This is a genomic window from Lysinibacillus sp. NPDC096382 (assembly GCF_044762845.1).
Classification (GTDB): Bacteria; Bacillota; Bacilli; order Bacillales_A; family Planococcaceae; genus Lysinibacillus.
Genome location: NZ_JBIWFC010000001.1, coordinates 1 through 104,993, shown reverse-complemented (window position 1 = coordinate 104,993; position 104,993 = coordinate 1). Strand labels below are relative to the sequence as shown.

Annotated in this window: 96 protein-coding genes, 3 pseudogenes and 1 riboswitch; of the genes and pseudogenes, 29 read left to right on the top strand and 70 right to left on the bottom strand. The window is 36.9% G+C overall.

Annotated features, from left to right (window positions below; all coding sequences use genetic code 11):
• Positions 1–409, top strand: a 409-nt coding sequence (locus tag ACIQZA_RS00500; RefSeq protein ID WP_403009825.1) for a hypothetical protein, incomplete at its 5' end; no start/stop codon positions are given.
• A gap of 91 nt (positions 410–500) precedes the next feature.
• Here ACIQZA_RS00500 and ACIQZA_RS00495 read toward each other — a convergent pair.
• Both ACIQZA_RS00495 and typA read right to left on the bottom strand, forming a co-directional pair.
• A complete protein-coding gene (locus tag ACIQZA_RS00495; RefSeq protein WP_142507593.1) occupies positions 501–899 on the bottom strand; it encodes a YlaH-like family protein in 399 nt (132 codons plus the stop codon).
• A 30-nt stretch (positions 900–929) separates the two neighbouring features.
• Positions 930–2,774 (bottom strand): translational GTPase TypA, encoded by a 1,845-nt coding sequence (gene typA / locus ACIQZA_RS00490; RefSeq protein WP_142507594.1) that lies wholly within the window; start codon positions 2,772–2,774, stop codon positions 930–932.
• A gap of 138 nt (positions 2,775–2,912) precedes the next feature.
• On the opposite strand from typA, the gene ACIQZA_RS00485 reads away from it, so the two are divergent.
• Positions 2,913–3,098 carry a DUF5325 family protein gene (locus ACIQZA_RS00485; RefSeq protein WP_142507595.1) on the top strand — a complete coding sequence of 62 codons (186 nt, stop codon included), beginning with the start codon at positions 2,913–2,915 and terminating at the stop codon, positions 3,096–3,098.
• A gap of 44 nt (positions 3,099–3,142) precedes the next feature.
• Here ACIQZA_RS00485 and ACIQZA_RS00480 read toward each other — a convergent pair whose 3' ends face one another.
• On the bottom strand, positions 3,143–3,937 hold the full coding sequence (locus ACIQZA_RS00480; protein ID WP_400934088.1) for an inositol monophosphatase family protein: 795 nt from the start codon (positions 3,935–3,937) through the stop codon (positions 3,143–3,145).
• A 281-nt stretch (positions 3,938–4,218) separates the two neighbouring features.
• A complete protein-coding gene (locus ACIQZA_RS00475) occupies positions 4,219–4,416 on the bottom strand; it encodes a hypothetical protein (RefSeq protein ID WP_132357656.1) in 198 nt (65 codons plus the stop codon).
• A 123-nt stretch (positions 4,417–4,539) separates the two neighbouring features.
• On the opposite strand from ACIQZA_RS00475, the gene ACIQZA_RS00470 reads away from it, so the two are divergent.
• Complete coding sequence (locus ACIQZA_RS00470) at positions 4,540–5,166, top strand: YktB family protein (RefSeq protein ID WP_402880188.1); 627 nt, start codon at positions 4,540–4,542, stop codon at positions 5,164–5,166.
• Positions 5,167–5,273: 107 nt separating this feature from the next.
• On the top strand, positions 5,274–5,504 hold the full coding sequence (locus tag ACIQZA_RS00465) for a hypothetical protein (protein ID WP_400934083.1): 231 nt from the start codon (positions 5,274–5,276) through the stop codon (positions 5,502–5,504).
• A gap of 502 nt (positions 5,505–6,006) precedes the next feature.
• Here ACIQZA_RS00465 and ACIQZA_RS00460 read toward each other — a convergent pair.
• On the bottom strand, positions 6,007–6,294 hold the full coding sequence (locus tag ACIQZA_RS00460) for a UPF0223 family protein (RefSeq protein ID WP_142507598.1): 288 nt from the start codon (positions 6,292–6,294) through the stop codon (positions 6,007–6,009).
• Between the two features lie 559 nt (positions 6,295–6,853).
• Positions 6,854–7,810, bottom strand: coding sequence for an NAD(P)H-dependent flavin oxidoreductase (locus ACIQZA_RS00450; RefSeq protein WP_402880192.1), 957 nt, complete (start codon positions 7,808–7,810; stop codon positions 6,854–6,856).
• A gap of 156 nt (positions 7,811–7,966) precedes the next feature.
• Between ACIQZA_RS00450 and ACIQZA_RS00445 the strand changes: the two genes are divergently transcribed.
• The gene (locus ACIQZA_RS00445; protein ID WP_400934077.1) at positions 7,967–9,436 is read left to right on the top strand and encodes an aminotransferase class I/II-fold pyridoxal phosphate-dependent enzyme; all 1,470 of its coding nucleotides are present in this window, start codon (positions 7,967–7,969) and stop codon (positions 9,434–9,436) included.
• A gap of 41 nt (positions 9,437–9,477) precedes the next feature.
• Here the strand turns inward: ACIQZA_RS00445 and ACIQZA_RS00440 are convergent, their stop codons facing one another.
• The gene (locus ACIQZA_RS00440; protein ID WP_400938970.1) at positions 9,478–9,825 is read right to left on the bottom strand and encodes a helix-turn-helix transcriptional regulator; all 348 of its coding nucleotides are present in this window, start codon (positions 9,823–9,825) and stop codon (positions 9,478–9,480) included.
• A gap of 241 nt (positions 9,826–10,066) precedes the next feature.
• Between ACIQZA_RS00440 and ACIQZA_RS00435 the strand changes: the two genes are divergently transcribed.
• Entirely contained in the window at positions 10,067–10,663 is a 597-nt protein-coding gene (locus ACIQZA_RS00435; protein ID WP_400938972.1) for a class I SAM-dependent methyltransferase, read from the top strand.
• Positions 10,664–10,702: 39 nt separating this feature from the next.
• On the opposite strand, the gene ACIQZA_RS00430 is transcribed toward ACIQZA_RS00435, so the two are convergent.
• The 7 genes from ACIQZA_RS00430 to pdhA form a co-directional block, all read right to left on the bottom strand.
• Positions 10,703–11,380, bottom strand: coding sequence for an LrgB family protein (locus ACIQZA_RS00430; RefSeq protein WP_400938974.1), 678 nt, complete (start codon positions 11,378–11,380; stop codon positions 10,703–10,705).
• Positions 11,373–11,816, bottom strand: a complete 444-nt coding sequence (locus ACIQZA_RS00425) for a CidA/LrgA family protein (RefSeq protein ID WP_400938976.1) — start codon at positions 11,814–11,816, stop codon at positions 11,373–11,375. The genes ACIQZA_RS00430 and ACIQZA_RS00425 overlap by 8 nt, the downstream gene beginning before the upstream one ends.
• Positions 11,817–12,313: 497 nt before the next feature.
• Complete coding sequence (locus tag ACIQZA_RS00420; RefSeq protein ID WP_400938979.1) at positions 12,314–13,096, bottom strand: SDR family NAD(P)-dependent oxidoreductase; 783 nt, start codon at positions 13,094–13,096, stop codon at positions 12,314–12,316.
• A gap of 248 nt (positions 13,097–13,344) precedes the next feature.
• Positions 13,345–14,760, bottom strand: coding sequence for a dihydrolipoyl dehydrogenase (gene lpdA, locus ACIQZA_RS00415; RefSeq protein WP_370077012.1), 1,416 nt, complete (start codon positions 14,758–14,760; stop codon positions 13,345–13,347).
• A 5-nt stretch (positions 14,761–14,765) separates the two neighbouring features.
• Complete coding sequence (locus tag ACIQZA_RS00410) at positions 14,766–16,106, bottom strand: dihydrolipoamide acetyltransferase family protein (RefSeq protein WP_400938982.1); 1,341 nt, start codon at positions 16,104–16,106, stop codon at positions 14,766–14,768.
• A 42-nt stretch (positions 16,107–16,148) separates the two neighbouring features.
• Entirely contained in the window at positions 16,149–17,126 is a 978-nt protein-coding gene (locus tag ACIQZA_RS00405; protein ID WP_079559704.1) for an alpha-ketoacid dehydrogenase subunit beta, read from the bottom strand.
• A 3-nt stretch (positions 17,127–17,129) separates the two neighbouring features.
• A complete protein-coding gene (gene pdhA, locus ACIQZA_RS00400) occupies positions 17,130–18,245 on the bottom strand; it encodes a pyruvate dehydrogenase (acetyl-transferring) E1 component subunit alpha (RefSeq protein ID WP_142507608.1) in 1,116 nt (371 codons plus the stop codon).
• 392 nt (positions 18,246–18,637) lie between these two features.
• Here pdhA and def point away from each other — a divergent pair, with 392 nt between their 5' ends.
• Positions 18,638–19,195 carry a peptide deformylase gene (gene def, locus ACIQZA_RS00395; RefSeq protein WP_400938986.1) on the top strand — a complete coding sequence of 186 codons (558 nt, stop codon included), beginning with the start codon at positions 18,638–18,640 and terminating at the stop codon, positions 19,193–19,195.
• Between the two features lie 102 nt (positions 19,196–19,297).
• On the opposite strand, the gene phnX is transcribed toward def, so the two are convergent.
• Genes phnX through ACIQZA_RS00370 form a run of 5 tightly spaced genes read right to left on the bottom strand, consistent with a single transcriptional unit; the run spans position 19,298 to position 24,565 of the window.
• A complete protein-coding gene (gene phnX, locus ACIQZA_RS00390; protein WP_402880196.1) occupies positions 19,298–20,104 on the bottom strand; it encodes a phosphonoacetaldehyde hydrolase in 807 nt (268 codons plus the stop codon).
• Positions 20,094–21,194, bottom strand: coding sequence for a 2-aminoethylphosphonate--pyruvate transaminase (locus tag ACIQZA_RS00385; RefSeq protein ID WP_400938991.1), 1,101 nt, complete (start codon positions 21,192–21,194; stop codon positions 20,094–20,096). The genes phnX and ACIQZA_RS00385 overlap by 11 nt, the downstream gene beginning before the upstream one ends.
• Before the next feature lie 15 nt (positions 21,195–21,209).
• On the bottom strand, positions 21,210–22,193 hold the full coding sequence (locus tag ACIQZA_RS00380) for an extracellular solute-binding protein (protein WP_402880198.1): 984 nt from the start codon (positions 22,191–22,193) through the stop codon (positions 21,210–21,212).
• The gene (locus ACIQZA_RS00375) at positions 22,156–23,820 is read right to left on the bottom strand and encodes an ABC transporter permease subunit (protein ID WP_402880200.1); all 1,665 of its coding nucleotides are present in this window, start codon (positions 23,818–23,820) and stop codon (positions 22,156–22,158) included. The genes ACIQZA_RS00380 and ACIQZA_RS00375 overlap by 38 nt, the downstream gene beginning before the upstream one ends.
• Complete coding sequence (locus tag ACIQZA_RS00370) at positions 23,813–24,565, bottom strand: ABC transporter ATP-binding protein (RefSeq protein ID WP_400938998.1); 753 nt, start codon at positions 24,563–24,565, stop codon at positions 23,813–23,815. The genes ACIQZA_RS00375 and ACIQZA_RS00370 overlap by 8 nt, the downstream gene beginning before the upstream one ends.
• 146 nt (positions 24,566–24,711) lie before the next feature.
• Here ACIQZA_RS00370 and ACIQZA_RS00365 point away from each other — a divergent pair, with 146 nt between their 5' ends.
• Entirely contained in the window at positions 24,712–25,488 is a 777-nt protein-coding gene (locus ACIQZA_RS00365) for a DeoR/GlpR family DNA-binding transcription regulator (protein ID WP_402880202.1), read from the top strand.
• A gap of 214 nt (positions 25,489–25,702) precedes the next feature.
• Here the strand turns inward: ACIQZA_RS00365 and ACIQZA_RS00360 are convergent, their stop codons facing one another.
• Complete coding sequence (locus ACIQZA_RS00360) at positions 25,703–26,473, bottom strand: Cof-type HAD-IIB family hydrolase (protein WP_400939003.1); 771 nt, start codon at positions 26,471–26,473, stop codon at positions 25,703–25,705.
• Positions 26,474–26,922: 449 nt separating this feature from the next.
• On the opposite strand from ACIQZA_RS00360, the gene ACIQZA_RS00355 reads away from it, so the two are divergent.
• Both ACIQZA_RS00355 and rnjA read left to right on the top strand, forming a co-directional pair.
• Positions 26,923–27,132, top strand: coding sequence for a DNA-dependent RNA polymerase subunit epsilon (locus ACIQZA_RS00355; protein ID WP_142507617.1), 210 nt, complete (start codon positions 26,923–26,925; stop codon positions 27,130–27,132).
• A gap of 5 nt (positions 27,133–27,137) precedes the next feature.
• The gene (gene rnjA / locus ACIQZA_RS00350) at positions 27,138–28,805 is read left to right on the top strand and encodes a ribonuclease J1 (protein ID WP_400939006.1); all 1,668 of its coding nucleotides are present in this window, start codon (positions 27,138–27,140) and stop codon (positions 28,803–28,805) included.
• Between the two features lie 356 nt (positions 28,806–29,161).
• On the opposite strand, the gene ACIQZA_RS00345 is transcribed toward rnjA, so the two are convergent.
• On the bottom strand, positions 29,162–29,995 hold the full coding sequence (locus ACIQZA_RS00345) for a TetR/AcrR family transcriptional regulator (RefSeq protein ID WP_400939009.1): 834 nt from the start codon (positions 29,993–29,995) through the stop codon (positions 29,162–29,164).
• 99 nt (positions 29,996–30,094) lie between these two features.
• Here ACIQZA_RS00345 and ACIQZA_RS00340 point away from each other — a divergent pair, with 99 nt between their 5' ends.
• On the top strand, positions 30,095–33,184 hold the full coding sequence (locus tag ACIQZA_RS00340; protein ID WP_402880205.1) for an efflux RND transporter permease subunit: 3,090 nt from the start codon (positions 30,095–30,097) through the stop codon (positions 33,182–33,184).
• A gap of 512 nt (positions 33,185–33,696) precedes the next feature.
• Positions 33,697–34,257: a GNAT family N-acetyltransferase gene (locus tag ACIQZA_RS00335; RefSeq protein WP_402880207.1), complete on the top strand. Its 561-nt coding sequence runs from the start codon at positions 33,697–33,699 to the stop codon at positions 34,255–34,257.
• Between the two features lie 41 nt (positions 34,258–34,298).
• Here the strand turns inward: ACIQZA_RS00335 and ACIQZA_RS00330 are convergent, their stop codons facing one another.
• From ACIQZA_RS00330 to ACIQZA_RS00310, 5 genes are all read right to left on the bottom strand, one after another.
• Entirely contained in the window at positions 34,299–35,294 is a 996-nt protein-coding gene (locus ACIQZA_RS00330; protein WP_400939016.1) for a S66 family peptidase, read from the bottom strand.
• A gap of 18 nt (positions 35,295–35,312) precedes the next feature.
• Complete coding sequence (locus tag ACIQZA_RS00325; protein ID WP_402880209.1) at positions 35,313–35,810, bottom strand: GNAT family N-acetyltransferase; 498 nt, start codon at positions 35,808–35,810, stop codon at positions 35,313–35,315.
• Between the two features lie 768 nt (positions 35,811–36,578).
• Entirely contained in the window at positions 36,579–39,101 is a 2,523-nt protein-coding gene (mprF, locus tag ACIQZA_RS00320; RefSeq protein ID WP_402880210.1) for a bifunctional lysylphosphatidylglycerol flippase/synthetase MprF, read from the bottom strand.
• A 320-nt stretch (positions 39,102–39,421) separates the two neighbouring features.
• Positions 39,422–40,126: a response regulator gene (locus ACIQZA_RS00315; RefSeq protein WP_400939023.1), complete on the bottom strand. Its 705-nt coding sequence runs from the start codon at positions 40,124–40,126 to the stop codon at positions 39,422–39,424.
• Entirely contained in the window at positions 40,127–41,728 is a 1,602-nt protein-coding gene (locus tag ACIQZA_RS00310) for an ATP-binding protein (protein ID WP_400939025.1), read from the bottom strand.
• 416 nt (positions 41,729–42,144) lie between these two features.
• Here ACIQZA_RS00310 and ACIQZA_RS00305 point away from each other — a divergent pair, with 416 nt between their 5' ends.
• Positions 42,145–43,407, top strand: a complete 1,263-nt coding sequence (locus tag ACIQZA_RS00305; protein WP_142509955.1) for a dicarboxylate/amino acid:cation symporter — start codon at positions 42,145–42,147, stop codon at positions 43,405–43,407.
• 308 nt (positions 43,408–43,715) lie between these two features.
• On the opposite strand, the gene ACIQZA_RS00300 is transcribed toward ACIQZA_RS00305, so the two are convergent.
• The 4 genes from ACIQZA_RS00300 to ACIQZA_RS00285 are packed head-to-tail and all read right to left on the bottom strand — an operon-like array spanning position 43,716 to position 47,432.
• On the bottom strand, positions 43,716–44,621 hold the full coding sequence (locus ACIQZA_RS00300; protein ID WP_402880213.1) for an ABC transporter substrate-binding protein: 906 nt from the start codon (positions 44,619–44,621) through the stop codon (positions 43,716–43,718).
• Positions 44,622–44,625: 4 nt separating this feature from the next.
• Positions 44,626–45,642, bottom strand: a complete 1,017-nt coding sequence (locus ACIQZA_RS00295) for a FecCD family ABC transporter permease (protein ID WP_400939029.1) — start codon at positions 45,640–45,642, stop codon at positions 44,626–44,628.
• Positions 45,643–46,635, bottom strand: coding sequence for a FecCD family ABC transporter permease (locus tag ACIQZA_RS00290; protein WP_400939032.1), 993 nt, complete (start codon positions 46,633–46,635; stop codon positions 45,643–45,645).
• 11 nt (positions 46,636–46,646) lie between these two features.
• Entirely contained in the window at positions 46,647–47,432 is a 786-nt protein-coding gene (locus ACIQZA_RS00285) for an ABC transporter ATP-binding protein (protein ID WP_323657614.1), read from the bottom strand.
• 243 nt (positions 47,433–47,675) lie between these two features.
• On the opposite strand from ACIQZA_RS00285, the pseudogene ACIQZA_RS00280 reads away from it, so the two are divergent.
• A pseudogene (locus tag ACIQZA_RS00280) lies at positions 47,676–47,861 on the top strand (IS1595 family transposase); the annotation flags it as partial.
• A gap of 31 nt (positions 47,862–47,892) precedes the next feature.
• On the opposite strand, the pseudogene ACIQZA_RS00275 reads toward ACIQZA_RS00280, so the two are convergent.
• From ACIQZA_RS00275 to ACIQZA_RS00255, 5 genes and pseudogenes are all read right to left on the bottom strand, one after another.
• Positions 47,893–48,475 (bottom strand): annotated as a pseudogene (locus ACIQZA_RS00275) (transposase); the annotation flags it as partial.
• A 47-nt stretch (positions 48,476–48,522) separates the two neighbouring features.
• On the bottom strand, positions 48,523–49,002 hold the full coding sequence (locus ACIQZA_RS00270; RefSeq protein WP_142509960.1) for a hypothetical protein: 480 nt from the start codon (positions 49,000–49,002) through the stop codon (positions 48,523–48,525).
• Between the two features lie 6 nt (positions 49,003–49,008).
• Positions 49,009–49,671 (bottom strand): potassium channel family protein, encoded by a 663-nt coding sequence (locus ACIQZA_RS00265; protein WP_053483642.1) that lies wholly within the window; start codon positions 49,669–49,671, stop codon positions 49,009–49,011.
• Between the two features lie 457 nt (positions 49,672–50,128).
• Entirely contained in the window at positions 50,129–50,581 is a 453-nt protein-coding gene (locus tag ACIQZA_RS00260; protein WP_053483465.1) for a TlpA family protein disulfide reductase, read from the bottom strand.
• A 462-nt stretch (positions 50,582–51,043) separates the two neighbouring features.
• Entirely contained in the window at positions 51,044–51,586 is a 543-nt protein-coding gene (locus tag ACIQZA_RS00255) for a peroxiredoxin (protein ID WP_142509961.1), read from the bottom strand.
• A gap of 406 nt (positions 51,587–51,992) precedes the next feature.
• On the opposite strand from ACIQZA_RS00255, the gene ACIQZA_RS00250 reads away from it, so the two are divergent.
• From ACIQZA_RS00250 to thiW, 7 genes are all read left to right on the top strand, one after another.
• On the top strand, positions 51,993–52,535 hold the full coding sequence (locus ACIQZA_RS00250) for a helix-turn-helix domain-containing protein (RefSeq protein WP_132357730.1): 543 nt from the start codon (positions 51,993–51,995) through the stop codon (positions 52,533–52,535).
• Between the two features lie 17 nt (positions 52,536–52,552).
• The gene (locus ACIQZA_RS00245; protein ID WP_400939039.1) at positions 52,553–53,659 is read left to right on the top strand and encodes an ABC transporter ATP-binding protein; all 1,107 of its coding nucleotides are present in this window, start codon (positions 52,553–52,555) and stop codon (positions 53,657–53,659) included.
• Positions 53,649–54,461 (top strand): ABC transporter permease, encoded by an 813-nt coding sequence (locus ACIQZA_RS00240; protein ID WP_400939041.1) that lies wholly within the window; start codon positions 53,649–53,651, stop codon positions 54,459–54,461. The genes ACIQZA_RS00245 and ACIQZA_RS00240 overlap by 11 nt, the downstream gene beginning before the upstream one ends.
• Positions 54,458–55,255 carry an ABC transporter permease gene (locus ACIQZA_RS00235; RefSeq protein WP_400939043.1) on the top strand — a complete coding sequence of 266 codons (798 nt, stop codon included), beginning with the start codon at positions 54,458–54,460 and terminating at the stop codon, positions 55,253–55,255. The genes ACIQZA_RS00240 and ACIQZA_RS00235 overlap by 4 nt, the downstream gene beginning before the upstream one ends.
• Complete coding sequence (locus ACIQZA_RS00230; protein ID WP_142509965.1) at positions 55,252–56,325, top strand: ABC transporter substrate-binding protein; 1,074 nt, start codon at positions 55,252–55,254, stop codon at positions 56,323–56,325. The genes ACIQZA_RS00235 and ACIQZA_RS00230 overlap by 4 nt, the downstream gene beginning before the upstream one ends.
• Positions 56,326–56,536: 211 nt before the next feature.
• Positions 56,537–57,733, top strand: coding sequence for an MFS transporter (locus ACIQZA_RS00225; RefSeq protein ID WP_142509966.1), 1,197 nt, complete (start codon positions 56,537–56,539; stop codon positions 57,731–57,733).
• A gap of 64 nt (positions 57,734–57,797) precedes the next feature.
• A riboswitch (TPP riboswitch) is annotated at positions 57,798–57,905 on the top strand.
• Positions 57,906–58,022: 117 nt separating this feature from the next.
• Positions 58,023–58,532: an energy coupling factor transporter S component ThiW gene (thiW, locus tag ACIQZA_RS00220; RefSeq protein ID WP_402880218.1), complete on the top strand. Its 510-nt coding sequence runs from the start codon at positions 58,023–58,025 to the stop codon at positions 58,530–58,532.
• A gap of 136 nt (positions 58,533–58,668) precedes the next feature.
• On the opposite strand, the gene ACIQZA_RS00215 is transcribed toward thiW, so the two are convergent.
• The 22 genes from ACIQZA_RS00215 to ACIQZA_RS00110 form a co-directional block, all read right to left on the bottom strand.
• Positions 58,669–61,266, bottom strand: coding sequence for a VWA domain-containing protein (locus ACIQZA_RS00215; RefSeq protein WP_402880220.1), 2,598 nt, complete (start codon positions 61,264–61,266; stop codon positions 58,669–58,671).
• Positions 61,250–62,995, bottom strand: a complete 1,746-nt coding sequence (locus ACIQZA_RS00210) for a vWA domain-containing protein (RefSeq protein ID WP_402880222.1) — start codon at positions 62,993–62,995, stop codon at positions 61,250–61,252. Before ACIQZA_RS00210 ends, ACIQZA_RS00215 begins: the two co-directional genes overlap by 17 nt.
• Positions 62,996–63,006: 11 nt before the next feature.
• On the bottom strand, positions 63,007–63,882 hold the full coding sequence (locus tag ACIQZA_RS00205; protein ID WP_400939055.1) for a DUF58 domain-containing protein: 876 nt from the start codon (positions 63,880–63,882) through the stop codon (positions 63,007–63,009).
• Positions 63,879–64,874, bottom strand: coding sequence for an AAA family ATPase (locus ACIQZA_RS00200; protein WP_323652923.1), 996 nt, complete (start codon positions 64,872–64,874; stop codon positions 63,879–63,881). Before ACIQZA_RS00200 ends, ACIQZA_RS00205 begins: the two co-directional genes overlap by 4 nt.
• Positions 64,875–64,885: 11 nt before the next feature.
• The gene (locus tag ACIQZA_RS00195) at positions 64,886–66,289 is read right to left on the bottom strand and encodes a hypothetical protein (RefSeq protein ID WP_402880224.1); all 1,404 of its coding nucleotides are present in this window, start codon (positions 66,287–66,289) and stop codon (positions 64,886–64,888) included.
• Positions 66,290–66,301: 12 nt separating this feature from the next.
• A complete protein-coding gene (locus ACIQZA_RS00190; RefSeq protein WP_400939064.1) occupies positions 66,302–67,147 on the bottom strand; it encodes an ABC transporter permease in 846 nt (281 codons plus the stop codon).
• Positions 67,144–68,079: an ABC transporter ATP-binding protein gene (locus ACIQZA_RS00185; RefSeq protein ID WP_142509976.1), complete on the bottom strand. Its 936-nt coding sequence runs from the start codon at positions 68,077–68,079 to the stop codon at positions 67,144–67,146. The genes ACIQZA_RS00190 and ACIQZA_RS00185 overlap by 4 nt, the downstream gene beginning before the upstream one ends.
• The gene (locus ACIQZA_RS00180; RefSeq protein WP_402880226.1) at positions 68,079–70,463 is read right to left on the bottom strand and encodes a DUF7408 domain-containing protein; all 2,385 of its coding nucleotides are present in this window, start codon (positions 70,461–70,463) and stop codon (positions 68,079–68,081) included. The genes ACIQZA_RS00185 and ACIQZA_RS00180 overlap by 1 nt, the downstream gene beginning before the upstream one ends.
• Before the next feature lie 1,047 nt (positions 70,464–71,510).
• Positions 71,511–72,284 carry a DUF7683 domain-containing protein gene (locus tag ACIQZA_RS00175; RefSeq protein ID WP_400939072.1) on the bottom strand — a complete coding sequence of 258 codons (774 nt, stop codon included), beginning with the start codon at positions 72,282–72,284 and terminating at the stop codon, positions 71,511–71,513.
• 148 nt (positions 72,285–72,432) lie between these two features.
• Positions 72,433–73,209 (bottom strand): SAR2788 family putative toxin, encoded by a 777-nt coding sequence (locus ACIQZA_RS00170; RefSeq protein WP_402880262.1) that lies wholly within the window; start codon positions 73,207–73,209, stop codon positions 72,433–72,435.
• Positions 73,210–73,221: 12 nt separating this feature from the next.
• Positions 73,222–74,103, bottom strand: a complete 882-nt coding sequence (locus tag ACIQZA_RS00165) for a S8 family peptidase (RefSeq protein WP_402880228.1) — start codon at positions 74,101–74,103, stop codon at positions 73,222–73,224.
• A 450-nt stretch (positions 74,104–74,553) separates the two neighbouring features.
• The gene (locus ACIQZA_RS00160; protein WP_400939076.1) at positions 74,554–74,835 is read right to left on the bottom strand and encodes a YolD-like family protein; all 282 of its coding nucleotides are present in this window, start codon (positions 74,833–74,835) and stop codon (positions 74,554–74,556) included.
• A gap of 329 nt (positions 74,836–75,164) precedes the next feature.
• Complete coding sequence (locus tag ACIQZA_RS00155) at positions 75,165–75,356, bottom strand: DinB/UmuC family translesion DNA polymerase (RefSeq protein WP_323653085.1); 192 nt, start codon at positions 75,354–75,356, stop codon at positions 75,165–75,167.
• A 102-nt stretch (positions 75,357–75,458) separates the two neighbouring features.
• Entirely contained in the window at positions 75,459–76,352 is an 894-nt protein-coding gene (locus ACIQZA_RS00150; protein WP_132357897.1) for a transcriptional regulator CcpC, read from the bottom strand.
• A 68-nt stretch (positions 76,353–76,420) separates the two neighbouring features.
• Positions 76,421–76,861, bottom strand: coding sequence for a cyclic-di-AMP-binding protein CbpB (cbpB, locus tag ACIQZA_RS00145; protein ID WP_400939079.1), 441 nt, complete (start codon positions 76,859–76,861; stop codon positions 76,421–76,423).
• 243 nt (positions 76,862–77,104) lie between these two features.
• The gene (locus ACIQZA_RS00140; RefSeq protein WP_049668244.1) at positions 77,105–77,344 is read right to left on the bottom strand and encodes a hypothetical protein; all 240 of its coding nucleotides are present in this window, start codon (positions 77,342–77,344) and stop codon (positions 77,105–77,107) included.
• 206 nt (positions 77,345–77,550) lie between these two features.
• Entirely contained in the window at positions 77,551–78,318 is a 768-nt protein-coding gene (fadH, locus tag ACIQZA_RS00135) for a 2,4-dienoyl-CoA reductase (protein ID WP_400939082.1), read from the bottom strand.
• Positions 78,319–78,598: 280 nt separating this feature from the next.
• Positions 78,599–79,156 carry an HIT family protein gene (locus ACIQZA_RS00130; protein ID WP_400939085.1) on the bottom strand — a complete coding sequence of 186 codons (558 nt, stop codon included), beginning with the start codon at positions 79,154–79,156 and terminating at the stop codon, positions 78,599–78,601.
• Between the two features lie 152 nt (positions 79,157–79,308).
• Positions 79,309–80,493, bottom strand: a complete 1,185-nt coding sequence (locus tag ACIQZA_RS00125; protein WP_400939088.1) for an iron-containing alcohol dehydrogenase — start codon at positions 80,491–80,493, stop codon at positions 79,309–79,311.
• 16 nt (positions 80,494–80,509) lie between these two features.
• Complete coding sequence (locus ACIQZA_RS00120) at positions 80,510–81,271, bottom strand: 3-hydroxybutyrate dehydrogenase (RefSeq protein WP_402880231.1); 762 nt, start codon at positions 81,269–81,271, stop codon at positions 80,510–80,512.
• A gap of 91 nt (positions 81,272–81,362) precedes the next feature.
• Positions 81,363–82,883, bottom strand: a complete 1,521-nt coding sequence (locus ACIQZA_RS00115) for a CoA-acylating methylmalonate-semialdehyde dehydrogenase (RefSeq protein WP_400939093.1) — start codon at positions 82,881–82,883, stop codon at positions 81,363–81,365.
• 15 nt (positions 82,884–82,898) lie between these two features.
• The gene (locus tag ACIQZA_RS00110) at positions 82,899–83,822 is read right to left on the bottom strand and encodes an NAD(P)-dependent oxidoreductase (RefSeq protein WP_402880233.1); all 924 of its coding nucleotides are present in this window, start codon (positions 83,820–83,822) and stop codon (positions 82,899–82,901) included.
• A gap of 499 nt (positions 83,823–84,321) precedes the next feature.
• Between ACIQZA_RS00110 and ACIQZA_RS00105 the strand changes: the two genes are divergently transcribed.
• Positions 84,322–84,936 (top strand): TetR/AcrR family transcriptional regulator, encoded by a 615-nt coding sequence (locus tag ACIQZA_RS00105; RefSeq protein WP_400939098.1) that lies wholly within the window; start codon positions 84,322–84,324, stop codon positions 84,934–84,936.
• Positions 84,937–85,193: 257 nt separating this feature from the next.
• On the opposite strand, the gene ACIQZA_RS00100 is transcribed toward ACIQZA_RS00105, so the two are convergent.
• From ACIQZA_RS00100 to ACIQZA_RS00075, 6 genes are all read right to left on the bottom strand, one after another.
• Complete coding sequence (locus ACIQZA_RS00100) at positions 85,194–87,197, bottom strand: putative bifunctional diguanylate cyclase/phosphodiesterase (RefSeq protein WP_400939101.1); 2,004 nt, start codon at positions 87,195–87,197, stop codon at positions 85,194–85,196.
• Between the two features lie 29 nt (positions 87,198–87,226).
• Positions 87,227–89,383, bottom strand: a complete 2,157-nt coding sequence (locus ACIQZA_RS00095) for an RNA degradosome polyphosphate kinase (protein WP_402880235.1) — start codon at positions 89,381–89,383, stop codon at positions 87,227–87,229.
• Positions 89,373–90,926, bottom strand: coding sequence for a Ppx/GppA phosphatase family protein (locus ACIQZA_RS00090; RefSeq protein ID WP_402880237.1), 1,554 nt, complete (start codon positions 90,924–90,926; stop codon positions 89,373–89,375). Before ACIQZA_RS00090 ends, ACIQZA_RS00095 begins: the two co-directional genes overlap by 11 nt.
• Before the next feature lie 293 nt (positions 90,927–91,219).
• Positions 91,220–92,122, bottom strand: a complete 903-nt coding sequence (locus ACIQZA_RS00085) for a chemotaxis protein (protein ID WP_132357787.1) — start codon at positions 92,120–92,122, stop codon at positions 91,220–91,222.
• Between the two features lie 180 nt (positions 92,123–92,302).
• Positions 92,303–93,628 (bottom strand): MFS transporter, encoded by a 1,326-nt coding sequence (locus ACIQZA_RS00080; RefSeq protein WP_400939108.1) that lies wholly within the window; start codon positions 93,626–93,628, stop codon positions 92,303–92,305.
• Positions 93,629–93,847: 219 nt separating this feature from the next.
• On the bottom strand, positions 93,848–94,165 hold the full coding sequence (locus ACIQZA_RS00075) for a winged helix-turn-helix transcriptional regulator (protein WP_142509991.1): 318 nt from the start codon (positions 94,163–94,165) through the stop codon (positions 93,848–93,850).
• Positions 94,166–94,322: 157 nt separating this feature from the next.
• Here ACIQZA_RS00075 and ACIQZA_RS00070 point away from each other — a divergent pair, with 157 nt between their 5' ends.
• Positions 94,323–94,715, top strand: a complete 393-nt coding sequence (locus ACIQZA_RS00070; protein ID WP_400939112.1) for a DoxX family protein — start codon at positions 94,323–94,325, stop codon at positions 94,713–94,715.
• Positions 94,716–94,854: 139 nt separating this feature from the next.
• On the opposite strand, the gene ACIQZA_RS00065 is transcribed toward ACIQZA_RS00070, so the two are convergent.
• From ACIQZA_RS00065 to ACIQZA_RS00055, 3 genes are all read right to left on the bottom strand, one after another.
• Positions 94,855–95,721: an NAD(P)-dependent oxidoreductase gene (locus ACIQZA_RS00065; RefSeq protein WP_402880239.1), complete on the bottom strand. Its 867-nt coding sequence runs from the start codon at positions 95,719–95,721 to the stop codon at positions 94,855–94,857.
• A gap of 327 nt (positions 95,722–96,048) precedes the next feature.
• The gene (locus ACIQZA_RS00060) at positions 96,049–96,225 is read right to left on the bottom strand and encodes an aspartyl-phosphate phosphatase Spo0E family protein (protein WP_132357797.1); all 177 of its coding nucleotides are present in this window, start codon (positions 96,223–96,225) and stop codon (positions 96,049–96,051) included.
• A 92-nt stretch (positions 96,226–96,317) separates the two neighbouring features.
• The gene (locus ACIQZA_RS00055; RefSeq protein ID WP_100544207.1) at positions 96,318–96,506 is read right to left on the bottom strand and encodes a hypothetical protein; all 189 of its coding nucleotides are present in this window, start codon (positions 96,504–96,506) and stop codon (positions 96,318–96,320) included.
• Positions 96,507–96,630: 124 nt separating this feature from the next.
• Here ACIQZA_RS00055 and ACIQZA_RS00050 point away from each other — a divergent pair, with 124 nt between their 5' ends.
• The 3 genes from ACIQZA_RS00050 (at position 96,631) to ACIQZA_RS00040 (ending at position 98,275) form a co-directional block, all read left to right on the top strand.
• Positions 96,631–96,819 (top strand): YkvS family protein, encoded by a 189-nt coding sequence (locus ACIQZA_RS00050; protein ID WP_142509994.1) that lies wholly within the window; start codon positions 96,631–96,633, stop codon positions 96,817–96,819.
• A gap of 81 nt (positions 96,820–96,900) precedes the next feature.
• Entirely contained in the window at positions 96,901–97,515 is a 615-nt protein-coding gene (locus tag ACIQZA_RS00045) for a CPBP family intramembrane glutamic endopeptidase (protein WP_142509995.1), read from the top strand.
• Between the two features lie 64 nt (positions 97,516–97,579).
• Positions 97,580–98,275, top strand: a complete 696-nt coding sequence (locus tag ACIQZA_RS00040; protein ID WP_400939120.1) for a hypothetical protein — start codon at positions 97,580–97,582, stop codon at positions 98,273–98,275.
• Positions 98,276–98,454: 179 nt separating this feature from the next.
• Here ACIQZA_RS00040 and ACIQZA_RS00035 read toward each other — a convergent pair.
• The 3 genes and pseudogenes from ACIQZA_RS00035 to ACIQZA_RS00025 all read right to left on the bottom strand — a co-directional run.
• Positions 98,455–98,702 (bottom strand): annotated as a pseudogene (locus tag ACIQZA_RS00035) (IS1595 family transposase); the annotation flags it as partial.
• Between the two features lie 303 nt (positions 98,703–99,005).
• On the bottom strand, positions 99,006–99,452 hold the full coding sequence (locus ACIQZA_RS00030; RefSeq protein ID WP_142509997.1) for a MarR family winged helix-turn-helix transcriptional regulator: 447 nt from the start codon (positions 99,450–99,452) through the stop codon (positions 99,006–99,008).
• Between the two features lie 122 nt (positions 99,453–99,574).
• Positions 99,575–100,936, bottom strand: coding sequence for an ATP-binding protein (locus ACIQZA_RS00025; RefSeq protein WP_400939207.1), 1,362 nt, complete (start codon positions 100,934–100,936; stop codon positions 99,575–99,577).
• 315 nt (positions 100,937–101,251) lie between these two features.
• Here ACIQZA_RS00025 and ACIQZA_RS00020 point away from each other — a divergent pair, with 315 nt between their 5' ends.
• The gene (locus ACIQZA_RS00020) at positions 101,252–102,991 is read left to right on the top strand and encodes a B12-binding domain-containing radical SAM protein (RefSeq protein WP_400939123.1); all 1,740 of its coding nucleotides are present in this window, start codon (positions 101,252–101,254) and stop codon (positions 102,989–102,991) included.
• Positions 102,992–103,696: 705 nt separating this feature from the next.
• Here ACIQZA_RS00020 and ACIQZA_RS00015 read toward each other — a convergent pair.
• Positions 103,697–104,035, bottom strand: coding sequence for a DUF1827 family protein (locus ACIQZA_RS00015; protein WP_402880242.1), 339 nt, complete (start codon positions 104,033–104,035; stop codon positions 103,697–103,699).
• A gap of 264 nt (positions 104,036–104,299) precedes the next feature.
• Here ACIQZA_RS00015 and ACIQZA_RS00010 point away from each other — a divergent pair, with 264 nt between their 5' ends.
• Together ACIQZA_RS00010 and ACIQZA_RS00005 are read left to right on the top strand one after the other, a co-directional pair.
• Positions 104,300–104,446: a hypothetical protein gene (locus ACIQZA_RS00010; RefSeq protein WP_402880244.1), complete on the top strand. Its 147-nt coding sequence runs from the start codon at positions 104,300–104,302 to the stop codon at positions 104,444–104,446.
• 233 nt (positions 104,447–104,679) lie between these two features.
• Positions 104,680–104,874, top strand: coding sequence for a hypothetical protein (locus ACIQZA_RS00005; RefSeq protein ID WP_402880246.1), 195 nt, complete (start codon positions 104,680–104,682; stop codon positions 104,872–104,874).
• The last annotated feature ends 119 nt before the right edge of the window (positions 104,875–104,993 follow it).

Sequence of the window (104,993 nt, the reverse complement as noted above, 5' to 3'; positions counted from 1 at the left end):
TTTGCCGCTGACGCTTCGCTTTCGCTACAGAAAACATTTGCCGCTGACGCTTCGCTTTCGCTACAGAAAACATTTGCCGCTGACGCTTCGCTTTCGCTACAGAAAACATTTGCCGCTGACGCTTCGCTTTCGCGCAGAGCAGAGCTTCCTGGGGGCTTCCGATGAGCCGCTTTTGGTGTTGCTGTCGCTACGCTTTCGCACAGTCAAAACATTTGCTGCCGCTACGTTAACGCTACGCTTTCACACAGAAAACATCCGCTGCGCTGCTGGGTCTCGGGCCAACACGATGTTGGTCATGAAGGCGTTATCACAGGATGTGATGCTTTTAGCCTTCGTTCCTCTATCGCTGATCCCCGAGGAGTCGCCCAGTCTCCCCTACAATCAACTATTTGCACAGTATACGATTTAACAAAAGTCACCCACAACTTTTGGTGATGAACCAAAAGAAAACAGCCTTAGCTATTCAAAGCTAAGGCTGTTTCTATTAAGGTAAAGTTATTTCACTGATTAGTAGCTTGTTGCTCTTCTCTTTTTTCACGCCATAAACGTGTTTTATAGATGATCAAGATTAACGCTGCTACAATGAGCCCTTCTACCATCGGAAGATATAATGCAAAAAATGTTAATATAATACACCCTAAAAACAGGAAAATATAAATAACTATATTTTGTGATAGTTTTAATTTCTTTGCAAAGCCTAGTTTATAAACAAGTGCAGAGAGCAAAAACACTAGAGCAAACAGAACATAGCCTGCCATATCATAGTTCGGTAAGTTTTGATATAAAAAACGCGTTATCCCTGCCATTTTTTTATAGGCTTCAGCTGTTTCCTCTACGTTTGTTTGTGCAGCAACTTGAATAACATTTAGTTCACCTAATAAAGCGGACTTAATATCCAAGACTCATCTTCCTTTCGTGGCAGCAAAAAATTATTTATCAGCGTTTTTTAATTTTTTCGCTGCTTTCTCACGTTCGTTTTTATCTAGAATTTGTTTACGAAGGCGAATAGATTCTGGTGTGATTTCTAAGTACTCGTCATCACCTAAGTATTCAAGCGCTTCTTCTAGTGATAAAATACGTGGCTTTTTAATAACATTCGTTTGGTCTTTGTTTGCTGAACGGATGTTTGTTTTTTGTTTCATTTTTGTGATGTTTACAGTGATATCAGCGTCACGAGTATTTTCTCCAACGATCATACCTTCGTAAATATCTGTACCTGGCTCCAAGAACAGTGTACCACGGTCTTCAATTTGCATCATACCATAAGTAGTTGATTTACCAGTTTCCATTGAAACTAGTACACCTTGGTGACGGCCACCAATTTTTCCTGGTATTAATGGTTGATAGCAATCGAACGTATGGTTGATAATACCGAAACCTTTTGTCATCGACATGAATTCAGTTGTATAACCGATTAATCCACGAGCTGGTACTAAGAACGTTAAACGAACTTGACCACTGCCGTTGTTCACCATATCAAGCATTTCACCTTTACGTGTACCAATTGATTCAATAATTGAACCAACATTTTCTTCAGGCACATCGATTTGAACGCGTTCGAAAGGTTCACATTTCACGCCGTCGATCTCACGCACGATTACTTGTGGTTTTGACACTTGTAATTCGAAGCCTTCACGACGCATGTTTTCGATAAGGATAGATAAGTGAAGCTCCCCACGACCTGAAACTGTCCAAGCATCTGGAGAATCAGTATCTTCAACACGTAAAGATACGTCTGTTTGTAATTGAGCACGTAAACGCTCTTCTACTTTACGAGAAGTAACCCATTTCCCTTCACGACCTGCGAATGGAGAATTGTTTACTAAGAAAGTCATTTGTAAAGTTGGCTCATCAATACGTAATGGCGTTAGCGCGTCTGGGTGCTCAACAGGGCAAACTGTTTCACCAACGTTGATGTCTTCCATACCTGAAACGGCGATTAAGTCACCAGCTTTTGCTGTCTCAACTTCTTCACGTTTTAAGCCGAAGAAACCAAAGATTTTCGTTACACGGAAGTTTTTCACTGTTCCGTCTAACTTCATAAGAGATACTTGTTGACCTACAGAAATTGTTCCGCGGAATACACGACCAATACCGATACGTCCAACGAAGTCGTTATAGTCAAGTAAAGCTACTTGGAATTGTAATGGCTCTTCTGAGTTATCAATTGGTGCTGGAATAGCTTCGATAATTTTCTCAAATAGACATTTCATATCCGCTTCTTGCTTAGATGGATCAGCGTCTAAAGAAGCTGTACCATTTACACCTGAAGCATAGACAACAGGGAAGTCTAATTGATCTTCATCTGCACCTAGTTCAATGAATAATTCAAGTACTTCATCTACTACTTCTAGTGGACGAGCTGAATCTTTGTCTACTTTATTAACAACAACGATTGGTGTTAAACGTTGTTCTAATGCTTTTTTCAACACAAAACGTGTTTGTGGCATACAACCCTCATACGCATCGACAACTAGTACAACGCCATCTACCATTTTTAAAATACGTTCTACCTCACCACCGAAGTCAGCGTGTCCAGGCGTATCAAGGATGTTGATACGAGTTCCTTCATAGTTTACTGCTGTATTTTTAGCTAAAATCGTAATACCACGTTCGCGTTCAATATCGTTAGAGTCCATTGCACGTTCTTCAACACGTTCGTTTGAACGGAATGTACCCGATTGTTTTAATAATTGGTCGACTAAAGTAGTTTTACCATGGTCAACGTGTGCGATAATTGCGATATTGCGAAGATCTTGACGTAAGTTTGTCATTATTCCACTCCATATTCTTTTTTCGAATGTTTAACTGTGATATTATAGCACAAGAAGGGTAGAAATGTCCTTATTAGAATTTTCCTCATTCTAAAAAATATATTTGCATTATAAATTTTTTATATAGGAGGCTCGGCTATGAATCGTGCAAAATTCGTAATGGCCGTTTACGCATTAGCGGCTGTTTTAGCAATGTGTTCTATCGGATATTCAGTGGCAGCTAGTAGTTGGTTAGGTATAATAGCAGGCATTGTGGCTACTTGTGTCATCTTCATGACAGCCTTTAAAATGAAACGTAAACTGCGTGAGCAAGGACTACTTTAATAGCACAGAGGAGCCTGTCTAAACAATAGACATGGCTCCTTTTATTATTCATAAGGCACAATATATTTTTCTAATAACTCTTTGTGTATAGAAGGATTGGCAATAATAAACGTATCCTGATGCAAGAAATCAAAGCCTTCTCCATGTAAATTAGTGGTAATAGCACCAACTTCCTTAGCGATAATCGTACCTCCAGCAATATCCCACGGCGATAGTCGCATAGACACATAAGCATCTAATTTACCACTGACAACAAACGCTATTTCCATTGCAGCTGAACCATATGACCTCGTACCACGTACTTTCCTAACCATTTCAATTACTTTTTCATTGTGAATATGTCGATTTGGTGCTACCCAGTGAGCATTTATACCAATGACCGATTCTTCTATTTTGACTGACTGCAATTTACGTAATGGTGAGTCATTGTACCATGCCCCTTCACCTGCAATAGCATAAAATAAATCTTCACGCATGACATCAAATATGTAACCAAGCTTGCCTATCCCATTAACAAAAATACCGATAGAAATCATAAAATGACGATGTTGTTTCACAAAATTCATCGTGCCATCGATTGGATCAATAATCCATACAACACCTTCTAACGACTCTACTTTCTCTCCCATTCCCTCTTCCCCTAAAATTTTATGGGTTGGATTGAAACCTCGTATTTTTTCGATAAAGAATAATTCTGTTTCACGGTCAATATTTGTGACAAGGTCGTTTGCGCTTGATTTTGTCTCGATAACTAGATTGTACGAAAAGGCCTCTCGAATACGGCTACCCGCTTCATATATAATACTTTTCGCAAATTGATCAATTTGTTGTAAATCCATAAAAACCCACCCTTCGATTATAAGAAAAGGCCCTATGCTTTTAGCCTACATCACTAGTTCCTCTATTTCAGCGGATGTCTTTTGTACCGAAAGCGTAGCGACAGGTACAGATGTTTGGACACCCACTGAAAGAAGTTAAAATACTTTTTTGTTGATAATTCTTCCCTAAAAATATAACTTTGCATTATGATATATTGTCTATTTTACCCTTTATAGCAATAAAAATCACCTGCTGTCGGAATATTCAGCAAGTGATTTTTCAAATCGGTATATAATTTTCATTACGCATAGGCGTGCAAGCTTTCAAGTTCCAGCTGAATTTCAACCAGACGCTTTTTACTTTTTTCAATTTCAAATTCATTTTTTTCATTCATTGCCGAGAATAGCGAGGCTAATTCATAATCTAATTCTAATTGCAAAATGTGTTCATATTGCTTTTCAATGTCGACTTTACGTATAATTTTTACGATTGGTTTCATAAAAATCACTTCCTTTTTTTATTTTTCACAAAAACTTATCACATTCGATAAAATGCTTGTTATAAGATTTTTTCCCATTTTCCTTATAAAATAAACCTTATAAATCGAAAGGAGTTCATAAAAATGCCGAAAATAAAGTGGACTAACAAAGACTTCAATGTTTTTCAAATAGACGGGCTAGAACAGAGAATGGATGCTTTAAATGAATGTGTACGACCAAAATTCCAATTGCTTGGAGAGGATTTTTCTTCCTTCTTTTCAAGTCATCTTGGGGAAGAATTTTATCCTCATGTTGCGAAGCATGCGCGTAGAACAGTAAATCCCCCAAATGATAGCTGGGTTGCATTCGCTCCGTACAAAAGAGGTTATAAATCATTACCTCACTTTCAGATTGGACTTTGGAGCACACATTTATTCATCGTCTTAGCTATTATTTATGAAGCTCCACAAAAAAATGTGATGGCAGAACGTTTAATTGCCAACAAAGCAATGCTACAGCAGCTTCCTGATGATTTCATTGTCTCTGGAGATCACATGTCTTCAGCAGCAATCTCCTTGCAAGATGCAAAGGAAGACAAGCTAGACGAATTACTTATCCGTTTACGTGATGTTAAAAAAGGAGAATTTTTAGTAGGTCGTCATATTCCAAAAGATCAAGCTGTCAAGCTGTCAGCTAGCCAACTTCATCAATTAACGGAAGAAACCTTTAGCCGTTTACTCCCTATTTATAACATCATTGTTGGAAAATAAAGTTTGACGGATTGTGCTTTAAGCTTTGTACATAATAACTAAAACAGTTTTCAACGATATTTATATATTGTGGAAAATTTTCGTTATTATTCCTAGCAAATGAAAATTTGTTTGAAGATTATTTTGTGGATGAGGGTATGGGGAAATTATTTTTTTTGGATCATCACCAAAACGTGTGGTTGATTTCCGTTCCGACCGGGCGCTTTGTTGCTGCCGCTTCGCTTTCGCTACAGAAAACATTTGTTGCTGACGCTTCACTTTCGCTACAGAGCAAAACTTCCTGGGGGCGTCCGATGAGCCGCTTGGGGCAACAGGATGTTTTTTGTGCGAAAGCTTAGTGTAACGTAGCGGCAGCAACAGGATGTTGGTCACGAAGGCGTTATCACAGGATGTGGCTTTTAGCCTTCGTTCCTCTAGCGCTGATCCCCGAGGAGTCGCCCAGTCTCCACTCCAATCAACTATTTACATAGTAGACCTTTTAACAAAAGTGATCTACACTTTTGGCGATGAACCTTTTTTTCTCTACTTTTCAAAAAAATAGGAATTTTTTTATTTTGTTTATGTAGTATATGAAATGAGCTAATTTTTAACACAGACATAGTGTAAAGTGGACGTGAGTATTTCTCGCGTCCACATTCATGCTGATCCCACTCCAATCAACCGCTTCACGAAAGCTTGATCATGTTGTTTTTTAACACTATGCAGCGGTTGGGGCATAAGTATATTTTTAAAGTAAAATGTTAAAAATTTCTCATTAGAAAAGCGCGAGAAATCAACGTTGCTAAAATTGATTTCTCGCGCTTTTTAAGGTTTTGACCAGTTTTGTCCTAGCCTCATTTTTTATCGACGTTGCTTCGGGGCAACTTTAATAATCGTACCATCAGTTCCTTCTTTCGCTTGTTTCACAACAGGGTAACTGACATAGCCACTTGCTTCTTCAAACTCACGGAAAATTGATTTTTCCTCGGCCTGTGAAGGAACAATTTCTTTAAAACGACGATATTTCACCATCATTACTTCACGCTTAATGCCTTTTTCATAAGCTTGTTCAATTCCTTCAAAAAATCGGACAACATCTACAATTTCCTCAGTTGACCAATCAGTTGAAAACGGATAAGAGTATTCCATTAGACATAACCACCTTTATATTACTGATCCGATACGAAAAACATCTACATTTCTAAAAAATGTAGACATCTCTACTGTGACACAACTTATTTCTTCCGACTTCCGTATTTGTGTCTTCCTTATTCTTCGAGTCTGGTTTCGCATAAAGCTACTGCCATTTAGTATGACTCTCCAAAGGCATAAATTCCGCAGTATCGTTGCGTACACATCTAAGGTTTAGTTCAGTTGAATTCCTTAGATTAAGTAATTTGCTAAGTTAAAGCTTACGTTCAAATCTCTATCCAACTTTAATCCACAAGAGCAGATATATAATCTGCCTTTCAGTTTCAAATCGGTTTTGATTTGTCTACAACTACAACAAGTTTTGATATGGAAACCATCTGTCGGCTTCAACAAATTCAATTCCGTATTTTTGACTTTTGTATTGAATTCATATAGCTTTTGCCCGGCTACCGCCTTCGCCAGATGTATATTTTTCATCATACCTTTTACATTTAAATATTCCATGGTTTTCACAATCTCATTAGAACATTGAAATAAATGATTGGCTCGGATGACGTTAAGCCCATTTTACCCGAATACTTTCTGCTTCTGCAAGCATTCGTGTGATCAGCTCCTCGACTGTTGGAATATCATGAATCATTCCTGTAACTTGTCCAGCCCAGCCAATCCCTTCATCTTTTTCACCATCATAAATAAAACGTTTATTTGCTTTCCCGCTAATATAATCTTTTAATGCCTCATACGTAGGTGTAGTGCGCTCAATTTCTAAAATCTTTTGCGTAAATTCACTGCTCAACGCTCTTGCTGGTGCACCTATAGAGCGTTTTATAACAGTCGTATCTGCCTCCGTACTTGCAATTAAGGCTTCTTTATAAGCCTCAGAAGCATCAACACATTCTTTTGTCGCTATAAAACGCGTACCCATTTCAATTCCCTCTGCTCCTAGTGCATGAGCTGCCATCCAGCCACGGCCATCACCAATTCCGCCCGAGGCAATAACAGGTATTTTCACACTATCTACAACCTGTGGCACAAGTACCATTGTTCCAATATCATCGCGACCAAGGTGACCTCCACCCTCTTGCCCAACAACCATAACAGCATCTGCGCCTAGTTCTTCCGCCTTTTGAGCTTGTCTACGTGCAGCAACTAGTACTAATTTTTTAATTTCCGTTCCTTTCAAAATATCAAAAATAGGAGCAGGATTTCCTCCAGTCATTGTAACAACTGGTACTTTTTCTTCCACTGCAACACGCACCATATCCTCATAACCAGTGCCATACATACCAATTGCAAAATTTACACCAAACGGTTTATCCGTTAATGTTCTTACTTTATGGATCTCTGCGCGCAATAAGTCAGGATCTCTTAAACTCATAGCTGTTATTTGCCCTAACCCCCCAGCATTTGATACCGCCGCTGCTAAATCAGCATATGCTAAATAGGCTAATCCCCCTTGAATAATTGGGTATTTAATATTTAAAAGCTCCGTCACACGTGAATTCCAATTCATAATATCTCCCCTTTCCTACAATACTATTTTCTTTTCTCGAAATTATCAAAATATCCTTTTTATTTTATTTTTTTCTGTAAAGTCTATTTTTTCTTGCAATTAGGTGCTATAATTCATTTGTTTTCTTACATATTATAAAGTGAGGTGGTACTTGCGTTGTCACAATTAGAGACTCCATTGTTCGACGTATTACTCAAACATCGGAACAGACACCCAATTCAGTTCCATATTCCAGGCCATAAGAAAGGGCAAGGTATGGACCCTGCGTTCCGAGAATTCGTCGGCGACAACGTTTTATCAATTGATTTAATTAATATTGCTCCACTAGACGATTTACATTCACCGAAGGGCGCCATTAAAGAAGCGCAAGCACTTGCTGCCCAAGCCTTTGGTGCTGATCATACATTCTTTTCCGTTCAAGGTACTAGTGGCGCCATCATGGCGATGATTCTGACCGTTGTCGGTCCAGGTGATAAAATTCTAGTACCGCGGAATGTTCATAAATCCATTATGTCGGCGATTGTTTTCGCTGGAGCAATCCCGATTTTTATTCATCCCGAAGTAGATAGTGAGTATGGTATTTCTCATGGAATATCGCCTGAAGCTGTTGAAAAAGCATTAAATGCTTATCCAGATACAAAGGCAGTTCTTGTTATTAATCCAACGTACTTCGGCTTCTCGGCAGACTTAAAGCGGATTGTCGAAATAGTCCATAGTCGCAATATTCCGGTAGTTGTCGATGAAGCACATGGTGTACACATTAAATTTCATGATGATCTTCCATACTCTGCAATGGAAGCTGGAGCTGATATGGCCGCAACCAGCGTACATAAGCTTGGTGGTTCTATGACTCAAACGTCTATTTTAAATGTTCGTGAAGGACTTGTTTCTGCAAAACGTGTACAAGCTATACTGTCGATGCTAACAACAACATCGACATCCTATCCATTACTCGCTTCCCTTGACACAGCACGACGTCAGCTAGCGATCCATGGTTATGATTTAATTGGGGATGCACTTCGCTTGGCCAAAGATGCACGTAAACGTATTAACCAAATTCCACATTTAAAATGTGCTGGTAAAGAAAAATTAAATTCATCAGCAACTTATGATATGGATCCTTTAAAGCTATTAATAAGCGTTAAAGATTTAGGTATCTCTGGTCATCAAGCTGAAGAATGGCTTCGTCACAATGCAAATATTGAAGTAGAATTATCAGATCTATACAATATTTTATGTTTAGTGACATTAGGTGATACGAAAAAGGACATCAATCTTCTTATCAATGCCCTTAGTCGTATGTCAAAAGCATTCGATTCAGAAGCTGCAATTACTGAAACAATGGTCAATGTTCCAGAAATCCCTGCACTTGCTATGTCACCACGTGATGCATTTTATGCAGATACTGAAGTTGTTCCACTTGCAGAAGCGGATAATTGTATTTGCGCCGAATTCGTTATGGTATATCCCCCAGGTATTCCGATTTTTATTCCCGGGGAAATAATTACTCAAGAAAATATTCGTTATATTCAAATGAATATTGAAGCTGGTTTACCAGTACAAGGACCAGAAGATACTACATTAAAAACAATTCGCGTCATTAAAGAACGCAAACCTATTATTTAATAGTAAAGCTACCTCAGAAAGGGGTAGCTTTTTGTCGATTATTAATGATAATAAAACCAAGAAGAGACCATACCAAATATAGGGAAAACAAGCCACCAATACCTCCACAAAAAATCACCAACAGTTTTGTGATCGGACTTATTTGTATCAGGAGCTGAAACTGGGGCTGAGGCTTCTAGTTTATGATATTTTTCTTCCCCTGTAATAAGCTGATCTAAAGAAATTTTATATAAATCACTTAACCTTCTTAAATTATCAATATCAGGATAGCCCTTTCCTAACTCCCATTTCGAAACGGATTGTCTTGAAATATTTAAAAAATTTGCGACATCATCTTGAGTATACTTATGTTGTTCTCTTAATTCCTTTAAACGGTTTTCTAAATTCATTGAACTTCACCTCCAACTTATCGGATTTTGATCAAATAATAATGGATTATTACACTTTATTCTAGAAGTTGTTATTTGCTAATTCGCAACGCATAGTTGCTTTCATGAACTAAGCAAAAAATTCGATTCTAGAGCATATTTCACTTACAATTATATTTCAGCAGATGTCTTTTGTGCCGAAAGCGTAGTGACAGGTACGGATGTTTGGACACCCGCCGAAAGAAGTTAAAGGAGTGATGAGATGAACACATGGGATCAACGTTTCAAAACGATCGAATATGTTTATGGTGAGAAGCCAAATGCATTTATAGAAGACTATGTACACTATTTAAAAGATTATCAAAATGTGGCTGCATATGCCGAAGGTGAAGGTCGAAATGCTGTATTTTTAGCTTTACAGGGGCATACAGTAACTGCCTTTGATTATGCGGAAAGCGGTCTTGAAAAAACAAAACAACTCGCAGAAAAACATAATGTTTCGGTTCACACAAAGCTTACTGACTTACTGCAAGATGAACTACCAGTAGAAAAGTTTGATGCTGCTATTATGGTGTTTGGACATTTCCAAGCCGGGCAGCAACAAGAAGTGTTTAAGCGGATTGTAAACTCAGTAAAATCTGGTGGTCGTATTATGATGGAACTTTATTCAATTTATCAACTACCTTACGCGTCTGGTGGCCCAAGACAACTTGATTTTTTATATGACCCTTTAGATGTTCTAAAATGGTGTCAACCTTATAAGATTATCCATTTTTTCACAGGTGAACAAATGCGAAATGAAGGTATACTCCACACAGGACTTGCTCATACCATTCAATTTATTATTGAAAAAAATTAAAAAGACTATATACAGTTTATATCTGTATATAGCTTTTTTTCACAAAAATAAATAAACAAATAGCGGACATAAAAATGCGCCTACAATTGCCGTTAAGGCCATAGATAGTGAGCCTACTGATAATTCTTGTTCTCCGTATTCTCTTAATTTAACAAGCCCAACGCCATGTGAAGCACTACCTACTGCAACACCTCTACTAACGGCTGAATCAATTTTGCCGTATTTAATGACTAAAGGTCCAATAATAGCGCCTACAAACCCTGCTAGCATTACGAGTACAGCTGTTAATGGTGGAATACCGCCAATGGTCTCACTCACCTGCATACCTACAGGTGTCGTTAATGATTTAGGTAAGGCTGTCAGCAGCCAGCTTTTATTGACACCAATCCATTTCAGCATAACAAATATTGTTGCTAAGCCTGTAATCATAGCGATAAAAACACCTGACAAAATAGCATACTTATATTTCATAATGATCTCACGTTGATTATATAGAGGATAAGCTAGTGCTACAACTGCTGGACCTAGCATTTTTTGAAGCCATTGCCCTCCCTCCATATAAGTAGAATATGGAATATTAAAGACTAATAATATAACAGCACTAACGATCGTTGTCGTCACTAGTGGAATCATTAAAGGATGTGGGTAACGTTGATAAAGTTTTGTAAATAAAACGAATAAAACAACGGTGCCAGCGACAACAATAATTTCAATCAACCGTTAATTCCCCCTCTCCTTCTTCTACAACGGCTTCTGTTTCTTTTTTAGCCAGCTCTTTTTTCTCAACCATTTGACTAAGTAATCCTGTGACATAAATAGAGATTAGCGTACTTGCTATAACGGCTAGAATAATCAAGAGGCCAGTTGTTGAAAAAAGTTCAGGGTAGTCAATCACTCCTACTGTTGCTGGAATGAAAAACAAGGTTAATACGCCAATTAAGAAACCGGCTCCATCTTGAATGTATTCTACTTTAAGTATTTTGAAATTGAGTGAAAGTGCTAGTAATAGTAATCCAATTACACTTCCTGGAAGAGGTACATGTAGTAAAGCCACAATACCGACACCCATGTAATAAAAAATATTGAGTATCCCAATCTGAACAATAATACGAACAACTCTCTTTGACATCGAAGCAAAATTTTCGTTCAACATTTCGCCACATTTCACCCCCTATAACGTTTATTCTACATCTGCAGGAATTTTCTGTCTATTATAATTTTAGAAAAACAATAGAAAAAAAGGATAACTACAAAACACTTTGAGCCATCCTTTTTCTATATAACTTAAATAGGTTGTCTAAAACTGTTCTACATTCATTCGTTAGACACCAGTAAATGGGGGTCATCACCATAACGTGTGGTTGATTTCCGCTCCGGCTGGGCGCTTTCCTGGGGGCGTCCGATGGAGCCGCTTCACTCGCATAGCTCGCTCCAGGGTCTCGGGCCAACACGATGTTGGTCACGAAGGCGTTATCACAGGATGTGATGCTTTAGCCTTCGTTCCTCTATTGCTAATCCCCAAGGAGTCGCCCATCCTCCGCTCCAATCAACTTATTTACAAAGTAAGCGTTTTAACAAATGTCATCCATAACTTTTGGTGATGGGCCTTAAATATTCCTTTTCTCAAAAAAATTGCTAGTTTAGGCTTTTCTATAATGCATGTCCTGAACCACCATCAATGTTTACAGAAGTTCCTGTCACATAACTAGCTGCATCTGATACTAAAAAAGTAATGACATTCGCCGCCTCTTGAGTATCCCCTATCCGACCAAGCGGAATCGTTTGACCTACAGTACGGGAATAATTTTCCCACGATAATTCTGGCGCTTCTTCTTTCCACTTCTTCTCTATTTGATCACTACGAATAAGCCCAATACAAACAGAATTCACACGAATATTATCTTTACCTAAGTCTTTGCTCATAGCCTTTGTTAACGCAAGTCCTGCCGCACGACTTACAGTAGTAGGGAGTGAGTTTGCTGGTGGTGTTTTAGCCATTACCGCAGTCACATTAACTATTGCACCACCACCAACCTTACGCAAATGAGGTGTAGCATATTTTGAACAATTGACAGCACCAAACACTTTTAAATCTATATCAGCTTGCCATAGCTCACTACTAACCGATTCAAATGGATGAGCTGAAGCTGTCCCTGCATTATTAATAAGAATATCAAGGCGACCAAAATGTTCTACTGCTCGCTCAATTAAGTACTTACAATCTTTTTCCTTTGTAATATCAGTCGGTACAATTAATACGTCCTCGCCTGTTTCGTTTTTAATACAACCAGCAGCCACTTGAAGCTGTTTTTCACCACGACCACAAAGTACAACCTTTGCCCCCTCTTTCACAAGCTGCATCGCTGTATAATAACCAATCCCCTTACTTGAACCTGTAATAACTGCTACTTTCCCCTTTAAGCCTAGTTCCATTGTTATCACTCCAGTTTTTTGTTCAACTTCTCTTGTTACACAATCATCGATAGCATTTTCGAATATCTAGCAGTTAATTTCTGAGACTATCTGACACATTCGCTAAATCTATTCGGTATTTACTATAATCCAAGCCGAATTATATTTTTAGAATATTCATTCGATATAATTACTTTATCAAAATTACAAGTAATATACAAAAAAACGGCTACAAAGCAAATGCTTTATAGCCGTTTTCATAAACTTTATTATTTTTTAGCTACAATATGGATTGGGTTGCCAAGTAATACTTCAGCAGCTTCCATTGTAATTTCACCTAATGTTGGGTGAGCATGGATTGTTAACGCGATATCTTCAGCAGTCATACCGCCTTCAATTGCTAAGCCCATTTCAGCGATCATATCTGATGCACCAGCACCTACGATTTGAGCACCGATTAATAAGCCATCTTCTTTACGCGCAACAAGCTTCACGAAACCTTCTGTTTGGTTTAATGCAAGTGCACGACCATTTGCTGCGAATGGGAATTTCGCTGCAGTGTATTCAATGCCTTCAGCTTTCGCTTCATCTTCATTATAACCAACTGTTGCCATTTCTGGATCTGTGAAGCATACAGCAGGAATAGCTAAATAATCAACGATTGATTTTTCACCAGCGATTGCTTCAGCAGCAACTTTACCTTCGTAAGATGCTTTATGAGCAAGTTGAGGACCAGCTACAATATCACCAATTGCATAGATGTTTGGAATATTTGTACGACATTGTTTGTCAACATTGATAAGACCACGTTCACCGAATTCAATACCGATTTCAGCAAGGCCCATTTCATCTGTATTTGGACGACGACCTACAGTTACTAATACATAGTCAGCTTCAACTTTTTTCTCTTCTCCGCCAACTTCATATGTTACTACTACGCCGTTTTCTGTTTCTTCAACGCCTTTTGCAGATGCGTTTACTTCCATTTCAACGCCTTTCTTTTTAAGGCCTTTTTTCACGATTTGTGTCATTTGTTTTTCGAAACCAGCTAAGATATCTTTTCCGCCTTCGATAATTGTTACTTGTGAGCCAAGATTAGCATAAGCTGAACCTAACTCTGTACCAATATAACCTCCACCGATAACGACTAATTTACCTGGTACTTCTTGTAAAGAAAGTGCGCCAGTAGAATTTAGTACGCGATCAGAGAATTTGAATGTTGGAATTTCAACTGGACGAGAACCTGTTGCGATAATTACATTGTTAAATGTGTAAGTTTGAGCAGATTCACCATTGATGATACGCACTGAATGAGCGTCAACGAAATAAGCTTCACCTTGTACAATTTCAACTTTATTACCTTTAAGTAAGCCTTCAACACCGCCAGTTAATTTTTTAACAACGCTGTCTTTAAATGCTTGTGCTTTTGAGAAGTCTAATTTCACGTCAGAAGCGATGATACCCATGTCATCTGAATGTTTAGCATGCTCAAAACGGTGACCTACTGAAATTAATGCTTTTGATGGGATACAACCTACGTTTAAGCACACACCACCAAGTACATTTTTTTCAACGATTGTTACTTTTTGGCCAGTTTGAGCTGCACGGATTGCTGCTACATATCCTCCAGGACCTGAACCAATGACAAGAGTATCTGTTTCGATTGGAAAATCTCCTACTACCATTTTTGTTACGCCTCCATTAATAATAATTCTGGTTCACTTAACAAACGCTTTAAGTGATTTAAAGCATTTTGCGCAGTGGCTCCATCAATCATACGATGATCAAAGCTCAATGATAATGCTAACACAGGTGCGGCTACAATTTCACCATTTTTTATTACAGGTTTTTCTGATATTCGACCAATACCTAGAATTGCTACTTCAGGATGATTAATTACCGGAGTAAACCATTGTCCTCCTGCAGAGCCGATATTCGTAATCGACATCGAAGCGCCCTTCATTTCATGTGGTGCAAGTTTGCCTTCACGTGCTTTAGTCGCTAATTCATTAATCTCATTTGATACTGCAAAAACAGATTTACGATCTGCGTGCTTAATAACTGGTACTAACAAGCCTTTTTCTGTATCTGCTGCAATACCAATATTATAATAATGCTTCTGAATAATCTCTTGTGTTGCATCATCTAATGAGCGGTTAAATTCTGGGAATTCGCGTAAAGTTGAAATAAGCGCTTTAACTACGTATGGTAAGTACGTTAATTTGACACCTTTTTCAGCAGCGATATCTTTGAATTTTTTGCGATGTGCTACTAGAGCTGTTACATCGACTTCATCCATTAGTGTAACATGTGGAGCCGTTTGTTTCGAGTGAACCATCGCTTTTGCAATCGCTTTTCGAATGCCCGACATTTTCTCACGTGTTTCCGGGAATTCACCTTCAAGGACTACTGGTGCAGCTGGTGCAGTAGTTTCTTGCTGAACAGCTTCTTCATTAGCCACTGTTGCTACTTCAACCTCTACAGCGCCTCCACCTTTTAGGAAATTCTCAATATCTTGTTTTAAAATACGGCCATTTTTGCCTGTACCTTTAACTTCACGAATATTAACATCATGCTCTCGTGCAAATTTACGTACTGAAGGCATTGCGATGACACGCTTATTGTCATCAGCTACAGTTACAGCTTCAGTCTTTTCAGTAGCTTTTTCTGGAGCCTGCTCATCTTTAACAGGTGCCTTCTCTACTTTCTGACCAGACTCAGCTGTTGCTTGAACTTGAGCCTCTGTTTTCGCTTCAGCATGGTCATCACCTTTTAGCTTTAAGTCTTCATAGCCAGGTGCATCAAAGCGGATTAAGACATCACCAACAACCGCTACTGTACCTTCTCCTACTAAAACTTCCTCTACTTTCCCTTCAACCGGAGAAGGGATTTCTACTACCGCTTTGTCATTTTGTACTTCACAAAGAATATCATCTTCTTTTACTGTATCTCCAGCTTTAACGAACCATTTCACGATTTCGCCTTCGTGAATACCCTCGCCTATGTCTGGTAATCTAAATTCAAATGCCATGTGTACCCATCCTTTCTATATTACCGTCGTTTAGAAGCTACATTAGAATGTTAAAACTTTTTTCGCTGTTTCCATTACATCTTTATAGTTTGGTAACCAAACACCTTCAGCTTGTGGGAATGGGTACACAGTATCAGGTGCAGCCACACGAAGTACAGGTGCTTCTAAGCTTAAAATCGCGCGTTCTGTAATTTCAGCCACAACATTTGCAGCAATACCTGCTTGTTTTTGAGCCTCTTGTACAACGATTGCACGACCTGTTTTTTCAACTGACGCGATAATTGTTTCAATATCAATTGGTTGGATTGTACGTAAATCAATAACTTCTACAGAGTGACCTTCTTTTTCTAGTTCTTCTGCAGCTTTTAAGCTTTCGTGAACCATCAAACCATAGGCAATAATTGTTAGATCTTTACCTTCACGTTTTACATCCGCTTTACCTAGTGGAATTTCGTATGCTTCCTCTGGTACCTCTTCACGGAATGAACGATATAATTTTAAATGCTCTAAGAAAATTACTGGGTTATCATTTCGAATAGATGAAATCAGTAAGCCTTTCGCATCGTACGGTGTAGACGGTACAACAACCGTTAACCCTGGTTGTGCTGTCATTAAACTCTCTAAGCTATCTGAGTGCATTTCTGGTGTATGTACACCACCACCAAATGGAGAGCGGATTGTTACTGGCGCATTATAGACACCACCGCTACGATAGCTCATACGTGCTAATTGACCACTAATTGAATCCATTACTTCATAAACAAAGCCAAAGAACTGAATTTCAGGAACTGGACGGAAACCTTGAAGAGAAAGTCCGACTGCTAAGCCACCAATACCTGACTCTGCTAATGGAGTATCGAAAACGCGGTCAACACCGAATTCTTTTTGTAGGCCTTCAGTTGCGCGGAATACCCCACCATTGACACCTACATCTTCCCCGAATACAAGAACGTTTTCATCGTTCTTTAATTCTGTGCGAAGTGCATCTGTAATTGCTTGAATCATTGTCATTTGTGCCATAGGTTATTTCGACTCCTTCTCTTTATAGATTTCATATTGTTCTTTTAAATTTGATGGCATTTCGCCTTTATACATGTTTTCCATTAACTGTGTTACTTTTTGTTTTGGAGCAGCATCGGCTTTCTTGATTGCCTCTTTAATTTCTTCTTTTGCACGCTCAATAACAGCCTCTTCTTTTTGCTCATCCCATAAACCTTTCGCTTCTAGATATTTACGGAAGCGTACAAGAGGGTCTTTTTGCGCCCATTCAGTATCTGTATCCGATGTACGGTAACGCGTTGGGTCATCCCCCGCCATTGTATGAGGACCATAGCGATAGCACAGTGTTTCAATTAAAGTTGGACCTTCGCCATTAACTGCGCGCTCACGTGCATCACGTGTTGCTACGTAAACTGCTAGCGCATCCATTCCATCAACTAAAATACTTGGTAAGCCTGCTGCTACACCTTTTTGAGCAATTGTTTTCGCAGCTGTTTGTAATTCACGAGGTGTTGAAATTGCATATTGGTTATTTTGTACAATGAAGATTGCTGGTGATTTAAACGCACCTGCAAAGTTAATGCCTTCATAGAAATCCCCTTGCGATGAACCACCATCACCTGTATAAGTGACAGCCACAGCCTTTTTACCACGTTTTTGAATACCAAGTGCTACACCTGCAGCTTGAATATATTGTGCACCGATAATGATTTGAGGTGCTAATACGTTTACCCCTTCAGGAACTTGATTTCCCATAAAATGACCACGTGAGAATAAAAACGCTTTATCTAAAGGTAAACCATGCCATACGATTTGTGGTACATCACGGTAACCTGGTAAAATCCAGTCTTCTTTTTCTAATGCAAAGTGTGAAGCAAGTTGTGAAGCTTCTTGCCCAGCCGTTGGTGCATAGAAGCCTAATCGACCTTGACGGTTAAGAGAAATGGAACGTTGGTCTAAAATACGTGTATAAACCATACGCGTCATTAACTCAACTAGCTCCTCATCAGATAACTTTGGGTCTGCCTCGTCATTTATAATTTCGCCTTCTTCATTCAAAATTTGAAACATTTCAAATTTATCTTCTATTTCAGTTAGCGTTTGTTTAGCGTCAAAAATATTATTGTTTTTCTTGCCCATTTGTCACATCTCCCTTTCAGCTGTATTAAAATAAATCACCATTTCAACTAGTACAACTTATTCTTTGCACTCAGTATACTGAATAAAATACTGTCGGTCAATCATATAATTCGCGTGTAAACAAAGATTTTTTCTAACATAACAAATAAATAAACCTGTCCCACACTGTACCACCAATAAAGAAAAACTGTATTATAACACCTTGTCGAAAGTACACAATTATTCAGTTCCCCTACATGATTACCAATAGTAGAATGCCCAGTTCTAGACAATCTAATAGCTTTAGAAAAATTTTTAAGTATATTCAAATAAGGTCTTTTTTCATGTGATTGTTTTAAGACGTGGTGTATACTTATAAGTAAGCACCACAAAGTTGAAAGGAAGATTTATATATGATTTTAATGGATGATATTATTCGCGAAGGTCATCCGACTTTACGCACAAAAGCCGAGGAGGTCAAATTCCCTTTAACTGATGAAGTAAGACAGCTTGCAGAAGACATGCTTCAATATTTAATATACAGCCAAGATCCTGAAATGGCAGATAAATATAATTTACGCGGCGGTATTGGATTAGCTGCCAATCAAGTAAATAGTCTACATCGAATGTTTGCCCTTCATTTGCCTGATGACAATGGCGAACAATTAAGTTTTGTAGCGATCAACCCAAAAATCGTTAGCCACTCTGTAGAAAACTCATACCTTGCAGCGGGTGAGGGCTGCCTTTCTGTAGACCGCAATGTCCCAGGCTATGTACCACGTCATGCTCGTGTTACAGTTAAATTTAAAACAATTGACGGCGAAGAGAAGAAAATGCGACTTAAAGGCTTACCTGCTATAGCCTTCCAACACGAATTAGACCACCTGAACGGCATTATGTTTTACGATCGCATCAATGAAAAAAATCCATTTGCGGAAATTCCAGATTCTACACCATACGAGCGCGATTAGGAGCACAGAACGAAAGCAAACCCCTGCAGTTACTATAAACTGCGGGGTCTACTTTTTTACAAGCTCGTTTCGATCTTCTACCCATCATTTTCAACTTTATTTTTATGATATTTCTATCCCTTGTTCTAAACGTTCATTTATTTTTTCCAGCAGTACAGGCAGCTCTTCCATTGTTTGAATCGTATAATGCGCACCTGTTTCTTTAAATACTCGTGCTGTTTTTTCAATAGTTACTTGCTGCTCTTCTTCAGATAAAGCCATAAACTCTTCTTCAGATAACCCCATCTCAGAGCTTCCAACAATAACACCAACAGCCCAGACCCCTGCATTTAAAGCCTCTCGAATATCTGAAGTTGTATCTCCAACCTTCACAACTTGCTTCGTCGCCTCAATACCTAATGCCTCCATATTTTTAAAAATCATATATGGGTACGGACGTCCTTTATCTTCTACTTGAGTAGGCGTTACTAAAAAATCAGGTGCATATCCTTTTGCCGCTGCATATTGAGTCACTACCCCCATCATAGCGTCTGTATATCCCGTCGTAGAGCCAACACGAATACCCTCTTCCCTTAATCGATGCACCGTTTCTTTCACATGCTGAATCGGATCTGTGTAAGTAGCTAACGATTCCATTAGCTTTGATTCAAACTGCCTATATAAAGCTAGGACATCCTGTTCCGTAAAATCTCGGCCATATTTTCGGTTCCATACCTCACGAATTCTAGGCATTTTGAGCATTGTACGAATATGATCGATTTTCAGCATTCCCATTGGTTTACGCGCTTCCTCTAGCGTTACCTTGATTCTCGCATCTTCAAAAACCGTCAAGAAAACATTCACAGGAGCAAAGCAACCAAAATCAACGGTTGTACCTGCCCAATCAAAAATAACACCTTTAACCTTCATTACTCATCACCGCCATATAATTTTCGATAACCTTACATAATGTAGTCATATCATCTTCATGAATATCCCCAATATTGCCAATTCGGAATGTATCCACATCTGTTAATTTCCCTGGATAAATAACAAAACCTGATTTTTTCATCGCACCATAGAAATGCTCGAAGGAAAACCCTTCATAAGGGAATAAAAACGTTGTAATAATAGGTGATTGTAGCTCCTCTGAAATATAGGCATTAAACCCAAGTGCTGTTAAACGAGAGCGAAGTATATGATTATTATTCGCATATCGTGCGTAGCGAGCATGTATTCCACCTTCTTCTGCGAGCTCCTCTAATGCCTTCGCAAAAGCTGCCACTACATGTGTAGGTGATGTAAAACGCCATTTTCCATCTAGTTTCATCACTTCCCACTGATTATATAAATCTAACGCAACGCTTCTCGCTTGCCCTTTGCACTTTTCTAACTCCTCTATTCTTGCAATAACAAACCCGAACCCCGGCACCCCCTGGATACATTTATTGGCACTGCTAATTAAATAATCAATCCCTAATGCCGATACATCCATCGGTACGCCACCAAAGCTACTCATTGCATCAACGATAAACGTTTTGTTCAACTTTTTCACGACGCTTCCTATTTCAGCAATAGGATTTAAAATCCCAGTTGTCGTTTCACAATGTACAACTGCAACATGTGTTATTGTTGAATCATTTTCCAACAGCACTTTAACTTCGAATGGAGACGGTTGTTCATTATAAGGAACACTATAGACCGAATGCTGTAGCTTAAGCACTTTGGCCATTTCTACAATGCGTTCACCGTAAGCACCATTTGTGATAATAAGGACTTTATCTCCCTCACCAATTGCCGTTGTTAACACAGATTCTACAACAAAACTACCACTTCCCTGCATAAGAACAGTTGTATAATTTGTTTCTTTCACTTGCGCTAACTCTAAAAGCTGCTTACGTATTGTTTGCGTGACATTTTTATAATCATCGTCCCAAGTGCAACGATCCTTTAACATCACTTGTTTTACTGTTTTTGTTGTCGTTAATGGTCCTGGTGTTAATAATTTATAGTTGTTCATAAAATTAATAGCTCCTTATCGTTGTGCTTCTTTAAAGAACGCTTGATGTTTTTCTAATAAATCTACCGATAATGTTGTGTCCCATTTCTTTAAATATTTAGGAACAAACTCTTCATTTACTTGTTCACCTTCATAAAGAGCTACTGGATATTGCTTCAATAAATCGGGGCGGGCCTCCGTTGCTATTACTTTGGCTATTTCGCGCGCTAACGCTTCATCCCCCTCTTTATCTACCACAGCCACTGATTCTGTTAATGTAAAGTTACCTTCCTTTGGATCGATGTAATCAATCGGCAACCCTTCTTTTTTAGCATCGATAGCCTGAATACGTAGACCAAACCCTACAGCTACCTCGCCCGTTTTTACTTTTTTAATTGGTCCAGAACCTGAACTTTCAATATGTGGTCCAGCATTTTTGATTAAATCAGCTAATATTTGTTTACCTTCTTTTTCTCCATACTCATTAATAATTGCTTGTACTAACAACCAACCTGTTGAAGAGTCAAGAATATTAGGAAATGACAATAAATCTTTATAGGCAGGGTTTGTTAAATCCTTTATAGATGTTGGAACTGGCAAATCTTTTTGTTTTAACAAATCCGTATTGATAAAAATCGAGCCGATATTCCCTAAAATCGGTAACGCAAATGTAGAGCCACCATCTAGAGGCTTTAAATCAGAAGATAAATCTACAAACATTGACTGAGATTTTTGCGCACTTTCAATAAAATAAGAAGCCGTTGTAACGACATCCGCCTCAATGTCTTTCCCCTCCGCCATTATTTTCCCACCCAGTTCAGAAGTTCCGAATGATTGGATTAAATATTTACCTTCGTAACCCTTTTTATCTAATGTTGCTTCCATTACTTGAATGGCTTCATCATCCGCATTTGAATAAATAATGACTTGATCTTTCGAACCCGCTTCCGCTCCTCCACAAGCAGCTAAAACGATTGCAGAGCTAACTGTACCTAACATCATTACCGTTGATTTTTTCATCTTTATGCTCCTTTGTTTTTTCTTTAGGTGTTGCTATATAATCACAACCTAATTTCACAATGAGGTTTGTGCATAAAATAAAAATCGATAGGACAAAAATATCTGTATACTTCGCAAAATGTTGAAGTTCTTTTATACGTGTCGATACAAGCATCGTTTTCGTACTGACAAGGAAAATCACCCCACTAACAGTCACCATAGCGTTTAAAAAATAATAGCTAAACATTTGATAAATCGTAGGCCTGATATTCGGCAATATAACGCGAATAACCGTTTTTAACCACGAATCTTTTAATAGTTCCGCCGTTACTTCCCATGTCGGATCCATTTTTTGCAATGAATTTTTCGCCATTAAATATGGTGTTGTAAAGAAGTGAACAATATTACACGCAATAATGATAAGGAAAGTCCCTTTTAAGGTACTTCGGTTAAAGAAAAACAAATAAGAAAGACCAAGTACCATGCCTGGCACAGTATTCGTAATCATCGAAGCAAAATCTAAGCTTTTCTTCCCTTTAAGTGGCGTTCGTACATTTAATAGAGCGGCTACAAATGCTACACCTACACCTAAAACAGCTGTCAAAACAGCAACAATTAGTAAATTCATATAGACTTGCTTCAAGCCTTGTTCAGCTAAAACGTTTTTCACATGCTCTAAAGTAAAGTCGAAATCATATGGATAGCCCTTGGTAAAAGGTACTATAAATATTGTTGAAAACATGATTAACACTGAACCTACACAGACAAATGAGAAAACAGTAAATAGCAAATCACGTAACCGATGAACAACGAGGTCACTTTTAGAAACTTGCTTATATTGAAAATTAAATCGTTCTAAAATAGTTAACATAACAACTCCAAGTACAGCAGGTACTAACATTAAAATCGAAATCACTGCACCCCTCTCGAAATGTACAATGGAGCCAAGCATTGCTTGATATAGCTCAGTTGCAATAACTTTGTAGCCTCCACCAACTGACGCGGGGATCCCGAAATCTGTAAAGCTTAAAACAAACGATAATATAAATGCCCCACCAATCGCCCCTAGCATCGGTCGCAATACTGTATGATAAAATCTTCGTAATGGACGATCATGCATCAGCATGGAAACTAGCAGAAAACGTTTATCAATGTATTGCATAGAATTTTGCATTAATATAAAGGCAACAGGTAATGTATAAAGTACATAACCAATTAACAAACCGTTAAATCCATATACCGTAAACAAGGGCTGACCAAATATCTTCGTAATAATCCCTTGATTGCCAAAGGTATAAATTAGTACAAAACCATATGTAATGGTCGGTAAAAGCATCGGCAACGTAATACCAACTTGGACAAGCTTTTTCGTAGAGCGGTGCATCGTTGTAAAATGCACAGCATAGGCCAATAAAAAAGCTAAAATTGTCGTAATCAAAGCCGCTACTAAAGAGACTTGAAAACTATTTAAAAACGCATCATGAATCTCTACATTTTGCAATGTTTCCACATAGTTTTGAATAGTGATGGCCTTCCCCTTTTTTAAAGACTGCCAAAACATATAAAGTAACGGAACAATTAAAAAGAATACAAAAAAGAAAAGAATCGGCAGAAAAATCAATTTCATCATTTTATTTGTTTTAAGCATAAGATTCTCCAAATAGCTGATAAATGTTATGACGTTTTATATGAAGCTGCCTTAATATAAAATCTTCAACAAATTGGTTTTCCGGTGTATTTACTATTTCTTGCGGCGTTCCAAATTGCGAAACAGTTCCTTCATTAATAATTAACACTTTATCCGATAGTGTGAGAGCCTCCTCTGGATCATGAGTTACAATGATTGTCGTTAAATTAAATTGGCGAGCAATGGATTGAATACGTTCCTTAATCGATTCTTTTATTACTCCATCAAGCGCACTTAACGGTTCATCCAACAATAAAATTTTAGGTTGCATCACAAGTGTTCTAGCTATAGAGACACGCTGTTTTTGTCCACCTGACAATTCATGAATCTTTTTATGTAAATGTGGAGTCAGTTCTAAAAAGTCTATATATTCCTGAACCTCCGCTTTTGACATTCCTTCTTTTTTATTTTTTAAACCATACACGATGTTGTCATACGCATTTAAATGTGGAAACAATGCAAAGTCCTGAAAAACAATATTAAACCCTCGATCTCGCATTGATTGTTTCGATATATCTTGTCCATTGAAAAAAAGCTGTCCATTCGTTTGTTTTGTAAGACCTAAAATAATATTGAGTAAAGTTGTTTTTCCACAGCCACTCGGTCCTAGTAAAGAAACTATTTCACCAGATTGAATGCTTAAATTTATATTCTCTATAACTTTTTTATTTTTATAGTTTTTCGAGATATTTTTTAGTTCTAACAAATCCTTCACCTCTCTTTAGTTCTTAGTTTTAGTTTAGGGGCAATTTGTAAAGGAAATTACGGATTTGTGTAAATGTTGAGTAAATTATGACTAAGTGTTGACAAAGTTATGAGTGTTTTGAGTAAATAATAAGGAGAGGTGATGAAATGTATACAATAGAAAGGCAACAGCTTATTTTGCAATTTGTACGGAAACATAAGGTAGTAAAATTAGTAACACTAACAAATGAGTTCAACGTATCCATGGAAACAATCCGTCGTGATATTCAACAACTTGTTCAAGAAAAGAAAATCGAGAAGTTTTATGGCGGTGTAAAATATATTGAACCTGTTGAGGGATTGATTGATCACAGACTTCATGAACAGCTACCAGAAAAAATCGCTATTGCAAAAGCATGTGCTTCTTTAGTACAAGACGGGGAATGTATTTTTATAGATAGCGGAACAACCACATACCAAATGACACCATTTTTATTAGAGAAAGAAAAATTAACTGTCATTACAAACTCACTTCCAGTAGCCTTTGATTTAATTGGCTCCAATATCGAAGTGATTATCCTCGGTGGTAAAATTCGACATTCCGAAAAATCTGTAACGTCTAATGATTTCCTCTTCCGCTTCGATCACCTTAATATTAATAAAGCTTTTATTTGTGCTAGTGGCGTATCGATTGAAAAAGGAATTTCCGATTTCAATTTAGAAGAGGCTATTACCCGGAAACAAATTATAAATATTTCTCAAACTGTCTTTGTAGCAGCAGACTCTTCAAAATTTAACAAAGATGTCGCCATTCAAGTTTGTCCAGTAAATGAGGTAGATATGATTATTACTGATTACGCTCTACCAGAAGACACGATCAATCATTTCACGGATAAAGGTGTACAACTAAAAATAGTAAAAACAAACATTAAAGACACTGAATAATTTACTAAATACAAAAGCAACTAGTTGTAAGAATTGATTAACAACTAGTTGCTTCTTTAGTTTCTTTTTTCAATCACTTATGCCTACAGATGTCTTTTGCGCGAAAGCAGAGCGGCAGCGACAATAGGATGTAGGTCAATTAACCTAAAATCCTTTATTAACGCGCCGGAGGCTTTACTTATTTCAGCGGATGTTTGGACCCCGCTGAAATAAGTTAGATAATATTTAATTGGCGCATGATTTTAGCAAGACCATCCTCGTCCACATGCTCTGCAACATGAGTAGCAACAGCCTTCACTCTCTCATGTCCATTCCCCATCGCCACGCCAGTCCCAACAGCTTGCAACATTTCAATATCGTTGAGTCCATCCCCAAAAGCAATCGCATCATTTAACGTCAGCCCTATCTTCTCAAGGACCTTTTCAATACCAGCAGCCTTCGAGCCTCCCTTCGGTAAAATATCACAAGAATAGTGATGCCAGCGTACAAACTGCACGTTTGGAAATGCCTTACGATATAAATGTTCATCTTTTTCTTCCATAAAAATAAGTGTTTGATAGACATCGTTCTGCATATAATAAGTTGAGTCTATAGTTGGATACTCGTATTTCAATGTATTTAGACTTTCTACTATCATATCGTTATTTCCTACAGATGCAATCATACGCTTGTCGTCTAAAAATACTACAGGTTCATTTCGCGCTTCACCAAAGGCAATGATTTTGGCTAGTTCATCTTTTCCAACACCATTTGCATAGATAACCTCACCACGATAAACAACATATTGTCCGTTAAATGTCACATACGTATTAATATCTAGCTCTTCTAGTAAGGATTGAATCATGAAAGGTGCACGTCCAGTTGCAATCGCTATCTCATATCCATTACGACGAGCTTCAAGAAGTGCCTCTTTCGCAGAAGCCGGTAATATTTTCTCACTATTATAAAGTGTACCATCTACATCAAAAAATAATATTTTCTTCATCTTATAGTCCCCTTCATTATGTATTATTCTGCAAGGTTAATGACTTTACAGAGGCAATATTTTTTATTATAATGATCCTAAGGAGTGATGTGCCATGTTGAAGAAATTCAAACGTAAATTGTTGAAGCAACTTCGCGGCATACTCGGAAAAAAATCAATTGCCTAACATTTGCCCTTCATTATTTGAAGGGCTTTTCTTTATTTTAGAGTAACTGCGTGATAATATAAAGGAAATGCATTTATTTGGCTATGTGCAACCACTGTCTCATTGCTTAATTCAATTACACCTTGTTGTAATTACGTCTGGATTGTAACACTGAGAATACAAGAACTTCAAACGCCTAATTTCTTCTTTTGCTTACTAGAAATTTGCTGTTTTTTCTTGTAGTACGTGTGTGGTATTAGTCAAAGGTGCAAGAAAATTGTACGCAATTAAAGGAGAGCAAACTATGATTTACAAAGTTTATTATCAAGAAAAAGCAAATGAAATTCCAGTTCGCGAAAACACTAAAAGTCTATACCTAGAAGCTGCTTCAGAACGCGAAGTACGTGAAAAGCTAAAAGACCGAAACTACAACATCGAGTTCGTTCAATTGCTTGAAGGTAACTATTTAGTCTACGAACAAGCAAGCCCGAACTTTATCTTGGAGGAAATTTAACAAACATGAAGTTTGTTAAAAATGACCAAGCAGCTGTTTTCGCGCTCGGCGGACTGGGCGAAATCGGCAAAAACACTTACGGCGTTCAATTTCAAGATGAAATCATTTTAATTGATGCTGGAATTAAATTCCCAGAAGACGACTTACTCGGTATTGATTACGTTATTCCGGATTATACGTATTTAGTACGCAACGTTGACAAAATTAAAGGATTATTTATTACACATGGACATGAAGACCATATCGGTGGTATTCCCTACTTATTACGTCAAGTAAATGTCCCTGTCTATGGCGGTAAGCTTGCACTTGGTTTATTACGCAATAAGTTAGACGAGCATGGCTTACTACGTACAACAAAGCTTATCGAAATTAAAGAAGAAGATGTTATAAAGTTCAGAAAAACATCTGTTAGCTTCTTTAGAACAACACATAGTATTCCAGATGCTTACGGAATCGTTGTAAAAACACCACCTGGTAACATCGTGCATACAGGTGACTTTAAATTTGACTTTACACCTGTAGGAGAGCCAGCTAACTTAACAAAAATGGCTGAAATCGGCCGTGATGGCGTACTGTGCTTACTTTCAGATAGTACGAATGCAGAAAAGCCGAACTTCACAATGTCAGAGCGTACAGTTGGTAAAAGTATCGATGAAATTTTCCGTAAGGTTGATAGTCGTATTATTTTCGCAACTTTCGCATCTAACATTCACCGTTTACAGCAAGCAACAGATGCTGCAATAAAATACGGAAGAAAAATTGCTGTCTTCGGACGTTCAATGGATAATGCCATTACAATTGGTCGTGAACTAGGCTATATTAATGCACCAAAGGATACATTTATTGATGCCCAAAGCATTAATCGTCTTCCTGCCAATGAAGTAATGATATTATGTACAGGCTCTCAAGGTGAACCAATGGCTGCTCTTTCTCGTATTGCCAATGGTACACATCGTCAAATCCAAATCCAGCCTGGTGACACAGTTGTCTTCTCTTCTTCACCAGTACCAGGAAATACAGTAAGTGTAAACAAGATCATCAACTTACTTTTCCGTGCAGGGGCAGAAGTTATACATGGTGCACTAAATAATATCCATACTTCTGGTCACGGTTCACAGGAAGAACAAAAATTGATGTTGCGCTTAATGAAGCCTAAATTCTTTATGCCAATTCACGGTGAATTCCGTATGTTGAAAATGCATACTCATCTAGCAGAAGATTGTGATGTTCCGCTTGATAATACATTCGTCATGGAGAATGGTGACGTGCTAGCATTAAGTGCCAACGAAGCACATGTAGCAGGTCGTATTCCTTCAGGAGACGTTTATATTGATGGCAATGGTATCGGAGATATCGGTAATATCGTATTACGCGATCGACGCATTCTTTCTGAAGAAGGTTTAGTGATCGTTGTTGTAAGTGTGGATATGGAAAACCAAAAAATCGTTTCCGGTCCAGACATTATTTCACGAGGCTTTGTTTACATGCGTGAGTCAGGTACGATGATTAATGAAGCACAAAAAATGCTAAACCGTCACCTAAACGAGACCATTAAAGGCAAAACTCCTCAATGGACTGAGCTAAAAAATGAAATTACCGACGTTTTAGGACCATATTTATTTGAAAAAACAAAACGTCGCCCTATGATTTTACCGATCATTATGGAGGTTTAACATCATTAAAAAACTACGCAAAATTGCGTAGTTTTTTTATTTTCATTTTTTTGGAACCTCTTTGCTCTTTTTTTCGTATATAGTATGACGACTCTAAAACCATTTCAAACGTGCAATGAATTAGAGTAACACAAGAATGGCTACATAAATGGAATTATATCCCTATTTTAACACTATCAGAAACCCTGCCCACACTTCTAGTCACCTAGACTATTTCTTTATTGCCGCTAACACTTCAAGTTTTCTTACAGTATTCTTTAATCTTAACTAATTTCGCAGTGTCATAACTTTAACTATCGTTACAGACAGATAAGGATCGCTCACCCGTCTTAGAGTGTGCAATCCTATCCTTATGTCTACATATTAAAGTATTTAGCTATTACATAAGCAATCCAACGATAATCTGGCTGCAAGCGTATGTTTTCAATTAAACCTTTTATAATCGGTTTACTATAGGTTGGATTTTCGACTTGTTCTTTTAATAATTCTAGAGACTCGCGTTCTATAGTGTCTATTAAGCCATCTAGATGTTGTTCGATTAATTCTAGCAAAGATTCCTTTGAAAATTCTTCATTACAAGGTTTTGCTGTTAATTGAACGAGTTCTTCGGTCATAAATGGAATCGTTGTATACCTTGCAAGAATTTCCGTCTTTTCAGCTAGAGATTTAGACAATTGATCTAAATCGAGTGGTATATCAGAAAAAATAAAAAGTTCTGAATAACTTTTCATGAATCCTTTTATGCAATACATAACATCATATTTTGTTTCGTCGAGTTCATCCTGATATAGTTGCTCAAGCATATAGATAATCGACTTAGACATCTCGACATCATAGGCAATTATTTTCTGAAACAATTCTTTTTTTGTAAGAAGTACTTTCTCATTAAAAAACACACGGGCAGATGCAGCATGTTTTTTAAAAGCTTGAAAAATACTTTTGTAAAATTCAACTAAAATGATATCTTTACTAAGTGAACTTCTGACTACTTGGTCAACGTCAGTGACAAACTGTTGTAGATAATTCTCTACCATTGAAATTAGAAGCTCGTCTTTTGTTTTGAAAGATAAATAAAATGCGCCTTTTGAAATCCCACATCGTTCTGTAATTTGCTGTACAGATGTAGCTTCAAAGCCTTGTTCTGAGAATAGCTCCAACGCTTTCTCCATAATAAGTTGCTTTTTTAACATACTTTAAATTCTCTCCTAATGTGTTTCATTGACAAATGACCGATTAGTCATTAGTATATATAACGAAATCTAGTTAGTCAATAAAGGGTAGGTGTGAAGGTGAAAGGTTTAGTTAATTTCGTATTGAAAAACAAATTGGCAGTGTGGTTATTAACAATTATCATCACTGTCTCTGGTATTTATTCAGGTACAAAAATGAAAATGGAATCCATACCTGACATTTCTATACCATATTTAATTGTAATGGGTGTTTATCCTGGTGCAACACCTGAACAGGTAATGAATGAGCTTTCCATACCATTTGAAAAATCAATTGAAAGCTTAGAAGATGTAAAAGCAGTTTACTCATCATCCTCTTCAAACGTAGCACAAGTTCAAGTGGAATATGACTATGGAATTGATATGGATGAGAAAAAACGCCAATTAGAGTCCGCTTTAGAAGGTATAAAATTACCTGAAGGTGCTCAAAAACCAACAGTTATGGCAATTAGCATGAATATGATGCCTGTTGTCGCTTTATCGGTTAGTAGCTCTAAGGAAGATATTGTCGGATTAACGTCAACAGTAGAAAACATTTTACTTCCTAAAATCGAAAAAATTGATGGCGTTGCTTCAGCAACTATCAACGGTCAGCACATTAATGAAGTATCATTTAAATATGATAAAGCAAAAATGGCTGCTCTTGGCTTAACAGAAGATTCAGTCAAGCAAATGATTCAAGCAAGTGATATGTCGCTTTCACTTGGTTTATATCAATTTACTGTAGGTGAACAGGCCGTTTCAGTAGACGGTAAAGTTAAATCTATCGATGAGTTAAAAGACTTATTGATTCCAGTTACACCTTCAGCTACAAATCCTTCTCCATTCGTTCGCTTAGGCGATATTGCAACGATTGAAGTCGAAGGTAAAGTACAATCCGTATCACGTACAAACGGCAAAGATGCGATTGCGATTCAAATCGTTAAAGCTCAAGATGCCAATACGGTAAAAGTCGTAAATGCAGTGAAAGATTTAATGAAAGACGAAGAAAAATCATTAGACGGCCTAAAAGTGGATATCTCACTTGACCAAGGTAAACCGATTGAAGATTCAGTGTTTACAATGATTGAAAAAGCAGTATTCGGTGGTGCCATTGCCGTATTAATTATTTTACTATTTTTACGTGATTTCAAATCAACAATTATTTCGATTATTTCTATTCCAGTTTCAGTATTCATGGCATTACTATTATTAAACTGGATGGATATCACATTAAACATTATGACTCTCGGCGCGATAACCGTGGCGATTGGTCGTGTAATTGATGACTCCATTGTAGTTGTTGAAAATATTTATCGACGTATCCATTTAAAAGATGAAAAATTAACAGGTCGCGCTCTTATTCGTGAAGCGACAATTGAAATGTTCAAACCAATCCTTTCTTCTACATTAGTAACCATAGCAGTATTCGCCCCACTAATGTTTGTAGGCGGTATGGTTGGCGAATTATTCATGCCGTTTGCGTTAACAATGTCGTTTGCGCTTGGTGCTTCATTAATAGTGGCGATTACAATTGTTCCAGCTTTATCTCACTTCCTATTCCGTAAAAAAATATACGGTGAGAAAAAAGAAAGTCAACATAAAGAAGTTGGTAAACTAGCTCTTTGGTATAAAGGTGTACTAGCAAAATCATTAAATCATAAAATCATTACATCAGTTATAGCGATTGTACTGCTTGTTGGTTCTCTTGCTTTAACACCACTTATTGGCTTCAGTTTCATGGGCTCACAAGAAGATAAGGTTATGTACTTAACGTACACTCCTGGTACAGGCGAGCTAATGAAAGATACAGAAGCAAATGTTGCAAAAGTAGAAAAAGATTTAATGAAACGTAAAGACGTTAATATTTTACAAGTTTCGATCAATGACCCTAAACATGTTGATCCTTCGGCAATGATGATGGGTGGCGGTGCTGGTGGTGCCTTAATGTACCTCATCTTCGATCCAGATATGAAGGACTTCCCTGAAGCACGTAAAGAAGTTGAAGATTATGTAACTAACATCGGTCAATCAGGTGAATGGAAATCTCAAAACTTCTCATCAATGTCATCGTCTTCAAATGCAGTAAGTTACACATTATATAGTGAAGATTTAGATAAGCTTCGTAAAGCAGTGAAACAAGTAGAAGGCGCACTAAAAGAAGTTGATGGTTTAGAAGAAATTAAGTCTGATACTGAAGATCCGTTTGTTGAGAATACCTTAAAAGTAGATCAAAAAAATGTTCTACAATACGGTTTAACTACTGCTCAAATTGTAATGGCTTTAAATCAAAATACATCACCAGAAGTTCTAACTAAAGTTCAGTATGATGGTGAAGATATTGATGTTATTGTACAGCATGAAGAAAAAGCTGCTGCTAAATCTCTTGATGATGTATTAGCTACTAAAATCCAAACAGCTTTAGGCACAACAATGACAATCGGTGAGTTAGTAAAAGTAGAAGAAGGCACTACATTAAACTCATTATCTCGCTCAAAAGGTGAATACTTCGCAAAAGTTTCTGGTACGATTATCGGTGACGATATTTCAAAAGCTACTTCAGCTGCTGATAAAAAAATCGATAAATTAGATTTACCTAAAGGTGTAACGACTGGCGTTGGAGGCGTTGCTGCAGACATGCAAGAAACGTTCACACAGCTTGGAATTGCTATGTTAGCTGCGATCGCGATTGTTTACTTCATCCTAGTAGTAACATTCGGTGAAGGTTTAGCACCATTCGCTATTCTGTTCTCCCTACCATTCGCAGTAATTGGTGCATTTGTCGGATTATTCGTCACAGGTCAAACAATTTCTGTTTCTGTTATGATGGGACTATTAATGCTAATCGGTATCGTTGTAACAAACGCCATCGTATTAGTAGACCGCATTATTCATATGGAACGTGACGGACTTGCAATGCGCGAGGCCATTTTAGAGGCTGGTGCAACTCGTTTACGTCCAATCCTAATGACTGCCATAGCAACAATCGGTGCGATGATTCCAATGGCAATTGGTAATGGTGGCAGTGGTCTAATTTCAAAAGACCTAGCAATTACAGTAATCGGTGGTCTACTATCTTCAACTTTATTAACATTAGTAGTTGTACCAATCGTTTATGAAATGCTATCTAAAATGTTAAAGAAAAACCGAAAAGACGTTAAAGATAATTAATAAACACATGTAAAAAGGGCGCTCCATTAAAGGAGGCCCTTTTTTCTATGTTTTGAAGAAACACTATTGTCTATGACTCATTAGCATAACGTGAGGTTGATTTCCGTTACGGTTGAGCGCTTTCCTGGTAGCTTCCGATGAGCCGCTCTAGTTGCTGCTATCGCTTCGCTTTCGCACAGAAAACATCCATTGCATTTCGGGCCAACAGATGTCGCGAAAGCGTAGTGCAACGAAGCGACAGCAACAGCACAATGTTGGTCACGAAGGCTTTATCACAGGGCGTGATGGTTTTAGCCTTCATTCCTCTATCGCTTATCCCCAAGGCGTCGCCCAACCTCCATTCCAATCAAATGTAAATCCCTTAATAGTACATTGCTTTAATTTTTTAATTTTTCTCCCTTTAACCTTAAAATATCCCCTCTCAAACTCTAATGAATAGCTTCACAAGAATTTATAAATTTGGTTATAATTAGATAAACTTTAATGATTACACAAAATGAAGGGGGAGTTTTGTGAGCAATAACATTTTTAAACAAGCACCACCTGTTTTAAAAACAGCACGATTAACGTTAAGGCCGATCTCATTAAATGATTTAGAAGCAATATTCAACTACACTTCAAGTGAAAATGTAGCACGCTATGTTACATGGGAACCCCATAAGAGTTTAGACGAAACAAAAGAGTTTATTGAATTAGTTTTAAGTGACTATAAACAAGATAATCACCTATTATGGGGCATCGAATTTGAGCAAAATTTAATTGGCACTTTCGATTTTGTTTCTATTACTGACAAGCATAAATGTGCGGAGATAGGCTATGTTCTATCTGAAGATAATTGGCATAAAGGGATAACGACTGAAGCAGCTAAAATACTAATCGACTTTGGCTTTAACGAATTAGGATTAGTGCGAATTCAAGCGCGATGCTTTGAAGGGAATATTGGATCCCAAAAAGTAATGGAGAAATCAGGGATGCTTTTTGAGGGGATTTTACGAAAAAGTATGTTTGTTAAGGGGAATCATCAAAATGTTAAAATGTATGCTATTACAGATAATGACTATGTTAAATCATAATTGGACTAAGCCCTGCAAAAAATCAGCAGGGCTTATTTTATTTATAACCATTGCTCAATACAATAGACTTTTTTAGCCGTTGCATCTAATCTTACTTGTTTTCCTATAGCAATTGGATGCATCGGATGTGTATGACATATATCGAATTCTGCTAAAATCGGAATATCAATGCCGTCTAACTGTTCAAGCAGTATTTCATATGGTTTACGTCCAGTCTCCAAATCATCATAGCGTTCATGCTTACCTAAAATAATGCCACTTATTTTTTCAAATACTCCGTGTAATTTCAGCATCGCAAAATTTTTCTCAACGATAGCTGTATTTTTAGCGCAATCTTCTATTAATAAGATATCTCCATCATGAATTTTCGGGAAATAAGAAGTACCAATAAATCCATACATAGCATTTACATTGCCACCAATTAATCTACCTTCAGCAACTCCTTCTTGAACCGTCAACCATTCATTCTTATATAACTTTTTTTCCACCGTTTTTTCTAACCAATTGACGGGTTCATCTGACCAATATGTAGGCATTGGAATTTCGTAAGGTAATGATTGTGACTTAAAGAAGTAGTTCTCGAAGAATTGATATGTATCATTGACTAATGGTTCAAATTCCCCAAAGGAAGGAACTAATGCTGGACCGTAATATGTTGTAATTCCTGTTTTTGCGTAAAGTGCCAGTAAAATTGCCGTTGCATCAGAGTAACCAACGACGATTTTTGGATTGCTTCGAAATGCCTCATAATCAATATATGGCAGCATACTATTTGAATTTGTACCACCGATTGTCGACATGATGATGGGGACGTTTGGATTTCGTAATAATTTATTTAACTCTTCAGCACGCTCTCTAGGAGTGCCAGAGCGATAAATATCGGATTTACCAGTTAGACTTCCTTCAATTAAGTTTATATTTCTTTGTTCTAGGAAAGCTTTTGCACGCTTATATCGAGAAAGGGCACTGACGGATGCTGGCGATGATGGTGAAAAAATTCCGATATTAATACTTCTAGTGTTTCTTCTAGAATTCATATACACACACCCTTTATATTAAAATAATTTTGACATAAAATATTCATCAATGTACTCACCATCAACATATAAGGAATGTCTCTTGGTTCCCTCAATTTCAAATCCCATTTTTTTATATAAAGCAACACCTACAGTATTGTTCGCCATTACTGTTAGTTCCAAGCGATGCATACCCTTTCCTTTTGCCCAATCGTCAAGGTGACTAAATAATGCCGTACCTATTTTCCGGCCTCTATAATCACTATGGATACCTATGACAATATAGGCTCGATGTGAAACTCTAGATGGCATATTATTACCCTGAACAATTAAATAACCAACTACTTTCTTTTCTATTTCAGCTATCAATAAAGCAGAATGGCTGTTATTGTGAATATTCTCAATAAATTTAGTAAATTGTTCAGTCTCTAACTTTCGTTCACCTGGCCCGAATAACATTAAATTAGACTCTTCCGCATTTTTTATGACAGCTATGATCTGTTCAGCATCTTCACGTTTTGCCTCTCTTATTAACATTTTCATCGAACTCCTTTCTTTATCAGTTATGGCTTGGCATTCTATTTCAGCGGATGTGTGGCACCCGCTGAAATAAGTTAAAATTTAGTGACATGTATCATCAAGTCTTTTGTGTTCATCTTGAATTTCAATTATTACAAAGCGCGAATGGAAAATCAAATATAAAATTACAATTTTTTCATAAACTTTATTTCATCATAAATCAATCAGCGATTTCGGTTCACTTATCAGCGATGTTTACTTTTATCAGCGATTCTGGCTCTTTTATCAGCGATGTTTACTACTTTATCAGCGATTCTGACTCTTTCAAGTTTTAGCGGCGTTCCTTGCTTGGTTAGCGGCGGAATTTCGTGTTTTAGCGGCGTTCTTCCTTTGGTTAGCGGCGAAACTCACACTTTTAGCGGCGAATTCCAACATAAGCTGGACAATTTGACAAAACTAAAGTCCGAGTTGAAGAACATTGTATAGAATTTTACACAATATTAAGGACTTGACTCTCTTTTATCAGCGATGTTTGATGCTTTATCAGCGATTCTGACTCTTTTATCAGCGATGTTTGCTACTTTATCAGCGATTCTGGCTCTTTTATCAGCGATGTCCTGCGTTCCGGTCCTTATCATTTTTCTGACTATAAAAATCCATAAAAAAGATGCATCGCAAAGTAATTTTGCAAAGCATCTTTTTTGTATTGTCTATGCCGGCAGCACAGACTTCTTAAAATTTAACTTCTCACTCTTCTTTAGGCAAGGAAAGTAAAAACTTAGTTACTTATTTCCTCTTTTTACCAATTAATAACGTGACCTGTGCCATTGTAAATGGCAGTGAGGATTTCTTTCGATATGCTATATACTTTGGCTCCCAAAAATCTGCATATTTTAATTTAAAGTTTCTTAATCCTTTAAAATGATAGAAGTACTGCCCATGTAAAAATATTTGCGCTGCAATTTTTTCACTTAAAAAGGAATACCTAGACTGTCCGACATTTGACAATGGCGACATCCCCATGTTAAAAACACGGTAGCCTTCTGCTTTCGCCCATTCGAAGAGCGATAGGAATATGAAATCCATTGTTCCAGATGGCGCTCCCGGCTTAAAACGCATGAGATCTACTGAGAGTCTTTCGCCATTATCGTACATTGGCATGAGACTAGCAAAGCCAATAACTCCTTCTGCTCCACGTAAAACGGCAATGTTTGAAGTGTTTAAATAGTGTTCATTAAAAAAGCCAAGAGAAAAGCCTTTTTCTGACCTTCCCTGCAACCATTTCGTTGATACTTCTTGCAATTCATTCATTAATTCCTGTGAGTAAGGAGGGCTTACTATTTCAACTGTAAAATGTTCTCGTTCAAATTTATTTTTTACCGCTCGACGTCCCTTCATTCCCTTACCAGCAAGTGTAAACTTATCCAAATCTACAAAAGCTTCTTCACCAAGCTTAAAAAAACTATACCCATGCTCATGTAAAGAAGGGAAAATTTTATTGTTAATTTCATAAAAGACTGGTGTATAACCATGCTTATCTGCCAATTCTAAAAACTCCTGAATAGCTGATAAAAAATCAGATTCATCTCCCACTGGATCTCCCAGTACAACAATCTTATCGGCATATATTTGATAAGAAAATAAAACTGTACCTTGTTTATTCCAATGTATAAATTTGTCATGTAAAAAAAGTAAATGTGAATACTCCGTCCCTTTATAGGTCATCAAATGATCTTTAATTCGCTCTTCTTGCTCACTTGATAAAAGCTTTTCCATTTTCTTAGGTGCACGGATAAAATAACCTATATAAAAAATGACAATTGCTATTAAAATGCCTATTACTGCACTATAAAATAGGTCTCGGTAATCCGTAATGATATATTCCTGCAAAGCGACTGGAATATGAATTTTGGAAGTAGGTAAATTCACATAACCAATCAATACATACATCGCTGTAATGATTGTCACTGCAGCAAGATCAATCAAAACGATTCCCCATGTCAGAACGTTACTTTCACGGTAAAATTGTTTTTTTGAGGCAATTAACAGCCCTGCGACAATCAGTAAAAAAATAGCTTCTTCATAATCCAAGCCTTTAAAAATTGAAAATAGTGCAGAACTACTTAGCACAATGAGGCAAAGCTGATAGGCCCTTTTCACTTTATATTTAATCCCTCTACATAAACCTAAGAGAATAAAGCCAGCTGCAACAGTCATTTGATGAGAGACATGCATAATCGGCGAAGATAAAAATTCCTGAGCTATTTTTAGTCGACTTAAAATACCCGGCACCGAAGCTGATAGCAATAATACAATGCCAGAGAAAAATACCAATATCGTTAATAACATGTGACTCAGCTTCTGAAGAACGACATTTGGCAAGTCATCCCATGATTGATTCCAACGTTCCCAATATTCTTTTACAAATAAAAGAGAAGAAACTAAAAATGGAAGCACAAAGTAACCAACTCGATACAAAATTAATAGAAAAAGCACTTTTTCATCAGCGATTCCTAAACTTTGAGTCCCCCATAAAAAAACAAGGTCAAAAGAGCCCACTCCGCCAGGAATCATACTGACAATACCCGCACAGGAGGCAATTAAAAATATGGGAATTAAATCGGATAATTCTATTGGGATCTTCAAAATAAAAGTTAATATCCAGATAACTAAAAAGACTGCAACCCATTCAGTTACGGAAGTGCCCATCAATTGAAGAGAGATCTTTGGCTTTATAGAACCTGCTTTTTTATTGCGAATGAGAAGCATAGCAATAAAAATCGGAACATATAGGCTGACAAGAATAACTGCTATCTTTAACCACCGTACTTCTTTTAGCAATGGGAAGTCCCAAAAGAATATATACATAATCCAAGTTAACAGCGAAATCCCTGTTAAATAAAAGAGTGTTACGGAGGCAATGCTTTTTAACAAGTCTTCCTTATCCTCTTTATATTTCGAATAGAAATAATTACGTAAAAAAACACCAACTAAACCACCAAAGCCAATAAGATTGGAGAAGGTATTTACAACAAAAGAATGATTCAGTAGAAGACGGTTGTTTATTTTTATTCCTAATATTTTCACTAAAATAACATCATAAAAAATCATCGGTGTAATGGCACAGAAGGTGATAAAAAGAATAAATAAGAGCTCCCATATCTGCAGTTCATTCACTTCTTTCCGAAGTAAATGAACATCTATCCCACTTATCGTTTGTAGAATTTCATAAATTGCTATTGCTAAAAGCGCTATTGGAAATAGAATTTTCAAAAATTTAAATAGTGACTCTTTTCGAACGTTGAACATGTGTGTTAAACCTACTCCCCATTAGCTTTCTAAAATCAATTATTTCTTTAATTCCCATAAAAAATCCTCCGAAAAATAACATACCATTATTGTAACGGATTCTCTGCTATATGTATCGTCAAGTTTACCTATCGGGATAAAGCATATTTTATTCACTCTATTAAGTCTATTTGCTGCATAATGTATTCATCAACCCTTCATATTCCCAAAATCTAATCCATACTTTGGTGAGAAAGCAAATGATACTTCCATATCCCTTTAGTTTCTAAGCTTTCCCTATAAAAGATGTATTAAACAACTTTATAAGACACTCATTCGGATTAAATATAATATCGATGGATAGGACGGCCCACATTTCCATATTGTATATCCACCTTTAATAGATTTTGTTTTTCTAAAAAATCCAAGTAACGTCGAGCTGTTACACGAGCCGTTCCAATATACATGGACACTTCTTCCGCTGATACGGCTTCGTTACTCTCTTGAATATAGGCAAGTACCTTGTCTAATGTCGCTCGGTTAAAACCCTTTGGTAGCTCGTCAATTATTATTGTCTCAGTGATCGGAGGAACAACTATTTGCTCAGGGATACGTTTCTGCATTAGATGATCCACATCATGCTGTGTTAGATCTTGCATACCACTTATTTTCTTTCTATACGCTTGATAATTCTTTAAAGTTTGTTCAATTCGTTCAAACGTAAAAGGTTTCATAATATAATCATAGACGCCTAGGTGTAATATTCTCTGTACAGTTGACATATCATTCGCAGCAGTTACGGCAATAACATCAACTGGAATATGTTCTTCGCGAATTTTTCCTAGCGTAATAATGCCATCCTGCTCTGGCATAAAAATATCCATAAAGACAAGTTCTGGATTTAGCTGCTTAATCTTCTCTATCCCTTCTATCCCATTGCCAGCATAGCCTATCAGTGAAAATCCTTTAATTTGCTCAATAAATTGCCTGTTCACTTCTCGTACCATTGGGTCATCTTCGATTAATAACACTTTTATTACATCCATCTACTCTTCTCCTAACTCAAATAAGATTAAGAAACTTGTCCCTTTCATAAATTCACTCACTACCTCAATATCACCATTACCTTTTCTTACTATTTCATGTATTAAATGCAAGCCGATACCGCGATTCTCACTTGCCTTTGTAGAAAATCCACTTTCAAACATACGAGCTTGCACCCCTTCAGACATCCCAATTCCATTATCAGAAACAGCAATTGCTAGCACACCGTCATGCTCATCTACAGAAATAGCTACATATTTATCATGCTTTGAAAGAACATTTAGTGCTTCAAAGGAATTTTCAATTAAATTTCCTAACAAGACGACAAAATCGTGGTGATCTAATAATGGTGGAAAGCGTTTAAAATGACTTTTTCGATCGATTTCTACTTGTATGCCTAATTCCTTACCATAACTAACTTTACTTAGCAATAATCCTGAAATATTTTCATTATGAAAGCGTTCATTCAAAAACTTCGTTAAAGAAGCTTCATTTTCGGTAGTAGCTGTCACGTATTCAAGTGCCTGCTTTGTATGTCCCAATTGCAGAAGTCCTGCAATAGTATGAAGCTTATTTTTATGCTCATGTGTTTGTACACGCAGTGCTTGAACAAATGCTTTAACACCTGTTACTTCTTCCGCAAGCTTTTTAACTGCTGTTAAATCTTTAAACATAGCAACTGCTCCAACTAGCTCGCCATTTACAATAATCGGGACACGATTACTCAAAATACTATGATGATTGATGTAGAGCTCTTGATTGTATACTGGTGTTGCTGTTTCAACAATTTCAGGCAATCGTGTGTCAGGCAAAACATCATAAATCTTTTCTCCGATACAATCCTCTATTTTTCTAGTAACTCCTAATATATCAGCTGCTTTTTCATTAAAAATTGTAATATTCATTCCTTTATCGACCGCTATAATGCCTTCATGCATAGCATTGAACGTTTCTGTTCGTTCCACATACATCTTGGCAATCTCATGGGGCTCAAGCCCAAACATTTGCTTTTTAATATGTCGGCCAAGTGTATATGCCCCCCAAATACTAAAAACAAGAGATATAAGAATAGTAATAAAAATTTCATGCTCATAATTTTGCAACATTTCTATAAAAGTTGGCATCGAATATCCTACAACGACAATGCCTACTTGTACTTTTTTGTCGTCAATAATAGGGACAAAAGCTCGAATCATTACACCCGCTTCCCCTTGCGCCTTCGTTACATAATAATGCTCACTAAAGGAAGCATTTAAATCCTGTGATTCACTACGCTTCCCTATTTCTTTATTAACTGGGTGAGATAGTTTAATACGATTCATATTCATTACAACGATATACTCTGCTTTATTAACAACACGAATTCCATCTACAATTTTGTTGACATTTTTCGCCGCTTCTTTAATATTGTCATTTTTCAAATGCATACTGATTTCTGGCACATTTGATACAGTCCGCGCAACGAGCATAGCACGCTGACTAAACTCCTTTTCTTGCTCAGTTAAGAGGTTTCCAAGTACAAAAATGCCACCAAGTAAAAAGGAGAATGCAATGATTAAAAATGTCACTAGCAGGATTTTACCGTTTACAGGCATTTTTATCATTTAATATTCCTTCCTTTCCAAATCTGAATGGGACATTTTTTACTCATGCTAAGAATGTCACTTCTATCAATGATATGCTTTTAAGATTATCTTCAAAAAAATCTTTTGACAACAGTTTTAGTTGACATAAGGAGGAGAAAGTCATGAACTTAATGAACAATATTACGAAAAATTGACATAAAACGAAATTTTCTATCATTAATTATTTTTGTATTATAACAACAGTAAGTTATTCACAGAGTATCATAACAGTTTAAGTTATTGAAAACACTACGTTTTATTTAAAATATGGATGAATGTACTTAATGAACGATATGTTTCTTATTTTCTAAATCTCTTTTCCCTTAAAGGATTCGCTATGATAATTCTAGTGAAAACGATATCAAAGAGAAAATTTAGAAAAGAGGTAGCATAAAGTGAAATTACTGAAAAATCTGACCGTTCAAGTTATAGCTGCAATTATTCTAGGGGTGATTGTTGGGGCTATCTTCCCTGAGTTTGGGGCAAGCCTTAAAATCCTGGCTGATTTATTCATTAAGCTAATTAAAATGTTAATCGCTCCTATTATCTTCTTAACAGTTGTAATCGGAATCGGTAGTATGGGAGATATGAAAAAAGTTGGAAAAATCGGTGGAAAAGCGTTACTGTATTTCGAAATTGTCTCTACCATTGCCTTAGCAATCGGTATTGCTGTTGCATTAATCGTTAGCCCTGGTACAGGTTTAGATACTTCTGGTGCTTCCGAAGCCGATATCTCAAAATATACAACTGCTGCAGCAGAGTCTGAGCAAGGCTTAGGTGCTTTCATCTCTAGCATTATTCCTGAAAACGTTGTAGGTGCACTTGCAACAGGACAATTACTTCCTGTGTTATTCTCTGCCATCTTGTTCGGCTTAGCTGCTGCTTCTATTGGCGCACCTGCAAAACCTGTCATCACATTTTTTGAACAAGTGGCAGAAATTTTCTTTAAAATCGTAAATATGGTGATGAAAATATCTCCAATAGGTGCTTTTGGTGCAATGGCCTATACAATTGGTAATTTTGGGTTGAAATCGTTAGCCAACTTAGGTCTATTAATGGCTGCAGTATATATTACAATGTTCATATTCGTAGTCCTTGTTTTAGGAATGATCGCAAAATTCTTCGGCTTCAACATTTTTAAATTTATCGCTTATATAAAAGAGGAGATTTTCTTAGTAATTGGTACTTCATCATCTGAATCTGCCTTGCCATCTATGATGCGTAAATTAGAAAATTTTGGTTGCTCTAAACAAGTTGTTGGATTAGTAGTACCAACCGGTTATTCCTTCAATCTTGATGGGACGTCCATCTACCTATCAATGGCTGCCTTATTTATTGCACAAGCATACGGAATGGAATTGACATGGATTCAAATCATTACACTTCTTGGGATTTTAATGATTACATCTAAAGGAGCCGCTGGTGTAACAGGTTCTGGTTTTATCACATTAGCAGCAACACTTGCTGCTTTCCCAATGATTCCAGTCGAAGGGATTGCGCTATTAATCGGTGTTGACCGTTTCATGTCTGAGGCACGTGCCGTAACAAATTTAATTGGTAACGGTGTAGCTTGTGTAGTCGTATCGAAATCGGAAAAGGAATTTGATGTAGAAATGCAAGAACGTGCACTTCAAGGAAAAAATACTATTGTGTCCTAAGAACAAATGCGCTAAAGCGATGGAGAGCCCGAAGTAAAAGTAAACGCTCCACTACTTCGCCCGAGGGATCGAGCGACCTCGTAGCACTTTAGCCTAGACGCTTACTATGTTCTAGTTTGTCCACAGGCAAAAAATCTAATTTTCCTTAACTACAAGGAAGGGTAGTGATCGCAGCTAGGCTGTTTTCACTACCCTTTTTTAAAAGTAAAAAAGTAAATCCCCCTAAAACCATTGAAACATTATGGTTTTAGGGGGAAAAGTGAAGGGTTTCGCATTGTAAGATGTATTCTTGTAAATAGACTATATTTTTATTTTTTTAATTGGTCATATAGTTGATCCATTGCCATTGAGTTCCCAAGAGCTGAATAGTCTAACCAAGGTTGATCTGAAACAACAAAAATTTGGCCCTTTTGAACAGCTTTTAGAGATTTCCATATAGATGATTCAGCAAGTTCTTTGTATACTTTTTCAGCTTCTTCGTTGCTATTTACTACAACAAATATAATATCTGCATCGTAATCACCAATAACTTCTTTTGATATCACTTGATAAGGCTCTTCTGTACCCATTTCTGTAATTCCTGTAGCAGGTTTAAGATTTAAGTCTTTAAATAATATTGGGCCCATTGGTCGTGCTGTTGAGAAAACACGTAATTCTTTATCTGTAACACGGATTGCCATTGCTGTTGCATCTTCACCATATTGTTTAGCAAGTAAAGATTTTACTTCCTCCGTTTTCTTTTCGTAATCTGCAATAAATTGTTTCGCTGATTCTTCTTTTTTGAATTTTTTTCCAAGTAATGTTAAATGATCACGCCATGTTCCTTCATCTAAGTTATATAGTTGAACGGGTGCAATTTTTTTGTAGTGTTCTAAATTCGCTGCTGCAAATTCTTCATCTGCAACGATAACATCTGGTTCGGAGGAAAGTAATGATTCCATATCAACATCTTTTGCAGGGCCATATTTTGTAGCTTCTGTTAAGTATGGAACTGCTTGTGGTAAAAAATCACCTAATGAACCGCCAACTACAGAACCAACGGGGGTAATATCTAGGGCAATTAAGTCATTTGTTAAGTGAATTGATAAAGAGCCAATACGTTGTTCTTCAACTACTTTCGTTGTTAAATTAGATGTTGTTGAATCTTCATTTCCACAAGCACCTAAAACTGCTGTTAATAGAGCTAAAGTTACTGGTAAATACCATTTTTTCATATTGTTATACACTCCTGTTGTTTTTTAATAGTAAATAAATAAAATAAGGTCCTCCAATGAAGGATACCAATATACCTGCTGGGATTGGGTTTGCTTCAAATAGAGAACGACCAATCGTATCAGAAAGTAGTAAAATGCCAGCGCCAATCAATGCAGATAAAGGTAGGTTGAGGCGATAGTCACTGCCAACTAATTGACGTGCCAAATGTGGCGCTAAAAGTCCTAAAAAGCTAATATTACCTACGATGGCTACTGAAACGCTTGATAACACCACAGCGAATATCAATGCGCTATTTTTTGTGCGCTTTACATTAATTCCCGTTGTTTGAGCGAATGCCTCTCCAACTTGTAAAAGGTTTAATCGATGCGCTAAGTGATAGGCAAGAAAACTAAATAGAGCAACCCATGGAATTAAAATAGAAACATGAATCCAATGGCGCCCCCAAATATTCCCAAGTAACCAACTAGCTGCAAAAGAATAAGTATCTTTACTTAAACGTAATGATAAAAATAGCGTTATTGCATTAAAAAGTGCCGATACAGCAATACCAATTAAAATCAATTTATTTGTATTGATACCGCCATTTTTTGATTTTGCTAAATAAACAATCAAAACGGCGGCCAAAGCACCACCTGAAAAGGCGAATAAAGGTATTAAAATTTCAGCATATAAAAATTTTTGACTGAAAAAGCTCATGAATATAATTAATCCACATGAAGCACCCGCATGGAGACCTAATAAACCAGTATCCGCTAAATGGTTGCCCGTATAGGATTGGAGTAATGATCCTGCCACAGCGATACCAGCACCACCGACTAATGCCATTAAGATGCGGGGTAATCGATACTCAAATAATACGAGTATACTATTATCCTGCCCTTGACCAAATAGGTTATTCACCACTTCTAGTAAAGAAAGTTGATAGCTTCCTGTGTTAATTGAAAAGAAAAATGTTAGAAAAATGAATATCAAAGTGATCGAGATGTATAAAAGAAATGGAATTCTTCGCTTTGGTGCCATTTAAGTTCCCTCCAGTTTCTTCGCTACAACTAGAAAAAATGGCACACCAATAAAGGCAATTAATATTCCTAATGCAAGCTCTTTAGGTGCAAAAATTATTCGAGCTGATAAATCAGCGATTACTACAAGTGTACTCCCTAATAAAGCACTTACTGGAATATTCCAACGGTAATCATGTCCAACAAATTTACGTGAAAGATGAGGGATAATTAGTCCAACAAAACTAATAGAACCACCGACTGCAACTCCAACACCACCAAGTAAAACGATAACCCCCATACTTGTGAATAGTAAGAACTTAATGTTAATACCTAAACTCGATGCCATTTCTTGCCCTGTACTTAAAATCGTTAATTGCTTACCAAGTAATGTTGCAATAATGATGGATACGATAACGATAGTAATCAATAAAGGAAGTTGCTTCCACGTAACACCTGCAACTCCACCTGCATACCAAAAAGCCAATTCTTGATTCAAATCAAAATAAATGGCAATACCAGAACTAATTGCATGTAGAAATGCAGCAATCACTGCCCCAGCAATTGTAAATGTTAAAAGGGAAAGATTCCCACGAGCGACTATACCGATTGAAAAGACAAGGAAGGTCGATAGTGCGGCCCCGATGAATGAAAAGAACGTAAGCCAACCGTAGGAAATCGCTGGATAAAATGCAAAACAGATAGTCACAAGAAGTACTGCCCCACCGTTGATCCCTAAAATGCCTATATCAGCAAGGGGATTACGTGTGATTGCTTGAATTACTGTACCAGCGACTGCGAAAGCAGCTCCAACAAATACGGCCCCTAACACTCGTGGTAATCGAACTTCATAAATGATCTGATGTAAGTTATCCTCTGAGTTGTATTGGAAAATGGATGTCCACACTGTGATAAAGGAAATATTTTTAGCCCCTATACTGATTGCAAAAATAATGGAAGCAAAACAGATAATTAAAAGTACGAATATCGTGATCCATTTGTGCCAAATTGTCATCTCATCACCTCTTATAAACTAGTGTCGTAAGATAGACAAATTGGTTTTTTAGTATAAGGATCTTCACTAATGACAGCATCTATTTGAAAAACCCGCTTTAAATTATCAGTAGTCATCACTTCATCAACGGTTCCAGCTTTTACGATTTGACCAGAATTCATTGAAATCATATAGTCTGAATATCTAGCTGCTAAATTTAAATCATGTAGTACCATAACAATTGTACGATTTTCTTCCACATTCAATTGTTTAAGAAGTTTCATTAAATCAAGTTGATGTGCAAGGTCCAAATAGGTTGTGGGCTCATCTAAATAAATAATGTCCGTTTGCTGAGCTAATGCTAAAGCGACCCAAACGCGTTGACGTTGCCCACCCGACAATGAATCAACAATAGAATTTTCTACGTCATTTAACTTGGTCTTGGAGATTGCCCAGTTAATAATTTCTTGATCTTGAGAGCTTAAAATACCGAAATTCCCTTGATGGGGATACCTTCCGTAAGCAATAAGTTCACGTACTGAAATGTTAGAAGGTGCAATCTGAGACTGCGGAAGTAATGCCATTTTTTTCGCTAAATCTTTTGTTTTATATGAGGTTAAAGCTTGTCCATCTAATAAAATTTGACCTTTGGAATAAGGCAATATTTTTGTTAGAGCCTTTAATAAAGTTGATTTCCCACAACCATTCGGTCCAATAATTGTTGAAATACTATTATCTGGAATATGTAATAATAGGTCTCTAAGAATAATATTTTTATCATATTTTACTTCGATGTCGTGTGCAGAAATTCGAAACAATTTGTTAGTCTCCTTTTACTGAGAATGATTATCATTATCGAATTGTATTCTATTTGCATTTTAAAGTCAATATAGCATTAAAAAATAAGTTATTTAAATATAAGTTAAATTAAACATCGTTTATTCATTTTCATCCACTTATAAAAGCGTTTAAATATAGCTGAGAAAGGTACATTCAGTTTATTCTGCTCTGAACTCTATTCTATTCTTTTCCTTCTAGAACCCCAAAAAACACCATTCATAAGTGGAATGGTGTTCACTGATACGGCAACGAATTATAAAAAGTTCGCTAAGATAAAAGGATTACAACACGAAACAGTCAATGAGCGACAAAAACAGCGTGTAAAGGAGGGAATTTACCACATTCAACACGTTAATAACTTTCATAATCGCTTGAAAAAGTGGATGGAGCGTTTTCAAGGAGTTGCGCAATGTTGGGGTGCTGTACTCTTTCAGCACCTTAACCCAGATGAACTCCAATTTCTTTATACTTTAAATTTAATAAGATTTTTGCTCGAAAGTGATCGAAGCGTCGAAAGCCATATGCATTCCGTTTCATCACTTTTGTTTTATTATTAATGCCTTCTAGAGCGCTGTAAATACCACTGTTGTTTCGGTGATAATTTAGATGCACGTTTATAAAATATATGACGCATACGTTTACACTTTGTGCGATTGTATTTATCCCATTCTTTTTGTACTTGTCGGTGCACTTCATCCATTGCCCAATAAATATAACGGCTAAAATGAAAGCGGTCTGCCACAATAACAGGTCGACCTAGCGCTTGACGAACAGCTGCTTTAAAACTTGGATTCATATCCATAACCACTATTTCAACATCGGCTCCATGCTGACTTAAGTAATTTTTTATTGTTTCTTTTTTACGATTCGGTAAAATATCGATCGGTTCGCGCGTCTCCGCATTCGCAATGATTAGCTGATACGTACCTGCATCTGTATCGCCTTTATACTCATCAATCGCAATCACTTTTGGTAAACGTACACCCTCTACTAATTGTTTATTCGCTACCTTTTTAAAACGGTGCTTAAAATTGTGTGATTACCCCAACAAATATTATAGAACCTTTTTTATTTAACATATTGTTCAAGCAAACGTTGCGTATTTGTTGATTGTTCAAGTGCTTTTTTCTCTTTTGCCCAATAAATCAAATATTGCTGATCCCCAACATTAAAAACCATCTGCTGTAATTCTTCACTGAGCTCAGAGCTAATCGCAACTTTTAAAATATCTACCTCATATAAAGGCTCTCCTTTAATTTCGTAGACAATATGATAAAGTGGTTTTTCTTCAAATATAGCTCGTTCTTTTTTGCTTAGTTTCTTAACATGGCTAAGCGGATAGTTTTCAATATAGGCTTTTGCATCTTGACCTGTTGCACTAAATAAAGATTGCTCTCCTTTAAATAGCTCGATTGCATCAATTTCTGCAGTGTGATCTAAAATACGAGAAATAGCCTCTTGCTCATTTTTGTCGCGAGATTGCCATGTAAAAGCGCCAATAAGAATAATTGCTGCAAATATAACTAGTTTCCATCTTCGTTTATTCATTTTTCATTACCCATTCAATGCCTTTTTGACAAAGCGGTTAATATCTACATCAGCCCCAATGACAAGCATAATATCTCCTAGCAAAATTTTATCACTCGCCTGCGGAGATACGATGATATCTGCACCACGCTTAAGACCTACAATATTAATCCCGTACTTTGCACGAATATCTAGATCCATAACAGAGTAACCTGCAATCGCATCATTGGCTTTAAGCTCCATAATCGAATGTTCATCCGAAAGCTCTAAGTAATCGAGCACTGTATTAGACAACATATTATTGGCAATACGTATCCCCATATCTCGCTCAGGATGCACGACAAAATCTGCGCCAATTTTACGCAGTACTTTTTCATGGTAATCATTCTGAGCTTTTACAGTAATCTGCTGAACACCAATTTCTTTTAAAATAATAGTCGTCAAAATACTAGCCTGAATATCTTCACCAATCGCTACGATAACATGCTCAAAATTACGAATACCTAATGAATTTAATACCGATTCATCCGTCGAATCTGCGATAACGGCCTGTGTGGCAATCGAAGCAAACTCGTCCACCCGCTCTGAGGAATGATCTATCGCCATAACTTGTGCGCCTTGACTCATTAGTTCGCGAACAATGCTTCCTCCAAAACGTCCAAGTCCAATGACAGCAAACTCTTTTTTCATCATTAAAAATCCCTCCGAAAACTACTATACCCTTATTGTAACGTATTCTTTGCTATATGTATCGTCAAAACAAGAGACTATTCTTCAATAAAAGACATCTCTAAGATAATCTTTGTAGGAATCCCCTGCTCCTATTCAAGAACACTAGGTTCTTTTTTATACTTGAGGTACTTCTTTGGACGTACGGTTTAATAACTTTTTCGTTCGGGTACTTCGAGAAGTGATCAAGTGAGAGACGAAACTGCTCAGCTTGCCCTAAAATGTGATCAGGGTAACCTCTTTTTCGCCCGGGTCACGCCTTAATTTGATCGGATTACTCCCTTTTTCGCTCGGGTCGGATTAGGAACGTTACACCCGATTTTTTCCCCAGGTAACTAGGATACTCTCCGATTCCCCTCCCGTATTTTTCAATAAAAAAGACGAGGAATACAATATCCCCGCCTCGTAATCTGCTCTTTTATGCGTTGCGCATTTCATCTAAAACACGATTCACACGTTTTTCTAGCATTTTCATACCGCTACCACCAGCTTGCATGTGACGAAGCTGACCATCTTTATCGAACACAAAATACGCTGGTACGTATTGGTTTTCAAATGCATCCGTTAGCTTTAATTCGCTATCCACAAAGATTGGTTGAACAATGTCATGCTCTGCTGCTACCGATTTGATGGTTTCTAAATTTGTATCTTCCTCAGAGCGTGGCATATGCACTGCAATAACGTTTAACTCATCTTTGTATTGATCACGGAAATTGTTCACATCTGGCATTGCCTCTTTACATAAATGGCAACTAACTGACCAGAAGTGGATTAATGTTGGTTTTTCGCCAACTAAATCCGCTTTTGTTACTTCACCATTTAACCAAGTCGTTGCGCCTACAAGTTCAGGCATTTGTTCACGAAGTTTCATAAAACATTCTCCTTTTTCTTTTTTCCTTTTTCTGGGATCGTTATCAAAACGTGTGGTTGATTTCCGTTCCGGCTGGGCGTTTTCCTGGGGGCGTCCTATAGCCGCTTTTGGTGGTGCCGCTACGTTAACACTACGCTTTCGCACAGAAAACATCCGCTTCGCTGCAGGGTCTCGGGCCAACACGACGTTGGTCACGAAGGCGTTATCACAGGATGTGATGCTCTTACCCTTCGTTCCCCTATCGCTAATCCCCGAGGAGTCGCCCAGTCTCCACTCCAATCAACTTATTTACATAGTAGCGTTTTAACAAAAGTCATCCGCAATTTTTGGTGATGAACCTTTTTCTATATCAAGTTTAAAAAAATCCCCACAAACTTGCTGTGGGGACTCTTTATTTTTAAATGATCAATTTCGCCAAACCTCGAATTCAGTTCAATGCCTGACATAAAAACTCTACTTAAATTATAGAGTTGCTTGACCTGGGCGCCAGTTTGCTGGGCAAAGACCACCAGTTTGTAAAGCTTGAAGTACACGTAAAGTTTCGTCTACATCACGGCCGATGTTGTTATCGAATACTGTTTGGTATTTTAATTCACCTTCTGGGTTGATGATGAATAAGCCGCGTAGTGCGATACCTTCTTCTTCAATTAATACACCATATTCTTGTGAAATTTGGTGATTTGTATCTGCTGCTAATGGGTATTTTAACTCACCAAGACCATTTTTAGTGCGGTCAGTGTTAATCCAAGCTAAGTGAGTGTGGATTGTATCAGTAGAAACACCGATTACTTCTGCATCTAAGTCTTCGAACTCATCGTAACGATCGCTCATTGCAGTGATTTCTGTTGGACATACGAAAGTGAAGTCCATTGGATAGAAGAAAAGAACTGTCCATTTGTCTTGTGCTTTAATGTCTTGTAACGATACTTTACCAAATGATTTGTCTGGAAGTACTGCTTCCATTGTAAAGTCAGGTGCTTGTTTACCTACCATGCGTTCTGCCATTATAAATCCCTCCGATTAAATATGTAGTGTATATATTCCATCCGCACCAGCGAACTCGTCTTCTACGATAACAGAGTAATCGTAGTTTTTCAAACAAGTAAACTTCACAAAAGTGCACATATTAAATTGTCTGACAAATTTCCGTCAAATCCCCAAATGGAATAGCTGCTACAGCCTATTTATTAGCTATTTTTAACATTTTTATTCTAGTTTAAACGAAATTTTTCTACGCTACATTTATGTATAATTTCTAAAAATTTCATCTACTTTTTTTTGCTAAAAAACGATTGCAAATTCTTTATTATTATGTATAATTGTAATGGTTTTAGTAAACTAAAAGTTTCGTTAAAGTAAACTTTGTATTTCAAAAGTTTATGATTGCTAAACTTCTTCTAGGAGGGAAAAGATGCAAATTGGAGCAAAAATCAAAGCGCTTCGTTTAAAAAAAGGTCTTACCCAAGAGGAACTTGGAGAACGCACAGATTTAAGTAAAGGGTATATCTCTCAATTAGAACGTGATCTAAATTCACCTTCCATTGAAACTCTTTTTTCATTATTAGAAGTTTTAGGGTCAACACCTAAAGAATTTTTCGATGATGAAGCACCTGAACAAAAGGTTGTATATACAGAAGAAGATCAATCCACTTATACAGACGAAGAAAAAAAATATGAAATTCAGTGGCTCATTCCTACTTCTAATGAAAAAGAAATGGAGCCTATTTTCTTGACACTTGCTGCTGATGGGGAATTCAAACAGTTTGAGCCCTCACTTTCAGAAACATTTATTTTTGTTGTTGAAGGGCGTATTCGTCTCGTTTTAGGAGATGAACAGTACATAGCGAGTAAAGGCAATGCTCTCTATTTTGACGCGACAGATCATCACCAAATTTTTAATGCACATGCTGATGAAACAAAAATTTTACTTGTCGCAACGGATTCATATTTATAGCTTAAGGAGGCGCATCTATGACAACGAATTCGATTATCCGCTTTGAAAATGTTTCAAAGTCCTATAATGACGGCACTGTCGTCTTAAAAAACATTAACTTGGAGCTAGAAAAGGGTAAATTCTATACACTGCTAGGTCCTTCTGGTTGTGGTAAAACAACTATTTTACGTATGATTGCTGGATTCACAGAACCGACTACAGGAGATATCTATTTTCATGATAAAAAAATCAACTCCATGCCAGCAAATGAACGCCAAGTAAATACTGTTTTTCAGGATTATGCGTTGTTCCCTCATTTAAACGTCTTTGAAAACGTCGCATTTGGACTTCGCATTAAAAAGCTTCCTGAAAGTGAAATTAAAAAACGTGTTGCTGAAGCATTAAAATTCGTTAACTTAGCAGGCTATGGCAATCGTGAAATTTCTGAAATGTCTGGTGGTCAACGTCAACGTGTGGCCATTGCTCGTGCGATTGTGAACGATCCTGAAGTAATTTTACTAGATGAGCCTCTTTCTGCTTTAGATTTAAAACTGCGTACAGAAATGCAGTATGAGCTACGAGAGTTACAACAACGCCTCGGGAAAACATTTGTATTTGTCACACACGATCAAGAAGAAGCACTTGCCATGAGTGATGAAATATTTGTTTTAAGTGAAGGTGAAATTCAACAATCTGGTACACCAGTAGATATTTATGATGAGCCAATTAACCGCTTCGTTGCTGATTTTATTGGTGAATCAAATATCGTTCCTGGCGTGATGATTGAAGATTTCAAAGTTGAATTTGCTAGTAAAGTTTTTGAATGTGTTGACCAAGGTATGAAGCCAAACGAAAAAATCGATATTGTCATTCGCCCTGAGGATTTAGAAATGACGACAATCGATAAAGGCAAACTTGTCGTTAAAGTTGATACTCAATTGTTCCGCGGGGTGCATTATGAATTATCTACGTACGACAAAGATGGGAATGAATGGCTCGTGCATTCATTGAAAAAAGCTGAAGTAGGGACAGAAATTGGTTTAGACTTTGATCCAGAAGCAATTCATGTAATGCGCTTAAATGAAACAGAAGAAGAATTCGATAAACGTTTAGAGGCGTACGGGGACGACGAAGATGCAAACTAAGACTTCGAAATCAGCTTTATTTCCTTATGTTTTATGGATTGCACTTTTTGTTATCATGCCGATTGCACTCGTTGTTTACTATTCCCTACTAGATATACATGGCAATTTCACGCTCGATAACTATAAAGCATTCTTTACTTCTGTCTATTTAAAAATGACATTAAGTTCATTCTGGTATGCGTTTTTAATTACGTTCTTTACGTTACTTGTTTCGTATCCAACAGCCTATTTTTTAACGAAGACGAAACATAAACAGCTTTGGCTTTTACTAATTATTATTCCTTCTTGGATTAATCTTTTGTTAAAAACATATGCCTTTATCGGGATTTTCGGCTTATACGGCCCAATAAATGCATTTATCGAAGTACTTGGTTTTGATCCAAAGCAAATGCTATTCACTGACCTTAGCTTTGTGTTCGTATCCGTTTATATTTTTATTCCATTTATGATTTTACCGATTTTCAACTCATTGGATCGTTTAAATCCGGCTCTTGTTTATGCCGCACGTGATTTAGGGGCATCGGCCTTTACTACGTTCCGTCGCGTTATATTGCCGTTAACAATGGACGGTGTTAAATCAGGTATTCAAGTTGTATTTATTCCTGCATTATCACTCTTCATGATCACTCGTTTAATTGCAGGAAACCGTGTCATTACACTTGGTACAGCTATTGAACAACAATTCCTTGTGACCCAAAACTGGGGAATGGGTTCAACAATTGCTGTGTTCTTAATTTTATTCATGGTCATCGTTATGTTAATTACAGGACAGAAAAAGGATAAAGGAGGTCGCATACGATGAAAAAACTATCTGCTACAGCAAGAGTGTATTTAGCGATTGTTTTTATCGTTTTGTATGCACCTATCTTCTATTTAATCTTCTATTCGTTCAATAGTGGCGGATCGATGAATAACTTTGAGTCCTTTACGTTAGAACATTATAAAGCGGTCTTTGAGGATTCACGTTTACTCGTCATTCTAATTAATACAGTGATCGTGGCATTACTCTCTGCATTGATTTCGACAATCATTGGGACACTAGGAGCAATTGGCATTGTCACTGTTAAAGATTCAAAAATGCGCAACACACTACTTTCTTTAAACAATGTGTTAATTGTGAGCCCGGATGTCATTATTGGAGCAAGCTTTTTAATTTTATTCACAATGGTTGGTATTAAATTAGGTTTTTCTTCTGTGTTAATAGCACATGTAGCGTTCAGTGTCCCAATTGTTGTACTAATGGTTTTACCTAAACTATTAGAAATGAATAAATCATTAATCGATGCTGCATTAGATTTAGGGGCAACGAAAAAAGATGTCATGATGCGTGTTATTTTACCGTATATTCAACCTGGTATTTTTGCAGGGTTCTTCCTTGCCTTAACATATTCTCTAGATGATTTTGCGGTAACGTTTTTCGTGACAGGTAACGGCTTTAGTACTTTATCTGTTGAAATTTATTCGATGGCACGTGCAGGTATTTCCTTAACAGTTAACGCTATTTCTGGGTTAGTATTCTTTGTAACGGTTATCGTCGTAGTTGGCTATTACTTCATTACAAGCCGCGCTAGTAAAAGAACGGGGGGAACTCAATGAAGCAATTAATTCAAGCAACAATCGCAATCCTTGTCGTTTCCGCCCTATTATTCTATACTGCTGACGCCCTAAGTGCCGGTGGTGGAAAAAGTGGTAAAGATACATTAACCATCTTTAACTGGGGAGAATATATTGACCCGGATTTGCTGAAGCAATTTGAAAAAGAAACAGGCATTCACGTCATCTATGAAACGTTTGATTCCAATGAAGCAATGATGACAAAAATTCAACAAGGTGGTACAGCTTACGATATCGCCGTACCTTCTGAATATATGATTGAAAAAATGAAGGAAGAAAACTTACTTATTCCTTTAGATAAAACGAAAATCCCTAATTTAAAAAATATTGATCCTTATTTTTTAGATTTACCATTTGATAAGAACAATAAATACTCTGTCCCATATTTCTGGGGAACAGTCGGCATTGTCTATAATCCAAAGCTCGTTGGAAATTTAGACTTCTCATCTTGGAAGGACTTATGGGATCCTTCATTAAAGCGTAAAGTCTTTTTAGTAGACGGTGCACGTGAGGTGATTGGTATGGGCTTAAACAGTCTTGGCTACTCTCTCAACTCTTTAGATAACCAGGAGCTACGTAAAGCTACTGATAAACTAATCACATTGGCGCCAAATGTTAAAGCCATTATCGGAGATGAAATTACACCGCTGATGGTTAATAATGAAGCCGCTGTGGCACTCACTTGGTCTGGTCAAGCAGCAGATATGTTGTCAGAAAATGAAGATTTGGACTTCGCTGTACCAAAAGAAGGCTCAAACTTATGGTTTGACAATATGGTTATCCCAAAAACATCAAAAAATATTGATGGCGCACATGCTTTCATTAATTTTATGTTGAAAGCTGAATCGGGTGCTAAAAACGCTGATTATGTAGGCTATTCTACTCCTAATATTGCAGCGATGAAGTTAATGGATAAAGAAGTTGTATCTGATAAGCGCTTCTATCCTTCTGAAGAACAACGTAAAACATTAGAAGTTTATAAAAACTTAGGTCCTGATTACTTAGGCAAATACAATGAGCTGTTCTTAGAATTTAAAATGAGTATTCGATAAACTATTTTACCCATTCAAAGCTGTTCTCACGTTACAAACGTTGAGAACAGCTTTTTTTCGTTTATCTGGAAGTAAGCTTCTGTGGAAAAACTAGCCGGCCGTATTTGAGAATCCGCATATCTTTCTAGTAAATCTCAGACTTATAGTCAATAGCAAACGTATAAGTCTTATGGTAGACTGTAGTATATTTGATTAAAGAAAGGGGTATTCGATGACCCAGCAGAAGTCTAATAAGGCGGCTTTGTATATTTTAATGTTTAATATGTTTATCGCAATGGGGAGTATCGGAATTATTATTCCTGTCATGCCTGAGTATTTAAAATTGTTTGGTGCCGCAGGACAAGTACTTGGCATGTTGATTGCAACGTTCGCCTTCGCACAATTCATATTTTCTCCAATTGCTGGGAATCTCTCCGATCAATACGGTCGTAAAAATCTCATTATTTTCGGTCTTATCGTAACAGGACTTGCACAAATTTGTTTCGGGCTTTCTACAGATGTGTGGATGCTCTTCCTGGCACGCTTTTTTGGTGGCCTTGGTTCCGCATTTGTGGCACCTCCTATAATGGCTTTTGTGGCAGACGTCACAACGTATGAGGAACGAGGAAAAGGTATGGGGATGATAGGGGCAGCAATGTCCTTTGGTTTTATGATCGGACCAGGTATCGGTGGATTCCTCTCAAAAGTTAGTTTGCATTTTCCATTTTATACCGCTGGGTTTGCAGCTATCTTAGCAGCTATTTTATCGTTCTTTTTATTGCCTGCTACAAAACCGAATGCAGCGAAAAAAGCGCAGAAGCAGGATAATCTTGCAAAGCAGATGGCCCGTTCAGTCCGAATGCCTTATTTTGTCATGCTAATTATCATGCTTGTATTCTCTTTCGGGATTGCTAACTTCCAAACAACATTATCATTATTTGTTACAGATAAGTTTAATTACACACCTACTGATATCGCCATTATATTAGTTATGGGTGGCGCTTTTGGTGTTGTTGTACAGATGTTTGTTATTACACCGCTGTTTAATCGCTTCGGCGAAATGAAAGTAGTGTTAGTCAATTTATTTATTGCATCCGTTTCGATTTTCTTAATATTATTCGCATCTGGATTTGCACTTATTTTGATTGTAGCGACCATCTTCTCTACAGCTACGACATTGATTCGTCCAGCTGTCAACACACTGATTTCAAAACTTGCTGAAAATGAACAAGGCTTTGCAGCTGGTCTGAACAATGCGTATATGAGTCTTGGTAATATGATTGGTCCAGCTTTAGCAGGTATATTATTCGATTGGAATATGAACAGTCCTTATATATTCGGGGCTATTATTTTAATGGCTTGCTTCTTCCTTGCCCTTATTTGGACAATGAAAAAAGCGCCACACCTTATGCATCCTGATACAAAATAGTCTGAAAAGTTATTGACTATTTTTAATAGTATGCTACATTATTAAGAGAAAAAATTAATTAAATTCTTACCACTAGGGGAGTCTTTAAAAGGCTGAGACGTATATGGTCATATACGGACCCTTTGAACCTGATCTAGTTCACACTAGCGGAGGGAAGTGTCGACACTTGCTTTTTTATTTGTAGATGCAAGGCCGCTTCCTGTTGTTTTTAGGAAGCGGCTTTTTGACGCTTTAGCGGCGATTCTCTCTGTTTTTGCGGCGGTATTAACATTTCAAAGGAGTGGAAATTATGTCAATTCGAAAATTAACAATCATGGCCATATTAGTAGCAATTGCCGTAGCTGGTTCTACCTTCGTTTCAATACCAACGGGAATTGCTCGTGCCTACCCTGTCCAGCATGCCATTAATGTTATCGGTGCTATCATTCTTGGACCAGTGCCTACTGTTATGGTCGCCTTTGTCACAGCTATTATTCGTATTTTAACAGGCACAGGCTCATTACTAGCTATTCCTGGCAGTGTTATTGGCGCTCTATGTGCAGCTCTTGCCTATAAATACAGCGGCAAGCAATGGCTTGCCGGTGTCGGTGAAATGTTTGGGACAGGTATCATTGCCTCACTTATCGCAGTACCTTACGCACATTTATTAATGGGGACATACGTTGCTGCTTTATTTTTCATGCCAGCCTTTTTAACCTCAAGTACTATTGGTGCTGTCTTAGGTATAGTCGTTGCTAGCAATTTGCGGAAGAATACTATAAATCGTAAATCCTTTTTAGATAAAAATATTGTGAGATGAGTAATTTAACGGAATAAATTTGTGATTTATCGGAACAATTTCAGATTTTATCGGAATGTTTCATCTATTTATCGGAACAATTTAGGAAAAAACGATGGCTCATTACTATAAAGCAATGAACCATCGTTTTAACTTACTAAGATCGTTTTTTCATACCCTTTAATAGCTGGGCAACATTTGTGTCATCTTCCTGTATCTGTGTTCCCTCTACAGGCTGTTCTTTTTTCTTCGGCCTAGTTAAGAAGCGCCAACCAAAGCGTCGGATGGTAATATCAATAAAGAATAGCAACATCCCTGCTAATAAAAGCCATGTCGCAATATTTTGACGTTCTGCACCTTTTTTAGTAAATTCACGGAATACCTCGCTCGGTTCCTTCAAAACAGAGCCGCCTGTTTGCTTTGTTAGTGCTTCGATTAACTTATCATTCACTGGGCGTAATTCATACTCTGCACTATAAGGTACACTTAAGCCTGCCTGGTAAATGGTCTGATCTTCATCGGCAATGCGGAAGAAGATAAGTCCTGGTTCTGCTTGTACGACTGCTCGAACTTGTGATGCTGAAATTGTTTCAAGTTGTGTATCAAGTTCTTCACCCGCTTCATTGACAGCAACAATATCTAAGAACGCCGCTTCATTTGTTGGATCAGTGATGACAAATGAGCCGTCTGATTCTAGACGTACATCATAGGCAACATCATTATAACTTGGTAGCATTTTTGAAATAAGCGTTTGCCAAAAAGCGCCCCAATTTTGCCATCTTGCCCAGTCCCCTGTCCATTTTCCTGTCGAATCAGAAGTAAAGGCAAATGTTTTGCCAAGGCCATATTGCCATTCTGCTAGTACTGGATCCTCTTTCTCACTTTCTGCAATAACAGTAGCTCCCTGCTTTGCTGTTGTACCAATATAAGCATTCATTTTAGGTACACCATTTGCAAATAACGTATTCCAGCCAGCCGCATTAAATATAGTTGGATAGAATGGGTTATCCTCAATATATGTGCGTGAAATCATGGCAGTTTCACGAGATAAAATCGAGGGGATCGTCTGCTCATCAATAACATCGTAGAAACGTCCACTGCCCATCTCACTGAGTGCTTCAAGTAAGTTGGCATCAGCATCCTGACCAATTGCAACCGTTGATAGGGTTACGCCATTCTCTTTTCCTTGTGCAATTAAGTTCTCATAGTTACCTGGCTGAGACTGACCATCCGTTAATAGAATAATATGCTTACGCTGTAGCTTTAAATCAGCTAGATTTTCATAAGCTTTAGCTAGTGATCCATATATTTCGGTACCGCCCCCTGGCGTTACAGATAAAATCGTATCCACCGCTTCTTCCTTATTGCCAAGTGGTCCTGTCTCAATAATTTCCCAAGGTCGATCATCGAAGGCTATAAACCCGAGCGTATCCTCATCTCGTAGCATTTCAACTGAACGAGCGGCCGCTTCTTTTGCAAGCTCTAGCTTTGCTCCAGACATACTTCCCGAGCGGTCAAGTACGATAACTAGCCCCAATGATGGCAATTGCTCCTTACCTTTAATCTCCATTTCAACAGGTAGTAAAGTTTCAATTGGTGTTTTAAAATAGCCACCTAAACCAAAGCTATTTTCGCCACCGACCATTGTAAAACCGACACCGAAATTTTTCACTGCTTGCTCAATGACATTCATTTTTGCCTCGCCTACTAAATGCCCTGGCACATTATCAAAAATGATGGCATTGTATTGTAAATAACTAGAAAGTTCATTTGGTAGACTTTTAGCATTTACAACATCATAGGCAATTGATTGTTTGCCTAGCGCCGCTGCAAATGGTGATGCTGTATCATAGCCATTAACAATTAGTAAATGTGGCTCACTTTGCACCATCGTGACGCTTGTTAATTTATTATTTTCAAAAATTGCATCCTGCTCAACCTGCACGAGTGCCTCATATTTTACAAGCCCTTCAGCTGTTGCTGAATGTTTAAACGTAAATACATTCGAACCTTCTGTAAGTTCCACTGCTTCACGGTGAATAAGCTTATCGTTTTCGTATAGTAATAGCTCACCTTGTTCTGCTACAGTTGCATTGATTTCAGCGACTAACTGCTGCTGCTCACCAACATAAGCAACTTGTGGTGTAACAAAGCTTTTCATGGATACATCCTTCGCAACAGGTTGGTTAAACGGCATTACATCGACGCTAATATTTGACCCTTTAAACTTCGATGCAAATTCTAAGGCATCCCCTTTTGTTTCATTGCCATCCGTTAAGAGCACAAGTCGTGTCGCTTTTTTCGGATCTACAATACCTGAAGCGAGCTGTAGACTCTGTTCAATATTTGTTTGATCTGTTGCTTTTATAGCTGTAAACTTCGGCACTTCCTTTAAAAACTTCGATAAAATGGCTTCCGTTTGTAAAGTCGATGAAAAAGAATAAATCCCTGCAAGCTGTTCATCTTTTTTCGACTGTAAACTTTCCGCTATAAAATTGGACATCTCATCATCTGTACCATTCATTGAAGCAGAACGGTCCACTAAAAATAATACTTGTTCTTCCTTTACGGGCAATAAAATATAGGGCCCTGCAAGTGCAAAAACCAAACAGCATATAGCCACAATACGAATACCTAGTACGACGATATGGCTTTTTTTTAGTCGCTGACGTTCACGCCAATAGGTCCATCCAAAATACATAAGCAATGGAAGTAAAAGCAACAATGCTAATGGCATATCAATTCGTAAATCCACGACGTCGTTGCACCTCCCACTCTAAAACAAATAATACTAAGATGATAAGGATAAGCCAAGGTACGAACGATGTTTTCGATATTTCTTCCTTACCATTGTCTGGAAGCTCTCCAAGTGTATAGCTTGTCCCTTTTTCAATCACACGCTCTTGTGCTTGAAGCTGTACGATGAAGCGCTTTTCTTCATCATTTGAGCGAGCTGTATAAATTCCTGGCTTCATTGGTGCTGTTAATAGACCATTCGTAATAGACGATAAAAACTCATCTTCCTGCGAATATACACTCCACTCACCTTGCGTTAAAGCAACTGCACGTTGCTCATTTGGTGTAAAAATACCAAGTGAACCAATCGATGCTGAAAGCTCCTGTTCAGCACTCCATAAAAATAATGGGAATGAAGGATGCAACGGCCAATCTGTATCTGCAATATCAGCTAATACAACAATATCTCCTTCAGGTGAACGCTGAATAAATGGCTGGTCTCCAACTGATGCAATCGTTTTATAGTTGTCGAATCCAGGATATACAGTACTGACGTAAATATCTTTTAGCTCACTAAATGCAAACAATGCATCACTTGTTGTACTGATTTCCCCAGTAGCTTCAACCTTCTCAACATCATCCCGTCCAAATAATACAATTGGCTTGTCCATCTTTTCGAGTAGCGCCGTCTGATTTGTCACCACAGTGGCATCCAAATTGTCAGCCACTTGTGAAGATGGAACAATCTTCACGCTACTATTAATCGTTTGCAAACCTTTTTGAATGAGTTGATGCATACTTTGATCGACAACTACTTTTGAAGTAGCTGTTTGTAGCAATACATGCTGTGAATTATCAACAGCATAATCGTCCTTAGCATCTATCTTAGCAGTCATAGTATCTTCTAATGGAAGGTCTTTGAATGTTTTTGTTATAGCTTCATTTGGAGGTAATACAACACTCTCCGCAACTATTTTCTTACCTTTAACATTGTCTATCGAAAGTGTTACATTTTGCTCTTGGTCCGTATCATTTTGTAACTGTACAAGCGCCATAGCAGATTGTCCATCTGTAGTAGCAGCAAAACGTGTCATTGCGATATTTGTTAAATCTTTTGCGGATCCTTTTACGATCCACTTCACCGTATCTTTTTCCATCGGTAATTGCTTTTTATCGAGCGAATCTGTAAAGACATAAATAGATGTTGGTGTATTACCGACAAAAGCCTGTGCCACATCTAAAGCTTTATTCATTTGTGCTGTTTCATATGTTACTTGTAACTCTTGAATAGCTTTTTCAATATCTTTAATCTTTGTTTCCTGCTGTAATATAGCTTTTGGCGTATTGCCTGTTGTAATGAGTGTCACAGGTCTTCCGTCAAGTTCATTAACCAATGACAGCATTTCTTTTTTATGTGTATCAAATGTTGACTGCTCTTTCCCTGCTAACATCGTTGCAGACGTGTCTACTATGAAAATCGTCTGCGCACCAACAATTGTTGACTTTTTAACATATGGATTCATTAATGCTAGTACGAGTAAAAGAAGAGCAAGTAGTTGCAAATAAAGCAGTGCGTTTTTTTGTAAGTGTTTTAAGTATGGTGACACACGGGTTTCTTGCATAATTTCCGACCAGAAAAGTGTGGAGGATACGGTTTGATCGGTATATTTTTTTCGAAAGAAATAATATAGAAGGACAATGACCGGGATGATGGCCGTCCAGCTAAAAAGTATTTGACTAAAGCCCAATACGGCTCACCTCACCTAATCCAATGTGCTTTTAATAATTGTTGGAAGATGGCATGCTGCAATCCATCCTCTACTTTAAGCTGTAATTGTCGAACACCGAAGCGCCGACAAATTGCTTCAAATTCCTCTTCATGTAAAAAACGTCTTGCCCTATATGTGTCCAGAACTTTAGAAGACATCGTAACATTTACATCTCTACCCGTTTCACGATCAAGTAAGCGTACGTCGCCCGTATACTCAGGTGCTATTTCTTCTTGCGTAATTATTTGCAAAATACGGACATCCCCCGCAAAGCGTGGTAGCCTTTTTAAAAGTTGCTCCCATTCATCGATTGGCTCAAGTCCGTCTGTCACAATAAATAGTACGGTACTATCTTTAGGCAATGCTTTGAAAGCTCCCTGTGCGAAGCTATTTGTATAAGTTGCTTGCTCAATCTCTGTGACCACCTGTAAAAAGGCGCGACGATACATGGCACCTTTACGACGAAACGGTGGCCTCACTTCATCCTGCAGGAAAGAAAAAGATAAGCGATCATCGCGACCGAGCACCATTAGACCAAGTGAGGCAACAATTTGCCGGGCAAAAGTCCATTTTGCTTGATCCCCCATAGATTTAGTTGTATCTAGCAAAATGTGTACGCGCATTTCTTGTTCATCTAAAAAACGTTTAATGAAGTATTTATCAGTTCTCGCAAAGACGTTCCAATCCACCTGACGTACATCATCACCTAAATGATATTCACGAAAATCTGAAAAATCGAGCGATGCCCCGAAGCGCTGCGAACGGTGCGAGCCCTTGTGCTGCCCACGTAATTTGGAGGCCGTTGCCACTTGGAAGCGACTGATTTTCGCTAACCAATCTTCGGGCAATAATAATTTTTGTGTCACCTGCTAACACCTTGCTGTACTTTTTCTAAAATGACATCAATCACATCGTCTGCTGTTTTACCTGAAGCCTCCCCTTCATAATTCAACAGCATTCGATGGCGTAACACTGGCTTAGCTACAGATTTAATATCCGCCACAGACACGTGGAAACGTCCATTCATAAGCGCTCTTGCCTTTGCTAATTTGATCAAACTTTGTAAACCTCGAGGGCCGCTACCATACATGGCATATTGCTTGACCTCATCAATGGCATCCACTCTCTCAGGATGAGTAGCCACAACAAGGTCCGTCGCAAATTCGAGCATTTCATCAGCAACGAGTACTTCCTTAACCATTTGCTGCGCTTCAATCAGTGCTTCTGTATCCATGATCTTTTGTAAACCAATTTCCTTAGCGCCTGTTGTACGCTTCATAATTTCCATTAGCTCACTTTTCTCAGGATACGACACAAGAATTTTACATAGGAAACGGTCCATTTGTGCTTCTGGTAACGGGTATGTTCCCTCCATCTCAATCGGGTTTTGTGTTGCTAATACGAAGAATGGTCTTGCCATCTTCTTTGTATCTCCTAAAATTGTTACAGTTTTTTCACCCATTGCTTCAAGCAGTGCACTTTGTGTTTTTGGTGTTGCTCGGTTAATCTCATCCGCTAATACCATTTGGCTAAAAATCGGACCAGGCTGGAACGTAAACTGCTGCTTGCCATCAACTGTGCGCTCAATCATGCTTGTCCCTGTAATATCCGCTGGCATTAAATCTGGTGTAAATTGAATTCGTGAAAATGATAAATCTAGTACTTCAGAAATTGTACGAATTAACATCGTTTTCCCTAAACCCGGTAGGCCCTCTAATAATGCATGTCCGTCAGCAAGGACTGCGTATAATGTATAATCAATGGCTTCCTCTTGGCCAACGATAAAGCGATGAATTTCTTCCTTCACTTGTTGTAATTTCGTACTCATTTCAACATATTGTTGCTCTGTAAATGCCATACCTTTTCCTCCTACTTAGACTCAATTGACGTGAAATAAGATTGCACGACATTTTGTAAATCTTTCGGTAATTGTAAACGCTCTGAGCTTTCTAAATAGCTATCTTTATAGGAACCTATAACTTCCTCATACGGTCGGATAGAACCTTTAGTAATCGGGCCATTTCCTTGTTGTTCTGAAACATGTGATCCCTCTCCTAATGCTCCACCATCAACTGAAGTCTGACTAGAGCCACCAATTCTTGGTGTCGTTAATAAATCGCGGCCGCCCTGTCCTGTGCCAGCACCTTGACCTGAACGATTGCCCCGACCTTGTCCTTGTCCATTACCTTGTCCCTGTCCATTACCTTGTCCCTGACCTTGTTGATTGCTTTGATTCGATCCTTGCTTCTGACCTTTACCACTAGCCTGTTGGGATCCATTTTGAGAATTAGTTTGGCCTTGTTGTCCTGTTTGATTGTTCGGCTGTGAATTCCCTGATGAATTTTGATTTGGATTATTATTGTTTTGCTGATTGTTGTTGGCACTATTGGCACTCGCAATAGCATTTTGTAGCGTATTGCTTGCAGGTTTCCCAAGCTTGCTCATAGCTGTCTGAGTAGCATTTGCATTTTGCGTTAGCTCCTGCTGCATTTGGGCGAGCTCCTTCAATTGCTCCACTTCTTCCTTCGATAAACCTTTGTCGTCAGAAGCGCCCTCCTTACTAGCTGTTTGTTTATCCTTTAATTGTTGCTCCTTTAAAGCAAGCTCCTTTTGCTTTTTCACGACTTCCCGTAATGCCTCTTCCGCTGTTTCTGTCTTTTTTAACGTATTTTGCAATTCTTTTAATTGCTCTTTCACTTCTTTTGTTTCTGCTTTTTTTTCTAATTTAGCAACTTCCTTCTTTACGTCTTCAATGACAGCTTTTTCTTTCTCCACCTCAATGGCTTCAATTTGTGAAGCTGCTGGGAACATATAAAGAATGGCCAGTACGACAGCTGTTCCAAATAAACCAATCAATGCTTTTGGACGAATCAAATTTTTCTTTCGAGCCTTAAAATCAGCAAACGCCTTTTCAACGTTCTCGATTGCTTTCGTTAGTAGAGATTGAACGAGTGGGTCCTTATCGTCCTCGAACGATAAGGCTGTCACAAGCTCATTGTGAGTAAAATAATCATCCAGTGTATGCAATGCTTCCTTTTCTTTTATACGCTTCCACCACATAAACAGCACTGTTGCTAGTATGACAGCGATAAAGATAGCAAGAGCTGTTTGGCGATAATACGGCCAAACAAAGAGCCGTGAAACAAGGAATAGGGCAGCACTCGAAAGCAATGCCAAAAACAAGCCGTACTGTGCAATTGGAATGCTTCTTTCTACTGTTAAACTCGTCTTTGCACGTTGAATATATTTTCGTAATTGCTTACGACGCTCCATAAGGTTTCCTCCTTATCGATTACTTTTCATATTGGCACGTAATTTTCTAATCGCAATTGTTAAACAAACAACAATGATCAAAGAATAAGCTATTAAATAACTAATCCATACAGGTAATTTCACGCCCGAAACTTGCACTAAAGCATCGCCCATGGATGATGAAGTAAGTGTAAGCATTAATGCACCTGGGTTAATAGCAGCCCAGAAGTAAGTCATATAAGAAGTACCAGTACCTGCGACATTCCCCATTTGATGGAAGGCCATCGATAAGAAGAAGAAAAACGCTGTAATACCACCTAAAAAAATGATCGAACCGTACGTAGAAATCATCGCAACAATTGTCCGCTTTGTAATGGTTGAAAACATAACACCAATACTACCAATGGCTACAACTGTTAATAAATAAAATAAAAATATCGAGATTAATTGAGACGGTGATACGCCTCCAAATAAAAATACTAAACTATACAATGGTAACCCTGCGATAAGCATTAATACTAAAAATGCTACCGAGGATAATAATTTTCCAATGATGATTTGGGTAGAGCTTTGTGTCGTTGTTAGTAAAATATTTAATGTTTGCTTTTCCCTTTCGCTACTAATTGCACCGGCAGTTAAACTCGGTGTAATGAAAAGAACAAGAGCCATTTGTAATATTGTTAAGACTGCGAACATCATAAAGCTTGTGTCTGGTCTAAAGAAACCCTTGCCTGTGAACCCAGTTGTTATAAGCAAAAATCCTACGATAAAAATACAAATAACCGCTAAATAAAACATTAAACCTGAAAAGCTTTTAAAAGAACGGAAGCGTAACTTCAATTCTTTTACGAATACCGGATTATAAAATCGTTCCATCATTGATTGTCCGCTCCCTTCGTAATAGCCATAAAGACATCCTCTAAATCTTTTTCTTCTTCGCTTAATGCATAAATAGGTAAATTCGCAAGTATTGCCTTTTTCAATAGTGCTACCTGATCGTCATCTGTTCCTCGGTAATTAAAGGCTATCTCTAAGCGATTATCCATTACATCTATAGAAGAGATCAGTGGATCCTCCTCCAAAAACGCACGTACCTCGTTTAAACGATCCGTTACTTTTACTACGATACGCTTCTCCCCCTGTAACTGTGCTTGAATGGAAGCTACATTGCCATGAGCGATAAGCTTACCATTATCAATCACACCGATTTCATCACACATTTCTGCAAGCTCAGGCAAAATATGTGAGGAGATTAAAATCGTTTTTCCCATAGCTTTTAAATTCCGTAAAATATCTCGCATTTCTACTCGAGCACGTGGATCCAAGCCTGAAGCAGGTTCATCTAAAATTAATACTTTAGGATCATGGATAAGGGCACGTGCTAAACATAGACGCTGCTTCATCCCACGTGACAGTAAATCAACATATTCATGACGTTTATTCGTTAAATTCACGAGCTCTAGTAGCTGTGGAATAAGTACTTTTCGTTCAGCTGCCCCAATGCCGTAGCTGGCACCGTAAAAGTCTAAGTATTCGTCTACTTTTAGTTGATCATAGACGCCAAAGAAATCTGGCATATAACCAATTTGTTTTCGAACTTCCTTCGGTTCCTTAATAACGCTTTTACCATTAATAATGGCGTCACCTGAAGTTGGAGATAGCAAGGTTGCTAAAATCGAGAATGTAGTCGATTTACCTGCCCCATTGGCACCTACAAAACCAAAGACAACCCCTTCCTCCAAAGATAGATTCAAATGATCTAGTGCTGTAAAGGAGCCGTATCTTTTTGTTAAATCACGAATTTCAATCATTATTTCGCCACTCCCTTCAGCTCTACATCTGGTAATTTTGTTTCCTCACCTGTTTGATCTGGTCCGAATCTAATCTCAATCAGCAATTCATCATTATCATTGACGTATTTTTTTATGTTACCTGTAAACACCTGTTTCGCATCTACTAATGGCTCATAATTTTCCGTTTCGTTATTCCAAATCGATAGCTGCATGCGATCAATATCCTTATTTGAAACTGTCAATTCGTTTAACGTTTGAACTGAATTCATAAACTTATCTGGCATCGCGATGGATACTTCATAGGAACCATCAGATAAGCGCCAAGTATTTAACTGTTCATCAACTTTTTCAGCATACGAATTAGGAGATAGTTGGTTTACTGAATACGTAAAGTTGTTACGTTTCATCGTAAATGGACCTGATAACTCTACTTTTCCTTCAAACGGCTGAACAAAATAGGAAATCGGAGACATATTGGCACTTGTTTCTAGCTCAACCCCAGCAATTGCTTGGTCTGCCCATGCTGTAATGACAGGTTTTTTATCATCTTCTACAAGCGGTAATGCCATAGATTTCATACCCTCGATACGTGAAGGATTCACGTCTTCCTTCTTCGCTGGATAATTATTGAAATTATAACTAGTAAAATTAGATGGTTTTTGAAGAACCGTTGCTTTTAGCTCTGTGTCGACTTTAAGTGTACCGTTCGCTTCAATGTCGCCAAGTTTAATTTCTTTAATGCCAGAGATTAACGTAACATCCTTTAGGTCAAACGGGAAATTGTTCTTAATTGTCCCAGTTAGCTTTTCATTATTTAATGTAATATCGATATCCATCTTCCCAAGATTATGCGCCGTTGACTTCCCTGCAAACGATTGCACAGACCAATAGCTTAAATCACGTAGTGTTAACGTCGAACCATTGGCATTTTCCTTAATATAGGATAATTCATGTAAATCCTCCCTTACCACTGCGAAATTATTAGAATTTCGTAGCGCGACTGCACTTGTATTCTTATCTGCATTAACAACAAAATCACCACTACGATTTGTTAAAATGGACTCTACATAATAACCACTTACACTACTATCTTCATTTATTTTATAAAATGCAGATTGTTGAATTTGCGGTTGCCCAATTCGATCTTTTGCACCAAAAATAAATAGAGCAATAGATAACACAATTGATATCGCAGGAATGATCCACCATGCATGCTCACGTTTGTCTATTTTCTTTAAAATGAAATATAAAATAGGTCCAATTATTAAAATATATAAAATAATAACTACTAGCATATAGCTAACAGATACTTCAAACGAAGGGAATAATTCATTTATGTTACGCAGATCAAATGAAATTTGATCCATTGGTGACTGTCCATTTGCTATCACCGCTTGTTGTGATATCTTTTGAATACTTATCAATTTTGCCACTAATGCTGGGTAGCCATCCATAGATGCAAGTGGTTGATCTCCTAAAGAAAAGGCTGTTTGAATAATTTCCCCACTGCCAACTTTTTTCTTAGACGCTAAAATCTTATTGTTATCTGTTAATACAGGAATACTTCCTTTATTTTCAGTTGCCCCATATATTGAAATAGGCTGTGTAAAAGTTCCTCCACCTGATAATTTTGATAGGCTATCTGCAGAAACAGATGTCATTTGCTCGGATAATGCCAGTGGTAAATAATCTTTGAAAATACCTGCTGTTGCATTTAGCTGATCAGCAGCTCCTACTATTAATGTTCCACCATTCTGTACCCAATTTAGTAAAGACTCTTGTTGCTTTTGTGATAAATCAGCAATAGCAATTTCATCGATGACGACAACATTCGCCATCGCAAATCCTTGTGGATCCTCTGGCAGTGTATAGTCCTTGATTTGCTTTAAATTGAAAACTTCAACATTATTTTGAGGAGCTAATTTGGATAACTTCAAAAATGCTGATAAACGATCGCTTTTATCCGTTAATGTATAAATAAAAACTGATGAAGGATCTAAAAGGTTACCTTGCATCTGTTTTGTTCCTTTATAAGCAACCTTTTTTCCTTTTTCAATGCTTCCTTCATAAAATGCAAACACATCTGCATTCCAGGAATCGATACCTTCTAGATAAATATCAAATGTTTTTTCTTCTCCCGCAGCTATATCTATTGGAAGCACTTTAGCAGACGCAGCTTGATAGGAATTGGCAGTATTGATGACCATGTCTCCAGAAAAATCTGTACCATTATTTTTTACTGTTATTTGAAGTGGCACAACTGATTGGTATTTTGCTTTACCTGCAATCCCTGCCTTAGCCTGCACGTCCAATGTAGCCGCTGCACTCGCCTGCTCCACAGGTAGAATAAAGCTAATAAGCATGAATAACAGTATAAATGCCGTAATATTCGTTTTTTTCAAAAACTCAACCCCTTTTATGTAAATTGTTGGCTACATAATTATACGATTTAAATTGAATTTTGTTCCATTTCTTACGACATCTTCATGAATATTCATAAACTCTTAAGATTTACCTAATTGCCAATGTGTCCGTTGATTTCCGTTCCGACTGGGCGCTTTGTTGCTGACGCTTCGCTTTCGGGGCGTCTGTATGTGCCATCCTTTAGTTGCTTTTTGAGTGGCTCAAAATATTTCCGCAGGTGAGATTTTAGTTCGTGAACTGTTATTCCGTTCACACCCGGAGCTCCTCCAATTTCTTTTACCTTTTTAAAAGCTCTCCATAAATTGCCGTTGGTAACGATTCTATCGATTAAATTGAATTTCTTGTGTGCGTGGCAATTTTGATTTTCTGATTTTAAACGAAGTCGTAAAGGGCAATCTCGTATCTAAATTACTGATGATCAAACCTGTGAAGATCCAGAGTGCTTTAGTACGTGTTGGATTCGTAATCGCAGCGTAAAAGAAGCAGATTTTTATGTGTTGAAGCATACGCGAGCCCCTGCGTTATTGCTGGAGGTTGGGTTTTATTGATAATAGTGCGGATAATAAGCTGTATGACGTGAAGTTTGAGGCGATTGTTGATGGGATTGTAAATGTGGTTCTTGAGGTTGCTGGTGTGATTAAAAAAAGTCAATAAGACTTGTGGGCAAGTGATTGTATAAGATTACAAAAGCAGCTCTTGAATAGGGCTTCTTTTACAGAAGTTACATTCTTGAACATTGCATCGATAGGGTTTAATCTATTGAGACGTAGTCAATTTTGCGACAAATAAGGGGTGCCCGTGTCTCAAATAAGCTGTTTCAAAAGTCTTATCGTTGTAAATCCGCATTTTCGGGACTGAACCCCCTAAACGTTCGTTTTTGATAATTTCTTAGCGTATAATATCTGCGCTTTGTCGGTTGAACCCCTATATGAGTATTAGAATAAAAATCAAAAAACTGTATCCAAGCTGTTAGGTTGGATACAGTTTTATCTACTGGTAATCAAAACCGATTATGTACAGTGAGATTAATCCCCTGCACTTAGATAATATTGATACTTATTAGTATCAATATTATGACTTAGTTTTTTTCGGAAAAACTCCTCATTACTTGATGTAATTGGAAATACCCCGATAACTGGATGAGTATTCGAAAGCTTCATTATTTTTCTATATTCCTCTATTGGAATATCAGTTAGAATTTCCTCGCCTGCTACAATATCTTCATTAATTGGAGTCCAAATAATCGTTCTCACGACGTTTTCCTCATTTATATAAAATGGAGAAACCATTTCTTCAACAAATAAATTATTTTTCTTAGCAAATTTCAATGGTTCCTCTTGATAATTATTTGTTCCAATAAACATGTAATACTCATCTCCAAAATGCACAAAAAAATTTGAAGATATGAAATGACAATATATGAAACCTCGTAATACCATTTTAGAAATTAGACGAATTTGATCAATAGTTACTTCTTGATCATCCTTTAAGTGGAGATTGTCTAATTTTTTATCATACAATTTGTTATACAAGGCAGAATCCATATCTACATCAATATAAGTAGTGTTAATAATTCTTAATGATTTTATATGATTGACATCTAAAAACTTAATAATAGTATCAATATATGCCGTTTCGACTTTTAAATATTCTTCTAATGTAAATGTTTCACCATATATTTTTTTCCCTATGTGTGAAGGACTTGTCCATTCCAACTCTTTCGTGTAATGACCTTCATTATTTCTAAAGTTGGGATTATATTTCGTTATCCTCCATTGATATTTTATATGATTACCCACTTATATCACCTCTTTAGTCATATTATTTTATGAATCAACATATAAAGAATATAAAAAATTTTATAGAAAACAATGAGGGATACCACTAAAAAGAATACTAAATACTCGAAAATAAAAGTGTCTAACCACTAATTATTTTCATCTTAATTTAATCACCTATTCTCTTTAAGACAGCATCATATGTTCCAGATCTACTTTTATCCGAATTTAAGTTCTCCCATTTTTTATTCGCACCTTTCCAGACTCCTCCAATATGACTTGTTCTATCTCTAGAAATAAAATCTGGTCCGTCAACGGCATCTTTTGCTGACCTTTTAAATACAGCTGCACCAGCCTTTGTACGATAAGCAGTTTTTGCATAACCTAGTTCTGTAGCTAATTCTTTCGCAGCTGCATCTGTTGCTAACTTAGTTTTTGATGCATTGCTCACTTGCGCTTGTGTTACTCGTGCTAATCCATGTTTTGAAACTGCACGAGTAAAGCCATATCTAGCTACTGTTGCTAAAACAACTACTAAAGGAGCAACCGACGCTTGAACTTCTGCCGTATTAATATAAGTCTCTTCACCAGTTTCTTTATCAATAAAAATTGCTCTAAAATCTTCACCATCAATTGTTAATAGATTAACCTCGTATTTATTTTGTATAACTTCACCAGAGTTATCATCGTATAAATTATCAAGACTAATTTCATTCGTTTCAAAATCTATACTCAAATCACTTTGCACGTATACATCTTCTGTATTTAATGTAGTAGTTATTATTGTTACATTTTCTTCAACTGTTTCAGTTATTTTAATAGATTGTTCATCAGTTTCATAACTCGTTAAATTTTCATTCCCATTCGCTTGTACTAACAATAAATTTTGGGAGACACATGAAATTATTAAAGCAACAACAATACTATAGATAATCTTCTTCAAAATAATCCCTCCTAATTATTTAATTAATAATAAACCTAATCCAAAATCATCCTTTTTTCCAAGTGATTTAAAAGTCAATCCCAAGTCTACACTAGAGTCTTCTTTAGACATTAATATGGATATAACACCTGTTGCATAAGCAGTAGCTAATGACGTACCACTTTGAATGATAGTTTCTCCTTTTTGATTATATACAGGAATCTCTACACCTGGGGCGACATAATCAATCTTCCCTTTAGCTGCTAATTTATATTTTTTTAAATCTTTATCAATTGCAGATATAGAATAAACACCTTTATACGTTGCAGGATAATGTGTATACAAGCCAAGTGTATTGCCAGCTGATGCAACAACCAGAATATCATTTGATAGTGCTAAACTAATTGCTTCCTTTAACTTTGGATCGTCTTTTTCAAATCCAAAACTTAAATTTATGATATCTACTTTTCTGTCTATACTCCAGTGTATTCCGTCTATTACGTCCTCAATTTCCCCCCCCCCTTTACTATTCAATACTTGTACGTCATATAACTCAGCATTAGGGTTAACTCCAATAACGTTATGTGGGTTTTCTTCAGCTGCAATAATAGAAGCTATCATAGTGCCATGTCCCAATTCGTCTAAAGTCTCTGAATCCTTATTTATTGCATTATAAGTTTCTTTAACTTTCCCCTTCAAAATTGCTAGATTACTATTTATACCACTATCCAAAATTGCAATTTTAACAGTAGAATCTCCTGAATTCTTATACTTTCCTTTGTCATAAACTGTACAAATACCCCAGTTTTGTTCACATTCATTAGAAGAAAATGATACAGAATCTAATTTATCTTCATTTCCACTGCATCCCATGGGAAATATTGTCAATAAGATAATATAAAAGCATCTAATTCCCATAAAACCTCCTAACCACTTGACTAGCCCAAATTTCAGCAATTTTTCCAAATGTATCTAATTACCTTTAACATAATTTTTTAATTGAAGTTCTACCAACAAAGTTAAAATTTGGTAGTAACACTTATATTAACCACAATAACATAAATTTGTAAATTCACAAGTAAATAACTTGAGTAATATAGGATTCCAATATTATCCATTCATGAGTGAACCTTATACATTTCCATACACTTTGACTTTACATAACATCAGAATCAGGCAGTCACAACCAGGTCCAAACCCTTGTCGTGACTACCTTTTCGGTTGAATCACTATGTATTGTATATGCAAAATTTTATACATCGTTGATCTCACAGCGTTTTTCGGTTAAATTACCAGCTACAACATGTATAAAATTCTAGTTTGTATTTACTTACTATAAATTCATTAACATAATAACGATCCTTACGATTAATCATCGTACTCATCCATTAGCTTTGCAGCATAGATGGAAGAGAGTGGGATTCGTTTTATTGTTGTTTTTGTTTCAAATAGCAGTTCACGTTTTGCCGTATCTATTGCTGTAATAATTTCTGTTTCATTATGCCAAGACGTATTTTGCCATAATGTGAGATGTAGAGCATTTTTTGTACGTGCAGCATGTTGAATCGTTTGTTGCAGCTCCTCTAGCTCCCACCCGGTCTTTTCTTTAGGCAAGAAACAACCTTCTTCCTTCTTCCAATCACGAAGCATTTTTCATCGTAGTCCAATTTATAGTACCTCGATCTTTAATCATAGTTGTCATTCCCTTTAACCAATATGTCCACCGACAAGTAAATTACGTTGAATGGCGGATTCACTTTCTGTAAAAGAGACCTCTCGAAGTAAAGAAGTTGCCCTAAAACGCTCCCGAATGGAATCCATCGTATGTCCGAGTATTTGTCGTTGTTATTTCCGAGTATCAAAGAGGTCAAGCTGAATACTACACACAAGTTCTTAATTTGAGATATGTACAGAAAGCTGTCGGGCTGGTTCACCCACAAAATGAATATCAAGTAATTCCATACACACAGCATAAATTTTCATTGTTTCTTTGTGGGTTCTACAATTGTTTTTGATTGATGAAAGCTTTTTGTCATCGCAGCGTGACTATAAGACAAACCAAGTGATATCGTACTTCCTACATAACCACCTAAACGGGCTCTTTTCGCAATATCCTCACACATTTCTAATAACACCACTAAAATCTCCGTACGCGTATGATAATCACGCATCTTCACTAACAGTTTCTACCGCCAAACCTGTAGTGGTCGTTGCACATACCGGGTGCACAAAAAAGCAGCCCCAAGTGAATCGCTTGAGACTGCCTTGATATATTATTTTTTTTTCGTATAATCAAACAAACATCGCGCATGGTCTTGCACTACTTCTACAAAAGCCTCTACTTGTCGTAATTCAAATGAAGATTCATAGCCAATTAACCAAGTATCACGCGTTATACCAAATTCTTTTTCATTATTCGTTAACGCTATTTTATTAATACCATCATGATCATTTAAAGTAATGGAAGGTAAAATAGCATAACCAATGCCGTTCAATGCCATTTGCTTACAAATTTCAATCTGATCAACTAAAATTTGTTTTCGTGGATTTGAAGCGAAATGCTGTTGCCACCATTGTTGAATTTCCTGATAGTAATTGGAATCACTTTTATATTGAATAAAAGGTCGGTCTGTCGTCAAGACGTCTTCTATAGTTTTTAGCTCTTGATCTACTAAATAAAGGGTGTCACGAAATAGGTGAATTTTTTCCCCTTTCCAATCAACCTGCCCACGTACAATCCCTATATGAGCCTCACCTTCATAAAGCGCTTTTACTATTTCAGAACTCCAGCCAGTCATAAGAGAGATTTTTGCATCAGGATATTTCGATACAAAATCCTTTAATATTATCGGAAGCCAGTTTTGGCCGACAATCGATGCACAGGCGATTTTCAATGTCCCGTTTACTTTCGTCGTTAATGATTGGATTGTTTCAAATATCTCTTCTTTTTTGCTGAGCATTTCAGTTGCATAGGCAATAATAAGCTCTCCAGCAGGTGTCGCCGTAAGTCCTTTTTGCGAACGAATAAATAACTGCGCACCCCAGTCCTTTTCAATAGTCTGCAACCGTTGTGAAAGTGCTGGTTGAGATAAAAATAAACGTTCTGCTGCTTTACGCATATTACGTTCCTCTGCTAGTACTTTTAAAATTTCAGCCTCCGTTGCCATCAATCAGTAAACCTCCGATACAAGCAAAGAGGGCCTCATGATTTTCATCTGAGTCCCCTCTTAAACTACTACTCTTTTTGATAAATATATTTTTTCAATTGCTTTAATATAACACGTCTCGTTAAAATTCCCGCAAATGTTCCTTCTTCGTCTATAACACATAAAAAGGCGTGATTAATAACTAAGTCGAGCGCTCGCTGAAAAGTATCCGTCAACTTTAATACAGCGATATCTTTCTCCATTATTGTATCCACTTTAATATCGGGTAGCTTTTCATATTCAATATGTTCTAGTCCAAGAATGGATTCAGTAATCATTTTCATACTTAGTAAACCTTGAAGTCGATATTTCAAATCTAAAACAGGTATTGATGAATACCCTGTACGTGTAAGTACTAGGAGTGCATGTTCCGCACTATTTCCAATTTGTACATGCGCAACCTTTTCAGATGAAATAATAAAATCACTAATTGGCATTGCTAATAAGTCTTTGCTGTTAGTTGAAATCATGAACTTCTTCTCCTTTTCTGTCCTCGCTTTGCAGAACAGGATGCTTCCCTTTTATCATATCATAACTATTCCTTTTATGACCACGACAAGGCCGAGAAGAGTTTTTATAAAGCAACGAATTATTTTAGCATTTTGAACAAAACTAAGTATCGAAAGTGCATATATAGGAGGGTTTTGAGGGCAATGGAGAAATCTTCATTCAGCCTCATTTATGCATATGAACTGAATGAAGATATTATTTACTTAATAGCCAGCCTTACTCCAGTAATAAAAAATCATTATTCCCAAAAAGAGTAAAAAAATGATATATACCCAAACAACTGGGTTGAGCATAGTCGCATACTCTTCAACGGTTTCAGAAATCGGCGTATCGTTTTCTGATTTCCGTTGAGACGTCATTTTAGCAATTTTCAGCGTCGACACAAGCGAAATGGCAGAAATAATCGTAATGGCAATAAGAGCCGGTATTAACCACATACCCATTCGGCAAAACTCCTTTCTTTACCCTTAGTATGCGTCAACTCGGCTCTCCATTATGCAAAGTTTTTGTTATCAATTAGCCTCCCATAATTGCCGCTGTCGCTTCGCTTTCGCGCAGAAAACATTTGCCGCTGCCGCTTCGCTTTCGCGCAGAAAACATTTGCCGCTGCCGCTTTGCTTTCGCTACAGAAAACAATTGCTGAAAGAAGTTAGAATGGATACTGATTAAGCCATTGCCCGCCATCAAGTGTCACACATTCACCGTTCATATAGCTTGCTTTATTAGACATTATAAATGTAGCTAAATCTGCAATTTCTTCAGGAGTACCTATCCGGCCTAATGGAACAGAGTCTAGCGTACGAGCAGCTGCAGCCTCTGATTCCCAAAGCTTTTCCGCACCACCTGTACGCTCAATTGGACCAGGAGCAATTGCATTTACTCGAATGCCATATTGTTTCCCCCATTCAACAGCTAACGTTCGAGTTAATGACAATACACCTGCTTTAGCTGCCGCAGAATGAATAACACCAGCACCTGCATTCCATGCATATGTTGCAACCATATTAAGAATAGATCCATTAATATTATTTTGAATCCAGTACTTACCGACTGCCGAAGAACAAAAGAATGTCCCATTTAAAACAATATCAATAACAGTCTTCCAACCATTTGGTGATAAATCCTCTGCATGCACTATAAAATTACCAGCCGCATTATTCACAAGCCCATCAACTTGTCCAAACTTTTCAACAGCAAATGCTAGCATTGCCTCTGCATGCTCCGGTACTCGAACATCCATTTGGAACGTTTCAATCGCTTTTCCGGCCTCTAAAATAAAGGCTTTCGCCTCTGCTAATCGCTCCTCGTTACGACCTGTAATGACAACATTTGCCCCTTCAGCAACAAATTTCTTTGCCATATAAAGCCCCATGCCATTTGATCCACCCGTTATAATAATTGTTTTCCCCTGCAACATACGATTTCCCCCTTTTAAAAATGAATGGTGATTCATATAAATATTACTATATTTTCTCGTATATGTCATATTAATTCTGTAAAACAATAGGGGCAGTCCTGTTAGCAGAGATTCTTAAGTTGTGGGAGTATTTTACTGGCGCGCTGTTTTCGCTTCTCTTTCGCAGTTTTTCCATAACGCGCGGGGATCTGCTTCTCTTTCGCGAGTATTTCTCTGGTGCGCGCGGGTAGTAAGAACTAAATATAGTTAAAATCTTCAAGCTTTTTGAAGATTTTATGGTTTATCGGTAATGATAATAAATGTTTAGTTTCATCATGTTTACATCTTTATAATAAAAAAATTGCCCGATAATGATTTGAGCACTCTCAGATGTATTATGAGCATCTAGTAAAATGGAAAATTCCCAATCTTGCTTTTCATCGAGCCATACTAAACAACCATCTTCGTTTTTATATTGGCCTGCATCGGAGTTACCATATCGTCCAACAATAACATGGTTAATTTGATAAAGATTTGGGTGATCTATGAAGTTGTCTTGGCTACCTATCCAACTAAAATCTTCTATAGAATTACGCTCCAGATATGCTCTAATACGTGTACAAAGTTTAACAACTTCGCTATTGTCACCCATCGGAGCATCTTCCCAATCATATACATCATTTGGTCCCCAATACTGTTTAGGGGTGTTAGGATATCGGGGAGTTAAATGCATATGCAAATGTGGTACTGAATTTACTGAAGCTAATGAATCAATATGTTCTGTCTTTTCACACTCCATTATTGCCTTACTGACTCTAGCCATAATAACACCAAATGCTTTTGCTTCTTCTAGAGTCATATCTCCGAGAGTAGGGACTATTACAAATAAAACATTCCTCCATTACCCCCCACTCCTCTGTTCAAATTTTCAAAATAACATAATCAATAAAAAAAAAGTTACAAATTAAATATGATTTGTAACCCTATTTTAGACAGTTTCTTTTCGAAATTCTAAAACTCATAATGAAAGGCCATTTTATAAAGTTCCATAAGCTCTTCCTGTGTCGGAACCTTAGGATTATTTCCAGGGCTACCGCTAGCAATTGCATCAGCTGTCATTTTTGGGATAGCTGCGTAAAAGGCTTGTTCTTCAATTCCCCATTGTTTTAAATTCCCTATATCCATCTTCTTGCAAATTCCCTTTATCGAAACAATAGCTAAATCGGCAAGCTCCTCTAGAGATAACTGCCCATTATCTCTATTAAAAAATTTACCTAAATCCGCTAGTCGATCGACACAAGCATCCTTTGAAAATTCTAATACTGCTGGTAAAAGCATGGCATTTGAAATACCGTGGGGCACATGGAATAACGCTCCAATTGGACGAGACATGCCATGTACTAAAGCAACAGAGGCATTTGAAAATGAAAGACCTGCTTGCATTGAGCCTAGCGACATCGCTTCCCGCGCTTCAATATCATTACCTTGCTCATAAACTTTTAAAATATTATTAACAATTAACTCCATGGCTGATAGTGCCAGTACATTCGAATAAGGATGTGCTAAACGAGATAAATAACTTTCAATAGCATGACTTAATGCATCGATACCGGTCGCTGCAGTGATAGCGGGTGGAGAGGTAACCGTTAAAATCGGATCTACAATGGCGATGGTTGGCATAAATGCAGGTTGCTTAATCATCATTTTCACGTCATTTTTCGTATTCGTAATGACTGTTGCATCCGTGGCTTCTGAACCAGTACCAGCCGTTGTCGGTATCGCAATATGTGGGATTGGTGCTTGCTCAGCTATTTTTGCCATTTTCATATAATCACCAATGTAACCACCATTCGTTGCAACTACTGCGATTGCTTTCCCTGTATCGATACAGCTACCACCGCCGACGGAAATAATAATATCGCAGCCCTCAGATTGTAAATTATGAAGCCCCTCTGCTACATACGTATCTACTGGTTCCGTTGTTACGCCTAAATATGAAACCGCTTCTAATCCACTAGCTCTTAATAAAGCACTACATTGATTAACAAAGCCTAAACTATCCATTATTGGATCACTAATGATAAGAGCCTTAGTCCCCAATTTTTTTGCATAATCGCCTACTTCTTCAAAAGAATCTCGTCCATAAACGATCGTTCCTGGCGAATGAACCGTATAGATTGTTTTTGTTTGAATCATATCTAATCCTCCTAAGCTATTGTGCTGTATAACCGCCATCCAAAAGTATTGCTTGACCTGTTATACCCTTTGCGATATCACTAGCTAAATAAAGCGCAAGTCCTGTAACTTCCGATACATCTAGTAAACGTTTTTGAGGAACGAGTGGATAAAGCACCTGCTCAAGCACTTCTTCTACTTGAATTCCCCTTGTTTTCGCCAAATCTGTAAACTGATTACGTACTAATTCTGTATCGACATACCCTGGACAAATCGCATTCACGGTTATCCCTTCAGTTGCAACCTCTAGTGCCGCCACTTTCGTTAAACCAACTAGCCCATGTTTGGCAGCATTGTAGCCTGCTTTACCTGCAAACCCAATAACGCCATTAATGGATGCCATATTAATAATGCGTCCAAACTTATTTTTCTTCATATGTGGTAAGACATATTTCATTGCTATAAAAGGTGCAACAAGCATCACTTTTTGCATGGATTCGAAGATTTCTGTCGCGAAATCCTCTATAAGAGAAACATGCTGAAATCCTGCGTTGTTAATTAAAATATCTATTGTCTTAAACTTTTTAACAGTAAAGTCAATCGCATCACATATTGCCTGTTCATTCGTAACATCACATGTGTATGCTGTTAATTGCGGATAGTGTTTAATTGCCTCCGCTAAAAGCTGTTCATTAATATCTGTTATCACGACATTTGCTCCCTGCTCAGCAAACGTTAGTGCCATGGATAACCCGATACCTCGGGCTGCTCCTGTAATAAAAACTATTTTTCCTTTCACGCAATCCCTCCTGGAGTAATAAATCCTATCTATGATTTGAAGATTTGAACATTTAAAAAGAGCTGTAAAAGAATACAGCTCTTCATTTGTATTAGTCGTTATTACTTGGGAATGCAAACGTAGATGCTGTCGAAGCATGCCCTGTCATCCAACGCTCTGATATTGTTTTTGTTTTTGTGAAGAAGCGTGCTTGATCTGGACCAAACATATGACCTTCTCCAAAACGGGAGCCTTTAAATCCAGCAAAGTTATGGTAGCCTACCGGGATTGGAATTGGTACATTCACACCAACCATTCCAACATCGATTTCTGTTGTAAATTTACGAGCTGCTAAACCATCATTCGTAAAAATGGTTACCCCATTTCCAAGCTCATGCTTATTAATAAGTTGGATGGCTTCGTCCAATGAATCAACACGTACAACATTTCGCGCTGGGCCAAATATTTCTTGTTCATAAATTTCCATACCTGGTTTTACGTTATCTAACAATGTTGGCCCTACAAAGAATCCTTTTGAATCTTTGACAATATCAAGTTCACGACCATCACAAACAACTGTTGCCCCTTCAGACTCTCCTCGATTGATCGCAGCAATAATCGCTTCCTTCGATTGCTGTGAAATGACAGGGCCAAAGTCTGTTTCTGGATTTGTATATGAGCCTATCTTCAAATTAGCGATTTTCTCCTTTAATATTTCAACAAGACGATCTGCAGTATCCTTTCCCACAGGCATAATCGTAGAAATAGCCATACAACGTTGAGAGGCTGCTCCATAAGCTGCTCCAATAAACGCATTTGCTACCTGATCAAGATCTGCATCAGGCATAACAACCATATTATTTTTTCCTCCACCAAGTGCTGTGACACGTTTACCGTATTTCGAGCCCGTTTCATAAATATATTTGGCAACTGGTGTCGACCCTACAAATGAAATTGCTTCCACACTCGGGTTTTCTAATAGTTCATTAACTGCATCTTTATCTCCATTTACTACCGTCCAAATACCATCTGGTAACCCAGCCTTTTTCCAAAGCTCGCTAACAAATAAAGCAGTCATAGGAACACGTTCGGAAGCTTTTAAAATAACTGCATTACCGACGGCAATTGCCATACTTGTTTGCGCTAAAGGCACCATGATTGGGAAGTTAAATGGCGAAATAGCCGCTACAACACCTAATGGATATTTTGCAGAGTAGGCATTAATGTCACCACCAACATTAACGGAGTACTCTCCCTTCATTAAATGAGGTGCATTGATAGCTAAGTCAACCGACTCTACACCGCGTGTAATTTCACCTTTCGCATCCTCAATTGTTTTACCGCTTTCCGAACAAATAATTTGTAAAAGCTCCTCCATATTTTCAGTTATAAGATTACGGAACTTTAATACAATCTCGGCACGTTTAGCTACTGACGTATCTCTCCATTGTGGAAATGCTGCCTGTGCCTTATCGATTGCCTCTCGAGTTTCTTCTACAGTAGCAAGTGGCACCTTGGCAATGACCTCACCCGTCGTTGGATTAAATACTGAACCGAAGCGTCCGCTTTTCCCTTCTACTAGTTCCCCACCAATAAAGTGTGTTAAAGTTTTAATGTCTTGTGCTGTTGTCATACTTCTAGTCCCCCTTTAAATTTGTCCAATTTTACATTGTTCTTTTAAACTTAAATAAGTTGCAGACATATCATTTTCTCCATAGCCCTGCTGAGAAATATCACTATAAAGCTCCACTAATTTTTCCCCGATTCGAAGTGGTACCCCTGCTTCTTCTGCCATATCTTTCGCTAGCTTCAAATCTTTTAATAATAGATTTGTAGAAAAGCCTGGCTGATAGTTGTCGTTTTTCATGTACTCTAAATAATTACGTTCATAAATACGGCTTTGACCATAACTATTACTTAATACTTCATACTGCGTATCTGCATGAATACCCATCTTTTCACCAAGCACGATTGTTTCAGCGACTGCTTCTGTATAGAATCCAATCATTAAATTATTGAGTAATTTAATACGTGTACCTACACTTGGGGATGTACCTAGATGGTAAATATTTTTTCCTACTATTCGAAATATTCCAGACCCAGTTTGATAATTTTCCTCTTCACCACCAACCATTATCGTAAGTGTTGCATTAATAGCCCCTATAACACCCCCACTAACAGGTGCCCCAAGATAACGTAATCCCAATGATTGTGCTTCCTTATGTAAGGAATCATTCAATTCGGGATTTACCGTACTAAAGTCTATTAATAAACTTCCTTTCTTAGCATGGTGCATTATACCCTGTTCAGATCTATATACTTGTTCCACTACTTGTGGTGTTGGCAAGCTCGTCATGATAATATCACTTTGTTCAGCAACCTCCTTTGCTGTTGGAAGCCCAACTCCACCTTCTTTTTTAAATTGCTCCACTGCTTGTGAATTCGTATCAAAGCCATATACCTTATAGCCAGCCTTTAATAAATTTACTGACATCGGTAACCCCATATTGCCTAAGCCGATAAAACCTAATTTCTCCGTCATTATTGACCTCCCCCTAACTTGAAAATTCAATGAACACTAGCCAAACTCTACTCTTTTATCGTAACATTAATAACGAGATTCTTTAATTGACCGCGGTCAATTAAATCATAATCAAAACAAATCCATCTCGTCAATTAAAAAATTTTATATTTTCAGAATATTTTTTGTGGAAAATATCTTAAAATACTTAAAATTGGCTCATCATCATAACGTGTGGTTGATTTCCATTCCTACCGGGCGCTTTAGCTGCCGCTTCGCTTTCGCACAGAGCGAAGCTTCCTGGGGGCGTCCGATGAGTCGCTTGGGGCATTTGTGCGAAAGCGTAGTGTAACGTAGCGGCAGCAACACGATGTTGGTCACGAAGGCGTTATCACAGGATGTGATGCTCTTAGCCTTCGTTCCTCTATTGCTAATCCCCAAGGAATCGCCAGTCTTCACTCCAATCTACTAATATACATGGCATATGCTTTAACAACTGTCATCCACAACATTTGGTGATGAGCCTTAAATATGGAGGTAAAATCGAAATATGAATTCATTAACTAGTCGACAATTAAAGGCATTAGAAACACGGGAAAAATTACTCAAAGTATCATTAGATTTATTTAATAAACATGGATTCGAGCATGTATCTGTTGAGCAGATTACTAAAGCATGTAATGTATCAAAAGGAACATTTTACACACATTTTCCATCCAAGTACGATGTTATTTTAGAAAAATTTAAAGAGCTAGATAGTTTTTATGGCTCTGTGAAAAAAAATATTGATCGTACATTGCCGCCCAGTGAAAAAATTTTATTGCTCTATAAAGAACAAATGAAGTATTTAACAAATGTTGTTGGAAAAGATTTATTACGAACAGTGTATACTGCTGCAATGACAAATCAAGTGGAACAAGATCATTATTTAATAAATCCACAAAGAATGATTTTCCAAATTATGAACACTTATATCGAAGAAGGTATTCAACTTGGCGAGTTTCGTCAAGATTTAGAAGTTAGTCAAATTCAAGCAATTATTCAGCGTTGTATGCGTGCAAATGTCTATGATTGGTTAATCCATAATGAAGACTTCGATTTATCAGCAGAAATGGTGCAATTTACAGCTATTGTGTTAGATGGATTGAAAGTAGAAAATAACTAGCTAAATTTAAAAGAGTTTGCTCATGTGGAAACTTATTGCACTCGGGTGAAGTCATTTTCTAATCCGACTGTATCTCCGTTCGTTCAAGTTGCCCGGAAAACTGCTCGGGTAAAGCCACTATTCGATCGGATAGCTAGGAGATTTGATCAGGTTTGACCCTTATATGATCGGGTTGAACGGTGAGGTGATCAGGTCAAACTCTAAAAAAAGTAGCACTTCATCCAATTCACGATGAAGTGCTACTTGACTTGTTTACATTAGCTGACAAAATATTTATTAACAATGGTTTCTACAGGTAATGGCTTGTTATATAAAAAGCCTTGGCCTTTTTGGCAACAATGACGTTTTAAGAAATCAACCTGTGATGGCTCCTCGATCCCTTCAGCAATGACCTCTAATCCCAAGTTATGAGACATTGAAATAATGGCCTTAATAATTGCCTCATTTTTATCATCTTTCGTAATATCAGCTATAAATGATTGATCAATTTTTATGATATCTATCGGATAACGCTTTAAATAGCTTAAAGATGAATAGCCTGTTCCAAAATCATCAACCGAAACATAAACACCTAATTGCTTCAATTCAGTTAAAATTGAAAATGTTTCATGAACATTCGTCATGGAGCTTTCGGTAATTTCCACCTCTAATAATTCAGGTGGCACATTATACTTTTTCAAGGCCGTTTTAATTTTCCGAGCAAAGTTCTCTTTCCTAAATTGTTTTGGTGAAATATTGATGGCAATTCGCACTGGTCGATAGCCCTTCATCTGCCACTCTTTTTGATAGCGACATACCTCGTCAATAATCCAATCACCGATTTCAATTATTAAACCGGATGCCTCCGCAATAGGTATAAACTGTGCAGGAGACACAAAGCCAAATTTTCGATTATTCCATCGTAATAACGCCTCAAAACTATTGATGCTGTTATTCATTAAATCCATTTGTGGCTGTAAATGGATACTTAGCTCATTAAATTCGATAGCACGACGTAAATGGGCCTCCATTAGCGCTTCATTTGGAAAAATAGTTGTCATATCTTCACGATAGTAACGGTAGTGTGAACGCCCATGCTCTTTTACAGAAAACAATGCTTTATCCGCTTTACGTACAAGTGTTTCTAAATCCTTGCCATCTGCTGGACTGAGTGAAATACCAATTGACACGCTAATAAAGTATTCCTGCCCATCAATCATAAATGGTTGCTTTAATGCGTCTAAAATAGCATTAGCCGTAAGTTCAATTTTGTTGACGGTTGCATCTTTTAGCACAAAAATAAATTCATCGCTATTATAACGATAAAGCGAGCATTTGGAGTAACAGAGCTCACGAAGTCTATGACTAAACATTCGCATAAGTTCATCACCCTTACTTTCACCAAGGGATTCATTAAACTTTTTAAAGCGATCAATATCCACTAAAATAATAGCTGCTTGCTTATTATGCTTTTTACCATTTAAATGCTGAAGCCAATGCTCCTTAAAAGCCTTGCGATTCCATATACCCGTTAATTCATCCATTAATGCTAGGTAATAAAAGGCCTCATGATCATTCATAAATGAAGTGGCTTCTTTCACAAATAAGTGTACACCTATAATTTCACCATTAAAATACGTTGGATGCGTTCTTAAATAAAATGGTTCTTTACTTAGCAATTGACCTTTAAACATACATTGGGGCATACCAAATGCTGAGCCCTCAATAGTTTTTGCAAATAATAATTTAAATTCGTTGATATACTTACTCTCTAATAATGAAAAAATATTTTGGCCTATCAAGCTTTGATGTTCTTTTGACAATAGAGAAGTGGCAACAACGTTTTGGTGAATAATGCGACCTTGTAAATCAGTTGTTAATACCGGACTTACGTGCTGTTCCACAAATTGCAAATACGGTACTACCTCATTCTGTTTCTCCCGTAGAATAACGGCTATAACTGATTTTTCTAAGGGCAGTACACGAACAACAAATGTTTTTACTGTGTGCTCCGTACTTTCCTTTAGATTTTGGTCTTTATTAAATTCTTGTTGTAATATATTTGATAATTGTAGCCAACATTGCTCCGTAAAAAATTGTTCTGCGTTGGTGGCTTTCACATCTTGTAGCTTAATAAATGACGGTAGCTTTTCGTTAAAATTTACGACTTCAAACGCTTTTGTATCAACTTTTTTCAAACATACGATTGCATCAAATGGGTTGAGTTGTATGAATTGATGATAGTCTGCAAATTGCGCTACACTCTCTTTATATTTTTTCATTATATCCCTCACTAAGTAGCGTGTTTGCTTTATTCTTCGTCTAGCGTAGGTTTTAGTGCATCCTTTAGGAAAATTTCCTGACTATTAATCGGATCTTCACCACGGTCAAACTCTTTATAATGATATTTTCCATTGGAGTCTTGAATCCGAGCTTTTGCTGTATCCTCAAGTTGTGTATTCATGATGTTAATAATACGAGCTTTTGCTTCGCTTGCATATACAGGGAATAAAATTTCCACGCGTTTAATCATATTACGAGTCATCATATCTGCAGAAGATAAGTATACTTTATTTTCCCCATTATGATGGAACCAATAAATACGAGAATGCTCAAGGAAACGACCAACAATACTCGTTACTGTTATGTTTTCACTAATTCCAGGGATGCCTGGTCTAATGCAACAAATACCACGAATAATAAGCTCTACTTTCACACCTGCAATAGACGCCTCATACAGCTTCATCATTAAGTCTTTGTCCGTTAGTGAATTCATTTTAGCTCGAATAAAACCATTCCCATGCTTTTTATGACAAGCAATTTCTTCATCCATTAATCGAATAAATTCATCTCGAATATCAAATGGCGCAACGACTAAATGATTAAAAGTTGGCTTTTCTGTATAACCGCTTAAATAGTTAAAGAAGTTAGTAGCATCAATGCCAAATTCCTTATCTGTTGTTATTATACCCATATCTGTATAAATTTTTGCAGTTGCATCATTATAATTTCCTGTCCCAAGATGTACAAAACGTTCAATTTTTCCATTTCGACGACTTACAACAAGCGTTATTTTCGAGTGTGTTTTTAAGTTATTCATACCGTAAATGACCAGGCAGCCAGCTTGCTCAAGTTGCTTTGCCCAATGCACATTATTTTCTTCATCAAAACGTGCCTTCAATTCAACTAACACTGTTACCTGTTTACCATTTTCCGCAGCGAACTTTAATGCTTGTATAATAGGTGAGTTCCCACTAACACGATACAATGTTTGTTTAATGGCTAAAACGTTCGGATTAATGGCCGCTTCTGAGATAAAATCTACAATTGGCGCAAATGACTCATATGGGTGATGGAAAAATATATCTTGTTGCAGAGTTTTTTCAAAAATATTTTCATCCGATTGCAAATCTAATGGTGGCTGTGGAATAAAGCTTTCATATTCTAAATGTTCCCGACCAACCGATATGCCTTTTACAAACGAGAACATAAATGTTAAATCTAGCGGTCCATCTATATGAAAAACATCTGTTTCTTCAATTTCAAATTCTTCTAGTAAATATGTAAGAACTTCCTCGCTCATCTCGCCCTCACGAACTTCTAGACGGCTCCCTACACCCCATTTACGTTTTTTCAACTCTTTTTCAATTTCAACAAGTAAATCTCTTGCTCCTTCCTCATGAATCGTTAAATCAGCATTACGCGTCAAACGGAAAGCCTGTGCTGATTTGACACTGTAACCATAAAAGAGCTTTTCGATATGCGCTACAATCACGTCTTCTAATAAGACAATAACTGTCTCTCCATCTGCTGATGGTACTTTAATATAACGATCTAAGACAGATGGAACTTGTACGATCGCTACCTTTTCACGATTTTCTAAGTCGGTTTCATCTTGCTCTAATAAAACAAGTAAATTTAAAGTTTTACCAAGCAAAGTTGGGAAAGGACGATAAGCATCTACAGCTACGGGTGTTAAAACAGGGAAGATGGTTTCTGCAAACATTTCATTGACGAATGCTTTCTGTGTGTTATTTAAGTCTTTCATGTCTGCAATATGTACATTATGTTGTGGTAATAAATCATATATTAAATGTCTATAAACTTCAGTTTGTCGGCGCACTAATGCCTGAGTTCGCTCTGCAATTTTTGCTAATTGTTCTTTTGGTGTTAAGCCTGACTTATTTTCAGGCTTATGGAATCCTGCACGTACCTGATCCTGTAGACCCGCAACACGCACCATAAAAAATTCATCTAGATTCGAGCTAAATATCGCCAAAAATTTCAATCGTTCTAGCAGAGGATTGTTGATATCCTCTGCTTCCTCTAAAACTCGTTCGTTGAAGGCTAACCAGCTTAATTCACGATTATTATAGTATTGCGGCTTAGCGATTTCCTCTAGTAAACGACCTTGAGCTTCTGTTAAATTCCCTTCACCTAACTGATTATTCGTAACTTCAGTTGTCATAATTGTTCAACCCTTCTTCAATAAAGTTTATTTTTATAGGTATTTTTAGTGCACGTTCTAGATGTTTTTTATGTCGATTTGCTTGATATTTTTCAGCGGCCGCATTATGTTTTACATAGATGTTAAGCTGAACATAATCCTCTTTTGTTTGCATCTTAATGGTACGTACTATCTTTCTTTTAGATACATTTAACGCATAGACAAATTTTAAAAGTGCGCCAAAGTCTCGTATTTTACGATACTCCTCACGACTCATCCATTCTGTAAAAGGAGCTGCGAATAGCTGAAAATAATCTTTATTTTTATACGAGGCTAAAAGTGCTAACTTCACACGCTCTTTATGATTTAGCCCATCGATAGATTGGTTCGCAATTAAATAAAAGGTATGCTGACTCGCCGAACTTAACTCAATATACTCCCCTATATTAAAAACCTTCGCTGCTTTCGCCAATAATTGCAAATCTTTTGGATTATGTTGTAAACAACCGAAGCGACAGCATTCACGGTACAATTGATCCGTTAAACGCGTCAAATAGTCCACTTCTTTTTCAGTTCGACCATACTGTCGAGCCAATCTTTTAGCGTTTCCCTCAAACACATTGTATTTATCAAACGCACTTTTATCTGTTTGCAAAATACGCTGTATAATGAGCCCTTCTCGCAAACCCTTCTTTGTTATTTGGAACAACTTACTGCCGACAACCTCCATTAACACATTGAAAACCTCTAGTGCAGGAGCGATGATGTCCGCACGATCTGCCGAAAGCCCATCTAACTGTTTCAATTCATTAAAACTTAAACTACCTAAAAACACACTGAGCTCAACTAAATTTTCCTTAGTCATTTCGTAGCCATGTACACTTGCTATTGGATATGCATGTTTTTGCTGATGAATTTGGGCAATATTTCGAGCACTACCACCAATGGCGATAATCGGTAAACCGATATCCTGAATCCACGGAAGTGATGTAAACTGTTCTTTAACAAATGCAATGAGTTCCTTTTTTTCACTACCATTCATAATCTCGCCCTTTACAAAACGTTGCTTTAAAGAAACTGTGCCAAAAGGAAAACTATAAGATTTCTGTAGGTCTTTATTTTCAAAAAGCGTTATTTCTGTACTACCACCACCAATATCAATAGTTACAGCGGACTTCGTGCCTATTGAATGCGCTACAGCAACAAAGCCATAATATGCCTCTTCTTCTTCAGATAATAGCTCTATTTGAATGCCTGTTCGTTCTTTCATTAAGGTAATAATTTTTGCTCTATTTGTTGCCTGACGGATTGCAGCTGTTGCAGCAGCTTTAACATCAGTCACTTCAAAATCATCGAGCATTGCTTTAAAAGTCAATAATGTTTCTGTTAATACTTGTATACCTTCTTCAGACATTTCACCAGAGGGCTGTAAATATGTACGTAAACGTGCAACTGTTTTAATATTTCCAATCTCACGAAGTCCCTCTTCTTTATCGTATTGATACAATACTAATCGGATAGTGTTAGAGCCAATATCGATGATAGCCGTTTTTAATTCATTCAAATAATCACTTCCTTAACGCGTACATTCATACTATTTACTAATCGTTAGCCTCTTCGCTCTTTATATTCAAACCTATGGGCTCTTAGCTTGCCAGTGTCAGGATACTCACGTCAAAGTTTTATAGACGAGTTAGCCCTTATTATTTTGTTCCTAGCATCATTGATCTATACAAAAAAGCCGGAGCCTAAAAGGCATCCGACTTCTTAAAATTATGAATATACTTTCAGGATACCCATTATTATTATTGTGAAGTACCTTAATCTTTATTGTTAAACGCTGATAAAAACTTATTTTTATAAGATAAGTTGATCTATACGTAAAATAAGCTCCGCAATTTCAGGCTTACTAATTTGATCCTCTGCACCTACTTGGTCACCTTTATGACGAAGATCATCCGTAATTAAGCTTGAGAAAATAATAACTGGAAGCTTTTGGAGGTCTGGATGCTCTTTTATTTTACGTGTTAAATGATGTCCATCCATTTGTGGCATTTCAATGTCTGTCACAACTAATTGAATATGCTCAGCTACTTCGTTACCACCTTTGACGATTGTTTCGAGATATTCATAAGCATCACGTCCATTTTCAAAGAATTCAACATTCGCATAACCTGCCTCATTCATAGTATCGAATAAGAGCTTACGTAGTAACGGTGAATCTTCAGCAATTAAAATTCGTTTTTCAGAGCGCTCACGTTTACCGAGCTTTTTAACGGATTCTACACTAATACCAGAATCCGGATTTATATCCACCATAATTCTTTCGAAATCTAGTAATAAAATCATTTGTTCATTTTGCTTAATAACACCAATTACTTGTGATGTTCCTCCTTGATACATATCAGAAGGTTTCTCGATTTGATCCCATGAAATACGGTGGATCTGCGTTACATTATCTACATGGAATACTACGCGCTGTTTATTAAACTCAGCTACAATATATTTTTGCTGAGGACTACGCTCTGCCTTTTGAATACCTAACACTCGAAGCATATCAACTACTGGTAAAACCTCACCTCGTAATTGAATTATCCCTTCTACATGCGGGTGCGCGTGTGGAATAAATGTTACTGGAATCGGTTGAATGATTTCCTTTACTTTAATAACGTTAATACCAAATTTATTGTTCGCTACTTCAAATTCAACAATTTCTAGCTCATTTGTGCCACTTTCTAACAATATACCTTTATGTTCCAAAGCAACCCCGCTCCTTTCTCCTCAACTACAATTTAATATAATTTATAATTCAATTGTATCATAGGCAATACATTTCTCCTACTTGCTTTTTCCAATTTTATTGTGAACATGGGTTGTTATCATAACATTGGGTTGATTTCCATTCCGACAGGGCGCTTGACTGGGCATGCATACGTTTTTTCAAATATCATCCCCAACTTTTGAGCCATTAACTTTCAGATGTACCAATAGGCCAATTATCGTCATCACAATTAATGTCGATAATGCAACACGACTTGCTAGCGTTCCGTAATCTTTCATCCATAATGTGACCGTTCCATAGACTGCCGGCCCAATAATGGAGGATACTTTACCCGAAAATGCAAATAAGCCAAAAAACTGACCCCGTTTGTCTTCTGGAGACAATTCAATAATATATGTTCTAGATGTTACCCACATGGATCCTAGTGATACGCCAAACATACTACCTGCAAGCCAGAACATCCATTGCTCTGTCGCAAAGACAGCAAATGTTAAAGCGACAATCATTAATAGCGCCACCACGGTAATCGCACGTTTGGCTCCTATTGCTTTTGTAATATAACCAAATGTAAAAGAGCCTATAATAGTTGAAACCGTAGACACTAAGTAAAGCACGATAAATTGACCCGACGTCAAGCCAACAATCGTTGTTGCATATACAGCCATCATTGCAATGGTTGTTGCAATGGCATCATTTAAAAAGAAATAAGCAATCATAAAGGTGAAAATAGTTTTATATTGCTTCATGTCTTTAAAGGTTTGAACAATTTCCTTATAGCCATCTAGAAATTTAATAGGCTTGCGCTGAGACCTTGAAATTGGTGTATCCTTATTAATAAAAAATAATGGCAAAGAAAATAACAAATATAAAATTGCAGTTGGAATAAATGCTCGATGGAATCCACTATTTCCTACATACAAATAAACAAGTAATCCAAGAATTGTACCAAGATATCCAATCGCTACCCCATAGCCGGAAATAAGGGGCATTTCTTCTTTTGTCCCTAAATCACTCATCATTGAATCATAGAACACTAGACTTGAATTAAAGAAAAATTTTGCGATGATAAAGCTAACTACAACTAAAAATAAACTAAGTGGTACACCTGAATAATTTGTTGACGTCTGTAGATTCGCAAAAACACCCATCATAAAGGTGGAAAAGATAGAGATAGATGCAAACCACACTATAAATCTCTTTTTATAACCCGTATTATCTATCCATACACCAAAAAGTGGTGAAAAAATGACGAGGAAAAAGCTGGCAATGGCATTCGCATAAGAAATAAACGTGCTTGCCACCTGCTGCATTACCTCATTGGTCCCTAAAATTTCATCCATATAAAAAGGGAAAAATATAGTATTAATATTTGAAGAAAATATTGTATTCGCAAAATCATAAAATGCCCACGATAAAATTGGCAATGATAAATAAAGAGCTAACTGGCTCCTATGCTGTGCGTCTACTACTGAATTCCGCTTCATAAAATCCTCCTCCCCATTCTCTATAATATTAAATAAATTCCCTCATGTAATAAAAAATACCTCTTATTTAAAGAAAATTTACACTATTTACAATATACAATTATTTTTTATTACCTAACACTTTAGAATAAACGAATTTTAGCCTTAGCTGCGGAATACTAAAGATTACACTTCATAATAAAAAAATATCCAAGCCCCCTCGCTTGGATATCCTTTTTACTATTCTTCTATATCTACCCACGTAGAAGACCATTTTTCAATTGCTTTTAGGACCGGCGCAAGTGCATGTCCTTTTTCTGTTAGCTCGTATTCAATCACCACTGGTGTCGATGGAATAACAGTGCGTTTCACAATGTTCTCGATCTCTAATTCTTTTAATCTCTCCGTTAATACGCGACTGCTAATACCCATTTGTTTTTTAATCGTTGAATACCGTTGAGAACCTTCTAATAACTGATAAATAAGCAGGGTATTCCAGCTATGATTTAAAATTTTTAGCGCCTTTTCAAATCGTGGGCAAATTTTTTTTTGATCCAATTTACTTGCCTCCTAAGTACTTCGTTCTTATATAAGAGTATATCATTTTTATGAAAATCAGTTTTAAAAATAAAATTAAGTTACTTGACAAAACTTGTTTTTAAAAATAAACTAAGTTACGAAATGTAAGTAAAAAACAAAAGGAGTTTATTATACTATGCAAAATATCGGTTCAACTATTTTACGTGTGGTGCTTGGCTTTATTTTTGCCGCTCACGGATATCAAAAGTTTCAAGGTGGTATCGGCTTTACAGCTGATTATTTTGATGCCATTGGTATTCCAGGCTTTATGGCTTATATTGTTGCCATTATAGAACTAGTCGGTGGTGCTGCAATTATTCTAGGTTTAGGCACAAGACTTTTTGGCGCTTTATTGACAGTGACTATGATTGTTGCCATTTTTACAGCGAAGCTTAGTGTTGGCTTCATCGGTGAAAACGGCTTAGCTGGATATGAATTTGATTTAGCTTTAGCTGCAATTGCTTTATACTTCGCACTTGCAGGAGCATCTAGTTTCTCTTTAGACGCAAAACTTTTTGATAAAGAGTAATGTTTCGTAGTTAACTATTTTCTGTGTGTTAGTGAGCTGCCTCTTTATCAAATACAAAACCCGAAGCATCCATCCTTTCATAAGATGATACTTCGGGTTTTCTAAAAGTTAGAATTCTTCGCTCTTTATAGTCAGTATTTTATTGATACGCCTTTAAAAGAGCCTGTGTACCGTTTTCACCATAGCCCGCTTCCACTAGCTTTTCATACATATCATAAGCAAGTGCTAGACCTGGTAATGTAATCCCCATTTTTTTTGATTCGTCTAAAGCAATTTTCATATCCTTTACAAAATGCTTAATATAAAAACCTGGTGCGTAATCTTCTTTAATCATACGGGGTGCTAAATTACTTAACGACCAAGAGCCTGCTGCACCAGACGAAATGGATTGCAATACTGTTGGTAAATCAAGCCCAGCCTTTAAACCGTAAGTAAGTGACTCACACACACCAATCATTCCTGCAGCAATAACTATTTGATTACACATTTTAGCATGCTGTCCTGCACCAGCTTCACCTTGATAAACAATATTTTCACCAAAATGTTTCATAACTGATAAAACTTTATTAAATGTAGCTTGGCTTCCACCAACCATAATTGATAATGTCCCATTTTGAGCACCAATATCCCCCCCAGAAACAGGTGCATCTAGCGCTTCCACCCCAAGCTTTTGGGCATGCTCAAAAATTTCCTTTGCCAATGTTGGCTCGGACGTGGTCATATCAATAACGATATTGCCGGGTTCAGCTGTTTGAAATAAACCGTTATCTCCAAAATAAACTTCCTCTACATCTGCTGGGTATCCAACCATTGTAAAGGCAATTTCCTTATTTTTAAATGCTTCTGCTGGAGTACTTGCCCATTTTGCCCCTAGCGCTAAAAGCGGCTCCGTTTTCTCCTTTGTGCGTGTGTAAACTGTCACCTCATGACCATCTTTTAATAAATGCTTTACAATACTAGCACCCATAACACCAGTGCCGATAAATGCAATACTCTTTTTTCCCATATGTACATACTCCTTTGTTATCCAGGCTATCGATTCTACGTAACCAATCATTAGCACTTATTTTTATCTCCCAGTGTAGTCTAATAAGTGCGATAATTCAAACTCCTTTTATTATCTTGTACTAAATGCCTTTTGCTGGACACTCGCTGAAAGAAGTTAAATCAATTTCGCCTAGAATAAAGATAAAAAAAGAGAGCACGTGATGGGGTATCACTGCTCTAAAGGGGGAAATGAGAATGTTGCTGTGTTCAAAATAAGTATTCTCCAAAAAATACTTTTTAAACATATTATTTAAAAAGTTTATACTCTAAATAAGGGAACATTCTTTCAATCTTCTTGATCTTCTTCTTCTTCAAATGCTGTCTGTCTATAATAAGTATTCATTAACTGATCTAATCTGCGACTCAGTTGAATGGTTTTTGCATTTTGTAATCCGTTCTCTACACCTGAGCGAATCATCATCTCACGAGTTTGCTCCATCTGTTTCAAGAGTAGATTGACCATTCATACAACCCTCCACACACAAATAATCATACCATTATTATACATTTATATTTCATTTCTTACAGCATTAACTTACGACAATGTTCGACAAATTAGCTTCTTGCAACTTCTTGATAAGTATAGATTACGCGTCCATTTTGTTTGGCCTCACCTCTAAAATGTTTAAATAAAGGATGTTTTACAAGCACTTCTCGAAACTCATAAAATTGTTCCTTTTCTATTTCTATACTTTTTAATTCCCCATTTTGTAATTGTTTAAGCATATTTTCGTATTTTTCCATTTTTTCTTTTCCTCTCTTCTCAATATTTTGTGTAATAGATTATGAATTATTCAAAAAAAGCTTTACGTTTTCCATTTTTTCATGCAAACTGTATATTATTAGTCGATGAAGGAGCTGACTGTCTGTGAAAATAGCTGAAGTTGGAAATATTATCGAGTTTAAAGATGGCTTACAAGGTATAGTAGAAAAAGTAAATGAAAATTCGGTGATCGTTGATTTAACATATATGGCGAATTTCGATTCCCTTGAAATTGAAGAAAAAACGGTCGTCAACCATAAACGTTACAAAATTTTATATGCAAACGAGGCTTAATAGTCTGAATAGTCCCTATTTGTCTTTATAGATGATAAGGGGCTTTTTTTTTGATAATATTAAAAGCATGGAGGTCGAATAATGCTTACAAATTCGAAACAAACAATAATATTGCTCCTTTCTTTATTATTCGTTTATGGCATGCTTGCATATACCTTTGCTAACCAAGCTGTATTTTGGTACCTATATGCATTTACTTTACTTGTATGTATTGCCATTGCCATTTTGGCTGGTAAAATTGAAGATCAGTTACCTACTTGGAAATTTTTACTTTTCGGTATTGGGTACGGTACAATAACATACGGTATTATACGCTTTGGCTATTGGCTTGCACCATACATTAATGATTCATTAGTACAGTCAGTACAAAAATTTTTAACAAACTATGGACCACAAAATATTTGGCACTATATTTTACTCGTATTCATTGTTGCAATTGGTGAAGAGATCTTTTGGCGTGGCTATGTTCAACAACAGCTGAAACGTTTTATGCGTCCTATTTTTGCTGTTATTGTAACTGCGATTTTATGCGCAATCTCTATTGCATTAAGCGGCTTTATGCTTGGTATGATCGCTGCACTTGTAACCGGCCTTATTTGGGGCTTTTTATATGAATGGCGTAAAAGTATGCCACTTGTTATTGTAACCCATGTAGTTTTTGTACTACTATTATTTTTAGTGTTACCTTTAACATGATAACATTAAAATTTGGAAACATTTTATCTTTACTAGCGTTTAATTAAGAAAGGGAGGGCTTTTCATGCAAAAAAAATTATTTTCTGTACCTGCATTATTACTAACAGCTGTTTTAGTCGTAGGATGTAATACTTCTGAAACAAAGGATTCTGATGCTCAAAAAAATGAGCCATCAAATACACCGACTGAACAGCAACAACCATCATCTAAGGATACAACTGTAGATGAATCGCAAGAAACGCCTGCATCAAATGAAACAAATAAGGACAATAAAGACAATACAACTAAAAAAGAACAAGAAGTTAAATATGTACAAAAAGGTGTAGACAAGACTGAAAAAGCAACGGAATCAAAAAGTGCTGATCAAGACTATAAAATACACCAACTACCTGGATTTACACTTAGCCAAGAAGAACCAGGTAAAGACATGTTAGTTTCTAATGACAATGCTGACGTATTTATGCGTATCGAATCTATTGATGCATCACAAACAAAATATGAAGATGCAAAAACATCTATGCAAGATTATATGAATGCTGTTGGTGAACCATCAAATTTATCTTCTGAGGATTTAGCTGCATTTAAAGATATTAAAAACATTGAGGGTTATGTTGTACATTTTAAAGAAGATAAAGAAAAAGTAATCGGCGTTGTTTTTGAAAAAGATGGTTTAATTACAAAACTAATAATTCACGATAACGACGAATTAGATTTAGCAGATGCTATGCTTAAAATGGCAGCAACTATTTCTAAAAAATAATTATTCAAATAAGACTGTAGACAAACTTGTTTGCTCTATAGTCTTTTTTATGTTGACTGTGTTATTTTTAATGCTGATTTTGATTTAAATTAAGATATATCTTCTAAACCAATCATTATAATTTTTCGTCATCAGCTATAGATTTATAATCTTTACAAGGATATAGAATATTCAGACTTTCTTATGTGATATAAACCTTTTTTAACGCGCTTTCCATCGGTTTGATTTCATACGATAATGTTCCATCTCTTTTTCTTTTGCATTTGTATTGTACGCTCTCCAACATTAACAAATGACATTAGAGCCAATCATATTATCATGTTTTCACAACACGCCCCATACAAGCTAATTTGGAAACAGTTGCTTTTGAGCAGTCTCTGGCAATGAGTACAAAAACTTGTTCTCGACTAATGCCGCTATGTTTAGCTTAGAGATTATAGCAAGAAGCTCAACAGGTTCCAAATAGTAACGTTCTTTAACAGAGCCTTTATTTTTAATAGGGTTTATAGCATAATTATGAGGCTGATTTTCGTTTCTGCAGGCGTTGTCCTATGAGCGACTAGGAACGATCACGTGGGCTTTAAGCACTCAGTATACTTAGTCCTTCGCCTGTGCTCGCTCCTGCCTTATCTATGACGCTAATGATTTAAGAGGGATTTGTTGGAGTACAATTTAACTTCTTCCAAAATAACGTAAAAAAGTTGCCTCAAACTCATTGAGACAACTTTTTTTAATAAGATAAGTCTTTAATAGACAGGCCTAATTTTTTTAATAAAGTGATAGCTTGGCCTTTTTCTTCAACAGATAATACACTCATCAATTCATGTAAATGCTGTTCATGTTTTGGAAATAGTTCTCCCATAAATGCTTCACCTTTGTCCGTAATTTCTGCATAGGTAACACGGCGATCTGATGGACATGAGACACGCAATAAATACCCTCTTTTTTCAAGTTTGTCAATGACATACGTAATAGACCCACTAGCTAGCAAAATTTTATTGCCAATTTGCTGTAATGGCTGTCTTCCTTTATGATAAAGAAGCTCTAATACAGCAAATTCAGTAGGATTTAATCCATTCTCTTGAAATAATTGATGGGTCATCTCATTAATCGCTTTATGTGCACGTGATAATACTATATATAATTTTAAAGATTGCTTTATATCTTCTGACGTCATATCCTTTTCCTCTCAATTCGCGTTTTATACATGCCATTATAGCGATATTAGAAAAGCATTGTCAAAAGCAATATTTGATTTTAAGTTTTTCACAGTGGTTTAATTTACCACTCAGACGCTTTTTATGTTACTAAATAAGCAGAATCTTTCGTGGAAACATCCATTGTATCCATCTGATTAAATGTGTAAATCGGGAATTGTAAGTGGAAGCATGTACCCTTCTGTAATTCACTATTCACACCTATTACACCTTCATGCTCTTCAATCACCTTTTTCACGAAAGCAAGACCTAGTCCTGTCCCTGTTGATTTTGTCGTGTAAAAAGGTTGGAATAAGTTTTGAAGGGTAGCACTGTCCATACCGACACCTTCGTCTTTAATCAGTAATTCTACAATCGCACAGTCAATAACATTCATTTCTACTGTGATCGTTCCACTATTATTCATGGATTCCATCGCATTTTTAATAAGATTCATGAATACTTGCTTTAAACGATTCTCATTGCCACCAATGTATACTTGTGTAGAAGGAGAAATGTATTGAATCATAATATTTTTCATAAGCGCATCTGGAAGCATAAACTCAATCACTTGCTTTACAATGTGATCTAGCTCTAATAATTCCACTTTCATACATGTTGGCTTGGACAATACTAAAAGCTCGGATAAAATTTGTTCCATCCGTTGAAGCTCACTATCGATGACAGATAAATACATGCGTGACTCTTCATCTGCATTTAGTTTTAACAATTCGGTAAAGCCCTTTAAAGAAGTTAATGGATTACGAATTTCATGGGCGATACTTGCAGCCATTTGACCGACAACATTTAAAGCTTGTTGATGTTCAACTTTATGTTGAAGTTGTTTCTTTTCTGTTTCATCATTAATGACTGTGACAATAATATTATTATATTCATCAAAGATACTCGAAATTTCATAATAGCAAGGGCTAGTAACTATAGTTTCATCAACTACATGAATACTTGCATGCTTTTCACCCATCAGTTTAGAAAGGTATGTTGTAATTTGACCCTTCTTCAATGTAAATGCATCGAATATGTGCTGATGTGCCTTATGAAGTAGCAGCGATTTTTCGGTTCTTAAAAACATTTCAGCATACTTATTTAGCCCAAGAATTATCCCGCTAGCGTCACTTATAATAACAGCATACGGTAAGTGATCATAAGCATTGAGAGATTGTGATCTCTCCTGCTCTTGACTAACATATAATTCATGAGCTATGTCATTATTTAACGTTGAAATTTGCGCAACAATTTCTTCTGTGTTTGGATCATAAAAACATTTGAAGGACATCATTTCATACTCATTACCATTTGTTTGAATATTGAAGATTTCTTCTGATCTTAAATCATTTTCTAATTGTTTAACGAATTTCGCCCAATTTAAATTAGATGGCTCGTCCATAGTTAAATAGCCAATATACGTTGAATTGAGATTAAAAAGTTTAATAGCCGCCTCATTCACGTTCAAAATTTTCCCTACTTTATTAAGAATAAGTGTTGGTGACGAAGTACTTGTCATAAGATTTCCAAAACATTGATTAATATCATTTTGCTTCAACTTTCTCACCGAACCTTTCAAAAGAGTAAAAAACCTCTTAATCGAATTTTGAGCCTTTACTATACTTTATGACTGCACGAATCTATTATTACAAAATTTAGTAAATTTAAGTATAAAAATTATTTCACGAACTGTTCACAAAATAAATAGGCAAAAAGGATTATATTGTATGACAGCTACTTGACTGTTACAATTAGAAATTGAAAGGAAGATTATTGCATGAATACTATTTTAACTACTTTAAACGCAAAGTATATTCACACAAATCTAGCATTGCGTTATTTAAAAGGTGCAGCTTTACCAGAATTTAATCCAATTATTGCAGAATATACAATTAAAGATCCTGCTTTTAATATTGTATCAGATTTATTCCAAAAAAAACCTGATATTGTAGGATTTAGTTGCTATATTTGGAATATTGAAGAAACTATTCACGTCATCAAGATGTTAAAAACTGTCTGTCCAAATGTTAAAATTTTGCTCGGTGGACCTGAAGTTTCTTATGATGCCCACCATTGGTTACGTAAAATTGAAGAGGTTGATTTCATTGTTATGGGTGAAGGAGAAACTTCCTTTAAACAGTTACTACGCTATTTGCATGGAGAAATTGCATTAGACGATGTTCCAGGGATTTGCTACTTAGAGGATGGTAAAGTACGAATTCACGCACAAGCACCCAAAATAGATTTACGTGAGTTACCAAGTCCATTTCGTTTTGAAGAGGACCTCCCTCATCTAAGCAAACGAATTCAATATATTGAAACAAGTCGAGGCTGTCCATTTAGCTGTCAATTTTGTTTATCTTCTATTGAAGTAGGTGTTCGTTATTTCAACAGAGAAAAAATAAAAGAAGATATTCGATTCTTGATGGACAATGGTGCACGTACGATTAAATTTGTCGACCGTACATTTAATATAAGCCGCAGCTACGCCATGGAAATGTTCCAATTTTTAATCGATGAACATAAGCCAGGGGTTGTATTCCAATTTGAAATTACGGCAGATATTATGCGTCCTGAAGTTATCCAGTTTTTAAATGATAACGCACCTAAAGGGCTTTTCCGTTTTGAAATTGGTGTTCAATCAACGAATGATTTAACAAATACTCTTGTGAAGCGCCGTCAAAACTTTGAAAAGCTAACACGTACAGTGACGATGGTCAAAGAAGGTGGAAAGATTGATCAGCATTTAGATTTAATCGCTGGTTTACCGGAGGAGGATTATGCAAGCTTCCGTCAAACCTTTAATGATGTTTTCGCAATGCGACCAGAAGAATTACAGCTTGGATTCCTTAAACTTCTGCGCGGTACTGGCCTTCGTCTAGAGGCTGAAAAATTCGGCTATACGTATGTGGACCAATCTCCTTACGAGATTTTCTCAAACAATGTCTTAACGTTTGATGATATAGTACGCATTAAACATGCAGAGGATGTACTTGAGAAATATTGGAACGATCATCGTATGGATCATACAATTGAATACTTAGTAACTGAAGTGTTTGAAACACCATTTGATTTCTTCCAAAACTTCGGTACTTATTGGGAAACAAAAGGTTGGTCTCGTATCGGTCATCAGCTTGAGGATTTATTCCGTCGTTTATTAATGTTTTTAGAAACTGTAGAGGGTGTTAATTTAACTATCATTCAAAGCCTCATGCAACTAGATTATTTAATGGCACAGCAGTTCCAGCCACGTAAATTATGGTGGAAGGAACGCCCTACAGAGGAGCAACAGAAAGCACTTTATACGGCCTTGCGTGAAAACCCTACAATTGCAGGTGAGGAATTCGCCAGCTTCAATCTATCTGAAAAAGAGTTATTTAAACATACGCTCATTATTCCGCACCATGTAGATTACCAAAATTTCTCAAATGGCAAAATTGTACAAAAAAACGGCTATTTATTAACTTACTTCCGTCACGGTCAAGCACCATACTTTGCAACAATCCACTCTATATAATAAGAAACGCTAGTCCTTTAATAAAGTTTAGGACTAGCGTTTTTTTCATCCATTTAAGCGGGAATTTTCAACTTTTCCAGTAATCTAAAATGACCAATTTATTTGTGTCATTGTCAGTAATAACCATAACTTTAATACAATCAACAGATATTCTATGCGCATTACAATTATCCTAAAAAAGTTTAGTACGAAATCCTCAACCTGCCAACACCCTAATATTGTAAATATTACCTATTAAATAATCGTAATAACCAGGAAAAAACAATTTAAAATTTTTCGACAATTTTGTGGCAACGTCCGTTTTTTCGTCAATTAAACAATCTTAGACACTTTTTATGCATAGATTTTCTACTGATATAATCTCTAAATGTCTCCGTTTTCATATACGGATTTCAATAAGCTTTTAGGGTTAATCGGAAATAATAAAAAAGAGCGGAATTAGCTCTTTTTTATTCTCCTAGTAATTTACCCAATAATTACGCGTTTTATAGCGTGTAATTTGTAAATGATTTTCAGTGCATTTAGATAGTCTAATCTCTCTATTAATCTATTATAAATATTTTAGTTCATTTATTTAAATTTACAATAGGGGGCAAATTAGGGGGCGTTGATAATTAGCTTTTATACCTTTTTGAAAATGTAATTATTATTTGACTATACAATAGAAGAAAGTCACTCATTATTTTTCAAATGAGTGGCTTTATTTCAATTTACAAACTTAGGATCTTTAACCTCCAAATAAATAACCCCGTTCTGACTTACATACATAAATACATCATCCTTATTCACTTTAAGTATTTGCTCTAGCATATAAAGAATTTCCCACATTTTCACACAATGATTTCCTTTACTGTTTGAAATGCTTACACGGTTTGTGAAATGGTTTTTACTATGTATAATCCTCGATTCTTCACATTCATATATCTTGATTGTTACGTCAATTGGAGATGCGCTTAATACAGCTTGAACTGCCTCTGGTCTTTCATTTGTTACATCTATAAATATTCGTTGATTTGAAAACGGATTTTTAAATTTGACTGACACTGCTCTCGCCCCTTTTTAATACTCAATATTAGACACCTGTAGGATGTCTAGGAAATGCACCTTGTGAATATCCATATATTTGTCCTTGAAGTCTTAGTTGCCACGTTACCTCTTCTTAACAGAACGTTTGTTTGTGTATATTATAGAACTAACGTTCTATATTTAGCAATGAAAATTTTAATTTTTATGGAAATAATTTAAGGAAAGTATTGACTTCGTATATACCATGGTATATAATATAAGTATAGAAAGGAGATGAACATAGTGGATTACGATAAGATTCTAGCTTACCTAGTAGCTATCGCAACAATCGCAAACTTACTTACAAGTTCAGCGAAAAACATAAGCGATATGAAGAGTAAGAAAAAAGAAAAGCGACGCACTCCCGCAAAGAAGAAACGTCGCAAATAACTCATAGAAGGAGGTTAGCGCCTCCTTCCCTATAATCTTATCATATCCATTTCATTATGAAAAATGTAATGTATGTTGTAGCGTTAGCATTTGCCCTGTATATTTTGACGGATATGGTTAATTGGAAAGAACCGCAGTTTTTTGATTACTCCATGATTATTATTTACTCAATCTGCTTAATATTAGTGGTTTTAAACATCGTAGTATATTTTATGAAAAGGAGAGGATAAACAGTGACTGAACAGAAAACATCTGAAGCACAGAAACGTGCAACACAAGCATACCGAGAAAAAAATAGAGAAAAGACACGCAAGCAGTCAGCAAAGAGTGCCGCTAAAACTTACATTAATAAATATTGTGAACTTGAGGATTTAGTTGAATTAAAAGAAATGATTGCAGCTCGTGAACAGGAACTACAAAGTGAATAAATACAAAAAGCCCAGGCTCAAAATTAATTGATATGCTCCCTATTAGGTAGACAGATTAAAAAATAAAATCTGTTTATCTAAGGGGAGTATTTTTTATGGGGCGAAGCAAACATCCACTC

Bases quoted from the DNA above. Each gene is read 5' to 3' on its own strand.
- typA (WP_142507594.1), bottom strand. From the start codon at position 2,774: ATGACAAACTTACGTCAAGATCTTCGCAATATCGCAATTATCGCACAC.
- ACIQZA_RS00365 (WP_402880202.1), top strand. From the start codon at position 24,712: ATGTATACAATAGAAAGGCAACAGCTTATTTTGCAATTTGTACGGAAA.
- ACIQZA_RS00315 (WP_400939023.1), bottom strand. From the start codon at position 40,126: ATGGATGTAATAAAAGTGTTATTAATCGAAGATGACCCAATGGTACGA.
- ACIQZA_RS00410 (WP_400938982.1), bottom strand. From the start codon at position 16,106: ATGGCATTTGAATTTAGATTACCAGACATAGGCGAGGGTATTCACGAA.
- ACIQZA_RS00435 (WP_400938972.1), top strand. From the start codon at position 10,067: ATGAACACATGGGATCAACGTTTCAAAACGATCGAATATGTTTATGGT.
- ACIQZA_RS00200 (WP_323652923.1), bottom strand. From the start codon at position 64,874: ATGGCATTTACAGAGCAACAATATGTTGAAATGAGTACGAAATTACAA.
- ACIQZA_RS00185 (WP_142509976.1), bottom strand. From the start codon at position 68,079: ATGATTGAAATTCGTGATTTAACAAAAAGATACGGCTCCTTTACAGCA.
- ACIQZA_RS00255 (WP_142509961.1), bottom strand. From the start codon at position 51,586: ATGGCAGAACGCATGGTAGGTAAACAAGCACCTGACTTTACAATGGAA.
- ACIQZA_RS00325 (WP_402880209.1), bottom strand. From the start codon at position 35,810: ATGTTAATAAGAGAGGCAAAACGTGAAGATGCTGAACAGATCATAGCT.
- ACIQZA_RS00290 (WP_400939032.1), bottom strand. From the start codon at position 46,635: ATGACAATTTGGCACAAATGGATCACGATATTCGTACTTTTAATTATC.
- ACIQZA_RS00235 (WP_400939043.1), top strand. From the start codon at position 54,458: ATGAAAAAACTATCTGCTACAGCAAGAGTGTATTTAGCGATTGTTTTT.
- ACIQZA_RS00155 (WP_323653085.1), bottom strand. From the start codon at position 75,356: ATGCGTGATTATCATACGCGTACGGAGATTTTAGTGGTGTTATTAGAA.
- fadH (WP_400939082.1), bottom strand. From the start codon at position 78,318: ATGTTGCAGGGGAAAACAATTATTATAACGGGTGGATCAAATGGCATG.
- ACIQZA_RS00160 (WP_400939076.1), bottom strand. From the start codon at position 74,835: ATGCTTCGTGATTGGAAGAAGGAAGAAGGTTGTTTCTTGCCTAAAGAA.
- ACIQZA_RS00330 (WP_400939016.1), bottom strand. From the start codon at position 35,294: ATGAATTCTAGAAGAAACACTAGAAGTATTAATATCGGAATTTTTTCA.
- ACIQZA_RS00405 (WP_079559704.1), bottom strand. From the start codon at position 17,126: ATGGCACAAATGACAATGATTCAAGCAATTACAGATGCACTTCGCACA.
- ACIQZA_RS00250 (WP_132357730.1), top strand. From the start codon at position 51,993: ATGCAAATTGGAGCAAAAATCAAAGCGCTTCGTTTAAAAAAAGGTCTT.
- rnjA (WP_400939006.1), top strand. From the start codon at position 27,138: ATGAAGTTTGTTAAAAATGACCAAGCAGCTGTTTTCGCGCTCGGCGGA.
- ACIQZA_RS00065 (WP_402880239.1), bottom strand. From the start codon at position 95,721: ATGGGAAAAAAGAGTATTGCATTTATCGGCACTGGTGTTATGGGTGCT.
- ACIQZA_RS00030 (WP_142509997.1), bottom strand. From the start codon at position 99,452: ATGACGTCAGAAGATATAAAGCAATCTTTAAAATTATATATAGTATTA.
- ACIQZA_RS00475 (WP_132357656.1), bottom strand. From the start codon at position 4,416: ATGAAACCAATCGTAAAAATTATACGTAAAGTCGACATTGAAAAGCAA.
- ACIQZA_RS00100 (WP_400939101.1), bottom strand. From the start codon at position 87,197: ATGAAAAAATATAAAGAGAGTGTAGCGCAATTTGCAGACTATCATCAA.
- thiW (WP_402880218.1), top strand. From the start codon at position 58,023: ATGTCAATTCGAAAATTAACAATCATGGCCATATTAGTAGCAATTGCC.
- ACIQZA_RS00460 (WP_142507598.1), bottom strand. From the start codon at position 6,294: ATGGAATACTCTTATCCGTTTTCAACTGATTGGTCAACTGAGGAAATT.
- ACIQZA_RS00140 (WP_049668244.1), bottom strand. From the start codon at position 77,344: ATGGGTATGTGGTTAATACCGGCTCTTATTGCCATTACGATTATTTCT.
- ACIQZA_RS00095 (WP_402880235.1), bottom strand. From the start codon at position 89,383: ATGACAACTGAAGTTACGAATAATCAGTTAGGTGAAGGGAATTTAACA.
- ACIQZA_RS00470 (WP_402880188.1), top strand. From the start codon at position 4,540: ATGCCGAAAATAAAGTGGACTAACAAAGACTTCAATGTTTTTCAAATA.
- cbpB (WP_400939079.1), bottom strand. From the start codon at position 76,861: ATGATTTCAACTAACAGCAAAGACTTATTAGCAATGCCAATTAGTGAT.
- ACIQZA_RS00300 (WP_402880213.1), bottom strand. From the start codon at position 44,621: ATGAAAAAATGGTATTTACCAGTAACTTTAGCTCTATTAACAGCAGTT.
- ACIQZA_RS00130 (WP_400939085.1), bottom strand. From the start codon at position 79,156: ATGACTCTAGAAGAAGCAAAAGCATTTGGTGTTATTATGGCTAGAGTC.
- ACIQZA_RS00165 (WP_402880228.1), bottom strand. From the start codon at position 74,103: ATGGGAATTAGATGCTTTTATATTATCTTATTGACAATATTTCCCATG.
- phnX (WP_402880196.1), bottom strand. From the start codon at position 20,104: ATGAAGGTTAAAGGTGTTATTTTTGATTGGGCAGGTACAACCGTTGAT.
- ACIQZA_RS00190 (WP_400939064.1), bottom strand. From the start codon at position 67,147: ATGATGGAACGATTTTATAATCCGGTATTCGTAAAAGAATTGAAGTTA.
- ACIQZA_RS00380 (WP_402880198.1), bottom strand. From the start codon at position 22,193: ATGAAAAAATCAACGGTAATGATGTTAGGTACAGTTAGCTCTGCAATC.
- ACIQZA_RS00450 (WP_402880192.1), bottom strand. From the start codon at position 7,810: ATGAATTGGAATTCACGTGTGACGGAGCTTTTAAATATTAAATACCCA.
- ACIQZA_RS00425 (WP_400938976.1), bottom strand. From the start codon at position 11,816: ATGTTGAACGAAAATTTTGCTTCGATGTCAAAGAGAGTTGTTCGTATT.
- ACIQZA_RS00045 (WP_142509995.1), top strand. From the start codon at position 96,901: ATGCTTACAAATTCGAAACAAACAATAATATTGCTCCTTTCTTTATTA.
- ACIQZA_RS00245 (WP_400939039.1), top strand. From the start codon at position 52,553: ATGACAACGAATTCGATTATCCGCTTTGAAAATGTTTCAAAGTCCTAT.
- pdhA (WP_142507608.1), bottom strand. From the start codon at position 18,245: ATGGGCAAGAAAAACAATAATATTTTTGACGCTAAACAAACGCTAACT.
- ACIQZA_RS00150 (WP_132357897.1), bottom strand. From the start codon at position 76,352: ATGGCAACGGAGGCTGAAATTTTAAAAGTACTAGCAGAGGAACGTAAT.
- lpdA (WP_370077012.1), bottom strand. From the start codon at position 14,760: ATGGTAGTAGGAGATTTTCCAATCGAAACAGATACTCTTGTCATTGGT.
- ACIQZA_RS00040 (WP_400939120.1), top strand. From the start codon at position 97,580: ATGCAAAAAAAATTATTTTCTGTACCTGCATTATTACTAACAGCTGTT.
- ACIQZA_RS00480 (WP_400934088.1), bottom strand. From the start codon at position 3,937: ATGGATTTACAACAAATTGATCAATTTGCGAAAAGTATTATATATGAA.
- ACIQZA_RS00265 (WP_053483642.1), bottom strand. From the start codon at position 49,671: ATGAAAAAAGAGTTTGCTGTCATTGGACTTGGACGTTTTGGAGGAAGC.
- ACIQZA_RS00105 (WP_400939098.1), top strand. From the start codon at position 84,322: ATGAATTCATTAACTAGTCGACAATTAAAGGCATTAGAAACACGGGAA.
- ACIQZA_RS00440 (WP_400938970.1), bottom strand. From the start codon at position 9,825: ATGAATTTAGAAAACCGTTTAAAGGAATTAAGAGAACAACATAAGTAT.
- ACIQZA_RS00270 (WP_142509960.1), bottom strand. From the start codon at position 49,002: ATGAATAAACGAAGATGGAAACTAGTTATATTTGCAGCAATTATTCTT.
- ACIQZA_RS00295 (WP_400939029.1), bottom strand. From the start codon at position 45,642: ATGGCACCAAAGCGAAGAATTCCATTTCTTTTATACATCTCGATCACT.
- ACIQZA_RS00240 (WP_400939041.1), top strand. From the start codon at position 53,649: ATGCAAACTAAGACTTCGAAATCAGCTTTATTTCCTTATGTTTTATGG.
- ACIQZA_RS00360 (WP_400939003.1), bottom strand. From the start codon at position 26,473: ATGAAGAAAATATTATTTTTTGATGTAGATGGTACACTTTATAATAGT.
- ACIQZA_RS00355 (WP_142507617.1), top strand. From the start codon at position 26,923: ATGATTTACAAAGTTTATTATCAAGAAAAAGCAAATGAAATTCCAGTT.
- mprF (WP_402880210.1), bottom strand. From the start codon at position 39,101: ATGTTCAACGTTCGAAAAGAGTCACTATTTAAATTTTTGAAAATTCTA.
- ACIQZA_RS00345 (WP_400939009.1), bottom strand. From the start codon at position 29,995: ATGTTAAAAAAGCAACTTATTATGGAGAAAGCGTTGGAGCTATTCTCA.
- ACIQZA_RS00420 (WP_400938979.1), bottom strand. From the start codon at position 13,096: ATGGAACTAGGCTTAAAGGGGAAAGTAGCAGTTATTACAGGTTCAAGT.
- ACIQZA_RS00310 (WP_400939025.1), bottom strand. From the start codon at position 41,728: ATGATAAAAATGCCTGTAAACGGTAAAATCCTGCTAGTGACATTTTTA.
- ACIQZA_RS00195 (WP_402880224.1), bottom strand. From the start codon at position 66,289: ATGGAGCGTCGTAAGCAATTACGAAAATATATTCAACGTGCAAAGACG.
- ACIQZA_RS00260 (WP_053483465.1), bottom strand. From the start codon at position 50,581: ATGAAACTTCGTGAACAAATGCCTGAACTTGTAGGCGCAACGACTTGG.
- ACIQZA_RS00055 (WP_100544207.1), bottom strand. From the start codon at position 96,506: ATGGAAAAATACGAAAATATGCTTAAACAATTACAAAATGGGGAATTA.
- ACIQZA_RS00385 (WP_400938991.1), bottom strand. From the start codon at position 21,194: ATGAACAACTATAAATTATTAACACCAGGACCATTAACGACAACAAAA.
- ACIQZA_RS00070 (WP_400939112.1), top strand. From the start codon at position 94,323: ATGCAAAATATCGGTTCAACTATTTTACGTGTGGTGCTTGGCTTTATT.
- ACIQZA_RS00080 (WP_400939108.1), bottom strand. From the start codon at position 93,628: ATGAAGCGGAATTCAGTAGTAGACGCACAGCATAGGAGCCAGTTAGCT.
- ACIQZA_RS00020 (WP_400939123.1), top strand. From the start codon at position 101,252: ATGAATACTATTTTAACTACTTTAAACGCAAAGTATATTCACACAAAT.
- ACIQZA_RS00485 (WP_142507595.1), top strand. From the start codon at position 2,913: ATGAATCGTGCAAAATTCGTAATGGCCGTTTACGCATTAGCGGCTGTT.
- ACIQZA_RS00225 (WP_142509966.1), top strand. From the start codon at position 56,537: ATGACCCAGCAGAAGTCTAATAAGGCGGCTTTGTATATTTTAATGTTT.
- def (WP_400938986.1), top strand. From the start codon at position 18,638: ATGATTTTAATGGATGATATTATTCGCGAAGGTCATCCGACTTTACGC.
- ACIQZA_RS00125 (WP_400939088.1), bottom strand. From the start codon at position 80,493: ATGATTCAAACAAAAACAATCTATACGGTTCATTCGCCAGGAACGATC.
- ACIQZA_RS00060 (WP_132357797.1), bottom strand. From the start codon at position 96,225: ATGGTCAATCTACTCTTGAAACAGATGGAGCAAACTCGTGAGATGATG.
- ACIQZA_RS00375 (WP_402880200.1), bottom strand. From the start codon at position 23,820: ATGCTTAAAACAAATAAAATGATGAAATTGATTTTTCTGCCGATTCTT.
- ACIQZA_RS00115 (WP_400939093.1), bottom strand. From the start codon at position 82,883: ATGACAACAGCACAAGACATTAAAACTTTAACACACTTTATTGGTGGG.
- ACIQZA_RS00230 (WP_142509965.1), top strand. From the start codon at position 55,252: ATGAAGCAATTAATTCAAGCAACAATCGCAATCCTTGTCGTTTCCGCC.